The 113,374-nt window shown below is 59.2% G+C and carries 110 protein-coding genes and 1 riboswitch (1 of these 111 cut by a window edge); of the genes, 44 read left to right on the top strand and 66 right to left on the bottom strand.

Annotated elements, in window-relative coordinates; all coding sequences use genetic code 11:
* The 4 genes in view from O4G74_RS00550 to O4G74_RS00535 are tightly spaced (at most 11 nt apart) and all read right to left on the bottom strand, a layout consistent with a single transcriptional unit that may run on beyond the window.
* Positions 1-498: the 5' portion of a pyridoxamine 5'-phosphate oxidase family protein gene (locus O4G74_RS00550; protein WP_269400727.1), read on the bottom strand. The gene continues 69 nt to the left of window position 1, outside the view; only the first 498 of its 567 coding nucleotides appear in the window; its start codon is at positions 496-498; its stop codon lies beyond the left edge, outside the window.
* Positions 499-509: 11 nt separating this feature from the next.
* Positions 510-1,556: a homocysteine S-methyltransferase family protein gene (locus O4G74_RS00545; RefSeq protein WP_269400726.1), complete on the bottom strand. Its 1,047-nt coding sequence runs from the start codon at positions 1,554-1,556 to the stop codon at positions 510-512.
* On the bottom strand, positions 1,556-2,470 hold the full coding sequence (metF, locus tag O4G74_RS00540; protein WP_269400725.1) for a methylenetetrahydrofolate reductase [NAD(P)H]: 915 nt from the start codon (positions 2,468-2,470) through the stop codon (positions 1,556-1,558). The genes O4G74_RS00545 and metF overlap by 1 nt, the downstream gene beginning before the upstream one ends.
* A complete protein-coding gene (locus O4G74_RS00535; RefSeq protein WP_269400724.1) occupies positions 2,467-3,444 on the bottom strand; it encodes an ArsR/SmtB family transcription factor in 978 nt (325 codons plus the stop codon). Before O4G74_RS00535 ends, metF begins: the two co-directional genes overlap by 4 nt.
* Before the next feature lie 158 nt (positions 3,445-3,602).
* On the opposite strand from O4G74_RS00535, the gene O4G74_RS00530 reads away from it, so the two are divergent.
* Together O4G74_RS00530 and O4G74_RS00525 are read left to right on the top strand one after the other, a co-directional pair.
* Positions 3,603-4,397, top strand: coding sequence for a VacJ family lipoprotein (locus O4G74_RS00530; protein ID WP_269400723.1), 795 nt, complete (start codon positions 3,603-3,605; stop codon positions 4,395-4,397).
* A 4-nt stretch (positions 4,398-4,401) separates the two neighbouring features.
* Positions 4,402-5,022: an MlaC/ttg2D family ABC transporter substrate-binding protein gene (locus O4G74_RS00525; protein ID WP_269400722.1), complete on the top strand. Its 621-nt coding sequence runs from the start codon at positions 4,402-4,404 to the stop codon at positions 5,020-5,022.
* 76 nt (positions 5,023-5,098) lie between these two features.
* Here O4G74_RS00525 and O4G74_RS00520 read toward each other — a convergent pair whose 3' ends face one another.
* Complete coding sequence (locus O4G74_RS00520; RefSeq protein ID WP_269400721.1) at positions 5,099-5,929, bottom strand: PRC-barrel domain-containing protein; 831 nt, start codon at positions 5,927-5,929, stop codon at positions 5,099-5,101.
* A 170-nt stretch (positions 5,930-6,099) separates the two neighbouring features.
* Here O4G74_RS00520 and O4G74_RS00515 point away from each other — a divergent pair, with 170 nt between their 5' ends.
* From O4G74_RS00515 to O4G74_RS00505, 3 genes are all read left to right on the top strand, one after another.
* Entirely contained in the window at positions 6,100-7,206 is a 1,107-nt protein-coding gene (locus O4G74_RS00515) for an S-(hydroxymethyl)glutathione dehydrogenase/class III alcohol dehydrogenase (protein WP_269400720.1), read from the top strand.
* Positions 7,207-7,258: 52 nt separating this feature from the next.
* Positions 7,259-7,633, top strand: coding sequence for a VOC family protein (locus tag O4G74_RS00510; protein WP_269400719.1), 375 nt, complete (start codon positions 7,259-7,261; stop codon positions 7,631-7,633).
* 142 nt (positions 7,634-7,775) lie between these two features.
* Positions 7,776-8,399, top strand: a complete 624-nt coding sequence (locus tag O4G74_RS00505; RefSeq protein ID WP_269400718.1) for an SOUL family heme-binding protein — start codon at positions 7,776-7,778, stop codon at positions 8,397-8,399.
* A 3-nt stretch (positions 8,400-8,402) separates the two neighbouring features.
* Here O4G74_RS00505 and O4G74_RS00500 read toward each other — a convergent pair whose 3' ends face one another.
* On the bottom strand, positions 8,403-9,497 hold the full coding sequence (locus O4G74_RS00500; RefSeq protein ID WP_269400717.1) for a glutathione S-transferase family protein: 1,095 nt from the start codon (positions 9,495-9,497) through the stop codon (positions 8,403-8,405).
* A 59-nt stretch (positions 9,498-9,556) separates the two neighbouring features.
* On the opposite strand from O4G74_RS00500, the gene O4G74_RS00495 reads away from it, so the two are divergent.
* From O4G74_RS00495 to fghA, 3 genes are all read left to right on the top strand, one after another.
* Positions 9,557-9,877 carry a hypothetical protein gene (locus O4G74_RS00495; RefSeq protein WP_269400716.1) on the top strand — a complete coding sequence of 107 codons (321 nt, stop codon included), beginning with the start codon at positions 9,557-9,559 and terminating at the stop codon, positions 9,875-9,877.
* A 102-nt stretch (positions 9,878-9,979) separates the two neighbouring features.
* A complete protein-coding gene (locus O4G74_RS00490) occupies positions 9,980-10,327 on the top strand; it encodes a hypothetical protein (RefSeq protein ID WP_269400715.1) in 348 nt (115 codons plus the stop codon).
* A 133-nt stretch (positions 10,328-10,460) separates the two neighbouring features.
* Positions 10,461-11,294 carry an S-formylglutathione hydrolase gene (fghA, locus tag O4G74_RS00485; protein ID WP_269400714.1) on the top strand — a complete coding sequence of 278 codons (834 nt, stop codon included), beginning with the start codon at positions 10,461-10,463 and terminating at the stop codon, positions 11,292-11,294.
* A 76-nt stretch (positions 11,295-11,370) separates the two neighbouring features.
* Here the strand turns inward: fghA and O4G74_RS00480 are convergent, their stop codons facing one another.
* The 6 genes from O4G74_RS00480 to ectA all read right to left on the bottom strand — a co-directional run bounded on the left by O4G74_RS00480 (position 11,371) and on the right by ectA (position 17,975).
* On the bottom strand, positions 11,371-12,825 hold the full coding sequence (locus O4G74_RS00480; RefSeq protein ID WP_269400713.1) for a sodium/proline symporter: 1,455 nt from the start codon (positions 12,823-12,825) through the stop codon (positions 11,371-11,373).
* Positions 12,822-14,162: an MFS transporter gene (locus O4G74_RS00475; RefSeq protein ID WP_269400712.1), complete on the bottom strand. Its 1,341-nt coding sequence runs from the start codon at positions 14,160-14,162 to the stop codon at positions 12,822-12,824. Before O4G74_RS00475 ends, O4G74_RS00480 begins: the two co-directional genes overlap by 4 nt.
* Positions 14,162-15,613: an aspartate kinase gene (locus O4G74_RS00470; RefSeq protein WP_269400711.1), complete on the bottom strand. Its 1,452-nt coding sequence runs from the start codon at positions 15,611-15,613 to the stop codon at positions 14,162-14,164. Before O4G74_RS00470 ends, O4G74_RS00475 begins: the two co-directional genes overlap by 1 nt.
* Positions 15,614-15,706: 93 nt before the next feature.
* Positions 15,707-16,108 (bottom strand): ectoine synthase, encoded by a 402-nt coding sequence (locus tag O4G74_RS00465; RefSeq protein ID WP_269400710.1) that lies wholly within the window; start codon positions 16,106-16,108, stop codon positions 15,707-15,709.
* A gap of 6 nt (positions 16,109-16,114) precedes the next feature.
* Entirely contained in the window at positions 16,115-17,413 is a 1,299-nt protein-coding gene (ectB, locus tag O4G74_RS00460; protein ID WP_269400709.1) for a diaminobutyrate--2-oxoglutarate transaminase, read from the bottom strand.
* Between the two features lie 55 nt (positions 17,414-17,468).
* Positions 17,469-17,975, bottom strand: coding sequence for a diaminobutyrate acetyltransferase (ectA, locus tag O4G74_RS00455; RefSeq protein ID WP_269400708.1), 507 nt, complete (start codon positions 17,973-17,975; stop codon positions 17,469-17,471).
* Between the two features lie 240 nt (positions 17,976-18,215).
* Between ectA and O4G74_RS00450 the strand changes: the two genes are divergently transcribed.
* Together O4G74_RS00450 and O4G74_RS00445 are read left to right on the top strand one after the other, a co-directional pair.
* Entirely contained in the window at positions 18,216-18,782 is a 567-nt protein-coding gene (locus O4G74_RS00450; protein WP_269400707.1) for a MarR family winged helix-turn-helix transcriptional regulator, read from the top strand.
* Between the two features lie 120 nt (positions 18,783-18,902).
* Complete coding sequence (locus tag O4G74_RS00445) at positions 18,903-19,448, top strand: c-type cytochrome (RefSeq protein WP_269400706.1); 546 nt, start codon at positions 18,903-18,905, stop codon at positions 19,446-19,448.
* Positions 19,449-19,458: 10 nt separating this feature from the next.
* On the opposite strand, the gene glp is transcribed toward O4G74_RS00445, so the two are convergent.
* The 19 genes from glp to O4G74_RS00350 all read right to left on the bottom strand — a co-directional run bounded on the left by glp (position 19,459) and on the right by O4G74_RS00350 (position 37,498).
* Positions 19,459-20,670 (bottom strand): gephyrin-like molybdotransferase Glp, encoded by a 1,212-nt coding sequence (gene glp, locus O4G74_RS00440; RefSeq protein WP_269400705.1) that lies wholly within the window; start codon positions 20,668-20,670, stop codon positions 19,459-19,461.
* Positions 20,667-21,149, bottom strand: coding sequence for a cyclic pyranopterin monophosphate synthase MoaC (moaC, locus tag O4G74_RS00435; protein ID WP_269400704.1), 483 nt, complete (start codon positions 21,147-21,149; stop codon positions 20,667-20,669). The genes glp and moaC overlap by 4 nt, the downstream gene beginning before the upstream one ends.
* Complete coding sequence (gene moaB, locus O4G74_RS00430) at positions 21,146-21,691, bottom strand: molybdenum cofactor biosynthesis protein B (RefSeq protein WP_269400703.1); 546 nt, start codon at positions 21,689-21,691, stop codon at positions 21,146-21,148. The genes moaC and moaB overlap by 4 nt, the downstream gene beginning before the upstream one ends.
* Complete coding sequence (locus O4G74_RS00425; RefSeq protein ID WP_269400702.1) at positions 21,675-22,160, bottom strand: molybdenum cofactor biosynthesis protein MoaE; 486 nt, start codon at positions 22,158-22,160, stop codon at positions 21,675-21,677. Before O4G74_RS00425 ends, moaB begins: the two co-directional genes overlap by 17 nt.
* 10 nt (positions 22,161-22,170) lie before the next feature.
* Positions 22,171-22,419: a molybdopterin converting factor subunit 1 gene (gene moaD / locus O4G74_RS00420; protein WP_269400701.1), complete on the bottom strand. Its 249-nt coding sequence runs from the start codon at positions 22,417-22,419 to the stop codon at positions 22,171-22,173.
* Positions 22,420-22,423: 4 nt separating this feature from the next.
* Positions 22,424-23,455, bottom strand: a complete 1,032-nt coding sequence (moaA, locus tag O4G74_RS00415) for a GTP 3',8-cyclase MoaA (protein WP_269400700.1) — start codon at positions 23,453-23,455, stop codon at positions 22,424-22,426.
* Positions 23,448-24,941: an NTP transferase domain-containing protein gene (locus O4G74_RS00410; protein ID WP_269401813.1), complete on the bottom strand. Its 1,494-nt coding sequence runs from the start codon at positions 24,939-24,941 to the stop codon at positions 23,448-23,450. Before O4G74_RS00410 ends, moaA begins: the two co-directional genes overlap by 8 nt.
* A gap of 53 nt (positions 24,942-24,994) precedes the next feature.
* Positions 24,995-25,339, bottom strand: coding sequence for a winged helix-turn-helix domain-containing protein (locus O4G74_RS00405; RefSeq protein ID WP_269400699.1), 345 nt, complete (start codon positions 25,337-25,339; stop codon positions 24,995-24,997).
* Entirely contained in the window at positions 25,336-25,986 is a 651-nt protein-coding gene (gene soxA, locus O4G74_RS00400; RefSeq protein ID WP_269400698.1) for a sulfur oxidation c-type cytochrome SoxA, read from the bottom strand. Before soxA ends, O4G74_RS00405 begins: the two co-directional genes overlap by 4 nt.
* Before the next feature lie 134 nt (positions 25,987-26,120).
* Positions 26,121-26,441: a thiosulfate oxidation carrier complex protein SoxZ gene (gene soxZ, locus O4G74_RS00395; RefSeq protein ID WP_269400697.1), complete on the bottom strand. Its 321-nt coding sequence runs from the start codon at positions 26,439-26,441 to the stop codon at positions 26,121-26,123.
* A gap of 12 nt (positions 26,442-26,453) precedes the next feature.
* On the bottom strand, positions 26,454-26,924 hold the full coding sequence (locus O4G74_RS00390) for a thiosulfate oxidation carrier protein SoxY (protein WP_269400696.1): 471 nt from the start codon (positions 26,922-26,924) through the stop codon (positions 26,454-26,456).
* Complete coding sequence (gene soxX / locus O4G74_RS00385) at positions 26,921-27,379, bottom strand: sulfur oxidation c-type cytochrome SoxX (protein ID WP_269400695.1); 459 nt, start codon at positions 27,377-27,379, stop codon at positions 26,921-26,923. The genes O4G74_RS00390 and soxX overlap by 4 nt, the downstream gene beginning before the upstream one ends.
* Positions 27,376-28,650: an NAD(P)/FAD-dependent oxidoreductase gene (locus O4G74_RS00380; RefSeq protein ID WP_269400694.1), complete on the bottom strand. Its 1,275-nt coding sequence runs from the start codon at positions 28,648-28,650 to the stop codon at positions 27,376-27,378. The genes soxX and O4G74_RS00380 overlap by 4 nt, the downstream gene beginning before the upstream one ends.
* Complete coding sequence (locus O4G74_RS00375) at positions 28,650-29,018, bottom strand: c-type cytochrome (protein WP_269400693.1); 369 nt, start codon at positions 29,016-29,018, stop codon at positions 28,650-28,652. The genes O4G74_RS00380 and O4G74_RS00375 overlap by 1 nt, the downstream gene beginning before the upstream one ends.
* Positions 29,015-31,219 (bottom strand): xanthine dehydrogenase family protein molybdopterin-binding subunit, encoded by a 2,205-nt coding sequence (locus O4G74_RS00370; RefSeq protein ID WP_269400692.1) that lies wholly within the window; start codon positions 31,217-31,219, stop codon positions 29,015-29,017. Before O4G74_RS00370 ends, O4G74_RS00375 begins: the two co-directional genes overlap by 4 nt.
* 14 nt (positions 31,220-31,233) lie before the next feature.
* Positions 31,234-31,689 carry a (2Fe-2S)-binding protein gene (locus O4G74_RS00365; protein ID WP_233348499.1) on the bottom strand — a complete coding sequence of 152 codons (456 nt, stop codon included), beginning with the start codon at positions 31,687-31,689 and terminating at the stop codon, positions 31,234-31,236.
* A gap of 188 nt (positions 31,690-31,877) precedes the next feature.
* The gene (locus O4G74_RS00360) at positions 31,878-35,462 is read right to left on the bottom strand and encodes a hydantoinase B/oxoprolinase family protein (RefSeq protein ID WP_269400691.1); all 3,585 of its coding nucleotides are present in this window, start codon (positions 35,460-35,462) and stop codon (positions 31,878-31,880) included.
* On the bottom strand, positions 35,459-36,667 hold the full coding sequence (locus tag O4G74_RS00355) for an NRAMP family divalent metal transporter (protein WP_269400690.1): 1,209 nt from the start codon (positions 36,665-36,667) through the stop codon (positions 35,459-35,461). Before O4G74_RS00355 ends, O4G74_RS00360 begins: the two co-directional genes overlap by 4 nt.
* 81 nt (positions 36,668-36,748) lie before the next feature.
* On the bottom strand, positions 36,749-37,498 hold the full coding sequence (locus tag O4G74_RS00350; protein ID WP_269400689.1) for an SDR family NAD(P)-dependent oxidoreductase: 750 nt from the start codon (positions 37,496-37,498) through the stop codon (positions 36,749-36,751).
* Positions 37,499-37,603: 105 nt separating this feature from the next.
* Here O4G74_RS00350 and O4G74_RS00345 point away from each other — a divergent pair, with 105 nt between their 5' ends.
* A complete protein-coding gene (locus tag O4G74_RS00345) occupies positions 37,604-40,039 on the top strand; it encodes a zinc-dependent metalloprotease (RefSeq protein WP_269400688.1) in 2,436 nt (811 codons plus the stop codon).
* 3 nt (positions 40,040-40,042) lie between these two features.
* Here the strand turns inward: O4G74_RS00345 and O4G74_RS00340 are convergent, their stop codons facing one another.
* A complete protein-coding gene (locus O4G74_RS00340) occupies positions 40,043-40,855 on the bottom strand; it encodes a hypothetical protein (RefSeq protein ID WP_269400687.1) in 813 nt (270 codons plus the stop codon).
* 60 nt (positions 40,856-40,915) lie between these two features.
* On the opposite strand from O4G74_RS00340, the gene O4G74_RS00335 reads away from it, so the two are divergent.
* Positions 40,916-41,833: a fatty acid desaturase family protein gene (locus tag O4G74_RS00335; protein ID WP_269400686.1), complete on the top strand. Its 918-nt coding sequence runs from the start codon at positions 40,916-40,918 to the stop codon at positions 41,831-41,833.
* A gap of 6 nt (positions 41,834-41,839) precedes the next feature.
* Here the strand turns inward: O4G74_RS00335 and O4G74_RS00330 are convergent, their stop codons facing one another.
* Genes O4G74_RS00330 through O4G74_RS00315 form a run of 4 tightly spaced genes read right to left on the bottom strand, consistent with a single transcriptional unit; the run spans position 41,840 to position 46,311 of the window.
* The gene (locus O4G74_RS00330; protein WP_269400685.1) at positions 41,840-42,601 is read right to left on the bottom strand and encodes an ABC transporter ATP-binding protein; all 762 of its coding nucleotides are present in this window, start codon (positions 42,599-42,601) and stop codon (positions 41,840-41,842) included.
* A complete protein-coding gene (locus O4G74_RS00325; protein WP_269400684.1) occupies positions 42,594-43,586 on the bottom strand; it encodes a FecCD family ABC transporter permease in 993 nt (330 codons plus the stop codon). The genes O4G74_RS00330 and O4G74_RS00325 overlap by 8 nt, the downstream gene beginning before the upstream one ends.
* Complete coding sequence (locus tag O4G74_RS00320) at positions 43,583-44,431, bottom strand: ABC transporter substrate-binding protein (RefSeq protein WP_269400683.1); 849 nt, start codon at positions 44,429-44,431, stop codon at positions 43,583-43,585. The genes O4G74_RS00325 and O4G74_RS00320 overlap by 4 nt, the downstream gene beginning before the upstream one ends.
* 2 nt (positions 44,432-44,433) lie before the next feature.
* On the bottom strand, positions 44,434-46,311 hold the full coding sequence (locus O4G74_RS00315; protein WP_269400682.1) for a TonB-dependent receptor domain-containing protein: 1,878 nt from the start codon (positions 46,309-46,311) through the stop codon (positions 44,434-44,436).
* Between the two features lie 122 nt (positions 46,312-46,433).
* A riboswitch (cobalamin riboswitch) is annotated at positions 46,434-46,624 on the bottom strand.
* Positions 46,625-46,747: 123 nt separating this feature from the next.
* Here O4G74_RS00315 and O4G74_RS00310 point away from each other — a divergent pair.
* Complete coding sequence (locus O4G74_RS00310; RefSeq protein ID WP_269400681.1) at positions 46,748-51,301, top strand: Ig-like domain-containing protein; 4,554 nt, start codon at positions 46,748-46,750, stop codon at positions 51,299-51,301.
* A 28-nt stretch (positions 51,302-51,329) separates the two neighbouring features.
* Here O4G74_RS00310 and O4G74_RS00305 read toward each other — a convergent pair whose 3' ends face one another.
* The 3 genes from O4G74_RS00305 to O4G74_RS00295 all read right to left on the bottom strand — a co-directional run bounded on the left by O4G74_RS00305 (position 51,330) and on the right by O4G74_RS00295 (position 53,455).
* Positions 51,330-51,956: a response regulator transcription factor gene (locus O4G74_RS00305; protein ID WP_269400680.1), complete on the bottom strand. Its 627-nt coding sequence runs from the start codon at positions 51,954-51,956 to the stop codon at positions 51,330-51,332.
* The gene (locus O4G74_RS00300) at positions 51,953-53,068 is read right to left on the bottom strand and encodes a sensor histidine kinase (protein WP_269400679.1); all 1,116 of its coding nucleotides are present in this window, start codon (positions 53,066-53,068) and stop codon (positions 51,953-51,955) included. The genes O4G74_RS00305 and O4G74_RS00300 overlap by 4 nt, the downstream gene beginning before the upstream one ends.
* 123 nt (positions 53,069-53,191) lie before the next feature.
* The gene (locus O4G74_RS00295; protein ID WP_269400678.1) at positions 53,192-53,455 is read right to left on the bottom strand and encodes a hypothetical protein; all 264 of its coding nucleotides are present in this window, start codon (positions 53,453-53,455) and stop codon (positions 53,192-53,194) included.
* Positions 53,456-53,733: 278 nt separating this feature from the next.
* Here O4G74_RS00295 and ccoN point away from each other — a divergent pair, with 278 nt between their 5' ends.
* The 9 genes from ccoN to hemN all read left to right on the top strand — a co-directional run bounded on the left by ccoN (position 53,734) and on the right by hemN (position 62,895).
* On the top strand, positions 53,734-55,293 hold the full coding sequence (gene ccoN, locus O4G74_RS00290) for a cytochrome-c oxidase, cbb3-type subunit I (protein WP_419715357.1): 1,560 nt from the start codon (positions 53,734-53,736) through the stop codon (positions 55,291-55,293).
* A gap of 14 nt (positions 55,294-55,307) precedes the next feature.
* Positions 55,308-56,075 (top strand): cytochrome-c oxidase, cbb3-type subunit II, encoded by a 768-nt coding sequence (ccoO, locus tag O4G74_RS00285; RefSeq protein ID WP_269400676.1) that lies wholly within the window; start codon positions 55,308-55,310, stop codon positions 56,073-56,075.
* 11 nt (positions 56,076-56,086) lie between these two features.
* A complete protein-coding gene (locus O4G74_RS00280; RefSeq protein WP_269400675.1) occupies positions 56,087-56,248 on the top strand; it encodes a cbb3-type cytochrome c oxidase subunit 3 in 162 nt (53 codons plus the stop codon).
* A complete protein-coding gene (ccoP, locus tag O4G74_RS00275) occupies positions 56,241-57,125 on the top strand; it encodes a cytochrome-c oxidase, cbb3-type subunit III (RefSeq protein WP_269400674.1) in 885 nt (294 codons plus the stop codon). The genes O4G74_RS00280 and ccoP overlap by 8 nt, the downstream gene beginning before the upstream one ends.
* 11 nt (positions 57,126-57,136) lie before the next feature.
* Positions 57,137-58,594: a cytochrome c oxidase accessory protein CcoG gene (gene ccoG / locus O4G74_RS00270; protein WP_269400673.1), complete on the top strand. Its 1,458-nt coding sequence runs from the start codon at positions 57,137-57,139 to the stop codon at positions 58,592-58,594.
* Between the two features lie 3 nt (positions 58,595-58,597).
* On the top strand, positions 58,598-59,104 hold the full coding sequence (locus O4G74_RS00265; RefSeq protein ID WP_269400672.1) for a FixH family protein: 507 nt from the start codon (positions 58,598-58,600) through the stop codon (positions 59,102-59,104).
* Positions 59,101-61,311, top strand: a complete 2,211-nt coding sequence (locus tag O4G74_RS00260) for a heavy metal translocating P-type ATPase (RefSeq protein WP_269400671.1) — start codon at positions 59,101-59,103, stop codon at positions 61,309-61,311. Before O4G74_RS00265 ends, O4G74_RS00260 begins: the two co-directional genes overlap by 4 nt.
* A 1-nt stretch (position 61,312) precedes the next feature.
* Positions 61,313-61,477 (top strand): cbb3-type cytochrome oxidase assembly protein CcoS, encoded by a 165-nt coding sequence (gene ccoS / locus O4G74_RS00255; protein ID WP_269400670.1) that lies wholly within the window; start codon positions 61,313-61,315, stop codon positions 61,475-61,477.
* Between the two features lie 71 nt (positions 61,478-61,548).
* Entirely contained in the window at positions 61,549-62,895 is a 1,347-nt protein-coding gene (gene hemN / locus O4G74_RS00250; protein WP_269400669.1) for an oxygen-independent coproporphyrinogen III oxidase, read from the top strand.
* Positions 62,896-62,924: 29 nt separating this feature from the next.
* On the opposite strand, the gene O4G74_RS00245 is transcribed toward hemN, so the two are convergent.
* The 3 genes from O4G74_RS00245 to O4G74_RS00235 form a co-directional block, all read right to left on the bottom strand.
* Positions 62,925-64,070, bottom strand: coding sequence for an acyl-CoA dehydrogenase family protein (locus O4G74_RS00245; RefSeq protein ID WP_269400668.1), 1,146 nt, complete (start codon positions 64,068-64,070; stop codon positions 62,925-62,927).
* Between the two features lie 244 nt (positions 64,071-64,314).
* Positions 64,315-64,827 carry a curlin-associated protein gene (locus O4G74_RS00240; RefSeq protein ID WP_119379788.1) on the bottom strand — a complete coding sequence of 171 codons (513 nt, stop codon included), beginning with the start codon at positions 64,825-64,827 and terminating at the stop codon, positions 64,315-64,317.
* 230 nt (positions 64,828-65,057) lie between these two features.
* Entirely contained in the window at positions 65,058-65,570 is a 513-nt protein-coding gene (locus O4G74_RS00235; protein WP_269400667.1) for a curlin-associated protein, read from the bottom strand.
* Positions 65,571-65,787: 217 nt separating this feature from the next.
* Here O4G74_RS00235 and O4G74_RS00230 point away from each other — a divergent pair, with 217 nt between their 5' ends.
* Genes O4G74_RS00230 through O4G74_RS00205 form a run of 6 tightly spaced genes read left to right on the top strand, consistent with a single transcriptional unit; the run spans position 65,788 to position 71,195 of the window.
* On the top strand, positions 65,788-66,030 hold the full coding sequence (locus O4G74_RS00230) for a hypothetical protein (protein WP_269400666.1): 243 nt from the start codon (positions 65,788-65,790) through the stop codon (positions 66,028-66,030).
* Entirely contained in the window at positions 66,027-66,299 is a 273-nt protein-coding gene (locus O4G74_RS00225; RefSeq protein ID WP_269400665.1) for a hypothetical protein, read from the top strand. The genes O4G74_RS00230 and O4G74_RS00225 overlap by 4 nt, the downstream gene beginning before the upstream one ends.
* Positions 66,292-67,989 carry an N-acyl-D-amino-acid deacylase family protein gene (locus O4G74_RS00220; RefSeq protein ID WP_269400664.1) on the top strand — a complete coding sequence of 566 codons (1,698 nt, stop codon included), beginning with the start codon at positions 66,292-66,294 and terminating at the stop codon, positions 67,987-67,989. Before O4G74_RS00225 ends, O4G74_RS00220 begins: the two co-directional genes overlap by 8 nt.
* Positions 67,986-68,948, top strand: coding sequence for an alpha/beta fold hydrolase (locus tag O4G74_RS00215; RefSeq protein ID WP_269400663.1), 963 nt, complete (start codon positions 67,986-67,988; stop codon positions 68,946-68,948). Before O4G74_RS00220 ends, O4G74_RS00215 begins: the two co-directional genes overlap by 4 nt.
* Positions 68,945-70,465 (top strand): FAD-dependent oxidoreductase, encoded by a 1,521-nt coding sequence (locus O4G74_RS00210; RefSeq protein WP_269400662.1) that lies wholly within the window; start codon positions 68,945-68,947, stop codon positions 70,463-70,465. The genes O4G74_RS00215 and O4G74_RS00210 overlap by 4 nt, the downstream gene beginning before the upstream one ends.
* Positions 70,455-71,195: a TetR/AcrR family transcriptional regulator gene (locus tag O4G74_RS00205; protein ID WP_269400661.1), complete on the top strand. Its 741-nt coding sequence runs from the start codon at positions 70,455-70,457 to the stop codon at positions 71,193-71,195. Before O4G74_RS00210 ends, O4G74_RS00205 begins: the two co-directional genes overlap by 11 nt.
* Before the next feature lie 35 nt (positions 71,196-71,230).
* Here the strand turns inward: O4G74_RS00205 and O4G74_RS00200 are convergent, their stop codons facing one another.
* Positions 71,231-71,497 (bottom strand): hypothetical protein, encoded by a 267-nt coding sequence (locus O4G74_RS00200; protein ID WP_269400660.1) that lies wholly within the window; start codon positions 71,495-71,497, stop codon positions 71,231-71,233.
* Between the two features lie 147 nt (positions 71,498-71,644).
* On the opposite strand from O4G74_RS00200, the gene cls reads away from it, so the two are divergent.
* Together cls and O4G74_RS00190 are read left to right on the top strand one after the other, a co-directional pair.
* Positions 71,645-73,003 (top strand): cardiolipin synthase, encoded by a 1,359-nt coding sequence (gene cls, locus O4G74_RS00195; protein ID WP_269400659.1) that lies wholly within the window; start codon positions 71,645-71,647, stop codon positions 73,001-73,003.
* A complete protein-coding gene (locus O4G74_RS00190; RefSeq protein ID WP_269400658.1) occupies positions 73,003-73,695 on the top strand; it encodes an endonuclease/exonuclease/phosphatase family protein in 693 nt (230 codons plus the stop codon). The genes cls and O4G74_RS00190 overlap by 1 nt, the downstream gene beginning before the upstream one ends.
* A gap of 373 nt (positions 73,696-74,068) precedes the next feature.
* Here O4G74_RS00190 and O4G74_RS00185 read toward each other — a convergent pair whose 3' ends face one another.
* From O4G74_RS00185 to O4G74_RS00155, 7 genes are read right to left on the bottom strand one after another with little or no spacing between them, the layout of a single operon-like run.
* Complete coding sequence (locus tag O4G74_RS00185; RefSeq protein ID WP_269400657.1) at positions 74,069-75,124, bottom strand: Coq4 family protein; 1,056 nt, start codon at positions 75,122-75,124, stop codon at positions 74,069-74,071.
* A gap of 31 nt (positions 75,125-75,155) precedes the next feature.
* On the bottom strand, positions 75,156-75,998 hold the full coding sequence (locus tag O4G74_RS00180) for a fumarylacetoacetate hydrolase family protein (RefSeq protein ID WP_269400656.1): 843 nt from the start codon (positions 75,996-75,998) through the stop codon (positions 75,156-75,158).
* Positions 75,999-76,009: 11 nt separating this feature from the next.
* Positions 76,010-76,747, bottom strand: coding sequence for an SDR family oxidoreductase (locus O4G74_RS00175; protein WP_269400655.1), 738 nt, complete (start codon positions 76,745-76,747; stop codon positions 76,010-76,012).
* Complete coding sequence (locus O4G74_RS00170) at positions 76,734-77,591, bottom strand: amidohydrolase family protein (RefSeq protein WP_269400654.1); 858 nt, start codon at positions 77,589-77,591, stop codon at positions 76,734-76,736. The genes O4G74_RS00175 and O4G74_RS00170 overlap by 14 nt, the downstream gene beginning before the upstream one ends.
* Positions 77,588-78,592, bottom strand: a complete 1,005-nt coding sequence (locus O4G74_RS00165; protein WP_269400653.1) for an aldo/keto reductase — start codon at positions 78,590-78,592, stop codon at positions 77,588-77,590. The genes O4G74_RS00170 and O4G74_RS00165 overlap by 4 nt, the downstream gene beginning before the upstream one ends.
* Positions 78,589-79,890 carry an enolase C-terminal domain-like protein gene (locus O4G74_RS00160; RefSeq protein ID WP_269400652.1) on the bottom strand — a complete coding sequence of 434 codons (1,302 nt, stop codon included), beginning with the start codon at positions 79,888-79,890 and terminating at the stop codon, positions 78,589-78,591. Before O4G74_RS00160 ends, O4G74_RS00165 begins: the two co-directional genes overlap by 4 nt.
* Positions 79,887-81,314: an alpha-L-fucosidase gene (locus tag O4G74_RS00155; protein ID WP_269400651.1), complete on the bottom strand. Its 1,428-nt coding sequence runs from the start codon at positions 81,312-81,314 to the stop codon at positions 79,887-79,889. Before O4G74_RS00155 ends, O4G74_RS00160 begins: the two co-directional genes overlap by 4 nt.
* Positions 81,315-81,527: 213 nt before the next feature.
* Between O4G74_RS00155 and O4G74_RS00150 the strand changes: the two genes are divergently transcribed.
* Positions 81,528-81,857 carry an L-rhamnose mutarotase gene (locus tag O4G74_RS00150; RefSeq protein ID WP_269400650.1) on the top strand — a complete coding sequence of 110 codons (330 nt, stop codon included), beginning with the start codon at positions 81,528-81,530 and terminating at the stop codon, positions 81,855-81,857.
* Here O4G74_RS00150 and O4G74_RS00145 read toward each other — a convergent pair.
* The 4 genes from O4G74_RS00145 to O4G74_RS00130 form a co-directional block, all read right to left on the bottom strand.
* Positions 81,854-82,627: an IclR family transcriptional regulator gene (locus O4G74_RS00145; protein ID WP_269400649.1), complete on the bottom strand. Its 774-nt coding sequence runs from the start codon at positions 82,625-82,627 to the stop codon at positions 81,854-81,856. The two genes, O4G74_RS00150 and O4G74_RS00145, sit on opposite strands and share 4 nt — an antisense overlap.
* Positions 82,628-82,726: 99 nt before the next feature.
* Positions 82,727-83,401 (bottom strand): TetR/AcrR family transcriptional regulator, encoded by a 675-nt coding sequence (locus O4G74_RS00140; protein WP_269400648.1) that lies wholly within the window; start codon positions 83,399-83,401, stop codon positions 82,727-82,729.
* Positions 83,402-83,540: 139 nt separating this feature from the next.
* Positions 83,541-85,010 (bottom strand): MFS transporter, encoded by a 1,470-nt coding sequence (locus O4G74_RS00135; protein ID WP_269400647.1) that lies wholly within the window; start codon positions 85,008-85,010, stop codon positions 83,541-83,543.
* A gap of 7 nt (positions 85,011-85,017) precedes the next feature.
* Entirely contained in the window at positions 85,018-87,615 is a 2,598-nt protein-coding gene (locus O4G74_RS00130; protein WP_269400646.1) for a TonB-dependent receptor, read from the bottom strand.
* 313 nt (positions 87,616-87,928) lie between these two features.
* Here O4G74_RS00130 and O4G74_RS00125 point away from each other — a divergent pair, with 313 nt between their 5' ends.
* Positions 87,929-88,072 carry a hypothetical protein gene (locus tag O4G74_RS00125; protein ID WP_269400645.1) on the top strand — a complete coding sequence of 48 codons (144 nt, stop codon included), beginning with the start codon at positions 87,929-87,931 and terminating at the stop codon, positions 88,070-88,072.
* 160 nt (positions 88,073-88,232) lie between these two features.
* Here O4G74_RS00125 and O4G74_RS00120 read toward each other — a convergent pair whose 3' ends face one another.
* Together O4G74_RS00120 and O4G74_RS00115 are read right to left on the bottom strand one after the other, a co-directional pair.
* Positions 88,233-88,538, bottom strand: coding sequence for a hypothetical protein (locus O4G74_RS00120; protein ID WP_269400644.1), 306 nt, complete (start codon positions 88,536-88,538; stop codon positions 88,233-88,235).
* Between the two features lie 159 nt (positions 88,539-88,697).
* Positions 88,698-89,045, bottom strand: coding sequence for a hypothetical protein (locus O4G74_RS00115; protein ID WP_269400643.1), 348 nt, complete (start codon positions 89,043-89,045; stop codon positions 88,698-88,700).
* A gap of 119 nt (positions 89,046-89,164) precedes the next feature.
* On the opposite strand from O4G74_RS00115, the gene O4G74_RS00110 reads away from it, so the two are divergent.
* From O4G74_RS00110 to O4G74_RS00095, 4 genes are all read left to right on the top strand, one after another.
* Positions 89,165-90,250 (top strand): Rieske 2Fe-2S domain-containing protein, encoded by a 1,086-nt coding sequence (locus tag O4G74_RS00110; RefSeq protein ID WP_269400642.1) that lies wholly within the window; start codon positions 89,165-89,167, stop codon positions 90,248-90,250.
* A 61-nt stretch (positions 90,251-90,311) separates the two neighbouring features.
* Complete coding sequence (locus O4G74_RS00105; RefSeq protein ID WP_269400641.1) at positions 90,312-91,502, top strand: cytochrome P450; 1,191 nt, start codon at positions 90,312-90,314, stop codon at positions 91,500-91,502.
* A gap of 162 nt (positions 91,503-91,664) precedes the next feature.
* Entirely contained in the window at positions 91,665-93,167 is a 1,503-nt protein-coding gene (locus O4G74_RS00100) for a flavin-containing monooxygenase (RefSeq protein WP_269400640.1), read from the top strand.
* Positions 93,168-93,369: 202 nt separating this feature from the next.
* A complete protein-coding gene (locus O4G74_RS00095; RefSeq protein WP_269400639.1) occupies positions 93,370-93,510 on the top strand; it encodes a hypothetical protein in 141 nt (46 codons plus the stop codon).
* Positions 93,511-93,814: 304 nt separating this feature from the next.
* Here O4G74_RS00095 and O4G74_RS00090 read toward each other — a convergent pair whose 3' ends face one another.
* Genes O4G74_RS00090 through O4G74_RS00075 form a run of 4 tightly spaced genes read right to left on the bottom strand, consistent with a single transcriptional unit; the run spans position 93,815 to position 97,671 of the window.
* Complete coding sequence (locus tag O4G74_RS00090) at positions 93,815-94,504, bottom strand: VOC family protein (protein WP_269400638.1); 690 nt, start codon at positions 94,502-94,504, stop codon at positions 93,815-93,817.
* 11 nt (positions 94,505-94,515) lie between these two features.
* Positions 94,516-95,337, bottom strand: coding sequence for an alpha/beta hydrolase (locus O4G74_RS00085; RefSeq protein WP_269400637.1), 822 nt, complete (start codon positions 95,335-95,337; stop codon positions 94,516-94,518).
* Positions 95,338-95,347: 10 nt separating this feature from the next.
* Entirely contained in the window at positions 95,348-96,514 is a 1,167-nt protein-coding gene (locus O4G74_RS00080; protein ID WP_269400636.1) for an iron-containing alcohol dehydrogenase, read from the bottom strand.
* Complete coding sequence (locus O4G74_RS00075) at positions 96,511-97,671, bottom strand: acyl-CoA dehydrogenase family protein (RefSeq protein ID WP_419715356.1); 1,161 nt, start codon at positions 97,669-97,671, stop codon at positions 96,511-96,513. Before O4G74_RS00075 ends, O4G74_RS00080 begins: the two co-directional genes overlap by 4 nt.
* Before the next feature lie 116 nt (positions 97,672-97,787).
* Here O4G74_RS00075 and O4G74_RS00070 point away from each other — a divergent pair, with 116 nt between their 5' ends.
* From O4G74_RS00070 to O4G74_RS00050, 5 genes are all read left to right on the top strand, one after another.
* On the top strand, positions 97,788-99,380 hold the full coding sequence (locus tag O4G74_RS00070) for an acyl-CoA synthetase (protein ID WP_269400634.1): 1,593 nt from the start codon (positions 97,788-97,790) through the stop codon (positions 99,378-99,380).
* Entirely contained in the window at positions 99,377-100,153 is a 777-nt protein-coding gene (locus O4G74_RS00065) for a FadR/GntR family transcriptional regulator (RefSeq protein ID WP_269400633.1), read from the top strand. Before O4G74_RS00070 ends, O4G74_RS00065 begins: the two co-directional genes overlap by 4 nt.
* Positions 100,154-100,168: 15 nt before the next feature.
* On the top strand, positions 100,169-100,906 hold the full coding sequence (locus O4G74_RS00060; RefSeq protein WP_269400632.1) for an SDR family oxidoreductase: 738 nt from the start codon (positions 100,169-100,171) through the stop codon (positions 100,904-100,906).
* Positions 100,907-100,911: 5 nt separating this feature from the next.
* Positions 100,912-101,967 carry a phosphotransferase family protein gene (locus O4G74_RS00055; protein ID WP_269400631.1) on the top strand — a complete coding sequence of 352 codons (1,056 nt, stop codon included), beginning with the start codon at positions 100,912-100,914 and terminating at the stop codon, positions 101,965-101,967.
* A gap of 146 nt (positions 101,968-102,113) precedes the next feature.
* A complete protein-coding gene (locus O4G74_RS00050) occupies positions 102,114-103,115 on the top strand; it encodes an NADP-dependent oxidoreductase (protein ID WP_269400630.1) in 1,002 nt (333 codons plus the stop codon).
* A 281-nt stretch (positions 103,116-103,396) separates the two neighbouring features.
* On the opposite strand, the gene O4G74_RS00045 is transcribed toward O4G74_RS00050, so the two are convergent.
* Positions 103,397-104,695, bottom strand: a complete 1,299-nt coding sequence (locus O4G74_RS00045; protein ID WP_269400629.1) for a serine hydrolase domain-containing protein — start codon at positions 104,693-104,695, stop codon at positions 103,397-103,399.
* A gap of 78 nt (positions 104,696-104,773) precedes the next feature.
* Positions 104,774-107,164: a TonB-dependent receptor gene (locus tag O4G74_RS00040; RefSeq protein WP_269400628.1), complete on the bottom strand. Its 2,391-nt coding sequence runs from the start codon at positions 107,162-107,164 to the stop codon at positions 104,774-104,776.
* A 322-nt stretch (positions 107,165-107,486) separates the two neighbouring features.
* On the opposite strand from O4G74_RS00040, the gene O4G74_RS00035 reads away from it, so the two are divergent.
* A complete protein-coding gene (locus O4G74_RS00035; RefSeq protein ID WP_269400627.1) occupies positions 107,487-108,701 on the top strand; it encodes a TetR/AcrR family transcriptional regulator in 1,215 nt (404 codons plus the stop codon).
* A 462-nt stretch (positions 108,702-109,163) separates the two neighbouring features.
* A complete protein-coding gene (locus O4G74_RS00030; RefSeq protein WP_269400626.1) occupies positions 109,164-109,643 on the top strand; it encodes a ParB/Srx family N-terminal domain-containing protein in 480 nt (159 codons plus the stop codon).
* Here O4G74_RS00030 and O4G74_RS00025 read toward each other — a convergent pair.
* Positions 109,575-110,279, bottom strand: coding sequence for an IS6 family transposase (locus O4G74_RS00025; protein ID WP_269400625.1), 705 nt, complete (start codon positions 110,277-110,279; stop codon positions 109,575-109,577). The two genes, O4G74_RS00030 and O4G74_RS00025, sit on opposite strands and share 69 nt — an antisense overlap.
* Positions 110,280-110,434: 155 nt before the next feature.
* Between O4G74_RS00025 and O4G74_RS00020 the strand changes: the two genes are divergently transcribed.
* A complete protein-coding gene (locus tag O4G74_RS00020; protein ID WP_169332281.1) occupies positions 110,435-111,565 on the top strand; it encodes an acyltransferase family protein in 1,131 nt (376 codons plus the stop codon).
* Between the two features lie 224 nt (positions 111,566-111,789).
* Here the strand turns inward: O4G74_RS00020 and O4G74_RS00015 are convergent, their stop codons facing one another.
* From O4G74_RS00015 to O4G74_RS00005, 3 genes are all read right to left on the bottom strand, one after another.
* A complete protein-coding gene (locus tag O4G74_RS00015) occupies positions 111,790-112,251 on the bottom strand; it encodes a copper-binding protein (RefSeq protein WP_269400624.1) in 462 nt (153 codons plus the stop codon).
* A gap of 215 nt (positions 112,252-112,466) precedes the next feature.
* Positions 112,467-112,952 (bottom strand): copper-binding protein, encoded by a 486-nt coding sequence (locus tag O4G74_RS00010; RefSeq protein ID WP_269400623.1) that lies wholly within the window; start codon positions 112,950-112,952, stop codon positions 112,467-112,469.
* A 97-nt stretch (positions 112,953-113,049) separates the two neighbouring features.
* Complete coding sequence (locus tag O4G74_RS00005) at positions 113,050-113,265, bottom strand: hypothetical protein (protein ID WP_119379866.1); 216 nt, start codon at positions 113,263-113,265, stop codon at positions 113,050-113,052.
* Positions 113,266-113,374 lie beyond the last annotated feature (109 nt).

Raw genomic sequence — 113,374 nt, 5'->3', positions numbered from 1 at the left:
GCGGCTCTCACGCCATTCCTCGACCGGCTTGTTGTCGACATAGCGCTGAAGCTGGTCGCGCTGTCCCTTGAACTCATAGAAGGGGACGCCCCAGCCACAGCTGTCCGAAACGCTGGTAATATCGACATAGATGATGTTGCGCGCACGTTCATGGCCCGGTGGGAAGCGGCCAATCTCTTTCTCGAAATCCGGATGGTTGAACTGTAACGTCCGGCCCTTGCCATAGATGCGGACGATATTGGCCGGGCCTTCGAATGCGCAGAACATGATCGTGATCCGGGCATTCTCATTCACGTGGGCGAGAGTCTCGATGCCTGACCCGCCAAGATCAGCATAGGCGACGGTCTTTTCATCGATAACGATGAAGCTGTCATAGCCTTTAGGTGAGACGTTTACGTGCCCATCCTGCGACAGCGGGGCCGTCGCGACGAAGAACATCTTCTGCGCCTTGATGAAGGCGATCAGGTTGTCATCGAGTTTTTCGTACGTCTTGCCCATGGCTCTCCCCGTCAGCTTGCGAGCTGGAAGGGTTCTAGCCCGGAGAGACGCATGGCGCGAGGTGGCTCCGGGACAATTCGGGGCGCTTTACCCTCAACTGCCCGGGAAATAGCCGCGATATGCGGGGGAGTTGTGCCGCAACAGCCGCCGAGCACGTTTACGAGGCCGGATTTCGCCCATTCCTCAAGCTGTGAGGCGGTCTGTTCTGGTAATTCGTCATACTCGCCGAACTCATTCGGCAGGCCGGCATTCGGATAGGCGATGACTTTTGTGTCCGCGACCTTGGAAATGGCCGCGATGTGCGGGCGCATCATCTTGGCGCCCAGCGCACAATTGAGGCCGATGGCCCAGGGTTGCGCGTGGCGGACCGAGTGCCAGAAAGCTTCAGCAGTCTGGCCAGATAGGGTGCGGCCGGACGCATCGGTGATCGTGCCTGAAATTATAACAGGCGTGTTGTCGCCGCTCTCTGCGCGGTAATCCATCACAGCCTTGATCGCCGCCTTGGCGTTCAGCGTGTCGAACACCGTCTCGATCAGGAAGAAGTCGATATAGGGCGCCATGGCGCGGGCCTGCTCAAGATAGGCCTCGCGGACATCGTCGAATGTGACTTCACGGTAGCCCGGATTGTTCACGTCTGGTGAGAGAGAAAGCGTCTTGTTCGTCGGCCCGATGGCGCCGAGCACACCCACCGGCTTGCCAGCCGCATCGGCAGCTTCACGGGCAAGGCGTGCACCGGCGGCGGCGATTTCGGCCGCGATGTCCTGCATGTGATAGTCGCCCTGCGCAATTGTGGTTGCGCTGAACGTATTAGTTTCAATGAGGTCGGCGCCCGCTTCAATAAACTTCGTATGGATGGTGCGCACGGCCTCTGGCTGGGTGAGGTTCAAGAGGTCATTATTCCCCTGAACCGGGCTTTTCCAGTCGGCGAAACGCTCACCGCGGAACTGCTCCTCAGAAAAAGTGTATTTCTGGAGCATCGTGCCCATCGCCCCATCAAGGATGAGGATGGCGCTCTGCGCCTTCTTTTCGAGATCTGCGATCAGTGCTTCGCTTCTCATCAGGCTGCCTCCGCCGTTGCAGGTTTCAGGCCGAGCAGGTGGCAGGTGGAAAGTGCAAGGTTTGCCCTGTTCAGCGTGTAGAAGTGGAATTGCGTCACGCCGCCATCGGCGAGCTTGTGGCAAAGCTCCGCAGCAATGTTCGCGGTGATGAGGTCGCGCGTATCGGCGTCATCATCGAGACCTTCGTAGAGCTTGTGCAGCCAGTCGGGCACGCTCGCCCCGCAAAGACCTGCAATACGCTTCAGGCCGTTGAAGTTTGGCTGAAGCATGATGCCCGGCACGATGGGCATGGTGATGCCAGCATTGCGGGCGCGGTCCAGGAACTCGAAATAGACGTCCGGCTCGAAGAAGAATTGCGTGATCGCCCGGTCGGCGCCGGCATCCTGCTTGGCCTTCAGGTGGGCGAGGTCAAACTCCCAGCCGCGCGTGTCCGGATGGGGCTCAGGATAGCAGGCAACCGAAACTTCGAACACTTTGCCGAGGTCCGGGCGATGCGCGCGAAGGCTCTCGATCAGCTCGATCACATTCTTGAAGCCGCCGGGCGCCTGTTTCCATTCAGCGCCCATGCCGTCCGGGGAGTCACCGCGCAGGGCGACAATATGACGAACGCCCGCTTCCCAATAGTCTTCAGCCGTCTGCAGCACGTCTTCCTTGGTCGCGCTGACGCAGGTGAGGTGAGCGGCGGGGATGAGGGAGGTTTGGCTGGCGATCCGCGCAACCGTATCGTGCGTGCGCTCACGCGTAGAGCCGCCTGCGCCATAGGTCACAGAAACGAAGTCGGGCTGCATCGGCTCCAGCCGGCGCACGCACTCCCAGAGGCGCTCATCCATGGTTTCATTCTTCGGCGGGAAGAATTCGAAGGAGACGCGCGGCCTCTCCTCGGCCTGGCGGGTGGCAACAGACAGATGGCTCATGCTGCGACGTCCTTTTTCTCTTCAGATTTACGTGCCGACCAGATGAGGACTGCAATCCCCTGGTCGAGATCTTTTGGCGGCTCGAACCGCGTCACATCGTCGAGTTTGAGGCCCGACTGGCTAGTCCAGAAACTCATCGCGTCCTCGCGAATACCGAGACGGCGATGGCCGAATGCCTCGCGCATGAATTCGTGATTGTGCGAGGCGAAGTCCACGATGATCAGCTTGCCGCCCGGTTTCAGGATGCGGCCAGCTTCGCGCACAACCTTTTCAGGCTCTTCAAGATAATGAAGTACCTGATGGACGATGACGATGTCGGCGCTGGCCGTATCGAACGGGGTGGCGGTGACATCTCCCTGGCGGACGCGGGCCTGCGTGATGCCGGCTTCGGATAGCTGCGAGCGGGCGAGGGTCAACATCTGGTGCGAAAGGTCCAGCCCTTCAGCCTCGCGGGCGCGGCCGCTGAGAAGTGCGAGCATGCGCCCTGTGCCTGTGCCAAGGTCGATAATGCGCTGGAATGGGCCCGGGCCGACCGTTTTCAGGATCGCAGCTTCAATCAGTTCCTCGGGATAGTGCATGGCACGGATGCGGTCCCAGTCGGTTGCGATGGAGCTGAAATAGGTCTCGGCCGAAGCCTGACGGGTGCGGCGGACGGCCTCCAGCCGGGCGCGATCATTCGGAAAGTCGCCGCTGGCTTCATCGATAAGTTCGAACAGGCGGTCGAGCAGCGCGCGGGCCCAGTCTGTGCCCGGCAGGCGGTAGAAGACCCATGCGCCTTCTGGCAGGCGCTCTGTCAGCCCTGCAGATGTCAGCGCTTTCAGGTGGTGGGACAGGCGCGGCTGGCTCTGACCGAGGACGGTGACGAGTTCACCAACCGAAAGCTCGCCGTGCTGGAGAAGCGCCAGGATGCGCAGGCGCGTCGGCTCGCCTGCCGCGCGCAAGGCGTCTACAATGGAGGGCGCTGTCTGTTTCATATCAGCATATAAACATGTCTTTATATGCCTGACAATACGCGGTGCGTCGTGCTCTTGTTGCAACGCTTCCAAGGCTCCTTGCCCAACTTCCTCTGGGCCGACATTGAAAGAGACGCGTATTCAACTCATATGCTGCGACCAGAAGACGGAAAATATCAATGAAGACTGCAGCCCTCGCCTCCCTCGCGCTTTTGACTGTGACCGCTTGCGCGTCGACCCAATCAGGGGGCGATGCCTCCTCTGGTGTGAACGATCCTTTCGAGGGCGTGAACCGCAATATCTACGCCTTTAACGAAGCGGTCGACAAAGCCGCCATCGAGCCGGTCGCGCGCGGGTATCGCGCGGCTGTGCCAGAGCCAGCCCGCGACAGCGTGCACAATGTGCTGACAAACATGCGCCAGCCCATCGTGTTCACCAATTCGGTGCTGCAGGGGAACGCAAACGCATCCGGCGAGACGCTGAGCCGCTTCCTGATCAACTCGACCATCGGTGTTGCCGGTATCTTCGATGTCGCCAGCACGCTGGGCATTGAGGAGCATGATGAAGACTTCGGTCAGACGCTCGGTGTCTGGGGGGCAGAGCCCGGCCCGTTCATAGTCCTGCCACTGCTTGGTCCAAGTAGCGTTCGCGACACGGTTGGCATCGCGACAGACCGGGTCTTCGACCCGCTGACCTGGACCGAATTCGAAGATGCCGATCTCGACGATGACATCGCGGTGACCCGTACGGTTGTCGGAGTGATTGATACCCGATCGAGACTGATCGAGGTCATCGAGACGCTGCGCTCGCAACCTGAGCCTTACGTGGCACTGCGCCGGAATTACATGGCCCAACGCCAGGCTGCGGTCAGAAATGGGCAGACTGAGGCAGATCCGTACAAAGATTTGCCTGATTTCGATGTATACGATGATGCTGGCGCCCAGGGGACGGGTGTCGAGGACGAACAGGACTAAACAGATGAAGTTTGCCAGACATGCAGTGGCTGCGCTGGTTATGGCGGCAGCCACCAGCCCCGTATTTGCCGATGCAAAAACGGAATCCTTCGTTGAGGAGAATGCCAATGAGGTGCTCGAAGCGCTCAATGATCCATCATTGAGTCGCGAGGAACGTACCGAACTCTTCAGCGGATATATGGAAGAATTTGCTGACTTTAACGCCGTCAGCCGTTTTGTGATCGGGCGCTATGCAAACCGTTTCACGCCGCAGGAGCTTTCGCGCTTCCAGAGCGCGTTCCGGAACTATGCGCTCGCCGTTTATGAGAACGAGCTCGATGCCTATCGCGGTGAGCAGGTCTTCGTTGACCGTTCTATCGACCGCACGCCCAGCGACTCGATCGTCGATACACGTATTCCGCGCGCCGATGGCCAGGAAATGAATGTGCGCTGGCGCGTTCTCAAGCGTAATGGTGAGTATCAGGTCGTGGATGTTGCGCTGAATGTTAACGGCAACCTCATCTGGTTAGCCATTGAGCAGCAGGCACAATTCCTGTCGCTACTGGACCGGACCAATGGGTCTGCTGACGCGCTGATCCGCAAGATTGAGCAGATGACGCGCGAAGTCAGAGCAGGCCGTCGTTAAGGCTCAGGACTTTCGTATCGATACAAAAAAGCCCTGCCACCGCTGGCAGGGCTTTTCTATTTCGGACCAGTAGCGACTAGCCATTATCGTTCATCGCACCATACGTATCGTCATCCGAAGAGTTGTCCCATTCGGTCGAGCTCTCACGCTCGGTGTCCATGCTCATCTCGTCCTGCTCATAGCGGAAGACCGGCATCATCTCGAGATCTTCTGACGACGCATTGATCATGATGGTGTCGTTATTGTCTGCATTCTGCTCGACCATGATCATGTCAAAGCCGATCTGGCGATCTTCGCCGAGGATCGGGTCGCCGATGATGGCGTAAAGCGCTTCACCGTCTTCAGACATGATCACATCATTGATGCGGGCCGAGTCATCTGAATTGGTGAAATCAGCGGTCGTGCCGATCATCTCGGAGACCAGACGGTAGTCGTTCAGGCCTTCCTGGTCGAACTCGGCGACGTTCTGGATGTTTTCCTCGGTCATGGAGATCGTGAAGGCGGGTTCGCCGTCTTCAACCATCGTCACGTCCAGATCAGAGTAGGGCAAGGAGCCCTTCATACCGGCCAGGTCAACGAAGTCGCCGCTGCGGAAAACAACGGTTTCGATCTGACCGTTGTCACCGATCAAGAGGTCATCGACGGTCGCGATGTCTTCGCCGTTCGCGCCGATGACCTTAGCCCCGACGATCTCTCCAGCGCTGAGATTGCCAGCGACCAGATAAACCGTCTCATAATCCGGCGTTTCAGCGTCGACCTCGGCATACTCGCCCTCGGTTTCGTCGGTTTGCGCCATTTCGGCGGTGTCTGTGTCATATGCCGCCTCATTCATTTCAGTTTCATTCGAACATGCGGCTGCCCCGAACATAAGGGCGGACGCTGCTGCAGTAATCATGAGCTTCTTCATGATAAAAGTCTCCTTCTGAACTAGTGGATGTAAAACGACAGGTGCGCTCACCTTGTTCCAAGCCGCCTATATTTCGGCCTGCAGAGTCGAGGGGAAAATCTGACTTGGGCGACTTGTGCCTGCTGAACTGTCTCGCCATTGTGCGCCCCAGTTCAAAGGAGTGCTCCACCATGAAAACTCGCGCCGCTGTCGCTTTCGAAGCCAAGAAACCCCTCGAAATCGTAGAAGTCGATCTGGATGGGCCGAAAGACGGTGAAGTCCTCGTCGAGATCATGGCCACGGGGATCTGTCACACGGACTCCTACACGCTGGATGGGCTTGATAGTGAAGGCCTTTTTCCGAGCATTCTCGGCCATGAGGGCGCGGGTGTCGTGCGCGAGGTCGGCAAGGGCGTCACCAGCGTGAAGCCTGGCGACCATGTGATCCCGCTCTACACGCCGGAATGCCGCCAGTGTAAAAGCTGCCTGTCGGGCAAGACCAATCTTTGCACCGCAATCCGGGCGACGCAGGGCAAAGGGGTGATGCCGGATGGCACCAGTCGCTTCTCCTACAAAGGCCAGAAGCTGCACCACTATATGGGCTGCTCGACCTTCTCGAACTTCACGGTCCTGCCTGAGATTGCGGTCGCGAAAATCGACCCGGAAGCCCCGTTCGACAAGACTTGCTATATCGGTTGCGGTGTAACGACGGGCGTCGGCGCAGTGACCAATACGGCCAAGGTGACGCCGGGCTCAAACGTCGTTGTTTTCGGTCTCGGCGGTATCGGTCTCAACGTCATCCAAGGCGCGAAGATGGTCGGCGCTGACATGATTGTCGGTGTCGATATCAACCCCGCCAAAGAGGAATGGGGCCGCCGCTTCGGCATGACCCACTTCGTCAATCCGAAGGACGTAAAGGACGTGGTTGCTCATCTGGTCGAGTTGACCGATGGCGGCGCCGACTTTTCCTTCGACTGCACCGGTAATACAGACGTCATGCGCCAGGCGCTCGAATGCGGCCATCGGGGCTGGGGCGAAAGCATCATTATCGGCGTTGCGGAAGCCGGTAAGGAAATCGCGACGCGTCCATTCCAGCTGGTCACCGGCCGGGTCTGGAAAGGCTCTGCCTTTGGCGGCGCGAGAGGCCGCACCGATGTGCCGAAGATCGTCGAGTGGTACATGAAGGGCAAGATCGAGATCGACCCGATGATCACCCACGTGCTGAAACTTGAAGACATCAATAAGGGCTTCGACCTGATGCATTCGGGCGAGAGCATCCGGAGTGTGGTGGTCTACTAAAGGGCTGGCAGCAAAGCCGAATGGGTTTTCCAAAGGGAGGAAAAGGGAAAGTATGTATAGTCACATGATGGTCGGATCGAATGATCTCGACAAAGCCAAGACGTTCTATGACGCGACCTTTCAGGCGATTGGCGGCAAGCCCGGAGTGATGGATCCAAAGGGGCGTCTTGTTTACCTGCACAATGGCGCCGTCTTCTTGGTCACCAAGCCAATCGATGGTGAGCCAGCGACCCAAGGTAACGGGATGACGATTGGCTTTGCCATGAAGTCGACCGATGAGGCCGATGCCTGGCACAAGGCGGGTGCCGCGGCTGGCGGCAAGGAAATCGAGGACCCGCCAGGATGGCGCGAAGGCGGCGGCCAGAAGCTTTACCTCGCTTACCTGCGTGACCCGGATGGCAACAAGCTATGCGCGCTATGCCGCTGACGGATTGCGATCTGTCCAAGTAATGACTGGCGCCGTCTCGACTTGGTTGAGGCGGCGCTTTTTCTTTGAGATGATGGCTGGCGATGCGATCCGCCGGCGGCTCCGCAGCGTATGTGGGAGATATGAAACAGGAGTTTCTCCCATGCGCATCTTGTTTGCTGCTTTCATCCTTGCCGGGTTCGCCATGACAGCCAGTGCCACCGAGGAACCAGACTTCGAAACGGTAGCAAGTGAGGGCCCTATCGAAGTTCGTCAGTATGAGCCGATCATCGTCGCTGAAACCGAGGTGACCGGGACCATGCGTGAAGCAAGTGGTTCGGGCTTTCGTGTGCTGGCTGACTATATCTTTGGAAACAACACAGCCCGTAGCGAGATCGCAATGACTGCGCCGGTCACGCGAACACGCTCATCAAAAATCGACATGACGGCGCCGGTGACACGCTCGATGTCCTATAACGGAAACTGGACAGTGTCTTTCACCATGCCGTCCAAGTGGACAATGGAAACGCTACCTGTTCCAAATAATCCGGCTGTAACCATTCGCGAGGTTCCGGGTGAACTGCTGGCGACGATCAGGTTTTCAGGAGCTGGTCAGATGGAAGTTCACCGCCAGAAACAGGCCGAGCTTGAGGACTGGATCGCGGAACACGGCTACGAGATAACCGGCCCGGCGCGGTATGCCGGCTATGATGCGCCATGGAAGCCTTCGCCCCTGCGGAGGAACGAAGTTCTGATACCTGTCGAACAAACCGGCCCTGCGAGATAATTGTCAGGCTAGCACGACCTGACACTTTTCCCGTTTGAGGCGGGCAGGCAGCCGGAATGTTTTGAGGTCTTCGCCGCCGATGCGCGCAAGCAGGGTGTCGGCGCGGGCGCGGTCTTCTGGTTTCATCGCGTCGTAGACATCGAGCGCAGCCTGAAGACGCCAGAGAGGAAAGCTGCGTGCCTTGGCAGGTCCGCTGGATCCTTCGATGTATATCGTGATGTCACCAAGCGCACGTGGGACACGGTCACCCGATGCAGCGTTCATGGCCCAGTCCTTGTACAGCGCGGATGTCGCTATAATGGCGGGAAGCTGTTCGTGCATCTGGCGGCGCAGGATTGGCTCCAGCGTTTCAGGAACTGCGTCGTCGCTGAGCAATTCACCACTGCCATGGCCGCCCCCGGCTTTCATGCGCTCCACCCAGTCCGCGACCTTGGGGGCGAGTTTCTGCATGATCTCACCTGATGCCGGGTCACGGTAAAGATGTGCGTAGAGCGGGCCATAGAAGGAGAAATCAGCCAGCGACGGGCGGCTGCCCAGAAGGTATGGGTGCTTCTCCAGATGGGCTGAGAACGCCGAGAGGAACGCCTCGTAGCTTTTCTCTATTCCGGGCACTGTCTGCGCGTTGACGCCGAGGATCGGAAGCGCACCCTTGAACCTTGCGCCATTCTTGCGGCCAATGTCGTATTGCTGCTCTGGTGTCCGATCAGGTGCTGAAAGCGCGCCGAATTCTGAATAGGCCCAGTCCTCATTGTAGTTCCAGCGGTAATGCATGGCTGGCAACATCAGCCATTCGTCACCGTAAAGTTGCAGAAGTTCAGCCACGAATCGTTGAAGGGGCGAGTCAGGCCAGGCGGTCGGCTGAGCGTTTTCGCGCGCCTCAACGGCCCTGATAATGTCAGTCGTGTCTTGAATGACAGTTCCGTCCGGCATGGTCGCGACTGGAATCACTGGCCAGCCGACATTGGGCAGGATGACGTCGCGATAGACGGCCTGGGTCGCCTGTTTTTCCGTATAATCGACCCCGCGCCAGTCCAGATAAGCGCGTGCCTTGCCGGTGAAGTAGCTGACTTCGGCGCCGTATAATGTGTAGCTCGTCATATGATTTATGAATTCCCGTGCCTATCGTGAGCCTGAGGGACAGACAAAAAGGCTATCTGATGTCGGAGTTCAAGCATTTCTGCCTCGTGGCAGGGGGCGAGACCATGGAGGACCATGCTGTCCCCGATGGCCGCGTCGGCCCATCCGTGATGTCACTGAAGGTCTGGGCGGCCTCGGTTGAAGAGGCGGTCGAGGTCATCATTTCCATCGGTAATGAGATCGGTTTCAAGATCGAGCAGAACGTTGAAGTCATCCGGTCCAAGGCCACGCAGATGGCCCGCGATGAGGCGTTTGCCTATGCGGTCCGTGTCACGCCGTGCACGGACGGTGAACTGGACCTGTGCGTGGCTGAAGAGGCAGAGCGCATTCAGAACGAATAGGTTGGCGGGTGGGAACCGCTATTATCCACATTCCGTTTCCTTCGTATTCGCGCCTTCCGCCATTTCGGTCGGCGCGCCTACCAGAAAGGAAGGAAACGTACGATGAAAACCTTGACGATGATTGCCGGCGCGCTGGGCGCCCTCAGCATGGCAGCCTGCGCGGCAAACCCTCCGCCAGCGCCTGGTTCTGGCGGGCCGGGCTATAATGGAAATGCGGGTTATGATGACGGTTATCGCGGGCCGCCGCGCGCCGACCGAGGCTATCGCGACCCTCGATACGAGGACCGCTACGGCAATGACCGCTATAATGACCGGCACGACCGCTACGACCCTTACGACGCCCGCTATCATGGCCAGCGCTATTACGATGACCGGGCACGGCGCTATTACTATATCGACGCGCGCACCGGCGCGACGATCTGGGTAAATGGCGATCTGAGAGGTCGTTAGAACGCCGATCAACCCCTAACTGAAAAGGGCGCATCCGCCGCGATGCGCCCTCTTCGCATCGGTGCCGCCGGTGGGAAGTCAGCCGAGTTGTGTTACATAAAGAAGAGAAGCAACCACAGGAGACCTTCAGGTTTTGGAAACAGTATCAGACTGGACGAGTTTTGGCGGTGATCTCAGCGTTTACGATCATGAAAGCGAGACGCTCGGCTGTACAATGCGGTTCGCCGTATTCGAGCCGCCGCAGACCGATGAGGAGCCGGTCCCCGTTCTCTGGTATCTTTCGGGCCTGACCTGCAACTGGTCGAACGTGATGGAGAAGGGCGGCCTGCAGCGCAAAGCGGCCGAGCTTGGCGTGATGATTATTGCGCCGGATACCAGCCCGCGCGGTGAAGGTGTCGCTGACGACGACGCCTATGATCTGGGGCAGGGCGCTGGCTTCTACCTGACGGCCACGCAGGACCCTTGGGCGAAGCACTACAAGATGGACCAGTACATTATGGAGGAGCTTCCTTCCGTGATCCGGTCAAACTTTGCCGCCGATATGCGCCGCCAATCCATTTTCGGTCATTCAATGGGCGGACATGGCGCGCTGGTCCTGGCGCTCCGCAATCCGGGTCACTTCCGCAGCGTGTCGGCTTTCTCGCCGATTGTCGCACCGTCGCAGGTGCCTTGGGGTGAGAAAGCCTTCTCAGCCTATCTCGGCGACGACAGGGAAGCCTGGAAGGAATGGGACGCGTGCGAGCTTGTTCGCAAGACGCAGCTTGATACGACGATCCTGATCGACCAGGGCGAGGACGACCAGTTCCTGGAAGAGCAGTTGAAGCCGGGCCTGTTTGAGCAGGCGTGCCGCGAAGCGGGCCAGCCGCTCGCGATCAGACTGCGGCCGGGCTATGGCCATTCCTACTATTTCATCTCAACCTTTATGGATGACCACATCATGCACCATGCCAAGGCGCTGTACGGCTAGAGCGCTGGCATTTGTGATATTGAAAAGCCCGCCCGGAGAGATCCAGGCGGGCTTTTGTTTGGCCGATGCGAAGGCGCTAAGGAGCAGCTTCCTCCACGGGGCTGTGCTGCAACTCGGCGCGCGTGGCAGGACGTGACATGATCCAGCCGATAATGACGGGAATGAGAATACCCGGGAAGCCTTCGTAGACGCCGCCCTGCCAACCGAGGCCGAAGCGCCAGACGAGCGTGATCCCGATACCCAGAACCATCAGGAAGATAGCCGTCGTCTCACTCACACGGCGGTTCAGTGCATAGAGAGTAAGAAGCGGTGCGAAGGCCGCTGCTAGCGCTGACCATGCGATGATCACGAGGCTGAACACGCTCTGGCTGTCCATCAGGGCGAGCGCGAGCGCCAGAATTGTCACGGTGCCCGTCGCGGCCTTGAGCATCCATGGGTGTTCCAGGCGTTCCGGGACGAGGTCGTGGGTGATCGCGGCCGAACAGGAAAGCACGACTGAGTCCGCGGTCGACATTGTCGCTGCAAAGATGCCCGCCAGTATCAGGCCAACGAGAACATCCGGCAGCAGGCCTTCGGCCATGCGCGGCAGGGCAAGTTCGACATCAATGTCTGCGGTATCCGGCATGTAGACGCGAGCGAGCAGGGAAAGACCGGCGGCGAGGATGTAGAAGACGACGAAAAAGCCGTAATACCAGACGCGTGTCCGCTGCATGTTGCGGTCATCGTCCAGAGCCATGAAGCGAACCATGATGTGCGGCTGCCCAACGACGGAGAAACCGGCAAAGAGCCAGCCGAGAACGAACAGGCCGACGCCAAGCGCGCCTGTGAGGAGAAGCTCATCCGACTCTGGCATCAGGTTGAGATAGTTGCCACCGTCCATCGTGCGCAGCTGCTCAATCATGCTGCCAAAACCGCCTGCCCAGCTGACACCAACGAAGAAAAGCGTGAAAAGCGCGCCGAGCATACAGATTGACTGGATGGCATCCGTCCAGATCGACGCGCGGATACCGCCTGCAATGGAATAGGCAAGGATGATGACGGCGGAGCCAATTGCCCCGATGCGCCAGTCGAAGCCGTCAAAGACGCCCTCGAGTGCTTTGGCACCCGCTGTGATCTGCGCGGCGCCGTAGACGATAAGCAGCACCACCATGATGACGGCGGCCATCCTGCGCCAGATCGCGAAATCGTCGCCATGCCACCGAGAGAGAACAGAAGCGAAGGAGGCTTCGTTCGTGACGCCAGTGGCGGTTCGAAGCTTTCGGTGGATGAAAGTAGACCCGATAAAGTCGCCCACAATCCAGCCGAACATCAGCCAGATAGCGGAAAGCCCCGTGGCGTATCCATAGCCGATGACACCGATGAAGAGATAACCGGAATTATTCGTTGCGACGGCCGAGAGGCCAGCCAGCCAGGGTGAGACCGTCTGGCCGGCAATGTAATAGTCTTTTCGTTCTCCGGTCGCCTGCCGGGCAGAGGCAAGCCCCACGCCAAGGAAGATGATCAGGATAACGATGAAGCTCGCTAGTATCATTCTGTGTCTGTCTCTTGTGATGCCATCCAGGCGAGAAACAGGTCGAACTGCTCATTCGTCGCTTCGCCACGTGGGTCTATTTCAGAAATCGCAAGGCTGGTTGCCTGCGTCGCGTTGAAGGGTTCCTTCTCTTCGGAGGTAACTTCTGGTGTGTTCACCATCCGTGTGAACATAAGCGCGGCCATGATTGCAAGGGCGAGGGCGGCGAAAGCAAAAAGGCCGCCCGGGCCAATCGCGCTCATTGAAACGCCTGCAATCAGCGGTCCGATGACAGAGCCGATGCCCCAGATGATCAGAATGCCCGCCATCATGGAAGTTGCCTGTTCGGGCCGTGCGCGGTCCGCTGCATGAGCCACAGCCACAGCGTAATAGGACAGCGCGCCCATGCCGAAGAGAAAGGCGAGCAGAAGGATGACAGCTTCTGTTGCAAGGGGGCTGAACAGGGTGAGTGCCACCGCTGACACCGCACCGATAATGCCCGCCGCAGCGATTACCAGGCGGCGGTCAATACGGTCAGAAATAAAACCAGCAGGCCAGAGCCCCAGCATGGCGCCTGCAAGCAAAGCCCCGTTGAAGCGGGCAGAAAAGGCCGCTGCGCTGTCGGGTGAAATTGCCTGGGCAAAGATTGGATAGAGTTGGGCGACCGAATTGTTCACCGCGCCTGCGCAGAAGGCGGCGAACGCAGCAGCCGGAGCATACTTCAGGATCTTGCGCGGACCGAAAGGCGATGCGGCGTGGATTTCGGGTTGGATCTGACGGGTTGCGGTGATCGGCATGATGGTGACCGCGAAGAGGGCGGCCACCATGAGAAAGCCCATGATGCCATTGGCGCCAGCCATGACAGCAAACGGGCCGCCAATGGCGCCCAGCTTTGCAACAACATGATAGAAACCAAGAATAGCGCCGCGTTTCTCAGGCGGTGATGCGTCTGCGATCCAGCTTTCGCCTGCGGTGAAGAGCGCCGAGGTGCAGGCCCCGATAACCGCTTGCACCAGAGCCCAGAAGATCACGCTGGGACCTAGGGTCAGGCTGAGGGAGGCGATAATGGCGATCGCCGCAAAGAATGCAAAAGAGCGGATGTGCCCTATCCGCGAGATCTGAATGGGCGACAGGATCGCGCCTGTCAGAAAGCCACCAGCATAGAACGCTGCAACCAGACCAAGGGCAGCATTCGATGTGCCGGAGGCCTGCAAGCCCAGAGCAATCATCACGGATAGGGCAGCCGCTGCACCCTGTAGCAGGGTGAGGGAGAGCACGATGGCGAGAACGTTTCGGTATTGACCGAACGCGTTTCGCCATCCTGCGTATGTCGTTTCAGACGTCGCCGGATCCGTCATCAGGCGGCGGTGCGGATTTCCGCTGGATCGCCATCCCGGTGCGCAGTCTCGTCCTCGACGAGCGCCTTGTGAAGCACGCGCACCGCCTCGTCATAGTCCTCTTTAGCTACGAAGAGCTGGAGGTCCGTGCTGCGGGTCAGTTTCTGTAGGCCGAGCATATTGATGTTGGCGTCGTAAAGCGCGGACGTGGCCTTTGCGGTCATGCCTGGCACGTCAAGGTTTGCGCCGATCACCGATACGATCGCGAGCTCGCGCGTCGTGACCTCGGCATTCTCATACAGGGCCTCAAGATCAGCCGCTGCGCGATTGAGAGATTCACGTGTGCAGTCGACATAGTGGGTGATCGTGTTGGCGTTGGAGCTTTTGGACACGATCCAGACCTTGTGCCGGGTCAGGGCTTTCAGCGCCTCCGCATCGTAACCTTTCACGCCAACCATGTCCTGCTCGAACAGTTCAAAGGCGTAGAGGTTCTTGATCCCAGTCACGATCTCGGCGCGGGCCTCTTCAGGGTGAAAATCATCGGTGATGATCGTACCTGCATCGGTCGGGTCAAACGTGTTCTTGACGCGTAGCGGCACGCCAGCCTGACGAAGACCTTTTGCAGCTTTCGGGTGAACAGCTTCCATACCCATATTGGAGAGCTGGTCGGCAACATCGTAATTCGTTTTGCCAATCTTCATCACCTTGTCATTGCCGACCAGTTTCGGGTCAGCGCTGGAAAGGTGAAATTCCTTATGGATGATCGCTTCGGCGGCGTTAGTGAGGGCGCCGATGCGAGAGAAGGTCACCTCGGTGTAGCCACGGTCGTAGAGCTTCACCATGCCCTCAACGCAACTGGCATAGCCCGTGCAGATCGGCAATTCCTTTGAAAAGTCGATGCCTTGAAGGGACGTGCGGATCCGATCGTCAAGCGACATTTTCTCGTCGTCGCGCCAGCCGGTGAAGTCGACAAAGACCGAATTGATGTCACGCTGGCGCAGCAGCAGACTCGTATTGTGAGCCGAGTGCGCTTCGCCGAGCGCAGCCAGCATTTCGCGCACCGTCATCAGGTGTTCGTCGAGCCGGAACTGGCCATAAGAACAGAGGCGGTGGAGGTCGATCAGGCAGTTGCGTACGCCTTCGACGCGCTCGAGCACGAAGTTGTCTGCAACCTTGCGATCTGGGTGATCGCCAAAGACTTCGTGGTTCTTCTCGCGCATGGCTTCTGACAGTTCGGTGAGCGCTTCGCTCCACTGCCACTTGTTCTCAGCTTTCGCGAAGAGCGCATAGACGCCTGGCTTGCCGCTTTTCTTGTGTTCGAGAAGGAGATTGGTCATGCCAGCATAGGCCGACACGACGAAAATACGATTATACAGGTCGTCGCCTTCGCGCCCGTTTATCAGGACATTGTCGAGAATGACGGGTGTGTTCGCGATGGACGTACCACCAATTTTTTCAACAGTATGGGTCATGGGATTTTGCCGCGGAATTTCTGGTCTGGTCTGGTTGAGTAACGAGCAGCCCGAAAATGCATCGGGCTGCTCGATGGTCATCAGGTCAGGCGTCTAGCCTGCGTCTTCGAGGTCTTCTGCGGCTGCGTAAGAACCGTCCGGCAGGTGCACTTCCTTACCGGTGACCGGCGGGTTGAAGCAGCATGCCATGTGAAGTTCTTCTTCTGCGCGCAAGGTGTGTTTGTCGTGAAGGTTCAGACCGTACATCACGCCCGGCTTGATCTCATGGGTTTCGCCCGTGGCAAGGTCCGTGATCGAGCCTTTGCCCTTCATGCAATACACGCTCTCGAAGTGGTTCTTGTAGTGAAAGGTGTGTTCCGAGCCTGCTTCCAGCACCGTAATGTGGAAGCTGAAGCCCATCTTGTCGTCGGCCAGAAGCATCCGGTAGGACGTCCACTGGGCGTCGGACACGGCACGGTCAGTGCCTTTCATCTCATTCATATCGCGTATGATCATTGTATTTTACTCCGATGCGATCTTGTGGCTGGCGACGGTTTCTTCCGCTGCCTCGAACAGGATATCGAGACCTTTCTGGAGCATCTCCTCAGAGATGGTCAGGGCTGCAAGAACCTTCACGACCTCGTCGTCAGCACCGGACGTTTCGATGATGAGCCCCTTTTTGAATGCGCGGCTACACATGTCGGAAGCAATATCACCAGAAGTGACGTCGACGCCTTTCATCATGCCGCGACCTTTCAGTCGTGCACCTGGAATGAGATCAGCGATTTTCTGGAGACCCGCTTCAAGAATTTCGGCTTTCTTGCGGACGTCCTTCATGAAGGCATCGTCTTTCCAGAACTTGTCCAGCGTGACCTTCGCCGTGATGAAGGCGTGGTTATTGCCACGGAAAGTGCCGTTGTGTTCGGCTGGCTTCCAGATGTCGTGCTCCTTTTTGAGGAGGACGCAGGCAAACGGAAGACCCATACCCGAAAGCGATTTCGCCTGGGTGATGATGTCGGGTTTGATGCCAGCGGCCTCAAAACCGAAATAGTCGCCAGAGCGGCCGCAGCCAGACTGGATGTCGTCGACAATAAGAAGCGCGCCGGTTTTCTTGGCGAGATCGGCGATACCTTTCATCCACTTGGCGGACGCAGCGTTGAGGCCGCCTTCTCCCTGAATGGGCTCGAAGATGAACGCGGCGGGTGCATCGACGCCAGATGAGCTGTTGTCGATCATCATTTCAATCTGATCGAGCGTGTCGACATCTTCGCCGAAAGCATTCGCGTAAGGCAGGTGCGTGGTACCGCAGATGCCATTGCAGCCTGCGCCAGCACCGGCCCGCTTGCCGGCATTACCGGTCAGCGCAAGGGCGCCAAGCGTCATGCCGTGGAAGCCGTTGGTGAAAGCGATCACGTTGCTACGCCCGGTAACCTTGCGCGCGAGTTTGACGGCGGCTTCGACGGCGTTTGTGCCAGTCGGGCCAGTCATCATGATCTTATAGTCGCCCATGCCGCGCGGCTCGAGGATATTGTCCTCAAACGCCTTCAGCCATTCGGCCTTTGCGTCGGTGTACATGTCGAGGCCATGGGCAATGCCATCACGCTCGATGTGCTCGATGAGTGCCTTTTTCATGTCCGGGTCGTTGTGCCCGTAATTGAGGGTCGAGCACCCGGCGAGAAAGTCGATATAGGTCTTGCCATTGGCGTCGGTCATCTCCGAGCCCTTGGCGCTTACGAAAAGCGTATCGAAATTGCGGCAATAGCTGCGCACGATCGATTCGCGTCTTTCGAAAATGTCTTCCTGAATGTCTGTGAACGGCATGCGTCCTGCTCCTGTCTTGGTCTGGTTTTGAGCGTCTAAGCGCGAGAATGTCGGCTCAGCCTGTGGCCGGCCGACTGAAAGGCCCGATTGTCACGAGGATCTCGCTGTCGTGACGGCCCTTGAAATGTTTGTCTTCGTCGAAGAAGGGGCTTTCCTGCAGCGGGGCGTCCAGCCAGCGCGCGATACTTTTGAAGAGTCCCCAGGATGCTTCGTTGTCGGGCGTAATTGTGGTCTTCAAAAAGCGCACATCCTTACACGACGGGCGCGAGAAGATGTCGGCAACAAGCCGTTTGGGAATGCGCTTCCCACGTGCCTTTTCACCAATCGCAACCTGCCAGAGGAAAAATACGTCTGGCTCCTCAGGCGGAATATGGCCGCTGACCCAGCCGATGACCTCACCTTCCTCACGCGCGAGCGCGCACGTATTGGCAAAGTGCGTTGTCTGGATCAGGTTCATATAGAGCGAATTGGTATCCAGAGGCGGACACGCAGCGATGAGGTCGTGAACGGCTGCGCCATCCTCGCTCCTTGGTGCTTCGATCGTCACTACGTCTTTGTCCATCGTCCGGGCCCGCTTCATCTTCTTTAATGGCTCAAGCGCAAATGGGTTCCACCCAGCCGCGCTTGCCAAAGTTATTTTGTTTGATTATCTATATAGTTTCGATGCGCTCGGGGTCAACCCGTGCATTCGATAGTTCGGAATTAGGGCAATAAGCAGGTTTTCATGCCGTTTCTTAGGTAAATCATCCCACTGGAACGTTTGATACGATAATAATTTTGCTAACAAAGGATCTTTGCTAGGATGGCGCAACTTTCTGAAGGATTTGAGTCGGTGCGTCTGTCTGCGGCGCATGCCGGAACTTGGAGCGAAGACATGCAGGATCAGGCCGAGACAGCTCTTGTTGCATTGAGGCGTGTCCTCAAGGCGACTGCAAGCAATGTGAAAGCTGTCGCTACAAAGACCGGGCTGACAGCGTCGCAGCTCCTTGTGCTGCAGGTCCTTCGTACGCAAGGCGAAACGCTGACGGGTGATTTAGCTCGCGCGGTCGACCTCAAGCAGGCGACGATTTCCATCCTGATCGACAAACTCCAGGAGCAGGAACTTGTCGTGCGCCGGCGTGGGGAGACTGACCGCCGCCGCGTATGGGTTCGGTTGACCGAGAAAGGCCTCGCGGCGCTCGACGGCGCGCCTGACCTGCTGCAGGACACTTTCCGCAACCGTTTCGGCCAACTCGCGGAGTGGGAGCAAGCCAGCATCACAGCGGCATTATTGCGGGTGGTTTCGCTTCTCGACGCCGAGAAAATCGAAGCCTCTCCCATTCTGGATGTGGCCGGAGTGAATGATCCGCCGATCGGGAAAACGCGCTAACTGTCGGTCGCAAGGCCTTCCGCGATTTCTTTTGGGGCTGACCTGATTTTCTTTTGCAAGCGGCCAGCGCTGGCCTAGTGTTAGGTCGTAGATCCAGACCAGGTTGATGGGAGACACGCCATGACACTACGCACAAGCATGATTGCCATCCTTCTCGCAGCGGGCCTCAGCGCCTGTGGCGGTAGTGATGAGCCAGCCACCCCGGAAGCATCCACGCCGCCAGCTGAAATGGATGCGAATACGGCCGGAACGCCCGTCGAGACTGCGCCAGAGGAGGCCGAGACTGCTTCGGGGCCAGCCGATGAGGGCACGCAGTTTGCCGGCTTTCCCGAGCCTTATGCGTCTGCAGATTATGCAACCGGCAAGCGACTTTTCATGCAGTGTTCGTCTTGCCATTCGCTGACCGAAGGTGGCCCGACGCTGCTCGGTCCGAACCTTTACGGCATGTTTGACCGCAAGGTCGGTGAGCATGAAGGTTTCGACTATTCAAAGGCCTTGCAGGACGCTGATTTCGAATGGACGCCTGAACAGCTGGACCAGTGGCTGGCCAGCCCGCGCAACTTCCTGCCGGGCAACCGCATGAGCTTTGCAGGTGTGCCGCGGGAAGACCAGCGCGCCGCGATTATCGCCTATGTGATGAGCGAGACGGGCTACACGCCGAGTTAGGTGCACATCCTCATTTAGTGCTTTGAAAGCGCGGCAGGCTGGTCAGGATGATGTCCTCCAGCTCGCCGCGCTTTTTTTCTGGCGCGTTTGGGAGGCGCCGCAGGAGTGCTGCGCTTGTGACGAAAGGTTTGATCAGCGAACTGTCCTGGTCGGGCGCCGGATCGACCGTCAGTCTGCCGTCATCGGTGAAAGCCGCAAAGGCGCGCATAAAGTGCTCGCGTGGTCCGTTCTCTTCGAGATCGCATGCAAGGCTTGCCTTGATAAAGCTGTGGCGTTGACCGGTGATCAGCGGTTTCAGGAAGAGCTGTGCGCAGACCAGCGCCGAAGCCGGATTTCCGGGCAGGCCGAGAACGCGGGTTTCGCCGCGCGTTGAAAACCAGGTCGGCTTGCCAGGGCGCACGGCGATCTTCTCGAATACCGGCTCGAAACCAGCCGCGGCGAAGGCAGGGCGCATAAGGTCATGATCCCCCACCGAAGCGCCGCCAACTGGCAGGAAAATATCGATGTCTTCGGCGCTTTCGATCCGCCTGGAGATTGCATCCAGCGTATCTTCTGCGATGCCGAGGTCTACGGGCTCAGCGCCCCATGAGCGGACAAGCTCTGCAAGGGCGACCGGGTTCGAATTCACGATCTCTCCGCGCTTCAGTTCGCTGCCGGGCGGCATCAGCTCATTCCCGTTTGCAAGGATGCCAACGCGAGGACGGCGGCGCACGTTCACTTCGGCAATGTTGCCAGCCGCAAGCAGGCCGAGCTCTCCTGCGCCAAGGATAGAGCCAGCTTCCAGAAGTGTGTCGCCCTCATGAAAGTCGCGGCCAGCCTTTCGGATGAATTGGGGCGCATCGTAGCTTTCGGTGCAGGTGATCTCATCGCCCGATCGGGAAGTGTTCTCCTGGATGACGATATGGTCCGCGCCCCCAGGAATTTCGCCGCCGGTGAAGATGCGGACGGCCTCGCCCTTCCCGACCGTCTGCTCAAACGGGGCGCCCGCAGGCGCTTCGCCGATAACACTCAGCCGCGCCCCGGCTTCACGGACGTCCTCAAGGCGAACGGCATAGCCATCCATGGCGGACATGTCGGCGGGCGGGCGGCTGACCCGCGCCGTGATGGCTTCGGCCAGCTGACGGCCATGCGCCTTCTCAATGGCGACGGTCTCAGCGCGCGTTGGCAGTGCGTTTTGCGCGAGTGCGTCCAGCGCGTCAGCAACACTGATAAGGCCGCTCATGTCCCTGCTTTCCGGTAGTCGCCTGACTTGCCGCCTGTCTTTTCCAGCAGCTCGACCCCGTCGATCCGCATCGCCTTGTCGACGGCTTTCAGCATGTCATAGAGGGTGAGGCAGGCAGCTGAGACGGCTGTCAACGCCTCCATTTCTACGCCCGTGCGCCCGCTGGTCTTCACTCTCGCCGTGACGATGAGCGCGTTCGCTCTGCTGTCGGGCTGAATCTCCACCTTCACCGATGAAAGGGGGAGGGGGTGGCAGAGCGGGATAAGGTCTGAGGTGCGTTTGGCCGCCATGATGCCCGCAAGTTCGGCGATGGCGATCGGGTCGCCTTTCTTGGTGTCGCGGCCGATTGCGAGTTGTATCGTTTCAGGCTGCATGTGCACGCGGCCATGGGCGAGGGCGACGCGTTCGGTAACGTCTTTATCGCCGACATCGACCATCCGGGCGCGCCCGTCAGGCCCGATATGCGTGAGCCCACTCAATGCGAATGCCCCATATGTTCCATCAGGCGGGGCATCAGCTCGACGAGGTTGCAGGGCTTGTGACGGCTGTCGAGCTGGTGCGCGATAACCTTGTCCCAGCCATCCTTCACCGCACCGTTCGAACCCGGAAGGCAGAACACGAATGTGCCGCTCGCCAGACCTGCAATCGCGCGCGACTGCAGCGTCGAGAGCCCAACACTCTGATAGCTCACCTGATGGAAGATGACTGAGAAGCCGTCGATGACCTTGTCGAAGAGGGGCGTGACGGCTTCAGGCGTGACGTCACGGCCTGTGAGGCCTGTGCCGCCAGACGTGATCACGACATCGACTTCAGAGTCTGCAATCCAGGCCGACACTTGCGCGCGGATAGCAGCCTTGTCGTCCGCTACGATCTTGCGGTCAGCGAGGATGTGACCTGCGTCCTCGATGCGCCTGGCGAGGGTTAAGCCGGACGTGTCGGTCTCAAGGGTTCGTGTGTCGCTCATCACCAGTACGGCGATGCGCACCGGGTGGAAGTCGAGGCTTTCATTTATGCCGTGCATTGCGGTCAGTCTCCATATTGGTCTGCGTCCAGCGGGCGCTGTCGCTATAGTCTTCTGCGCGCGGTTCGATCCAGCGGTTGCCAGTTTTGGTGAACTCTCTTTTCCAGAAGACGGCTTCGGTCTTGAGGTAATCCATAAGAAAGTCCGCCGCCTCGAATGCGGCGCGCCTGTGCGCAGAGGCGGTGGCGACAAAGACGATAGGCTCGAACGGCCCCATATCGCCCGTGCGGTGAATGATGCGCAGCGCTGTCAGTGGCCAGCGCTGGCGGGCATCAGCAGCCGCTTTCTCGATCCCGTTCTCAGTCATTGGCGAGTAGGCCTGAAGATGCAGTCCATCAACGTCAGCATCGCCCGCCCGGTCACGGACGAGGCCGGTAAAGCTCACGATCGCGCCAGCGCCGCGCGCCTCTTTCTCAAAATCGGCGAGAGCCTCCGATGGGCTGAAAGGGGAGGGTGTGAGCGTGATCATCCAGACTGGCTCAGCCGCCACCGACGGGCGGCATGAAGGCGATCTCATCAGAGGGAGATATGGGATGAGGATCGACGACGATTTCGCTATTCACGGCAAGCCGGACGCTCGCTTCCAGAAACGCGCCGCCCGCTGATTTTTCAACATCGAGCCAGCGGCGGAGCGCGGCGGTATCTGTAATTGTGGCGGGTATATCGAGCTTTTCAGCCCCGGTGCCTGCGACGTCTCCGAGTCGCCCGAAATAGAGGATGTCGGCCATCGTCTCAGCCACCCGTGACAGACATGTGGCGGTCGAGCGCCGGGCCCTGACCACGCTGGTTGATCGCGAAATCATGACGCTCTGGTTTCGCGATCAGGGCGCGGTCGAGCGCCTCGTCGAGGGCGGCCTGCGGATCTGGGCTCTCACGAAGCGCCGCGCGCAGGTCGACATGATCCTCCTGGCCAAGGCACATATAGATGCGGCCGGTACAGGTCACGCGGACGCGGTTGCAGCCTGCGCAGAAATTATTGGTCAGCGGCGTGATGAAGCCGAGCCGCCCGCCGGTTTCAGCGATGCGCACATAGCGGGACGGGCCGCCATTCTTGTCGCGGGCATCTTCCGGCGTGAGCGTCCAGCGCCGCTCCAGCTCGTCGCGCATATCGAAAAGGGGAATATACTGGTCATACCGGTCTTCCCCCGTAATGCCGAGCGGCATGACCTCGATCAGCGTCATGTCATAGCCGTGCGAATGCGCCCATTCGACCATGTGCGGTATCTCGTCGGCGTTCTGGTGACGGAGGGCGACGGTGTTGATCTTGATCTTGAGGCCTGCTACCGCGCCGGCCTCAATGCCGCGCATGACCTTTTCATAGTCGCCGCGGCGCGTGATTTCACGAAACATGTCGGGGTCGAGCGTATCGAGCGAGACATTTACGCGCTTTACACCAGCCTTCACCAGCGCGTCGGCGTGGGTTTCGAGCTGCGTGGCGTTTGTCGTCAGCGTCAGCTCATCAAGGCCGTTTCCCAGCCTGTCGCCGAGCCCTTCGAACAGGCCCATGATGTCCTTGCGCATGAGGGGTTCGCCGCCCGTGATGCGGATCTTGCGGACACCGCGCCGGATGAACGCATCTGCAACGGTCTGAAGTTCTTCCAGGCTGAGCAAATCCTTCTTCGGCAGGAAGCTCATGTGCTCTGCCATGCAATAGGTGCAGCGAAGGTCGCAGCGGTCTGTGACCGACAGGCGCAGATAGCTGATCTCACGACCATAGCGGTCGGTCAGCGGTGCAGGCTTCAGGGCGGTATGTCCGTCAGGCATGCGTCAGTCCTTTCGCGCGTTCGAGATCGGCTAGCGTGTCGATATCGAGCGCATTGTCGGGTGAGAGATCGACGAGGGCGGTATTGGGCAATTTGGCGAAAAGGGACTTTGCACCCGCATCACCAGAAAGCGCCATCAGGTCGTCGAAGGCCGTTTTGTGAAACATTGCGGGCGGGCAGAGGATGTCGCCCGATTGGCTCATAACAGCCCTGCGGCCTTCGCGGACTTCTTTTTGAAGCGCGCGAAGGTGGTCTTCACCGATATATGGCATGTCGCCCAGCAGGATGAGGGCAGCTTTTGCGCCCGAAACCTTGGCGGCGCGGATACCGGCGCTGAGCGAAGTCGCCTGACCTTCAGCGGCATCGGAGTTTTCGATCACGTCCCAGCCTCGCTGGTTGAGCGCTGCAGTGCGTGCCTTATCGCCCGTGCCGGTCACGGCGACACGGGCAGCGACGTTTTGATCTTTGAGAAGTCCCGCGACGTGTTCAACGACGGGTTTGCCCTCAAGCTCGGCAAGGAGCTTGTCGCCGCGTTCAAAACGTTTCGACTGACCTGCTGCGAGCAGGATGATCGCTATCTCGGCGAAGGGCTGGCGGAGTGTATCGTGATAGCTCGCAACAACTTCAGCGAGAACCGAAATCGCGAGCATGGATGCGTCCCGCATGGACGGGATGAGGCCGATGGGCCCGCGGATACGGGCAACCGCCACCTCGTCAATACCGTCCACTTTGAGCGCCTCGGTGCGCCGCGCATGCGTTTTCCGGCTTCCGACGGCGCCGATATAGAAGGCCGGGCCCTCTAGCGCTTGCTTGAGAAGTGGGCCTTCCCAATGGGTGTCGTGAAACATGAGGATGAAGGCGGTCCATTCGTCGTCATTGGCGGTGGGAATGTCCGAAGGGGTCTCAAGGGCTGTCACGTCCGCAAAGCCTTGCGCCGCCGCTGCGGCGACGTCCTCACCGTCGCGGAGCTGTAGCCGGACATCCAGTCCAGCGGCGACCGCAACGCGGGCGAGGGCAAGGCAGTCCGCGCCGCGCCCTGCAATACGAAGGCGGGGCTTGGGCACGTAGAGAGGCCTGAAGTCGCCAAGCGCCTCGAGATTTAGCTGCGCGGCCTCTCGCGCGCTTAGCTGGTCGCGAACAGCCTTGATCTGGATGAGGTCTGCATCGGGAATGATCGTGACTTCGATTGCGCCGCCGCAGGGCAGGGGAAGGTCTGTGAAGGGCGAGCCCGCACCATAACGGAGCTGTTTGGCCTTCCCGGCGCGCAAGGCATTCTGCGCCTGCAAGGCGACATCGGAGTCGATACAGCCGCCAGAGATATAGCCGGCCATGGCGCCATCTTTCCGGACGGCCATGAGCGCGCCCGGTGCGCGCACCGCGCCGCCTTCGATACCGGTGACAACGACCAGCGCCACGCGACTCGCCTCATGCCAGTCCAGCCATTGGCTGAGCACGTCTTCAGGATGTTCTGGATAGGTTTGCTGCATCGTCACGATACCTGCCGTTCTAAACCATCATTTAGATCGATGCCAGCAGACTTCTATTCCTGCAGGCTGCAAAGCTTGCCCATGGCTGCAGATGAGGCGGTGCTGGCCGCTTCCGTTATCTCTGCGTAGAGACCCAGAACGCTCTCGCCCGTCGGAGTGAGCTCGGAGCCACCACCGCTGGCGCCGCCATGCGTGGATGCGATGAGCGGCGCGGCGAAGTCTCCATTCATTTCATCGATGAGCTTGAGCGCGCGTGGGTAGGACATGGATAAGGCGGCAGCGGCTTTGCGAATGGAACCATGCTCTGCGATGGCGCGCATGAGGGTGGCTTTCCCCGGGCCAAAACGCCCGCCATTGGGTAGGTCGATACGCACGCTAAGCTTTGCTTTCCCGCTCATCGGCGGACTCCGGGCGTCTCGATCTCAAGGCCTTCAGCGCGCTTTGCGAGATAGAGTTCGACAGCGAGATAGTCGTCTGACCCGAACATGCGCGGCTCTGCCCGCACACCGGCATCGCAATCGCGCAGGCGCCTGTGGAGTGAGCCGAGCGACTGCCATTCAAGCCTATAGGCCGGAAAGCCTGTCCCGTGGCCCTGACTGATCGTATCGCCGCGCAGTTTCTTTCCCCAATTGTCATCATGGCACTGGGTACAGGAAAGATTGAACTGGCCACGGCGTGTTTCGAAATAATCGCGTCCACGCGCATACCAGTCTGCAGCGGCGCCTTCGATATCGACAGAGACAGGCGTGCCGCGCGACAGATAGGCGACATAGGCGGTCAGCGAGAGAAGTTCGTCGCTCTCATATTCGAGCGGCGCCTCGTCCTGATAACGCGTCCGGCAGAGGTTTATCCGCGCCTCCAGATTGACGAGGTCGCCGCTCTCGGCATCGATTTGGGGGTAGTGGGCGGCAGCGCCCGCTAGCGGCAGCGACGTATCCGTGTGGCAATCGCTGCAAGCCTCCCCAGAAGCGGCAGCTGTGGAGAACAGGGCTTCGCCCCGGTCGATCCAGAGAAAGCCAGGATTGGCAAAGTTATCATCCTGCAAGGCCCGCGTCTGCGGCTGCAGGAATTCATATCCAGATAGCAAGGGCTGAGGCTGAGCCGGAGGTGATTGCGTGCTGGCTGCGTCATCACCGCAGGCGCTAAGACAAAGCGCCGAAAGGAATGCGAGCCCAGCCTTCACTCCACGGTGAGGTCGTGTGTCTCCGACCAGCTCTCGCCGTCCTGACCTGTCCATTTGAAGACAATCGGTCCCGAGGTGGTGGCACGGGTGTAGAAGGTGAAGATCGGATTGGCGGCGATGCCGGGCTGGAGGTCTGCCTCGAACACTGTTTCGCCGTCATAAGTAACTTCGAATGTCTCGATGATGTCGCGTTCGATCCGTTTGCCGTCGGGGCCACTTCGGTAGCCCGTCTCCATTGGATGCTGGATAAGCACTTTCAGTTCGATGACTTCGCCAGCGCTGGCCGTGTCCGGGGCCGCGATACGTATGGTCGCCATGAATTTGCCCTCCTATCCGATCAGGCAGGCGGCCAGCGTGACCACCGTGCTTGCCGAGCCATGCCAGAGTGTACCGTCGCTCAATTCAGCAACAGCGCGAATGCGCTGCGTCCCGGCCATGCGGATGCGGGTGGAAATCTCTGCCTTGCCAGCGCGTGGACCGAGCTTGAACACGGCAACCTCCGCGATCGGGTTACGAGGCGAGATGATTGCGATGCGGCGGACATAATCGTCCGGCGACATGAGGCTTTCGGCAGCCACAGTAATCGCGACGGAGTTTCCGTTCTCTGCGATGGGCGGAAGTTTCACGCTGACGCGCCCTTCATTGAGTGGTTTGTCCCCAAAAATTTCGCGGATAGCAGCATCGGCGTCTGCTGCGTCGGCGGCAGCCCGAAGCGGTAGCGCGGTTGCTACCAGACCTGCGGCACCAAGCTGGAGAAAGCTGCGCCTTGCGAAGGATTTTTGTCTGCTAAGGGTCTTCATGTGCGTTCACCGTCGAGCTGTCCGAGGTAGGCAACAAGGTCCTCGATCTGTTGGGCCGTAAGCGCGGGCTCACCCGCATAGGCAGGGGCGACCTGGTTCAGCCCGCCTGCTCTATAATATGATGGCATGAGTGTGTCTGGCCAGAGGGACTGCGCGTCGGCGATGCGAAGCCTTATCTGACCATCGCTTAATCTGGCGCCAACGCCAGTGAGGGCGGGGCCGACATTGCCCTGGAATTCAGCGTCCAGACCTTCGACGGCGTGGCAAAGCACGCAGTGGCCTTGCTCGCGCTCTGCGAACACCGCTTTTCCGCGTACCGCGTCGCCTTGCAGGTCGAAGAGCGGAGCGGTGATTTCGTCGCCCGCAATCTCAACAGGTGTTGCAATCCGCGAAGCTGTTTCACCGCTGCATCCAGCTAGAAGCGCCACCGCAAAGATAGGAAGGGCCGGTCTCATCCAAAGGTCTGCTGCGTGATCTGCTGGAACCAGGCTTCTGCTTCGGCAGCTTCTGCAGCACGAACCCCGGGCGCCGGGTTTGCAGGGCTTAGCCCGCCAGAGCCTTCTATGCTGGAAAGCTGTCCGCCCTCATTGCTGTAGACGCCCGTGATCGAGACGGCTCCGTCAGGCGTCACATAGGAATAGCAGGTATTGGCGAGGATGGTTGGCGCTGGCGTTTCGCCGTTCAGTTCCCGTGCAATCTGCAGGGCGCAGAGCTTGGCTTGCAGGTTGGCCGAGAACGCTGATTTCGGCATTGGCGCGGCGATTGTCGCATCGCCGATCACGTAGATGTTAGGCTGCAGTGTGGACGAGAAGTCGACCGGGTCGATCGGGCACCAGCCCGTCTGGTCCGCAACGCCCACACGCGCGGCGATCTCGCCCGCCTTCTGAGGTGGTATGACATTGGCCACATCGGCCTCATAGGTGTCGAAATCCGTCGAGAGGGCCATGGCACCCGGATCGACCGAGATCACGCGCCCGAAATCGCTGGCGCCAATCCACTCAAGGTGATCCGGATAGTGTTCAGCCCACGCTTCCAAGAATAGCGGCCCTTTCGAGAACTCGTCCTTGGCGTCGAGGATGATCAGCCTTGAGGCGGGTTTCTGGGTCTTGAGATAGTGCGCGATCAGGCTCGCGCGCTCATAAGGGCCGGGCGGGCAGCGATACGGCGCTGTGGGGACTGACATGATGACCGTGCCGCCATCGGACATAGCCTCAAGTTGCTGGCGCAGAAGCGAGGTTTGCGGGCCTGCCTTCCAGGCATGCGGCATGACGCTCGCGGCAGACTCGTCATAGCCCTCAAGGGCGCCCCAGCGAATGTCGATGCCGGGGGAAAGGATAAGCTTGTCGTAGGAGACCGTGTCACCTGAGCCGAGCGTGACGGTACGGGCGGCCGGGTCTACGTCATCCGCCCTGTCGCCAATGACGTTGATGCCGATGGCCTTGAGACCTTCATAGCCAAACTGCTGAGCCTCCAGACTGCGAAGCCCTGCGATGACGAGGTTGCTGAACGGGCAGGCGGTGTAGCACGCCTGCGGCTCGATCAGCGTGACTGAGGCTCCGGGCAGATAGGTCTTCACAAAGCGCGCGGTGGCCGCCCCGCCAAAGCCGCCGCCCACTATAACGACCTTTGGTTGGGCCTTAGCGATTGCTGGCGACGCGAGCAGCGGCAGGGCCGCTGTTCCCGCGAGGCCGGCAAGGACGTCTCTTCTTTTCGGAGACCAGGTCATTACCCCTCCCCCGGCGCGGTCAGATAGGCGGCGACCGCGGCAATGTCGGCCTCGCCATAGCCGCGCATCAGCCGGTGCATGACGGTCGTGCCGTCTTCCTCAGTCTTGTAAGTAAGGAGGCGTACCTCAAGCGTCGCGCGGTCGAGGGCATAATAGTCGGGGATGGCATCGCCCGCCCCGGCATGGCAGCCGGAACAGGTGAGGGCGAGCGTCTGGCCTCTTAACATGTCGCCATCGGCTACAGAGGTCTCAGCCGCCTGTGCTGGCGTTTCAGCGGTGGTGTCTCCGGCGCTGCATCCAGAGAGGGTAAAGGCCATCGCCGCACTGATGGCGGCGATGGAGATTGATTTCAGAGCTTTCGGGCTCACGCGTCCCTCAGGCTCTGATCCTTGATCGGCAGGTTGCGGATCCGCTTGCCAGTGGCTGAATAGATCGCGTTCAGCACAGCAGGCGCTGCCACGGCAATGGTCGGCTCACCGACACCGCCCCAGAAGCCCCCCGACGGCATGACGATCGTTTCGACTTCCGGCATGTCCCGCAGGCGCATCGAATTGTAGGTGTCGAAATTCTTCTCCTGCACCTCACCATTTTCGAAGGTGATCTCCTCGAAAAGGGCGGCCGAAAGACCATAAACGAAGGAGCCTGCGACCTGCGCATCGACCTGCTGCGGATTGACCGCATAGCCAGGGTCGGTCGCGGCGACGATACGGTGGATCTTCAGCTGACCGGCATCGTCGACCGTCACTTCAGCGCACGCAGCGGTGTACGCGCCGAAAGAGTAGAAGGCGCAAAGACCACGGGACTTGCCATCGTCATTGCCCCAGCCAGATTTCTCCGCTGCGGCTCGCAGGACGGCGGCCAGCTCCTGTGCATCACCCATATAGGCGAGGCGGAACTCTAGCGGGTCCTTGCCGGCTGCGCGGGCAAGCTCGTCCATGAAGCACTCGAGATAGATCGCATTCTGGTTCGCGTTCACGCCGCGCCAGAAGCCCGGACGCACAGGCGGGTTTCGCATGGCGTGATCGAACTTGAGGGCCGGGAAAGTGTATTTCAGCGTCTGGTCCTCGACGCGCTCATCGAGGCCGCTTGGCAACAGGCCCTGAAAGGCAAACGGGTCCATGCCGTTCTGGAGTGCCTGTGGCATCAGACCCGCAAGAATGGACTGACCCGCAATGCGGATCTTGATGGCTGTCAGATTGCCATCGGCGTCCAGCGCGCCTTCACAACGAGCCCGTGTGGTCGGGTGATAGAAGCCATGCTGCATGTCTTCTTCGCGTGACCAGAGAAGCTTGATCGGCGTACCCGGCATCTCCTTGGCGATCTTCACGACCTGGGTGACATAGTCGCTCATGCCGCGGCGGCCGAAACCACCGCCGAGCAGGAGCTTGTAGACGTCGCACTGTTCAATCGGCAGGCCTGCCGCTTCGGAGGCGGCACCAAGCGCGGCTTCGCCATTCTGTGTCGGGCACCAGACTTCGCATTTGTCCTCAGTCCAGACGGCCGTCGCGTTCATCGGCTCCATACAGGCATGGTTCTGATGCGGCACGCGATAGGTCGCTTCGACGGTCCGGGCCGCATTGGCGAACGCTGCGTCGACTTCACCGCTCATATTGGCGACGGAGGCGTCATCGGCGGTCAGTGCGTTTTCAAGCTCGGTTTCAAAGGCGGCGCTTGAATAGTCGGCGCCTTCGCCGTCCGTCCATTCAACGGGGAGTGCGTCGAGCGCGGTCTTCGCCTGCCACCATCTTTCAGCGACAACGGCGACGGCGGTATCATCGACCTGCACGACTTTGCGCACACCCGGCATCGACATGACAGCAGCCGCATCGAAAGAAGCGAGCGTGCCACCGCGTTTTGGTGCTTGCCTGATGGCCGCGTTGAGCATGCCGTCCATCTGCAGGTCCGCGCCGTATTTCTGGGCGCCGGTGACCTTATCGGCTGTATCGAGCCGTTTGACCGGCTGACCGATAATCTTCCACTCGGACGGGTCTTTCACCTGCACGCCCGTTGGGGGCGTGAGGGCGCTGGCAGCCTCTGCGACTTCGCCATAGCGTAGCGTATTGCCGCTCGGTCCGTGCGTGATGACACCTTTCTCGACCGAACATTCACCGACAGGGACTTCCCACTGGTTTGCAGCGGCCTGGATAAGCATGGCCCGAGCGACGGCTCCGCCTTCGCGGACATAATCCACGCTGCCACGGATGCCGCGAGAGCCGCCCGTAGAGAAGTCGCGCCAGACGCGGTCACGAGCAAGGTTTTCGCCAGGTGTCGGATATTCGGTAGTGACCTTGTCCCAGTCGCAGTCGAGTTCGTCGGCGACGAGCTGGGCGAGACCGGTCAGCGTGCCTTGGCCCATTTCAGAACGCGCAATACGGATCGTGACCGTATCATCGGGAGCAATATGCACCCAGGCATTCACTTCGGGGTTTGGTTCGGCATTCGCGGCCTGGTCCGCTTCGCTGCTGTCTTCGCTATTGTTCGAACAGGACGCCAGAATACCGATTGTCAGACCGGCGGCACCGGTACCAATGATGAAATTGCGGCGCGAGAGCTTGATCGTATCAGCCATGTGTCAGCCCTCCCTCAGGCTTTTTTTGTTTTGGCGAGGTGGATGCCCTTGCGCACCCGAGCGAGCGTCCCGCAGCGGCAGATATTCGTGACCTGCGCGTCGATGTCCTCATCGGTCGGGTCCGGCGTGTTGTTCAGAAGGCCTGCGACCGCCATGATCATGCCGGGCTGGCAGTAGCCGCATTGTGGGATGTCGAGCTCGACCCAAGCCTGTTGCACCGGATGGCTGCCATCTTCAGAGAGGCCCTCAATCGTAGTGATCTCTTCTTCGCCCGAGAGGGCCCCGACCGGGTAGGTACAGGATCGAACCGGCTGGCCATCAATGTGGATCGTACACGTTCCGCACTGGGCGATGCCGCAACCATACTTGGCACCGGTGAGGCCTAGATGTTCGCGCAGCACCCAGAGGAGCGGTGTGTTCTCTTCTGCGTCGACGCTTACCGTCTGCCCGTTGACCTTGAGTTCTGCCATGCGCTGATCCTCCTCTCGCACTGCGAAAGGCACCGGTTAGAAGCGATGGTCGCTTGCTGAGCGCGCGAGCCGACAAGTCAGGCTTGGCCTTTGTCGCGATGGCTGCGGCCCCCCTCATCCGGGCCTTAACATGGGTGAGACTAGTCCGCTTGGCGGTAGCCTGCCAGAGAGTTGACCAAAAAAATCGATCAATTCTGCTTGAGGCGGCCAAAGCCGCCGCCGCCCGGCGTCTCGATCGTGATCGTATCGCCCGCTTCCATGTCGTCTGTAACGATGCCTTCAATCGTGTCGTGGCGGCCATCAGCCCGCACAATCCATTGACGCCCGCACGTCGCGTCTCCGCCCCCTTCAAGTCCGAAGGGCGCAGTCTGCCGGGAAGAAGAAACGAGTGTGCAGACTGTGTCCGACAGCGCGCGGATGGTGCGCACGACGCCGTCACCGCCGGTGTGTTCGCCATCTCCGCCTGAGCCGCGCCGCAGTGAAAAGCGTTCGAGGCGCAGCGGGTAGGTCATCTCCATAATTTCCGGGTCGGTGATGCGTGTATTCGTCATATGCGTATGGACGCCGGACGTACCATCAAAGCCCGGGCCTGCGCCGCTACCGCCGCAGATTGTCTCGTAATATTGGTAGTCATCATTGCCGAAGAGCAGATTGTTCATCGTGCCTTGTGCCGCCGCGCTGACGCCCATGGCGCCGAACAGCACATTGCAGACCGCCTGACTGACTTCGGTATTGCCCGCCACAACAGCTGCGCCATGCGACGGAGACAGGAAAGACCCCTCCGGTATCACCAGTTCCAGAGGCCGCATGCAGCCCTCATTCAGTGGCAACTCATCTGCCACGAGACAGCGGAAGGCGTAGAGCACGGCGGAACGGCAAACTACTGGCGGCGCGTTGAAGTTGCCGGGTCGCTGTGGGCCTGTGCCAGTGAAATCGATTGTCGCTGACCGGGCCTGACTTTCGACCTTGATCGAGACGCAGAGCGGCAGACCATCATCCATCGTGATCTGCATTTCGCCATCGCTCAGCCGGTCGATAACCCGGCGGACGCTCTCTTCGGCATTGTCGAGAACATGGCCTGCATAGGAAGTGACGCCTTCTCGGCCATACCGCTCAATCATGGCGAGCAGGTCCTTCGCGCCCGCGATATTGGCGGCCATTTGGGCGCGCAGATCAGCGACATTCTGATCTGGCTTGCGGGCAGGCCATGGCGCATCGGCAAGCAGCTGGCGCAAGGCGTCTTCGCGAAACTCGCCTTCGCTGAGCAGCAGGAAGTCGTCAATGACGACGCCTTCCTCTTCAAGCTTCGTCGCGCGCGCCGGGGTCGAGCCGGGGGTCAGCCCACCAATGTCAGCGTGATGCCCGCGATTGGCGACAAAGAAGCGAATGTCCTTTCCGTCCTTGTCAAATACCGGCGCGATAACGGTGATGTCGGGCAGGTGCGTGCCGCCATTGAACGGATTGTTGAGGCAGATCATGTCGCCCGGCTTCAGACTCGCGCCGCGGCTTTTCAGGACGGTGCGGACACTTTCGCCCATTGCGCCGAGGTGCACAGGCATATGAGGGGCGTTGGCGAGCAGGCGTCCTTGCTCATCAAAGACGGCGCATGAGAAATCCAGCCGTTCCTTGATGTTCACGCTGGTCGCCGTGTCACGAAGCACCGCGCCCATTCGCTCCGCGATTGCCATGAACATATTGTTGAAGAGCGACAGCAGTACAGGGTCTGGCGTGTCTGTGGCCGCAACCAGCTCTCGCCGCGCGGCACCGCTTCGCTTCATTATGATTTCGCCGCCCGGCGCGACACTTGCTGACCATCCGGCGTCGATGACTGTCGTGCCAGTCTCTTCCGTGATGATCGCAGGGCCTTCGATATCCTGGCCGGGTGACAGGGCGGCACGCGCAATCATTGGTGCATCGATCTTCTCGCCGCGGCTCCAGAGCTTTACGCTGTTCTGTTTGCGAGGCTCGCTGGTCGCTTCTGTCGGCGCGCTCTCAAAAGCGGGGGCGGGGCGACGCGCTTCGCAAGTGAGAGATTCGAGGACCATTTCACGCCCAGAGGTCCTGAAGCCGAATCGTGCTTCGTGCGCCCGCTCGAAGGTTTCTCTCATCGCGCCCAACTCGCCAAATTCGACAGGCAGGCTCGTATCGGTCCCGGCATAGCGGATCGCCGCGCTGACGGTCCATGAAAGCTCGCCAGCGCCAAGCCTTTCGCGCTGCTGGTCTTTCAAGCTCTCGATCCGCGCCTCAGCGCGGTCGAGCAACTGGTCATTGAGCGCTTCTTCGACGGAGGCCCGCGCAATATCGATTTCGTCTGACAGGCCGATGCCGAGCGCTGACAGTACGCCTGCTAGAGGGTGAATAATGACGGTCTGAATGTCGAGCTCATCAGCGACGAGACAGGCATGCTGGCCGCCAGCGCCACCGAAAGCCTGAAGCACAAAGTCGGCAGGGTCGCGCCCTTTCTCGAGCGTCACCTTCCGGATCGCGCGGGCCATGTTGGCGACCGCGATCTGCAGGAAACCGGCTGCTAGATCTTCCGCGGATCGGGCGAGCGCCGTCTCCGCCTCGACCTCACGCGCCATCTGATCGAAACCGGTGCGCACGGCATCAATGTCCAGCGGTTGATCCTGCTCTGGCCCGAAGACGGGCGGAAAGGCGCTTGGCTGAATGCGGCCCAGCAGGATGTTTGCGTCCGTGACTGTCAGCGGGCCGCCGCGTCTGTAGGCGGCGGGGCCCGGATTTGCGCCTGCGCTTTGCGGGCCTGCCTGCAGCTGTCCCTGATCGAAGCGAAGGACCGATCCACCGCCTGCTGCGACAGTGTGAATGTCCATCATAGGAACGCGTAGTGGCGCACCGGCGACTTCGGTTTCAGTGACGCGCTCAAACTGACCATCATAGACAGAGATGTCGGTCGATGTGCCGCCCATATCGAAGCCGATGATCCGGTCATGGCCAAGCTGGGCTGCGGTCTTTGCTGCACCAACGACGCCGCCTGCAGGGCCTGACAGGACCGCATCACGCCCCCGGAAGCGGCTTGCTTCCATCAGGCCGCCATTTGACTGCATGAAGTGGAGGGATGTGTCGCCGAGACGGCTGGCGACCTGATCGACATAGCGCTGCAGGACCGGGGTCAGGTAAGCGTCGGCCACGGCCGTGGCCGAGCGGGCGACATAGCCAGCCAGCGGGTCAGCTTCATGGCTAAGGGTGACGGTCTCAAAGCCGGCTTGCCGGGCGAGCGCACCGACCTGCTTCTCAAGCTCCGGATGCTTCCAGGCATGGAGCAATGAAATCGCGCAGGTCTCGAGGCCGCGCTGGCGCGCCTCTGACAGGGCATCCGCGACGGTCTGCTCATCCAGCGGCTGCAGGAAGTCGCCATTAAGATCGATACGCGCGGAAACTTCTAGGACATCGTCATTAAGTGGGGCAGGGCGCTGGATATCGAGGTCGAAGAGACGCGGTCTTGACTGGCGCCCGATGATCAGCAGGTCGTCGAACCCCTCATTCACGACAAAGAGGGTCGGCGCACCTTTCCGCTCCAGCAGCGCATTGGTGGCTACCGTGGTGCCCATGCGAACCTGATCGATTTCATGGAAGGGCAGCGGCTGTCCTTCCGGCGCATTGAGGGACCGCCGGATGCCCTCGATGGCTGCGTCCTCATAAGCGCCGGGGTTTTCGCTGAGGAGTTTCAGAAGCTCATAGCGTCCGTCAGGCGTGCGAGCGACGATGTCGGTGAACGTGCCGCCCCGATCAATCCAGAACTGCCATCCGCTCATGCGCCAAGCACCGTGCTGAGCGCTCTCCAGATGCCGCGAAGACCGATCATGAGGGTGATCAGGATAACCAGCCCGCCCGCAATGTTGGCAGGGATCCCGTTCACGCTGTCGCCGAGCAGTGCCTCGCGGTTCATCACATAGAGTAGAAACACCGCGATGATCGGCAGGAGCAGCCCATTCGCCGCCTGCGCAGTCACAATCAGGGAGACCGCATCGATCCCAAGCAATGAGATGGCTGCGCCGATGGCGACGATGGTCAGGGCGATGGCGCGGAAGCGCCCGGTCTGTCCGCTTTTCGATTTGGCAGGAAACATCTCGGTGATCGCATAGGCCGTCGCCATCGGGGCGGTGATGGCTGAGGTGAGGCCTGCCGCGAAGAGGCCAATGCCAACGAGATAGCGCGCCGCCGGCCCAAACGCCGGTTCAATGGCAATCGCCATGTCGCGGGCGTTGTTGACCTCCATGCCTGCAACGAACAGGCTACCGGCCGCCGTCGACAGGATCAGGATGGAGACCAGCCCGCCAAGCCCGATCGAAATGGCAGAATCGCGCCGCGCCTCGCTGAGTTTGCTCGCGTCGGTCCAGTGGTTGCGCGCCGCTGCGGCGTGCAGGAACAGATTGTAGGGCACAATAGTCGTACCAATCAGCGCGACAGCGGTGAGCTGCGCACCGTCCGGTATTGATGGTACGAGGCCTGCGAACGTTGACAGGTCCGGGCGCACGAGAATGGCCGAGATAATGAACGCAAGGCTCATCACGAGGACAAGCCCGATCAGGATGCGCTCAATTGGCTTGTAGGCGCCGATCAGCAGAATCCCCGCCGCGATGATGGCGAGACCAGCGACAAGCAGGCGCCGCGTGCCCTCACCCAGAAGCGCTTCTAGCCCCATGACGCCGCCAGCAAGGTTGCCGCCTTCATAGGCCGCATTACCGACGCCGATGGCGAGCAGGACAAGGATGACTGCCCCCGCCTTCCCAACGGGGCCGCCGACGCTGGCCATCAGCGCTTCGCCGAGACCACGTCGTGCGCCTGCGCCAAGTCGCGCCGCCATGTCCTGCAGAACGATCGTGGCAAGAGTCGCAAAGACCAGCGCCCAGACAAGCGCGTGGCCGAAACTCGCCCCGGCCACGGTGCAGGCCGTGACGGTGCCCGGCCCGATAAAGGCGGCGGCGACAAGTGCGCCCGGCCCGAAGGATAGTTTCATGTCGTGCCCCGCAGCGTCATGGCTGAGAGCCTGCACGGAGCAGCCTGATTTGTCGATATAGCGCTGGCGTGCCCGCCTGTCCTAGCTGCCGCCGTCGACGCGCAGGATCGTCCCCGTTGTGAAGCTCGATGCATCGCTAGCAAGGCAGAGCGCAGCGGTGACGATTTCTTCGGGTTTGCCGGGACGGCCAAGCGCATTGTCCGCTGACTTGCGCATTTCTTCGGGCCATGCCTTTGAAATGTCGGTCAGGAATGGGCCTGCAGAAATCGTATTCACGCGAACTTTCGGCCCGTACTCGCGGGCAAAGGAAACCGTCATCGCATTCAGCGCCGCCTTCGCGCCGCTATAAGGAACAACCTGCGGCAGGGGCATAAGCGCACCGGTCGATGAGATGTTGATGATTGACCCGCCATCTCCGTCGGCCATGCGCTTTCCGATCTTCGCGCCGATCCGGAATGGGCCCTTGAAGTTGAGGTTCAGCACGCTGTCGAACAGGCTTTCCTCGACCTCGTGGCTTGGGACGCGCGGGCTCATGCCTGCATTGTTGATGAGGATGTCGATCTTGCCGAACGCCTCATAGGCCTTCTCAATCATGGGATCGATCTCTTCCCATTTGCCGCAATGGGCGCTCAGGGCCAGAGCCTTGCGTCCGAGACTGCGGACTTCTTCGGCGACCTCTTCGCAGGCATCGAGCTTGCGGCTGACGATGATCGTATCCGCGCCCTGTTCGGCAAACGCTTTTACCATCTGATAGCCAAGCCCGCGGCTGCCGCCGGTCACCAGAACCGTCTTGCCGGTGAAATCGAAAAGCCTGCTCGCGAGGTCTGCCATCTTCAATGTCTCCCTGTGTTTCGCTGCAAGTTTGCAGGAAGGCCCGCGCATGACAATCTGCCGGGGCGCTTTCCCGCGCGGCAGGCGCTCGACATGTCCTCGTCAATGACCTTAGGGTCTGGCGACCAGCCAGAAGGAGACCGCCCGTTGCGCCAGATTTTGACCGGATTACTCGCAGTTCTCATGCTTGCCCTGTCGCCGCCTGCGGGCGCGCAGACGGGGGACGGCAGCGGCTTCTTCGACCTGGCGATCAATGATGAGAACAAGTTGATCGCCACGCTGCCGGCGCCGGATGATGACGGTGTCATGCTGCGGGTGATCCACGCCGTGCGTCTGAAGGCAGGTCTTGGCTCAAACCCAGTCGGTCTCGACCGTGGCTGGGGCTCCAGCGGCGAGATCCTTGTCTTCCGCAAGATCGGTAACCGGGTCGTTCTGGAAGTCGAGAACCAGACCTACAGGGCCAACCCCGACAATCCGCTGGAAGCCCGGGCTGTGGCGGAGAGCTTTGCCAACTCCTTCGTCGCGGCAACAGACATCACGTCTCAGGATGCGGGCTCGGTTTCTTTCGATATGACCGGCTTTTTGACAGGTGACCGGCTGAACCTGGTTCAGCACCTGAAAGACGCTGGTCAAGGCACATTCAGCTTGAAAGAAGATCGCTCCATGGTTGATCCGGACGGCATCTTGTCTTTCCCGGACAATGTCGAAATCGACGTTTTCCTGACGCTGTCGAGCAGCGATCCGGGGCGTGAGGTCGCAACAACGGCAGCGAACGGGACCGACATGACGCTGGTCCAGCACCACTCTTTCGTGCGCCTTCCTGAAGAGGGCTACATGCCGATCAAATCAGACCCGCGCGCTGGCATCATTGATCAGGTCCACTTTGATTATAGCGCAGGTTTGGCCGAGCCGGTCGTGACGCGTCTTGCCCGGCGCTATCGCCTGCAAAAGAACAACGCAGGCGAGACGACCAATCCGATCGTCTTCTATATCGATAGCGGCGCGCCACCACAGATACAGGATGCGCTTCTGGACGGCGCCCGCTGGTGGGCTGATGCGTTCGCAGCGGCAGGCTATCCAGATGGCTACCGCGTCGAGGTCCTGCCTGAAGACGCCCACCCCCTCGATATCCGCTACAATGTCGTTCAGTGGGTCCACCGTCAGACGCGCGGCTGGTCCTATGGCGGCGGCATTTCTGATCCGCGTACAGGTGAAATGCTGAAAGGCCATGTCATTCTTGGTTCGCTTCGGGTGCGGCAGGACCGGATGATCTTTGAAGGCCTCACGGGGACTGGGGAAACGGGCACGGGATCGGAAACTGACCCTGTCGAGCTTGCCCTTGCACGCATCCGCCAGCTCTCGGCCCATGAGATCGGCCATGCCCTTGGTTTCCAGCACAATTTTGCGGCTAGCACTTATGGCAAAGGCTCTGTCATGGACTATCCAGCGCCCGACGTTCGGGTCCGACAAGGCGCGCTCGACTTCAGCAATGTCTATGGCGTCGGCATTGGCGCCTGGGACAAGTTCACGGCGACATGGCTTTATGGCGACCTGACCGAGCAGGAACGCGATGAACTCGTTCTGGAGGCGCGGTCTAACGGCCTCATCTATGTCGCCGATCAGGATGCGCGCAGCGCGTCTACGGGCCATCCCCTTGGCAATATCTGGGACAATGGACCAGACCCGGTCGCCGCGCTCCGTGAGACGCTGGAAATCAGGCGCATCGCACTCGAAAATTTTGGCGAGGACCGTGTGCAGCAGGGCCAGCCCCTGTCAGACCTCAACGATGTGATTGTGCCCATCTACCTTTATCATCGCTATCAGACGGCCGCCGCGGCCAAGCTCGTCGGCGGTATGAGCTTCAACTATGGAGAGCGCGGCGATGGCCAGCCTGCGGCAGAGATCGTCTCGCCTGAACGCCAGCTGGAGGCGCTGGACGTGCTTCTGGAAACAGTGGCGCCCTCGCGCCTTGATCTCAGCGACGAGGTTCTCGCCCTGCTGACGCCCGGCATGGCGAATTATGCGCTGGCTGATTGGGACAGGGAACGGTTTGCCGGATCGGCGAGCCCCGCCTTCGACCTTATCGCCGCAGCCGATACCGCCGCCGCGACGACATTCGGCATCCTTCTGGAGCGCCAACGCGTCGCGCGCCTGATTGAGTTCAATCGCCGCGATCCTGCAAATCCGGGGGCAAGCGACATGTTCGCGCGCATCGAGCAGGCCGTGATGGCAACACCCAACTCGACGCGGACCCGGCCCATCGCTGAAGCCGTGCGGGCGCGCTACGCCTTCGCCCTGATGGACCTTGCAGGTGCCGAAACGACAGCGGCCGTAAAGGCGTCTGCTTCTGCTGGTCTGAAGGGTCTGTTAGGGGCGATTGAAAGCAAGCGTGATAGTCATGCGGTCTGGCTCAGTGCCCGCATTGAGGATTTCCTCGACGCCCCAGCCGATATCGATCCGCCAGCCGTGAACGCGAAGGCGCTGCCCCCGGGCGGGCCAATCGGCTACACGCCATATGAGACCTGCTGGCACTGCGACTAGGGTTTAGCCCGCCGCAAAGAAGGCCTGCCAGCTTTTCTGGCCCGCTTCATTATACCTGCGCATGGTCTCGACCATGTTCAGAAATCCCTTTTGATCCGCCAGTTCTGGCGGCAGAAGCGGATCATAGTTGATGAGGCGGATGACGGCCTGCCCGATGAGCAGGGACTCTCGGGCAGCGTCCGGCACTGGAAGAGTGCCAAGCCGCTCGAGGCTGTCCTCCATGGCGCGTGTCGCCTCGACATAGGTTGCGGCAAGCTCGTCAGCTGACCAGAGACCCGGCCAGACGGATGCATCTGGCATTTCGATCGCATTGGCGTGGAGCAACAGAATGTCTTCATCCGCGCCGATAGCGATCAATTCAAGCCGGTGCTCATCCAGAGGCTGTGACAGGTTGGCCGGGCGCGCCCAGACCCCTTCGGGCGTGCGCCTGTAGCCTGAAAGGCCCAATGCACGCTCGCGGGCGGTGAGCTGCTTGCGGTCAGTCCGTCCAAGATGCTGGGTCAGCGCGATCAGCCAGCCGCCATTCCAGCGTACAATCTTGCTGTCCACATTCTGCCAGTCCTGCAACCGGCGCACGAGTGAACGCGATTTCGGCCCGGGCTGATAGAGGCCGCGCGACGGGCTTTCGAGCAGGCCGTCCTTAATGAGCCGGGTCACCGCGACGCGCAGGGTGGAGGCTTCGATATCGAAAAGGCTCGCGGCCTGGATGAGGCGCGAAATTGTCTCCGGTTCGCTTCGGCGGCTGGAAAGCAGGGACAGCACCATGGCGCGGGCCGTCATGCTGCTTCTGTCGAGAGGTTTAAAATAATACGACATTTGACAGAAGATGCCTATATATGTAACAAATGAGAAAGGCTAGGTATCAGGAGTCCGCTCATGCAACAGGGAATGAAGCTTTCGCAAGCGCTGTCAAAGAGTGAGCTGCGCGCCTTTCAGAAGAAATCGAATTTGCGGGCGCTTGGCGGCCTTGCCTTCAATTGGGGCATGATCGTCTTTGCGTTCGCGATTGCGATTATCTGGCCGAACCCGCTGACAATCCTTGCTGGCATTATCCTCCTTGGTGGACGCCAGCTTGGCCTCGGCGTTCTAAACCACGACTGCGCCCACCACGCTTTTTTCAAAAGCCCCAAAGTCGATGAGTTCGTTGGTCATTGGCTGGCTGGTGCACCGATGAACACGTCGCTCAAGGCCTACCGCGCCTACCATTTGAAGCACCACAAGTTTGCGGGTACGCCGAACGACCCGGACATCGGCTTCGTGAAGAATTACCCGGTCTCCAAGTCGAGCCTGAAGCGCAAATTCATCCGCGATTTCACCGGCCAGACTGGCTTTCGCGATACGATGAATGACCTCAAGAAGTTCAAGCTGTCGCGCAATTACCCCTGGCTGACGTTCCACATTGCGCTGCTCGGCACGCTGACACTGGTCGGCGCACCCTGGGCGTATCTCATGTGGTGGGCAGCGCGCCTCTTTGTGTTCCCGGCCATTGTGCGCCTTCGCCAGATCGGAGAGCATGGCACCGCTTTGGACCGCACCAGTCTCGATGCGCGGTTGAATACTGGCACGACGGTCGCGCCGCTCTGGCAGCGCGTGATCGTGGCGCCGAACGATGTGAATTATCACCTAGAGCATCACCTGCTTGCTAGCGTGCCGCCCTACAGGCTCGGCCGCCTGCACAGGCTGCTCAGCGAGCGCGGCTATTATGATGGCTATGACTGCATCTCGAAGGATTATTTCGACGTGATCCGCCGGGCTGTGCGGCCAGATGAACCGCGCATGGTCGCTGCCGAATAGGCAGGGTCAGATCGCACCTTCGATCTCGATGGCGCGGCCCTCGACCTTCGCCCTGACGCTGAACACCTCTGCCATGCGGTTTGCGGTCAGCGTGTCCTCAACCGGCCCGTCGGCGACGATGCGGGTGTCCTTCATCCAGATCATGCGGCTGGCATAGCGCGCAGCCAGCGATAGGTCGTGCAGAACGACAAGCGCGCCGCCGCCTGCAGCGATGTATTGCTGGATGATATCCATGATGCGGAACTGATGACGTGGGTCAAGCGCGGCGACAGGCTCATCGGCAACAAGAAGTCCGGCCTCTGACGCTAGCGCGCGGGCAAAGTGCACGCGTGCAAGCTCACCCCCCGAAAGGGTGTCCGTCTGACGGTAAGCCAACTTTTCAAGTCCAGTCTTCGTCAGTGCGCGCTCAACTGCGTCCGCATCTTGAGCGCCGAGCCGTCCGGGGGCTGCGCCATAGGCATATCGGCCCAGCGCAACGACATCGCGAACGGTGTTTGGCCATGCGAGGGGGCGCTGCTGCGGAAGGTAGGCGACGCGCCGGGCCCGCTCCATCGGGGCAAGCTCTGCGCTGTTTTCGTCGTCTATGCTCGCGAGTCCACCGCTGGCTTTTTCCAGGCCGAGCGATGCGCGCAGCAGGCTCGTTTTGCCTGCGCCATTTGGGCCAATCAGCGCGACGAATTCGCCTGCGCCAACGCGGAAATCGGCCTCCGTGACGAGGGCGGTCTGGCCAGCATGAACACTCAGTTTTTCAGCGATGAGTTCAGTCATGGATCGCGCGCCTTCCCATCGCAATCCAGATAAAGGCGGGCGCCCCGATCAGGGCAGCGACAACGCCAAGCTTCAGCTCATTCACGGTCGGCAGGATGCGTACGCCAATGTCGGCGAGCACCAGGATCAGTCCGGCCAGCAGGGCGGAAGGGATAAGGGACCGGGCCGGATCATGGCCGACGAAAGGTCGGACGATATGCGGCGCGACGATGCCGACAAACCCGATTGCGCCTGCAAGCGCGACTGACCCGCCTGTGGCAATGCCCGCGCCTAGCACGGTCAGTATGCGCTGATTGCGCAAGTTCAAGCCGATGCCACTTGCCGCTTCCTCGCCAAGGGTGAGGGCGGAGAGACCTCGGCGCGACGCCAGCAGCATGGCGCCGCCGGCAAGTATGAAGGGCGCCGCAAAGCCAAGCTCACGGAAGCTGCGATTGGCAACGGAGCCGAGCATCCAGTTGATCATGTCCGACAGGGTAAAAGGCGTCGGGGCGAGGTTCATGAGAAGGCTCATCGCCGCCCCAGCAAAGGCAGAAATGCCAACGCCAACAAGGATCAAGGTCACCACGGACCGGGTCTTGATCGCAGCCAGCGCAATAAGCGTCGTCGCTGCGAGCGCACCGAGCATGGCCGCAATTGGCAGGACCCAAGGCGATAGCGCAACCAGCCCATAATAGAGCGAGAACGTCGCAAACAGCGACGCCGATGCTGACACGCCGAGCACGCCCGGCTCAGCCAGCGGATTGCGCAACAACCCCTGCAGCGCCGCCCCGCTGATGCCGAGCGCTGCGCCGGTTGCAAAGGCAGCAAGCGCTCGGGGAAGGCGGATTTGCCAGACGACGATGCGGTCTCCCATTTCACCGCCGCCAAAAAGTGCGATCAGCACGCGGTCTATTGGCATCTGCGTCGACCCCAGGAGGCAGGCCGCGAAAACCGCTAGCAAAGAGGCAAAGACAAGTGCTGGGGTCAGGGCGCGGTTCGGGGTCATGAGGCGTCATTTTCCGCCAAAGCTTCGATGGCGTCCATGAGGAACCAGCCCCCGCAAGCGGTCCAGGAACCCGGTACAGTGACGGTGTGTCCACGGTGTAGCAGACGGTGTGCGATTGGGTGGCTGGAAGCGCTCCAGTAGTCAGGCGTGAAACCGCCTTGTTCAGAGAATTGCGCGGGCACGGTGACATCCGGTTGCTCACGCGTCAGCCGCTCGAGCGGGATCGGATTCCAGCCGGGGGCCTCCTGAAAATTGCGGAGACCCGCTGCTTCGATCATCTCGTGCACGAGAGAGCCCGGGCCGGAGGTCACACCGCCTGACGCCATGTAGAGCGCCGTCTTGTCGCCGCTGCGGGCCTGAACGTTTTCGAGCCGCTGGCGGAACTCCGCGATGAGCGCTTCTCCGCGGTCGCTATGGCCGAGACCGTCTGCCATGTGCTGGATGGCGCCCGGGATGGAAGTGGAGCCCTCTCCGTCGATGGTGGAGGTCCAGCCGACATTGAGAACGGGTACGCCAGCCTGTTCGAAGAAGGCTTCTGCATTGGGGCCACCGCCATAGGAGCGGACGATGAGATCAGGCTTCAGGACGAGGACGCTTTCTGCATCCGCGCGGACGGTCGGGAAGTCTTTGGCGGCTGCGCGCATATAAGAAAAACTGCCCGTTCCGCCGGGGGAGATGGCGAGGATCTGCTCCGGGTCGGCGAGTTTCAGGACATATTGGTCAGCGCAATAGTCGAGGCTGACGATCCGCATCGGCCGCTCACCAGACTGCGTGCGGGGCGCCTCAACGGGCGCGCTGCAAGCAGCGGCGAGACATGCCAGAAAGGGGATCGCCAGCCTTATCATTGCTATCTCAGCTTCAGTCCGATGAAGGCACCTGCGCCTGGGCCGCGATAGCCGTAGACGTCGGTGCTTTCTTCATCGAAAAGGTTGCTGCCGCGCAATGTGATAGCGAGACGCTCGGTGACAGGGATCTCTGCTGTGAGGGACGCCAGAGTATAAGCGTCCAGTGTCACGCGCCGCGATGGGAAGGCACCGAAGTCGAAATCATCCTGCTCCCCGACATAATCGAGCGCACCGCCGATGCGCAGGCCATTGTTATTGACCCGCCAGTTGGCGGCGATGCTGGCCGTATCTGCAGGGACGCGGATTTCGTCGCTGCCATCATCGGCGTCGCTGTCGATGGAGGTGAACTGGCCTGTAAAGTCGAGACGATCAGTCGGTGACCATTTGGCCCCGATTTCGACGCCGGAGCGCTTGCTGTCGCCAGCACGGTTTGCTGCGGTCGACATGAATGTCGGGGTGAAGGCGGTATAGATCTCGTCCTCGAGTTCGGCTTCGAAATAGGTGAACGAGGCGCTGAACTGATCCCATGTCTGGTCCCAGCCAATTTCCCAGCTCGTCGATTTTTCAGGTTCGAGGTCCGGATTGCCGATGAAGCTGCCGGGGTAGAAGCCGAAGAGCTCGGTGAAGGTCGGATTCTTCACGCCGCTGCCAGCCGAGGCGCGCAGGCGCCCGCCAAAGTCAAAGCTATAGGCTGCGCCGGCGCGCCATGTGACGGCATCTTCGAACTGGCCGTCATTGTCATCGAAGCGGGCCGATGCGTTCACCTGCAGGGCGTTGAGTGTGAGGCGATATTCGCCCGCAATGCCGAACGTTTCGAAGCTTTGGCTCTGGTTCGGGTCACCGAAGGCAAGGTCGGTCGAGCGGCGCCCATAGTCTTCGCTTTCACGGTCGACGAGGGCGCTGAAGGTCTGGACCAGGCCACCTTCGCCGATGGTGATCGAGGGGCTCCAGGACAGTTTGGTGCGTTCGCCGGACGTGGAGTCCGTATAAGTCCCGTCTGCGCGATTGGTGCGGTCGACTTCATTGAGATTGGCGCGGAAGACGTGATCGATCTGTCCGGTCTTGCCTGTCAGAGCTGCGCCAACGATGGTCTGTTCGCTATCGGTTGTCCGGTCGACATTGTTGAGGAGCCCGTCGAAATCACTGTCGCTGTCGAACTGGGATTCGGCTTCGCGATAGGTGGCGAGGAGCGACAGGTTCCAACCCGTGCCAAGCTCCATCCCGCCGCGCGCAAGGAAAGCGAGGCTGTCAGAGCCGTCCTTTTCACCGCCCTGGCCAGAACTATCGACGCCTTCTGTCGTGAAGCCGGAAACTGAGCCGCCAAAATTGAAGCGCTCAGAGGCTGTGTTGAAGCCAGCCGAGCCGTTCACGGTATCGCGCGACCCAGCCTCAATCTCGGCGTTGAAGCCGGGCTGGTTGGACGTCTCTATGGAGAGAACCCCGCCAATCGCATCAGAGCCATAGAGTGAGGACTGCTCACCGCGCAAAACTTCGATACGGGCGATATCGAGACCGGATAGAAGGCCGAAATCGGTTTCGCCGGTGACCGGGTCCGAGAACTCGATACCGTCGAGGAAGACGAGTGTGTGATTGGCCTCAGCGCCGCGAATGCGGACTTGGGTCAGCCCACCGAGCGAGCCTGAGCGGGAGATAGCGACACCCGGAACGGCGCGCAGCTGGTCCGCAACGAAAGGCGTGTCGCGCACGGCAAGGTCGTCTTCCGTCAGGATGGCGACGTCTTCGGTCAGCGTGGCTGGATCAACGGGCTGAAGGCCGGACACGGTGACGGTGTCGAGGCGGCGCTCATCGACGGTCTGGGCAAAGGAAAGGGGGGCGATAGCAAAAGTGGCGACAGTCGCCAGAAGGATTGGTCGACGCATAGATACGACTCCGATGGCGCGCCGCAGCGCGTATACAATACGAAACCACGTGCATTGCGCGCGCGGCAGACGGATTGTCGAAAAACGGAGATACTCCGCGCCCGCTGGCTTTTCCCGGCCATGGGCAAACGACAGGCGATGGCAGGTTTCCTGGCTTGCCGATCAAAGCGTCTGGCCGCCTTCCCAAAGCATTGCGCTTCAGTGGCTTGGTGGCCATCAGCTCCTGGCTGACAGTTGCGGGTACAGCACCGGATTTACACCGGCTTCCCTCTTAGCCCCCTGTTAGAAGGGCACCATCTGGCCGCGGTGATGTTCCAAGTGGCCGAGCCTGTCAATAGATCGAAATAAACCTTCCCGACCACCCGTTCGGGTGATGCGGCCCATTTCTGGCCCGCCTAGCATGGCCCCCGGGACCATATTGGGTGGGGGGACGCACGTGAAAACGATTCAGCAGAAACTTGGCGGTTGGGCACATGCGATCGTGCGTGCTTGCGGTCTCGCACTTGGAACGAGCGTATTGTCACTGGGGGCGCACGCGTTCGAGCCTACTGTGCCATTAGACTTCTCGCTTCAGTTTCTGGACGCATCCGACCAAGAGATAACAACCGCCAACGTAAATGAAGCGGTGACGGTGTTGTACACCCTAGAAAACCCGAACCGCACTTCTGCTACGTTCGAATTTGACCATTATCTAGCCGCTGGGCGAAGCATTGCTACACCATCGAATGTATCATCGACCTGTCCGAATTCGACGCTGGTTCCGGGGCCCAACTATCTGCAGGTCGACGCGTCAATTAACGGAGCGTCATCATGCACGATCAGGATAGATATCGTTTCCACGATACCGGGTAGTTTCACCACCAGCACGAACTCGATTGATGGCAGCCTTGGATCTGGCGCCTCGGCCCAGGGCACTATCAACTTTGTGGCACCACCTCAGTTCAGCATGGTGTTCAATCCGTCTTCGACGACCAATAATGACAGCGCTCAAGTCACCTATACGATCAATAACGTCAAGAATCCCAACCCGGCGACAGGTCTGAATTTCTCACATAATTTCAATGCAGGGTTGGAAGTGTACCAGACGCCGAACGCTTCCACGACTTGTGTCGGGGGCACCCTGTTCGCCAATGCGGGCGCAGGGTCCATTTCTTATGTGGGTGGTTCGGTCCCAGCGAGCTCGAGCTGTACAATCAACTTGTTGGTCGGTTCCGAGGAGGCGGGTACGTTCATTGAAACCACTGGCGACCTTTCGTCTGGGTTCGGAAATAGCGGCACGGCTTCTGGCACGCTCACAGTCACTGACGTGATCGCGCCGCGTATCCGAACTATCGAGCGTGCTAATCCATCGAGCGGAAGCACCGATGCTGATATCCTTACATGGAGGATCAGATTTACGGAGGCGATGGATATCGCAACGTTCACGGCCGATCAGTTCGTACTCACCGCTTTGGGGGGTGGGCTCACGGCAGACCTGACAATCGTCAATGCTGATGCCACGCAGGTCGAAGTGCGCGCAAGTGGCGGGAATCTGCCGGACTTTAACGGGCTTGTTACGCTCGGCTTGAACTCGCCGTCATCCATCGCGGATCTGGCTGGAAATGTTCTGGTCAGCTTCAATCCCACGGAGATGAGGCAGGATACCTTTGAGCTGATCAACGATTCCACTCCGCCGATGGTGACGGCCTTTGAGCGCTACACGCCGCTGGAAGAAAACACGAATGCGGATGAGCTGGTCTTCAAGATCACGTTTAGTGAACCCGTTCAGAATGTTGGGCCCGACAGCTTCCAGGTAACAGGAACGAGCGCTACCGGCACGGATCTCCGTACGTTCGGGGGAGGGGAAGACATTAACCGCGACAAGATCGGCCAGGCCATGCAGGTTCAGGAAATGGGCGGTAAGATGGGTTTTGAGGGCCGTGGCCTGTCCGGCCAGACTTTCCTCCTGACGGTCTCAGGCGGCGACCTTGCGACCTATAATGGCGTCGTCGGTCTGGATCTGGCGCTTGGCGGTGGGCAAATTAATGGGAGGGCCGATCCCCCGGCCCCCATTGTCGTAATCCGTCGCATTTCGGATTATGCGGGCAATGGACTGTTGTCCGGAGAGCCAGCCACGGATGAAACCTACACGGTAGACAATCGCGGCCCTGAGCTCGCGTCGATCACGCGGTTGACCCCCAACAGCGAAGTGACCGATGCCGATACGCTGACATGGGACTTTCAGTTCAGCCGAATTTCCCCGCTATTTGCCATTGAACCGAGCGCATTCACGCTAACCGGTACGACGGCGACCCTTTCCGTCGAGCGATACAGTATCGGCTTCTATGTGACGGCCTCGGGCGGCGATCTGGCCGATCTAAATGGACCTGTAACAATCGCACTCAGCGCTGGCTCCGTCGATGAGTTCGGCAATGCGCTGACGAGCGGCGAGCCAACCGGCGCGAACGAGAACAGCTATACGCTAAAGCAGGCGCCGACCGATACGGAAGGTCCGGACGTGTCAATTGCAAGCACGTCGACCGGTCCTGTTTCGGGGGCGTTCCCGGTCACTTTTACATTCACTGAGGATGTAACCGGATTTGTTGCTGAAGACGTCACACTCGGCAATGCGACGCTTGCCAATTTCGCGCCGACGGATGCGAAAGTGTATACGGCTGACGTCACGCCTTCAGCGGATGGTGCGGTAACCATCGATATCGCCGCGAATGTTGCGACCGACGCGGCTGAAAACGGCAATGATGCAGCGCCCCAGTTTACCATTGTGGCAGATGCAAGCCCGCCCGGGCTGTCAATCGAGCTTCCGGGGGCCGAAACAACGGGTGCGTTCACTGCGACCTTCACCTTCACTGAAGATGTGACGGGTTTCGAACTCGCAGATATTTTGCTCGGGAACGCAGCAGCCAGTGATTTCGCGGCGACGAGCGGTTCGGTCTACACCGCGCGCATCACGCCTTCGGCGCCCGGCACAGTCAGCGTCAGTGTCGCCGCAGCGGCAGGCAAGGATGCGGCGGGCAATGACAGCCTTGAGGCAAGTGTGTCGCTAGAGGCTGTTTCCGAAATTCCCGAAGTCGTGATCGATCTGAGTTCCGACATTGCTGACCCTGAACAGGCCGCATCTGTCGCCACGATCTCCAACCCTGGCAGTGCACCACTCCCGTTCACCGTGCAGGTTGATGTGCCGTGGATCACGGTCACGCCGCTTTCGGGCACGATTTCGCCGCTCGGAACGTTCGATCTGTCCGTCAGTCTCAACGATGCCGTGAATAGCCTGGATCCGGGCGATTATCTCGGGACCGTTACCGTTACTGTGGGCGATGCGCCGGTCGCGCTTGCGTCTATGGGCGGTGCGAACGGTCAGCCGGTTCAGTCTGGCGGAAATGGCGGCGCGGTTGGCGTTGGCCTGAGCGCCGGCACGATCCTGGTGGAACTGCCCGTCAATGTCGCGGTGCAGGAGCGCTTCGGTAACGTCCAGCTTGTTGCAACGACGCAGGAGGGGCCATCTGGCGAGGCGAGCTTCACCTATGCTTCCGACGTGCCGGCCTTCGACAATCTGACGCTTTCGACGAGCAATAACCGGGCGAGTGCCAGCAGCGGGGACATCCTGTTCGGCAGCTATGACATTACCCAGATGGCGCCTCCGGGCTGGCGGGTGAAAGCGTTCAACTGTTCGGGCGACCTTGATGGGGCCACGCTCTATGACGCGGCGACTGACACGGCGACGGTTGATGTCGATCCGGGTGAGAGCATTGTCTGCGTGTTTGAGAATGTGCGTGATGAGGATGCGGTCCGCCTCGCGACGCAGCGGGCCATCCGCAACTTCATGCTCCGCCGCGCCGACCGGATCATCGACGCTGCGCCAGAACTGTCGCGCCGTTTTTCTGATCGCGATTCAGCCCAGCGCGGTGGCATGTCCGCCAACGCATCGGGCGCAGGCTACTACCAGATGGACTTCAGTGTCTCTCTGTCGGGTGCCCGCAATGCGGTTGTTGCCGATGAGGCAAATACAGGCGCGCGGTTCAATAACTCAGAAGCGTCGTTCCTCGATGGCTGGGATGTGTGGCTTGCCGCTGAAGCGTCCGGTATCCGCGATGATCGCGCGGATGAACGGTCCAGAACCGACTTTGCCACCGTGCAGCTTGGCGTCGACTATCTCCTGCGGGATGACGTCATCATCGGTGCGATGGCCCAGTATGACTGGATGGAGGATGAGGCACGCGAAGTCTTCAGCGATGCCGGTGCGGTCCGCGGGGCGCAGGTGCAGGGTGAGGGCTGGATGGCCGGTCCGTATGCGGTCTGGCGCGTGAAGGACAGCCTAGTCGTGGACGGCCTCGCCATGTTCGGGGAATCAGACAACCGGGTGAACCCGCTCGGCCTCTATAGCGATGACTTCGAAACCGAGCGCTACATGGTCCGGGCGAATGTGACCGGTGAAATCCGCTCTGGCCCATGGACGGTACGTCCGCAGGCCGGGATCACCCAGTACAAGGAAACCCAATCGGCCTATACCGACACACTCGGCATCAAGATCCCAGCGCAGGATATCAGTCTTGGCCGCTTCCGGGCGGGCCCGGAGGTCGCCTGGCGCAATGAGTTCCGCGATGGCAGCTGGCTGCAGCTGAGCGGCAGGCTCAATGCGGTGTGGGACTATGACAGCGCAGATCTGCTGACAGAGCGTGGCTTCCTGAGCACGGATGATACCGACCTTCGGGCAGACGCGCGGATCGGTGTGGCGACGCAGACCAAGTGGGGACCGCAGGTGCGCCTCGAGGTTGGTATTGCAGGTGTCGGCGCCGGGGACTTCCGGGCGGAGACGGCACGGATAGAGATCCGCGTGCCATTCGGTTCAGGCGGGCTTGGACAGGGTGTGCAAGCGCTGGCGTCTGCTGCGGGGGGAATGGGTCTTGGTGGCCGCTGTGATGTGCCGGGCGGCGGCGTACACAGCTCGTTTGCGAGCCAGTCTGGCTGCAGTGCGAGTATGCAGCGGTACTAGGCGCGGCCCTCGAGGCCTGACAGGCCGCCTAGCTGCTGGCGCCAAGGCCGGCGGCAAAGGCGATCCGAAGGGCCGCAGACAGACTGTCGACGCCGAGCTTGTCCATCATATTCGCGCGGTGGATCTCAACTGTGCGGGGGGAGATATCGAGCGAGTTCGCGATGCCTTTATTGGTCAATCCATCCACGAGACCGTTGAGGATATCGCGTTCGCGCGGGCTGAGATGGGCGAGCCGCTTTTCCGCTTCGGCCTTCTGGATCGCGCCCTGATGTAGGCTGTCGAGGTGTTCGACGCCCTCAGTGATCGCCTGGAGCAGGACCTGCTTTTCATATGGCTTTTCAACGAAATTGACCGCGCCAGCCTTCATGGCCTGAACGGCCACCGACACATCACCATGTCCTGTGAGGACAATGATCGGCATCTCGCAGCCGCGCTCATTCAATGCTTTCTGCACGGCGAGCCCGTTCATCTGCGGCATCTGGACATCCAGCAGAATGCAGCCCGATTCCAGCTCGTCGAGCTTTGCGAGGAAGCTTACCCCATCTGGATGGGTCTGCACGCGGTAGCCTGCAAGGCGCAGCATGAAGCTGGCTGAGTGACGGATAGCCTCATCATCATCGACGAGATGGACCAGCGGCTTTTCTGAATCAGTCATACCTCGGTTTCTACAGGTTCAAGCGTGAATGCGAAACGCGTGCCCGTGTCGCCTGCGGGCATCGCTTCGATAGTGCCGCCATGCGCTTCGACAATGGTGCGGCAGATGGAAAGCCCAAGGCCCATGCCGGTGGATTTGGAGCTGGCCAGCGGACGGAAGAGGTGTTCGGAAACTTCACGGTCTATTCCGGGACCGTTATCCTCAATTGAGACCAGCACCATGCCATTGCCGCCTATCGTGGCGCGAATATCGATCTTGGGTTCTACCTGAGGCGCGACGGCTTCAATGGCATTACGAACAATATTGATGACGACTTGCTGGATCTGGATCGGATCGATCATCACATGCGGTGTGCTTTCCGCCACGCTGACAGAAATAGCGCCCGACGCCGCGCTCATTTCCGTCTGGACGAGGGCGACCGCATCACCGAGCAGCGGAACAAGGTCTGTGGGCCTTTTCTCGACTTCACCGCGAGAGACATAGTCGCGCAGCTTACGGACGATCTGGCCTGCGCGGACAGATTGTTTGGCCGCTTCGCCGAGCGCTTCCTGCACCATTTTCATAGTCTCTTCGTCCGGCGCATCGAGCAGGTCACGGGCGGCTTCGAGGTAATTCGTCACGACGGTGAGCGGCTGGTTCAGCTCATGCGCGAGGGCGGAGGCCATTGTGCCGACGGAGCTCAGCCTCGAAAAATGCACGAGCTCGGCCTGTAAGGCCTTCATGCGCGTTTCATTGCGCCGCTGCTCGGTCAGGTCCCGCATGAATGCCGTGAAGAGATAATGGTCGCCAATCTTTGCCTCGCCGATCTTGAGATCAATTGGAAACAGAGAGCCGTCGGCGCGCCGTGCCGTAACTGTGCGGCCAATGCCGATAATCTGGCGCTCGCCGGTGCGAAGATAGCGCGAGATGTAACCGTCATGCTGCGACTTGTCGGTTGGCGACATGAGGATGCTGACATTGCGCCCAAGCAGTTGGTCAGCTTCGTAGCCAAACAGGGTCTCTGCTGCCTTGCTAACAGCAGTGACGATCCCGGCGTCGTTGATGACAACCATGGCATCCGGAACCGATTGAAGGATGGACCGGAAATGGTGATGGAGCGCGTCAACGTCCATCTCCGCCATATCGTAGATCTGGTCCCGACTTTTCAGTGTTCACACCCCTGACATCTGCATAACCGCAATGCGACAGGCAGGGCAGGGTGGTCAACAAGTAGCGTGAGGAGAGGTGCTGAATTGTCATGGGATGATGCGCGCGAGGCGCTGCACCAAAGTGCGAGCGTGCTGCAGGAACGGGCTGACGACCATGACGGCGATGCCGGACAGGAAAACCGGGCACCAGACGCAATGCATACCGAAAAAGCTGGATGTGCCGGGCGCCTGTCCTGACGACGAGCACCAGGCAAGTTGCAGCAGCTCAGTCCGCAGGTGATGCGACTGGACTTGCGGCCACGCGATCATCGCGATGGCCAGCCCGACGGTAAGTATAATGACACGGTTCATGCGGAGGCCTCCTGATGCCCGCAACCTACTGCGTCTGCGACAGGCTGGCCCATACGTATGAGCCCGTATACCGAACACTTCCGAGCTTCCGTAATCCCTCTGCCATGATGAGACAGCCGCCGCTTCCGGCGGGGTTTGAATGTTGAGGGGTAGGCAAATTGAGCACCAGCATCCTTAAAAGAGGGGCGAGGGACAGCAGCACCGGAATGGTGTCGGCTTTCCTTTGCGTTTTTGCTGTTCTGGCGATCCTGATCGCCGGCAATGCAGCAGATCACCTGATGGGCGTGCACGCGCTCCTGTTCTTTTCTGCGATCATCGCCTGGCTGGTGGGCATCGCACTCTGGGCAGGCAAGCTGGGCGACCGCGACCCCTTTGACGAGACGCAATATGAGGACACGCTGGTCAAGTTCGGCGTGGCTGCATCCATGTTCTGGAGCCTTGCTGGCTTGCTCGTTGGCGTGATCATCGCCTGCCAGCTGACCTGGCCAAATCTCTTCTATTTCGAGGAGCTTGGGTGGACGAATTTTGGTAGGCTCCGTCCGCTTCACACGTCCGCCGTGATCTTTGCCTTCGGCGGCAATGTCCTGCTCGCGACCAGTTTCCATGTGGTTCAGCGCACGACCCGCGCGCGCCTCTTTGGCGGCATGTGGCCGTGGTTCGTGTTCTGGGGCTACCAGCTCTTCATCGTGCTGGCCGCGACCGGCTACCTCATGGGGATCACCCAATCCAAGGAATATGCTGAACCTGAATGGTATGCTGACCTCTGGCTGACCATCGTCTGGGTCGCCTATCTGATCATCTTCCTCGGCACGCTGTGGAAGCGCAAAGAGCCCCACATTTACGTGGCGAACTGGTTCTACCTGTCTTTCATTGTGACCATCGCGATGCTGCACATCGTGAATAATCTCTCGCTGCCGGTCTCGCTCGGCTCGGCCAAAAGCTATCAGCTCTTCGCGGGGGTCCAGGATGCGCTGACCCAGTGGTGGTATGGCCACAACGCTGTCGGCTTCTTCCTGACGACCGGCTTCCTTGCGATCATGTATTATTACATCCCGAAGCGCGTTGACCGGCCGGTCTATTCCTACCGCCTGTCGATCGTGCACTTCTGGTCGCTGATCTTCATCTATATCTGGGCAGGTCCGCACCACCTGCACTACACCGCTCTTCCGCAGTGGGCGCAGACCCTCGGCATGACCTTCTCGATCATGCTGTGGATGCCAAGCTGGGGCGGCATGATCAACGGCGTGATGACCCTGTCGGGCGCCTGGGACAAGCTGCGCACCGACCCTGTGGTCCGCATGATGGTCGTCTCGCTCGCCTTCTATGGCATGTCGACCTTTGAAGGCCCGCTCATGTCAGTCCGGGCAGTGAACTCGCTCAGCCACTACACTGAATGGGGCATTGGCCATGTGCATTCCGGTGCACTCGGCTGGGTTGGCTTCATTTCCTTCGGGGCGCTCTACTGCCTCACCCAGTGGCTGTACAAGCGTAAGAGCCTCTACTCGGTCGCGCTTGTCGAATGGCACTTTTGGCTCGCGACGATCGGCATCGTCTTCTACATCGTGTCGATGTGGTTCGCGGGCATCATGGAAGGCCTGATGTGGCGTGCCTATAACGACTTCGGCTTCCTCGAATACAGCTTCGTGGAAACGGTCGAGGCCAAGCATATCAGCTACATCATCCGCATGGTGGGCGGCCTGCTCTATCTCAGCGGCGCGATGATCATGTCCTACAACCTGATCCGCACCGCGATGGGCCATGAACGCATCAACCAGCCCGCTGATGCAAATCCCGTAAGCCAACCGCCGGCAGCCGCTGAGCTGCAGCCGGCCGAATAGGAGCGTCGAGGACAATGGGACTGCTCAATAATCACGGCGTATTCGAACGCCACTCGCTTATCCTGACCATCGGCATCCTGATCACGGTCTCTATCGGCGGGCTCATACAGATGGCGCCACTCTTCTACATGGAGAACACCATCGAAAAGGTAGAGGGCATGCGCCCCTACACCCCGCTCGAAGTGGCCGGCCGCAACATCTATCTGCGCGAAGGCTGCTATGTCTGTCACAGCCAGATGGTGCGCCCGCTGCGCGACGAGGTGGAGCGCTATGGTCATTATTCGCTGGCAGCGGAATCGATGTACGATCACCCGTTCCAGTGGGGCTCGAAGCGGACGGGGCCAGACCTCGCTCGCGTCGGTGGCAAATACTCCGACGAATGGCATGTCGACCACCTGATCGACCCGCGTGCCTTGGTGCCGGAATCCATCATGCCGCCCTATGCCTTCCTGGCAGAAAAGTCGCTCGACTTCCGCCATATCCAGGATGACCTGAAGGCGCTTCGTGCGGTCGGCGTTCCCTATACCGACGAGATGATCGAGAATGCCAGCATGGACCTTCGGGCACAGGTGGATCCCGACATCTATTTCGATGAGCAGGACGCGCTGGTGGCTCGTTACACCGAAGCATCGGGCCGCGAAGGCACCGTCCAGATCCGTGACTTCGATCAGGACCCTGACCGTATCACCGAGATGGATGCACTGGTCGCCTACCTTCAGATGACCGGCACGCTGGTGGATTTCTCCACCTACGAAGCCGAAGACCTGATGAACGCGCGCTAGGGGGAAGCGAGATGTACGAGAAACTATCCAGCTTCGCCCAGACCGGCGGCCTGATCTACTTCGTGGCGATTTTTGGCGCCGTCCTGGCCTACGCGCTCTGGCCCAAGAACCAGAAGAAATTCGACAAGGCGGCAAGCCTTCCACTTTCAGACCGGGAGCCGGGCGATGAGTGAACACAATAAGGATATCGACCAGCCAACCGGCGTAGAGACGACGGGCCATGAATGGGATGGCATCAAGGAGCTCAACAATCCGCTCCCGCGCTGGTGGCTCTACATCTGGTACGCAACTATCGCCTTCTCGATTGGCTATATGGTTGTCATGCCAGCCATTCCTGCCCTGCCGGGCATGGGTACCAATACGCGCGGCCTTGCAGGCCAATCCGACCGGATCGCGGTGGCCGAACAGGTCGAAAGCCTCCGGACGCAGCGTAGCGCATCTGGTGCGGCTCTCCTCACAGCGAGCCTCGAAGAAATCGAAACCGATCGCGAATTACAGCAATTCGCGATGGCGTCCGGCGAAAGCGCTTTTGGCGACAATTGTGCGACCTGTCATGGTGCAGGCGGACGCGGCGCCAAGGGTTATCCAACGCTCGCCGACGATGCGTGGCTCTGGTCGGGTACGCTGGAAGGCATTCAGTACACCCTGCAGCACGGCATCCGGCATGAAGAAGATCCGGAAACGCGGTTCTCGCTCATGCCTGCCTTTGGCCGCGACCGGCTTCTTGAGCGCCAGGAGATCGACGATGTGGTCAACCATGTCCTGTCGCTGTCTGGCCGGGAGGTCGATGAGGCCGCCAGCAGCCGCGGCGCCGAGATCTTCGCCGCGCAGTGTGCGTCCTGCCATGGCGCGGATGGCGCGGGCGACCGGACGTTCGGTGCGCCGAACCTGACGGATGATATCTGGGTGTTCGGCAGCGAGTACCGCGATGTCTACAACAGTGTCTATAACGCCCGGAATGCGCACATGCCCGCCTGGGGCGAGCGACTGGACGAGGCGACCATCAAGTCGCTGGCGGTCTATGTCCACTCGCTCGGCGGGGGGGAGTAGGTCTTCAAGCCATGAGCCGCGTCACCCTCATAACGCCAAAGTCCCCACCACCGGCGCCCCCGCCGCAGGACCTCTATGCCAAGCGCAAGCAGATCTATCCGAAACTTGCCCACGGCAAGTTCCGGACGGTGAAATGGGTGGCCATGGCGGGGATGCTGGGCATCTATTACCTGGTGCCATGGCTGCGCTGGGACCGGGGGACTGGCGTGCCTGACCAGGCGGTGCTGGCTGACTTCGGGGGGGAGCGGTTCTTCTTCTTCGGGATCGAGATCTGGCCGCAGGAAGCCTATTATCTCGCAGGCCTGATGATCCTTGCTGCGCTTGGCCTCTTCCTCGTGACATCGCTGTTCGGGCGGGTCTGGTGCGGCTATGCCTGCCCGCAGACGGTGTGGACTGACCTCTATATCTGGGTCGAGCGGGCGTTTGAGGGTGACCGGGCGGCACGCATGCGGCTTGATGCGAAGCCCATGAGTTTCAACAAGGCTTGGCGGAAGGTCGGCAAGCATGCGGTCTGGCTGTTCATCGCCTTTGTGACGGGCGGTGCGTTCATCTTGTACTTCCATGATGCGCAGATGATTGCGCAGACCTTTTTCATCGGCGAAGCGCCGCTCTCGGCCTACTGGTTTGCGGCCATCCTGACCTTCACGACCTATGCGCTTGCCGGGACAATGCGTGAGCAAGTCTGTACCTATCTCTGCCCTTGGCCGCGGATCCAGGCCGCGCTCACCGATGAGCACGCCCTCAATGTCACCTATCGCTATGACCGGGGGGAACCGCGCGGGCCTCACCGCAAGGGTGAAAGCTGGGACGGGCGCGGCGACTGTATCGACTGCAAGCAGTGCGTACAGGTCTGCCCGATGGGGATCGATATCCGCGACGGGGCGCAGCTTGAATGCATACACTGCGCACTCTGCATCGATGCCTGCGACGAGATGATGAAGAAGGTCGACCGCCCGACCGGTCTGATTGCCTACGACACCGATGTCGCCGTCGCGCGGCGTGCGGCAGGTATGCCAACGCAATACCGCCTGATCCGTGCGCGGACCGTGCTCTACGCGGCGCTGATGGTCGCCATAGCCGCGCTCATGGCATGGGGACTGCTCAATCGCGGCACGTTTGAGGTTAACGTGCTGAAGGACCGTTCGCCGCCTTATGTGCGCCTGTCTGAGGGCGACATCCGCAATGGTTACACGCTGAAGCTGGTGAACAAGTCCGGCGAGGCCCGCGAAATGAGCCTTGAGGCCAATGGCATCGATGGGCTTGAACTAGAAGTGATCGGTCTTGAGGCGACAGAGGCGGGGCGCATGTTGTTGCCGGTCGCGGCGCACGGGGTGGACCGCTACCGCATTTTCGTGACCGTGCCGAAGGAAACCGCCGACGGGCGCGACCACTTCACCCTTCTTCTTCAGGACACAGCGACAGGCGAGCTCCATGGAAACCGCACGAGTTTCATGGCGCCGGGAGACTAGGACATGACAACAGCAACTCTTAACGACACTCCGCACGGGCGTCAGCTAAAGGGCTGGCACGTTCTCCTCATTATGCTCGCCTTTTTCGGCGTCATGTTCACCGTGAACGGCTTCTTTCTCTATTCGGCGATCACCAGCTTCCCCGGTGAGGATGTCGAAAAGTCCTATCTGCAAGGCCTAAGCTATAATGAGACGCTGGAAGCGCGCCGGGCGCAGGCCGAGCTTGGCTGGACAGTGCGGGCAGGCCTGTCTGGTGCCGACACGATTGCCGTCGAAGTCGCCGGCGCGGATGGTGCGCCTGTCGGCGGGCTCAACGTTGAGGCGAAGCTTCGCCGGCTGGCAACCGGTGCGCAGGACGTCACGGTGGCGCTGACCCCCGCGGGCAAGCCGGGTTTCTACAGCGCCAAGCTGGCCGGGCTCGATTCCGGTCAGTGGGAAATGATTGTCACTGCCACGAATGTTTCCGGTGAGGTCAAACTCGAAGCCCGCAAGGATGTGAGGGTGCCGTGACCGCTACGGGTAATCCCTCTGCAGGCTGCCCCAGCGGACTCGCACCCGCTGAACAGGCGCGTGCGAGCGACATCAGCGCGTTCGTCCGTCGCTCGCCTGAAGGCAATAGCCTGCAGCTGACTGTACGCGGCGCAAAATGTGCTGGCTGCCTCTCCAGGATCGAGAAGAGCGTGCAGGCCCTTCCCGGTGTGACGCAGGCGCGCCTCAACCTCTCCAATGGCCGGTTTGATGTGCGCTGGCGCGGCGACCTTTCGGCAAATGACGTCGCAGGGACGGTGTCCGCGCTCGGGTATGGTGTCGCCCCCTTCGCGCCCGACGCTGCAGACAGCGCGGACAAGATCGAGGAACGCAAGCTCCTTATCGCGATGGCGGTTGCAGCTTTTGCAGCCGCGAATGTGATGCTGCTCTCGGTGTCGATCTGGTCGGGTCATGGCGAGATGGGCGAGACGACCCGGCGGGTCCTGCATGCGATCTCTGGCGCCATTGCGCTTCCGGCCGCGCTCTTTTCGGGCCGCATTTTCTTCCAGTCGGCTTGGTCAGCGCTTCGCCGCGGCCATGCGAATATGGATGTGCCGATCTCGCTCGCCGTTCTGCTTGCCCTTGGCGTGAGTGTCGCAGAGACAATCCGAGGCGGCGAACATGCCTATTTCGATGCCGCCGTCATGCTGCTCTTCTTCCTGCTGATAGGCCGCTTCCTTGATACCCGCCTTCGCAGGCGAACCCATGCCGCCGCGCATGATCTCGCGGCGCTTCAGGCGCGAACAGTGACACGTCTGGACGGCACTGAAGCACGCTCTGTGCGTGCCGATGAGATCATTGCGGGAGACATCGTGCTGGTTGCGCCGGGTGAGCGCCTCACCGTCGATATCGACGTGCTGGAAGGTGTCAGCCAGGCTGATGAGAGCCTCGTCAGCGGTGAGAGCCTGCCGCGTGCCATCGCGCCTGGAGCGCGTCTCTTTGCGGGCTCAATCAATCTGACACAGCCGTTGCGTGGGCGCGCGATCTCGGCTGCGAGCGACTCTCTGCTCGCCGATATCGCGCGTATGCTGGAGGCAGGTGAGCAACGTCGTTCCAAGTATCGCCGCATCGCAGACAAGGCGGTCTCTCTCTATATTCCGCTGGTCCACACAACCGCTGCGCTGACCCTGATTGGCTGGCTTCTGACCGGGGCCGGCGTGCGTGAAGCGATCATGATCGCCGTCTCTACGCTCATTATCACCTGTCCCTGTGCGCTGGCGCTTGCCGCGCCTGTCGTGCAGGTGGTGGCCGCCGGTCGCCTGTTCCGCAAGGGTGTCTTCCTTCGCTCCGGCGATGCGCTTGAACGGATCGCAGAGTGCGATCACGTCGTCTTCGACAAGACCGGCACGCTGACCCTTGGGGAACCTGAGCTTGTTCGCAGTCCCCATGACCAGGACATGCTTCGGCGTGCTGCCCGCCTTGCGCGCGCCTCCCGCCATCCGCTGTCACGCGCGCTCGTCGCTGCGGCTGGCGCAGGAAGTGTCGCTGCCCATGTGAAGGAGCATCCGGGCCTTGGTCTTGAGGCTGAGATTGATGGTGTTCGTTGCCGTCTTGGGTCTGCCGAATGGGTCGGCGAGGGGACGTCGGCTGCCACGACCAGCCTGCAGCTCTGGTATGTTGAGGGTGATGGGGCCCCTCATCGCTTCCTGTTTGAGGATGCGATGCGCCCCGGCGCGGAAAACGTCGTAGAAACGCTTCGTCGCCGCGGCATTAGTGTCGAAATCCTGTCGGGCGACCGCCAGGAGGCGGTGGCCACGATTGCATCGGCGCTGTCGGTGGCGGATTGGCGCGCGGGCGCAAGCCCGGCCGACAAGGTTGAGCGACTGGAAAAGCTGCGCGCGGAAGGCCGCAAGGTTCTGATGATCGGCGACGGCCTCAATGACGCTGCTTCGCTTTCGCTGGCGCATGCCTCACTCGCGCCAGGCGGCGCCATGGATGTCAGCCAGTCTGCGAGTGACGGTGTCTACACAGGCACAGGCCTTGGCGCGATCTTGACTATAATCGACGCGTCGCGCCTTGCCCGCCGACGGATGGTGCAGAACTTCTCACTTGCTGCGGTCTATAACTTCATCGCGGTGCCGATTGCTGTGGCCGGTTTTGCCACGCCTCTCGTTGCTGCGATTGCAATGTCCGGCTCATCCATCATTGTGACGCTGAATGCGCTTCGCCCCGGCTGGAAGGGGGCCTGATATGGAAATGCTCGTCTTCCTTATTCCCGTTGCCTTGATGCTGGGACTGGTTGGACTTGTCAGCTTTATCTGGGCGGTGCGGGAAGGGCAGTTCGATGACCCGGACGGTGCTGCGGCCCGCATCCTGATCGATGAGGACCGCCCCGCTGAAGATCCCTGTAAGTAGGTCTACCTAAAGACGCTTGGCGCCTCTCTAGCTAATTTTCTGCCAATTCATCGAACAAGGGGTTGGCAGACATGAGTGACGACTGGATCGAGTTCGCTGGCGCGCAGGTACCTCGTTATACGAGCTATCCCACTGCAGTTGATTTCGATGAGTCGGTGAACGCTGAAACCGTAAAAACCTGGGTCTCCGGCATCGGTGCAGACGAAGGCCTGTCAGTCTATGTCCATATCCCGTTCTGCCGAAAGCTTTGCTGGTATTGCGGCTGCGCGACATCTGTCCCGAACGGCTATGACCGCATTGCTTCCTATTTCGATGTCCTTCTGAACGAGGTCGACCTCTGGTCGGCCCAGATTGGCGAGGGGGAGGTCCGTCATCTGCATTTTGGCGGGGGCACGCCCAACGCACTGTCGCCCGATGATTTTCGCCGCCTAATAAGCCATATCCGATCCAGATTTCGGGTCGCAGAAGAAGCGGAGTTTTCAGTTGAGCTCGACCCCCGTGTCCTGAGTGATGGCATGATTGAGGCAATGGCCGATAGCGGTGTAACGCGCGCCAGCCTCGGCATTCAGACGCTGAGCCTGCCGGTCCAGAAAGCGATCAACCGGATCCAGCCACGCTCAATGATCACCCGGCATATCGCATCGCTTCGCCGGGTCGGCATTCGGGCGCTGAATGCTGACCTCATGTATGGCCTGCCGCTTCAGACCGAAGCGGATGTCGCCGAGGCGGCCGACTACTGCGCTCAGACCGGTGTCAACCGCATTTCGGTCTTCGGCTACGCGCATGTACCGTGGTTTGCCAAACATCAGCGCGCCATCGCCGAGGCGGATCTGCCAGGACTTGCCGAACGTATGCGCCAGGCTGAAATCGCTGAACGCATTTTCGAAAAGGCAGGCTATGTGAGCATCGGCTTCGACCACTATGCCCTGCCAACCGACAGTCTTGCCATCGCAGCGGTCGAAGGGCGGCTGCGGCGTAATTTCCAAGGCTATACGGACGATCAGAGCCGCTACCTCATCGGCATCGGGCAGACGGCAATCTCAGGCTTCCCGCAAGGCTACGCTCAGGGCCAGAAGGGCCTGCTGGAATGGCGCAATAGCGTGCTGGACGGCGAACTGCCCATCGCTCGCGGCATTGCAAAGACGGGTAAGGACGAGATGCGCGCCTATGCGATCGAGAGGCTGCTTTGCGATCTCGAAATCGATCTAGGGGATGTGCTGCATCGTTTCGGTTACGATCGCCATGAGTTTGACGCCGCGCTGTCGCGTTTGCGCCAGCTTGAGGCGCACGAGCTCTGTATCATCGACGGTCTGAAAGTCCGCGTGCCTGAAAGCGCTCGTCTCCTCATCCGCAATGTGGCGGCCGCGCTGGATCCACGTCTCGTTCGGGCGGCCAAGCGTCACGCCATTGCGGGCTAGGCGCTTAGCGGCTTTTTAGTTTTCAGGGTTCAAGGGCAGCCAATTGCGCGGGCAAGGCTGTTGCGGTGGATTTCGCTCGTACCTGAATAGATCGTCGCGGCGCGTGTAAAGAAGTACTTCGCAAGCGCTTTTTCATCGTGCGGCGCAGCTTCGAGCGCGACCTCGGTGATTTCCTGATGTAGCTCGCTGGCGCGCAGTTTCATCATCGCTGAGCGGGAAGCGTCATTGAGCTGGTCGTGTTCTTTCGAAAGCCTCGCCTCCAGCGCCTCGAATCCGGTGATGTCGGCCTCAACCAGGTCCAGGCGGCGCTTGAGGTAGGGCTCATTCGCTGCAGCAGCCACAAACCGTGCTGCAGCGCGCCAGGCCTGTCTCAGCGTTCCTGTGGTCGTGTTGTTTGAGCGGGCGATCTTCATCAGGACCCGCGCGATGCGCCAGCCATCGCCTGCCTTGCCGAGTGCCGCGCTCGAAGGCGCCTTCACATTGTCGAAATGGACTTCGCAAATCTCGTCCGAGCCGTCGATACATTGGATCGGACGGACTTTGATGCCGGGCAGCGACATGTCGAGCAGGAGGAAGACAAGCCCGTCGCGGCCGATTGAGCCCGGCTCGCTGCGGGCCAGCATGTACATATGCGTCGCCATCTCGGCGAAGCTCGTCCAGAGCTTAGTGCCATTCAGCAGGAAATGGTCGCCGATGAGCTCTGCCTTCATCGAGAGTGCAGGGAGGTCTGATCCGGCGCCAGCCTCGGAAAAACCCTGACACCATTCATGCTCGCCGGTCAGAATGCGGGGAAGGTAATATGTCTGCTGTTCAGCTGTGCCTTCCTGCATCAAGAGAGGGCCGATGGTGCGGATGCCGGACGACATGATGAGGGGCGCGTCATTCGCGGCGCAAGCCTGTTCAAAATAGAGCCGCTGCGCCGTGGACCACCCCGCGCCGCCATGAGCTCTTGGCCAGCTAGGCGCGAGCCACCTCTTGTCTAACAGTTTCTGTCGCCACGCCTTACAGGCCCAGGAGGGTGATTTGAGACCGGTCGTCGCGCGCCCGGCCTCCTTGAGGTCGGGTGTCAGTTCACGTGCAAGAAAGCGATCAACTTCGCGCTTGAATGCTTCTGACGGGAACTGGGCGTCGATGGCATCCGGCGCCCCGAAGTCGTGAGAGAATGATCCATCCATGGCCTCGCGCCCTCTTGCTGCCTGGCACAGCAGCAAACGCGTCAAACAGTCGGCAGCCAATGAGGAACACTACCTAGCGCGGCGCGAAGCTGGATGCCGGGCGAAGAAAACCCCTCCGCCGACCTGGCGAAGGGGTTGATTGTACTGTTGGACTTGTCGGCTCTATTCGCCGCATGTCATCGGTCAGTCCTTGAAAAGAAGGCCGAGAGCGAAGTGCGCTCCCGGCCGATTGCTGACTTGGTGGTTAGTGGTCGCCCTGGATGACGAGGGTCACATTGCCCCGGCCGGACTGGCGAACATTTGCGTGCTGGCCTTCGCCAACCTGGATGACGCCGAGGCCGTTATATGCGCCGGTCTGCGTGGTGACAGCGGTGTGGCCGTTACCGATCTGGGCAACGCCAGTCGTGCTGGCATAGGCGTTCTGATAGGTGTCGGCGTAATTGTAGGCACCGTTCTGGCCGACGACGGTAGAGTTGCGGCGGCCATGCTGGGCGAGGACCGCATCATTGCTTCTGCCATACTGGCCAACGGTCGCGCCATTGCGAGCGCCGTTCTGATAGGTGCTGATGAACTGGCCATAGCCATTCTGGCGGACCGAAAGCGACTGCTGGTAGCCGGTCTGACGGCCTGCAATCTCATTTGAATAGCCCGACTGTTTGATGCGGACGTTGTTACGCGACTGTGCGTCAGCGGTCGAAACAGTGGCGGCGATGGAGACAACGCTGAGCGATGCGGCGAGAAGAATACGGAGGTTCATGTTCAGGTCCTTTCAGGGTCTAGTGTACGCGATGACCGCGTCACAGGATCCTGTTTAGGAAGCCCCCACTTAACCAAAACGGAGTGTGTCGTTCACCTTCCGCTCACCGATTTGAATGCCGGTGAGACGCGTCGATCTGGGTGAGGCTTCGGGCGGATACAAAAGCAAAAAGCAGGAGAGGCGTCCGGGCCTTTCCTGCTTTGTCTGGTGGTTTGATACCCGGTGCCTGTTCAGAATCCACCCTGGATGACGAGCTTTACTTCTCCGCTTCGTGTCTGGGTGACATTCGTCGTCTGACCATTGCCAACCTGAATGACGCCCAGCGCGCTGTAGGAGCCAGTCTGGGTCGTCAGCGCCGTATTGTTTGATCCCATCTGGGCGATCCCGGTGATATTGTTACTGCCGGACTGGTAGGTGTTCGACCGGTTATAGGCGCCGAGTTGTCCAAGGAACGACCGGTTGCGCCATCCATCCTGCGTCAGGCCGGCTTCGTTTCGCTTTCCATACTGACGTATTGCGGCGACTGCATGCGCCCCACTTTGGGCTGCCTGAATGTACTGCTCATAGCCATCCTGCTTCACCGATAGGGACACCTGATAGCCACTCTGGCGGCCTGCAAACTGATTATTCATGCCGGATTGTTCGATGCGGATCTGGCTGCGCGGTTGCGCATCGGCGACCGGTGCGGCGGCGGCAACAGAGACAAGGCTGGCGGACGCGGCGAGGAGAAGACGGAGTTTCATTTTCAGTTTTCCTTTCAGGGTCGAAGGCGCGAGAGCGACGCCCACTGAGCCTTGTCTAGGACCGCTGCACTTAACCAAGCCGGACCTCGCCGTTCAGGCTGCGGTCACGTCGCCAGTCCGGGATCCCTCCTGTCCTGGCGGGTCAGTCGCGGTGAAAACGCTTGTGAGAAATATCAGAACATGTTCTAATTTTGTGGAAACAGGACGGGAGCGAAACATGACTGATGCCAACCTATCGGTTGTCCGCAAATTTATTCGGCCGCAGACTGGCGATAGCTGGGCGACGATTGCCGAGCGGGAATTGCCGAAGCTGAAGACTGACGAGGGCGTCTCCAGCCTGCAGAGCTGGAACCTTCACGTCTACATGCGCGCACCGGCCCCGGAAGGCAGCCCGCGCGCCGGCAATCCGATCCTGCCGAGCGACGTGATCTTCATCGAGCCACCCATGGCAGCCGCATGAACAGCGCAATCATCAAGCACGTCCAGATCGCCGCCGCCCATGATGGTATCGCGGAGCTGATTGTGACGCTCGCCTTCGAGAATGGCGGGCAGTCTCTCGTGACGCTTGATGAGTACGCGACAAGCCAACTGATGAAGTCGACCGGCGCAGACCAGCCGGAAGACCTGACCGGCACCGGGTGGGAGCATGTGCGCGACGCACTCGCCGCCTCTTCGGCCCGATATCTCAACGAACAAAGACAAGACCAGAGGGAAACGCCCCATGTATGATCTCATTATCCGCAACGGCACGGTCGTCGATGGCTCCGGCCTGCCAGGCTATCAGGCCGACGTTGCCGTCAAAGGCAATCGTATCGCCAAGATTGGCAAGATTGCTGAAACCGCTGACAAGGAAGTCGACGCATCCGGCAAGGTCGTCGCACCTGGCTTCATTGATCCGCACACCCACTTCGATGCCCAGCTTCTCTGGGATGGCGCCGCGAAGCCGGCCCTGTCACATGGTGTCACGACGATCGTTCCGGGCAATTGCTCCCTCTCGCTGGCGCCTTTGAAAGCTGACCACCGCATGCGCCTGGTCGGCATGTTCAACCAGATTGAGGAAATGCCCTACAAGGCTTTCCGCGAAGGTGTCGTCTGGGACTGGGAGACCTTCTCTGAATATATCACGCGCATCCGCAAGGGCCTCGCGATCAACGTTGCGCCACTTGTGGGTCACAGCGTCATTCGCCTATGGGTAATGAATGATGCCGCCACAGAGCGCACGGCGACAGATGGGGAAATCGCGCAGATGCAGGACGTCCTGCGCGAATGTCTCAACGCTGGCGCAGCGGGCCTTTCCACCAGCTATGTCGACATGGATGAGACGCTACAGCCCGTGCCAAGCCGTTATGCCGACGCGCGCGAAGTCGATGCGCTTGCCGCCGTTCTAGGTGAGTATGGCCGCATGCTGCAGATCGTTCCGGAATTTTACGACCCGGACCTCACGATTGCGCGGCTTGATCAACTCGCAGAGTTGTCGATCAAGTATCAGATCCCAACGACCTTCTCGCCGCTCTTCGTGAATGCGGATAATGTGGACGCGGTCGACAGGGTGATGAAGCGCGTTGATGAGCAGTTTGCCCGTGGCGCTCGTGTCTGGCCGCAGGTGCAGACCCGCCCGATCGACATCTCTTTCTCTTTTGCCGTACCGAGCCTCCTCTTCATCCGCTACTCGAACTGGTACCGGATCATGCGCTTCGGCACCCCGGTGGAAATCAAGGCACACTTCGCCGATCCTGAGAACAGAAAGGCGCGGGCCGCTGAGGTCGCCGACGCAAAAGGTCTCTGGGAAAAGCTTGTCCTTCGCCAGGTTAAAACCGAGGCAAACCAGAAATATGTGGGCCAGACCCTCGCGGGCATCGCCGCTGACCGGGGTGTCACGCCGGTAGAGGCCATGATCGACATTTCAGTCGAAGAGGATCTGGAGGCGCACTTCCTTGCTGCCGACATGGGCCATAATGACGATGAGAAAGTCGTCAGCCTGCTCAAGCATCCGCGAGTGCATATCGGGGCCAGCGATGGCGGGGCGCACATCCTGTCCTTCTCGACATATGGCGACACGGGCTACCTGTTCGCGCATTTCGTCCGCGACCTGAAGACCATGCGGCTCGAGGATGCGGTGAAGAAGATCACCTCTGACACGGCGTCGATCTGGGGCATTCCTGAACGCGGCCTTTTACAGTCTGGCTACATCGCCGATATAGCCGTTTTTGACCCGCAGACAGTCAATCGCGGCGTGGAAAAGTTTGTTCAGGACGTGCCGGGCGATGGTAGCCGCTATGTGCGCGAATCCCACGGCGTCGACACGGTGATCGTAAGCGGTGGCATCGCATGGTCGGCCAAGGGTGGCTATCAGGAAGCGCGCGGCGCTGTCCTGCCGGGCGAGACGTCCCGGCAGCCTGAACTGGTCGCAGCCGAATGAGCTGGCCGGGAGTGAGTGAGCGCCGGATCGCAACGAATGGCATAGAGCTAAACATTGCAGAAGCAGGGGAGGGGCCTCTCGTCCTGCTCCTGCATGGCTTTCCGGAGTCGTGGTATTCCTGGCGCCACCAGTTCAAGGCGATTGCGGAAGCTGGCTACCATGTCGTGGCACCGGACATGCGCGGTTATGGCAAGTCCGACAAGCCGCATGAGATCGAGGCCTATAACCAAGTCGAGGTCCGCAAGGACATTATCGGCCTGATCCCCGCGCTGGGGTATGACCAAGCGATCGTCATCGGCCACGACTGGGGCGCGCCGACAGCCTGGGCGACGGCGCTACATCATCCCGACAAGGTGCGGGCGGTTGGGGCGCTATCGGTGCCCTTCATGCCGCGCTCTCCGGTCCAGCCGATGCCGGCCATGCGGGAAATGTTCAAGGGCCAGTTCTTCTACCAGCTCTACTTCTTTGAGCCGGGCGTGGCCGAGGCTGAGTTTGAAGCCGACATTCGCACCGCCCTGAAAAAATTCATGGTGCTTGCAGGCGGTGAGACTGATTTGACCCAGCTACCGGTTAAGGGCCCAGAGGACGACATGTTCTCCGGCTTGCCCAACCCGGACAAACTTCCGGGCTGGTTGAGCGAGGAAGACCTCGATTTCTATGCGGCCGAGTTCACCCGCTCGGGCATGCGTGGGCCGCTTAACTATTACCGTAATCATGACCTGGCGTGGAAGCTCACCGAAGGCGCGCCGGAACACATTGACCAGCCCGCCTTCTTTCTGGGCGGCGCAAATGATGGCGTCATCATGATGGCCGCCGAAGCCTATCAGGCGATGCCGACCTATGTGCGCGACCTGCGCATCAATGAGCTCATTCCTGGAATTGGCCACTGGACGCAGCAGGAAGCACCGGAAAAGACCAATGAGGTCATTCTTCGCTTCCTGAAGGAGGTAGATGGATGACAGAGACAGTCCTCGTCATTGGTGCTGGTATTGGCGGGCTCTGTACCGCGCTGTCGCTCGCGCCAACCGGCCGCCAGATCACCATACTGGAGCGGGACCAGCCACCGCCTGCTGATGATCCGGACGTCGTATTCCTCGACTGGCACCGGCGCGGGGCGGGCCATGTCCGTCAGAGCCATGCCTTTCTTGCCCGTCTTCGCAACATCATCAAGCAGCACCATCCAGAGCTACTTCAGGAGCTGAAAGCCCTCGGTACGCGCGATCTCACCTTCGACATGATGCTGACCGAGCAGCAGCGTGAGCTCTATGAGCCGCTGCCTGAGGATGCAGACCTCACCATTATCACCAGTCGCCGAACGACGCTTGAGCTGGCCATTCGCCGCTATGTCGACGGGCTGGAGAATGTCACGATCCGGTCCGGCTTTTTCGTGCGCAAACTGACCACGCAGTCGGGCGAAGGCAGCGTCATTGAGGTCAACGGTGTAAGCGGAGCAGAGAATAATGAGCCAGTGGTTCTGTCTGCAGACATTATCGTCGATGCAAGCGGCAAATCGGGCTTTCTGATCCAGCAGCTGATGGATGAAGGCGCGGCAATTGGGGAGGAGAGCGAAACGGCGGGTATCCTCTACTTCACTCGCCACTATCGGCTACGCCCCGGGCAGGAAGAGCCCTCGCGGGCCGAAAACCCGCCAGCTAGCGGTGACCTTGGTTATATCAAGTTTGGCGTCTTCCCCGGTGACAATGGCTACTTTTCGGTGACGGTTTCGGTGCCCGAAGTCGAACTTGAGCTTCGCAAGGCCATCATGAATCCGGACGTATTCCACGCGATCACGCTTCAGCTTCCGGGCGTTGAGCCATGGACCGATGCGGCCCGGTCCGAGCCGCGCGGCAAGGTTCACGGTATGGGTGACCTGCACAGCCGTTGGCGCGACATGGTCGTTGATGAGAAACCGGCAACGCGTAATTACTATCCGCTTGGAGACACGCTGGTGCGCACGAACCCGCTCTATGGGCGTGGCTGCTCCTTTGCCGCGGTCAGCGCAGAAATGCTACGTGAAACGCTTGAAGAAACGTCTGACGCGAGCGAGCGGCAACGCGTTTATCATGGCAAGCTGCGCACAGAACTTCGACCTTACTATATGAACCAGCGCGCCCAGGACCGCTCCGCCATCAAACGGGCTGAAGCTGCTTTAACACGAGGCTATAAGAAGAGCTGGCGCGGCAAACTGGTGGAGAGCTTCTTTGACGATGGCGTGCGGATCGCGTTGCGCTCTGACGTGGACCTTCTTCGTCAGGCCATGCGCGGCTTTCATATGCTGGAACATCCAAACAAATGGCTCGGCAAACCAGCCAATCTGGGGCGGGTTCTCTGGTGTTGGGCGCGCGGCAGGAAGCGGAATGCGGCCGCCTATCCGCCAAAGCTGGGGCCGGAGCGAGATCAGATGATGCTGGCGCTCAACCTCGACCCGAAAGCCGATATGCGGCAGACCTCCGTTGAGGCTGAACTTGCGGCCTGAGAGAGCGGCAGGGAAGGGCCTTGAAACCGTGGAAGACTTGGGCAAGCGCGAGCAGGCCAAGGCTCGTCGGCGCAGCGATATCGTGCGCGCTGCACGCGACCTGATCCGTGAAACAGGCGAGACGGATCTATCCATGCGTACGCTGGCGCAGCGCGCGGGCGTCAGCCTGTCCACACCCTACAATCTGTTCGGATCAAAACGCGCTGTGGTGCTCGCCGTGCTCGAGGATGAGCGTGACTTCGCTGAACGTTTCCGCAAGCTCGATAGTGGTAACAGCATCGACCGTATCTTCGGCGCGCACGACTTGGCTTTCAGCTATTACACGAGTGACCCGGAGTTCTATCGCACGCTGTGGCGTGCGCTTCTGACCACGTCGGGCCAGGACGATACCGGGCTCGCGACGCCAGAGCGGCTTGCCCAGACGCGTGCAATCTGGCTGGGGCTCGTGCGCAATGCGGTGAATGATGGCTACCTCGCAAGCAACATACCGGCCGATCTGATCATGCAGTCCATGGCGCATGTAACGGGCGGCGCGCTTCTCTCCTGGGCTGTCGGCAGCCTGTCGACCTTCGCCCTGACAGCGACGGTTGGTGTCGGCTATGCGCTTTGTCTGAAAGGATCCGCAACGCCGCAGGGACGTGAGCTATTGCAAGCTCGGATCGAGGCCTATCAGTCGCAGCTTTCGAAAGCAGGCCCGAAGGTAAACGAACGCGCGCCTGAGACGATGTAACTCTTGATGCCGCCATCAGTTCGTGCGCGCCCAGCCTAGATGTTCGTGTCTGCGGCGAGCCGTTCCGCAAGTTTCTCGCAGTTTTGGGTTATTGCTTTCCGGTCCTGGTGGCTCTGGAGACCAGTTGGTGCCAGCCATGAGACGCCGACGGCAATGACGTTCGGAAGGGCAAGATACTCACTGACATTGTCCAGCGTGATGCCACCACTCGGCATCAGTTTGAGCTCAGCGAGCGGTGCCTGAAGGGCCGCAATATACTTAGGCCCGCCCAGCAGGAACGCTACAAGAGCCTGGGCCGCCACGCGTCTCCGTGGATCATGCCGCGGACATAGGAGTGGTCGGTACGTGCGGCTCAAGCGAAGTTCTTCTGGCAATACCCTTCCTTGCCTTCGATCGTGGAAATTCGTATCCCCGGTGCTGGGCGCTGATCACACGGACAGGACGTGACGATGATTGGTCTAGGCATTGGTTTGCAGGCCGTGCTCGTGCTTGTTGGCATCTTGGTAGCTCGCGCCGCGATCACCACTGCGAGAACGCCGCAAGGTGCAGCAGCCTGGGTCGTGTTCCTCGTTTCTTTTCCGCTTCTGGCATTACCGGCCTTCGCGGTATTTGGCAGCGTCTCCCGTCTGTCGTTCGGGAGGGCGGGACACGATGTACAGGCGCTCGCAAAACCCGAACAGGGGCGGCTCGACAGTTTCGCCAACCTTGCCGCGAACCCGCCGACCGATGGCAATACAGTCAAGCTTCTTGTGGACGGTCAGGCGACATTTGATGCAATTTTCGCCGCCATAGACGCGGCAGAGCGCGAGATACTTGTCCAGTTTTACATTATTCGCTCCGACGCCATCGGCCACAATCTTAGGGAGCGCTTGATTCAGGCGGCAAAGCGCGGAGTTGAAGTCCGCATACTTTGCGACATGGTCGGCTCATTGTTCCTTGGGTTCAGCTATGTCCGCGCCCTTCAGGCCGCAGGCATTGAAATACACGGCATTCCGGGCCCACATCGCGCGCTGGGCCGCATCGGCGTGAATTTCCGCAATCATCGCAAGGCAGTGGTAATCGACGGTTCGCTCGGGTTTACCGGGGGGATCAATGTCGGAAATGAATATATCGATGGGGGAAAGAAGTTCGAATCCTGGCGTGACACGCACCTCAGCATCAAAGGCCCGATGGTGGCGCAGCTGCGCGATATCTTCGCGTTCGATTGGGAGGCGGTGACAGGCAGGAAGCTACCATTTCTCCAATCTGCCGCCCCGCCAGACGTTGATGGCCCTCAGCGCGGCCTCATGATGGGCTTCGGGCCAACCGACAGGCTCGAACGTGGCAGCCTGCTACTCTGCGGGCTTGTCAATCTCGCACGTCACAGGCTCTGGATCGCGACGCCCTATCTCGTGCCGCATACTGATCTGTTGACGGCGCTTCAGCTGGCTTCATTGCGCGGCGTCGAGGTGCGCATCCTTATCCCGGAGCCCTCTGACAACATCATAGCCTGGTATGCATCGCGCAATGCCGCGCGCGGCCTGAAGGAAGCGGGCGTTCAGATTTGTGCCTACCAGCCGGGATTCATGCATTCCAAGGTCATGCTGATTGACGACGATATCGCGTCGGTCGGCACGGTTAATCTTGATATCCGCTCGGCCCTGCTGAACTTCGAACAGACTGCGCTGATTGAGGACCGGTCCTTTGCGCTCGATGTTGAGACCATGCTGGAAGACGACTTTTCAAAGTCGCGCCCGGTCGCGGTTCCAGGGCCCTGGCATGTCCGATTACTGGCCCCGGTTGCCCGGCTGTTTGGTCCACTCCTCTGATGCAGCGCCTCCGGATCGTCAGCTGGAATATTCGCAAGGCCGTCGGGCTTGATTGGCGCCGCGAGCCTGAGCGCGTCCTGCGCGTGCTCAAAGGGCTCGAACCCGATATCGTGCTAATGCAGGAAAGCGACAAACGTCTGCCACCCCGCCCGCCGGCCCTGCCCCTTGATCTCGTGCGGCGGGCAGGATGGACCGCCATCGACGCCGATCCCGATACCCCCTCGATTGGCCACCACGGCAATGCGATCCTGTTAAGGCCAGATCTGACACTGCAGACGATGACCGCGCTTGATCTGCCAGGACTGGAGCCGCGCGGCGCGATACTGGCGACAGTGACCAGACCTGGGCTGAGCCTGACCTTGGGCGCTCTTCATCTTGGATTGCGACGACGAGACCGCCTGGCCCAGATGGCGCATGTTCTCGACGCCGCGCATCAGTTTGACGGGCCGATCATGCTTGGCGGCGATCTGAACGAATGGCGTAATACTAAAAGTCTTCTGCCGTCGGGATCAAACTGGACCGAAATCGCGCCCGGTCCTTCCTTTCACGCATCAGCGCCGCGCTTCAACCTGGACCGGTTCGTCATCAATGAACCGGTGACCATCGGGGGCCATGGCGTGGTGTCGAGACAAGCAGCAGAGCGCGCTTCTGACCATCTGCCGATCTGGATGGATATTGAACTAAACGACTAACCAATGCCAGGGAACGGGTTCGAGGGTACTTGAAAAGACTGGTCGGACCGCGCCATCCGCTCAAGCAACCATAAACCAGCGCCTTGCGAGAACTGCCGCGTCGCGCCTCTGCTTGATCGTCGATTGACACGGCGGTGAGAACAGGGCGGCCGGGATATAACACATCAAGTGAAGTTCCCCTGGCAATCCCTTCGGCAGAAATAGCGCGGCTGATCGGGGATTTCCTGGAAAACAGAGGCGATAGGACAAGAAAAAGCCCGCCAGCGGCGGGCGTTTCGGGAATTTGCCAGATCTGGTCTTCAAATTCGGGAAAATGTGGCGGTGTCGTCAGACCAATGCGAAAGCGTCTCTGTTTTTGAAGAAGCAAAACCGGTTAGACGGTGCCGCCGTTGAAGGTACGCGACAAACCACGGCGAAAGCGTTGGACAAAGTCTTTTACGCGTTCGAGCTTTTGCGATATTGCCTGGCCGCGTTCAATCAGACCGGGCGGGTGCGGGCTGTCATAAGTCGTCAGGCTGTATTGGCCGCGAATTGTTTCGACAGGCTGATGCCAGACATCTTCCCAAGGAATGAGAATAAGCGCGGGGGATTGCCGACCGTGTCTCCATGCACTTGTTATCGTGTCCATGAGAATGGCGTATCCGGGTCCGGGTGCATCGGCTCCCAGCACCGCAGTTATTGAGAGAAACTGCGCCGAATAATTGTGACCGAACTGGGCCATCTGGAAGGCTGAGATGGCGATCTCATGCAGCGCCGTCGTCTCATAGCCGCCGGTGATGTGCCAGAGATCATGCGCTTGAAGCATCCGCGTATTGAGATAGGCCAGCGGCTGGGGAAGATCAGACAGCCCGATAGCGTCCCGGTCCAGCACTTCCAGATCGAACTTGTTGTCAACGATAAGGTCATGGAATTGCCGGCCCAGAGATCCCTTCGGACAGGCCGCGAGCGTCTCAAGCGTGATCAGCTCCGGCATGGGGCCTGCGGCTGCCTCATCCACGCCTTCGAACCTGCTCGCGTATTCGGCAATCCGGTCCAGGGTCTGCGGTGTCATGAACTTGCCAAGCTCGGCCGTGCGCGCTGTGATCGACAGGGCGTCAAGCTTGCCAGCCTTGCCGTCCTCGACGACGCCCCAGTACGCGTCCCACAGGCCTTCAGGTGAGGGCTCTGCGGGCCGGGCGAATGAATAGATCGGCGCGGCATCGACGGGCGTGCCGGACCATCCGGCTGCCAGGGCGTCATACGTTTCGGCAATCCGGTCCTGTTCGAGAAAGGCGACATGGGCCAGCGTCGCTGCGATGGCCAGCCGGTCGGCCTTGTCAGATGGATTGCTCGTTGACGCACAGCGCGTCGCTGCAGCCCTGAGCGCGTCCGGCGGCAAGGGCGCTTCAAGCGCTTCGAGAAACTGAGATTTCATCTCTTCCATATCCATTCCCTCGTCCTCTTTTTTTTTAACGGTGGTTCTAGGCGTTGATGCACACCTGTCTTTGTGTTCCGAGCCCTTCAATACCGAGGGTCACCACGTCGCCGGCTCGAAGAAAGCGCGGAGGAGTCATCGACAGGCCCACACCCGGGGGCGTGCCTGTCGAGATAATGTCGCCTGGCTGCAGGCTCATATACTGCGAAAGATAGCTTACAAGGTGCGATACCCCGAACACCATAGTCGCGGTTGAGCCCCGCTGCATGGCTTCGTCGTTCACGTCGAGCCACATGGAGAGTTTCTGCGGGTCCTCGACTTCATCACGGGTGACAAGCCATGGACCAATCGGGCCGAACGTATCGGCGCTTTTGCCCTTTACCCATTGCCCGGTACCTTCCAGCTGAAAGGCGCGTTCAGACACGTCATGCACGACGCAGTAGCCGGCAATATGGTCAAGGGCGTCGGCCTCACTGACGTATTTGGCCTCTTTGCCGATCACGACGCCGAGTTCGACTTCCCAGTCGGTCTTTTCCGACCGGCGGGGAATTTCAAGCTTGTCGTCGGGCCCGCAAATCGCGCTTGTCGCCTTGAAGAAAATCACCGGCTCGGCCGGCACGTCGGCCCCCGTTTCTGCTGCATGATCAGCGTAGTTCAGACCGATGCAGACGAATTTTCCAACGCCCGTGACACATGGCCCGATACGTTCGGCAGGATCTAGACTTGGCAGGGTTGTCAGATCAATCTTGCGAAGTTGATTGAGCACAACGTCGTCGAGCGTCAGGCCGTCCCAGTCATCGATGAGATCGCTGACATCGCGCGGCTCGCCATTCGGGTCGATTATGGCCGGTCGCTCACGCCCTGGCGGACCAACTCTAAGAAGCTTCATGAGGCATCTCCCTAATTGGTCCAGCCGCCATCGACGACATGAACGGCCCCGGTCGTGAATGCGGATTCTTCGGAAACGAGATAGACCGCCAGTTCTGCGATCTCTTCCGGCCTGCCCAGACGGCCCATGGGCTGGCGGGAGACAAACTTTTGCCTTGCCTGCTCATAATCGCCCTGAGCGCGCATCCGGCCCTGCAGGGACGGACTGTCGACGGTTCCCGGGCAGATCACGTTGCAGCGGATATTGTAGCCGACATAATCGGCTGCGATCGCCTTGGTGAGGCCGATGACACCGGCCTTGGTCGCGCCATAGGCAAATCTGTTGGGCGCGCCTGTGACGCTTGAGGCGACAGAGCTCATGTTGAGGATCACGCCACGGCCCTGTTTCACCATCCTGGGAAGGACGGCGCGCGACATCTCATACATTGAGGTGAGATTGATCAGGACGGATCTGTCCCAATCCTGACGGCCGCAGTCCTCAATGGTGCCGTTATGAACCCAGCCTGCGACGTTGAAGAGGATGTCCAGGCCCGGCTGGCTTTCGATCAGATCCGCAATTGCGGCGCTATCGGTCACGTCCAGAAGGTGTGTTTCGATATTGGTTGTATCAGCGAGCGTTTGCAGAGCGGCCGGATCGATATCAGTTGCGATGACCCGCGCATTCTCTCGCGCGAATGCAATCGCCGAGGCGCGGCCAATACCGGCGCCGGCGGCGGTTATCAAAGCGGTCTTTCCGTCAAGCCTGCCCAAGCTGGCCTCCTGAATTCTTGAGGTAAATTCGCTCGGCGTTCGTTCGCCAAACCGACGCTTCGTGCCCGGCAAAGTGCCGTTTGATGAGGCGTTCGCTCTGAGCGGCCCAGTCGGCATAACTTGCGGCCATGGTCAGGACCGGCCAATCGCTGCCCCAGAGGACGCGCTCATGTCCGAAACAGTCGGCGATATGCTCGACGACAGACCCGATCGAGACGTCGTCGGTGCGGTCGCCCGCTTCGGTGGGCAGGCCTGACAATTTGGTGGAGACGTTCGGACAGGTCGAAAGCGCCTTAATGTCAGCGCGCCAGTCATTGAGATCGCCGCTCGCGATCGGTGGTTTGCCGGCGTGATTGACCACGATGCTGAGGTCTGGGTAGCGCTGGGCCAGCGTGGTCATGACGCTGATAAGGTCAGGCCGGGCATGGCCGTCGAAAACAAGTCCGCTCTCGCTCATGGCCTTGAGCGCAGGGGTAATGTCGTCCTGCAGGATCCAGCGCGGGTCAGGGCGGTCGGCTATCATCGGCCTCACGCCAACAAGCCCTTCCTGCGCCGCGCCGCGCCTTACTTCGTCGGCCGCAGTCTCGGATTGAAAATCGACCCAGCCGACAACGCCGGCTACCCGCTTGTCGGCTGCCGCAAGGGACAGGAGAAAGTCAGTTTCGGCGGCGCTCGCTGCGGCTTGCACGAGGATGAAGCGCTGGACGCCTGCCTGTTCAGCCTCGGGCCAGGCATCATTGATGCTGAAGTCTTTGTAGATTTCGGAGAGGTCCGGCGTCAGCCAGGTGTAGTCGCCGCGCGCCAACGTCCATACGTGGAGATGAGCGTCGAGCTTGGCGATCATGAGGGCACCGGCGCGTTGTCGGCGATCAGGTCATTCTTGCGGAGCGCGACCCACATATCCGGGTCGATTCCCATTTGTGCCCATTCGGCGATCTGGCGAACCTCTTTGCCGGTTCTGGCGCCTGCAAGCACGGTCGTGACGGCTGGATGCGCAGCGCAGAATTGGAGCGCTGCGGCGGGTAATGGGATGCCGAAACTGTCGCAGATATGACGCAGCCTGGCGGTCCGTTCGACGGCCCAGTCCGGGGCGGTGTCATAATTATAGTGGAGCGGTTGATCTGGCTCTGCTGCGAGCAGGCCAGAATTGAACGCTCCGCCAATCATCACCTCGATTCCGCGCTGGTGGCAGGTGTCCAGGAAAGGGAGCGATTCCTCATGTTCCAGCAGAGTGTAGCGGCCTGCGATGAGAAGGCAGTCGAGTTCAAACTGATCGATCACTTCCGCACAGACCTCGACCTCATTCACGCCAAGTCCTATACGGCGTGTGAGCCCCTCAGCCTTCATAGCAGCCATTTCCGGTAGAGCTTCGTCTAGCGCTTGCCGCAGGGTGTCCTCATGGGCGTCGCCATGGGTCTGGCGCCCGATATCGTGCAAGAGAAGCGTATCAACACGATCGACGCCGAGCCGGGCCTTGCTCCCTGCAAAGGCGTCGCGGATTCCGGCGGCGGAGTAATCAAATCGAGGGATGAACGGCGCCGGGGATGCAAATCCGTTGTCAGGGACCGGGGTTTCACCTGTAGGCTCAAGAACTCGGCCAACCTTGGTCGAAAGCGAGGGGTGCCAATCGGTCTGCGCGAGGCAGTCGCCGATGCGCTGCTCGCTCAGCCCATGTCCGTAGAAAGGCGACGTGTCGATGAGGTCGAGCCCGATCTCGCGGGCGGCCAGAAGCGCATCCAACGCCTCGGCTTCAGAGACTTCGCTATAGAGATTGCCAAGCCCGGCAGCGCCGAGACCAAAACGCGGCAGATCAACAGGTGCGAAAGGCTCTGCAGGACGCGTCACTGATGCACGTCCTCCGCCCAGACGGGACCGCCGGGAAACTCGTGATCGGCGAGGCTCTGGGGCCACATGTCTATCGAGTAACCCGGCTTGGTCGGAGCGATATAACGACCATTCCGGATTTCGATTGGATTGAGGAAATGTTCGTGGAGATGAGCCGCGTGCTCAATGACGCGGTCGTCCATCGTGCCTGAAATACAGACATAATCGATCATGGAGAGGTGCTGTACATACTCGCAGAGCCCGACACCGCCGGCATGCGGGCAGACCGGAATACCTGCCTTGTCCGCCATCATCATGACGGCCAGCACCTCATTCACGCCGGCCAGACGGCAGGCATCAATCTGGCAGAAACCGATCGCTTCAGCCTGCAGGAACTGTTTGAACATAACTCTATTGTGAGCATGCTCGCCGGTCGCAAGTTTCAGAGGCGCAACCTGCTCGGCGATTGCCTTGTGTCCAAGGATGTCATCCGGGCTGGTCGGTTCTTCGATCCAGTAGATGTCGTATGGGGCCATCGCCCTGGAGGCCGTTACAGCGTCGGCCACGTCCCAGACCTGATTGGCGTCAACGCTCAGGCGGACATCATTGCCGAGCGTGTTACGAAATAGTGCACACCGCTCAACATCCTGCTGAAGGTTGCCGCCGACCTTGATCTTGAAATGCCGCCAGCCTTCGGCATGCGCGACTTTCAGCTTTCGCACGATCTCTACGTCGCTGTATCCGATCCAACCCGCCGAAGTCGTGTAGGCCGGATAGCCATCTTTCATGAGGCGCTCTATTCGGTCAGCGCGGCCAGCGTACTGAGACTCCAGACGCTCCAGCGCAGCCTCTTCAGGCAGGTAGTCGCGGATATGGCGGAAATCGATCGCCGAGAGGAATTTCGCTGGCGAGAGATCGCTGACATAGCGCCATAGCGGCTTGCCTGCGCGTTTTGCGAGGGCATCCCAGACGGCATTGATCAGGGCGGCCGCCGCGAGATGGACAACGCCCTTTTCGGGACCAAGCCAACGATACTGGCTGTCATTCAGCAAAAGCCGCGAGGCGAGCCCGAGGTCTTCCTCGAATTCGTCGAGCTTGCGCCCTACCAGGTGAACCCCCAGACCCTTGATCGCAGCAACACAAAGGTCGTTGCCGCGTCCAATCGTGAAGGTCAGGCCATGACCGGTCGGGTCGCCGCCGCTCATTTCGATCGACGCGTAAGCGCACGAATAGTCCGGATCGGGATTCATCGCATCCGATCCATGGCTGTCCCGCGATGTCGGGAAGCGGATATCGCGGGCGCTAATGCCGATGATCATGCAGACACGTCCAGAGCCAGGATTTGAACAGCCGTGTCCGCCCACTCTGGTACGCTGACCTGCAGCATACCGTCGGCGGCCGACCAATTGCTGACGCCTCCGCCGAGCTGGCTGACGGAATTCACTGCGCTGATCTGGTCGGGCAGCTTTACACTTACCTCCGTTTCGCCGGGGATGCCGAGGAAGTGAATGTAGACCTTCCCTGCCGCGGTGTTGTGCGTCGCACCGATAGCAACATCAGCAACGGTGGTTTCAGGCAATGCGAGCGGCCGCGTGTGGTGGACCGCAGGGCCTGCTGTTTCTAGCCATTTTCCAACCGCTTCCAACCGTGACGCCTGGCCGGGCGGAATGATCGTGTCACCGCGCGGGCCGACATTCAGAAGGACGTTTCCATTGAAACAGGCTGAGCTTGCGAGCATGTGTGCAATGGCATCGCGGCTGATATAATCCTCGTCGCTCTCGTTGCGGTTATAGGCAAAGGAATGGCCCATTCCGCGCGTTGTTTCCCACTGGAACGGCAGGATCCGGTCGAACATGCCGTATTCCGGCGTGCGGGCGTCCCAGACAGGTGGCTTGGGCGGAATAATGCCGGTAAGCCCCTCAGGACGCTCGAAGGCGTCCGTCGCCAGCGAGCCGTCAGGTGTGATCCAGCGATCATTGGTCAGACCGTCCGGCACGTCATTGTAGTATTTGGCGAGAATTTCGAAGGAATCTTTCTCGGCCGGGTAGGCGATGTCATTCCAGAGATAGTCGGGCTTGTAACGGTCGATCAGCTCTCGGTAATGCGCATTCGCGTATTCGATATAGTTCTCATCCTTGCCAGGCATGGATGTCAGGAAGTCTGCAAAGCTCTCGATCCGCTTGTGCTTGAACGTCCAGTCCACGCCGCCGGAATAGTAGACGCCGAATTTTAGACCTTCAGCGCGCACGGCTTCTGCGAGTTCGCCGACGACATCGCGGGTTGTGTGCCAGTTGTCCTTGTTCGGATTCTTTACATCACTCGGCCAGAGGGCGAATCCGTCATGGTGCTTGGTCACCAGAACCACATAGCGCGCGCCAGACTGTTTGAAGAGCCGCGCCCAAGAGGCCGGGTCCCAGGCGTCCAGCGCCTCATTGAAGGCTGCGCCGAAATTGTCGTACGAATAGTCTTCGCCATAGGTTTCGCGGTGGTATTTTGCCGTCGCGCTGTCCTCGAACATCATCGTGTTCTGGTACCAGTCGGCATAGGGCGTGTTTGCGAAGCCCGCTTTCTCGTCCGTGGTATCCAGTTGATCGATCTGGACCTTGTGCGGCGCAAAGGCCGGTATCGCCGCAGGCCCCCAGTGGATGAAAATGCCGAATTTTGCGTCCTTGAACCACTCAGGCACGTCGTGCTGGCTGAGGCTCTCGGCGGTTGGCTTGAATTTGCCCTGCACGCCACTCATTGGACAGCACACGCACAGATGTTGACGCTCAAAGTCATCATTATTTCCTCCCATGGTGCCATCCTTATCTGGACGGTCTATAGGAGGATCGTACGCTCAAGGTGTTTCATATGCAAGCAAGATGTTTGTATATGAATGGGGCACTGGTGTATTGCCTTAGAATGAGAATTTTCTCGTAAACAATCCAAAACCAGTGAGAAGGGGAGAGCGACGATGGAACGCAAAGCCTGGATGATAAAGCTGAAGCCGGAAAAGATAGCAGAATACAAGAAGCTACATGCCAATGCATGGCCCGCGATTCTGAAACAGATTAGCGACTGCAATATTCGCAATTACAGCATCTACCTACGCGAGCCAGAGAACATCCTGTTTGGAATCTATGAGTATCACGGGACCAATTTTGAGGCGGATATGGCCCGAATGGGCAATGATGCCGAGACACGTCGATGGTGGGCCGTCACCGACCCTTGTCAGGAACCCCTTCAATCAGCGGGGCCGGGAGAGTGGTGGGTGCCGATGGAAGAAGTCTTTCATCTCGACTAGCTGATCTTGGGTACGTGTCCCAAAGCCACTGAAATGCGATCGGCAGCCGATGCGATCAGTGCAGGCGCATCATCCACCAGAATCTTGGTTCGCCGCGTGACGACAAACGGTACGGTCAGACTAGCGACTGCGGATTCGCTGGTGGAATCAAATACCGGCGCACCGATGTCTGTCACGCCGTCCACCATGCGCGAGGGCATACAGACATGCCCGTCCGCCCGTATCTGGATGGCTTTGTCCTGCAGCGTGGTGAGGTCGGCCTGCGACGCCCCGCCCGCCTTCAGGTGTTCCAGGATGCGGATGGCCTGCGCTTGCGCGGCAAAGGCAAAGAGAACAAGGCCAGAGGCGGAATGGAGTATGGAGCGCCGGTGGCCGAGCCGCACGCTGAAGCCAACATCGTCAGGGCTTTCGGTTCTCGCAATGACGACGATCTGGTCCGAGCTGACCACGGCTAACTGGATTGATTGCATCATTTGCGAGGCGAGCGCGGCCATTTCCGGGAGGGCCGCTTCATGCAGGTCGCGTTTGGGCGGAGAGCGCATTCCAACCTCGAAGAGACGGTTGGACAGCTGCAGCTTCTCCGGATCCTCCGTTCGCTCGACATAGCCGCGCATCTCCAGCACCACAATCATCCGGTAGATTTCGTTCCGCGAGCGGCCGATCGTGCGGGCGATCTCGGCAATGGAAAGAGGCGTTCGGACGCTTGCTAAGCATTCGAGAATATCAAGGCCCTTTTCAAGGGCCGGCGCTTTATAGGGGGCGTCAGTCATTGAGCGGGTCGCCTGCTATCCGGGGGCTCTGTTTTGTATATGAACGAGCGGTGTCTATCCATACGGTCTCTGCGCAGCTGCTAAACCGGCACCTCAGTATCAGCCTTGGAGGCCGAGCATCTGCCTTGCCGCAACTTCTGCGGTATCGAGGGAGCCTGATATTTCCTTGACTGGATCAGACTGCCGGTCTGACGTCATCCATTTTTGATAGGCAAGGTCCGCCGCGGCCAGCAGGAGGCGCGCAACCAGATCGGGCCGGTAGTCCGTATCCCGGTCCCGTCCGAACTCCGCGGCGACGAAGCGTCCGAAAATCTCGGCCTGGTCGGTGTTGAAGGTGGCTGAGGCAAAGGCGAGATCGGCGTCCGACTGCAGGGCGCTCCAGAAGGTCGCTTCGGGCCTGTTTGCTTCAGCCAGCGTTTTTGCCCGGTCGAAAGCCTCTGCCCTGAAGAAAGCGAAGAAACCGGTTGAGCCGCGCGCGTCGAAAGCACGCTTGCGAAGGGCGTCTGTCCGGTCCTGGACCAGCGCCAGCGCAAGATCCGCCTTCGTCTTGAAGTGCATGAAGAGCGTGGTGACATGCACGTCCGCGCTGTCGGCAATCGTCTGCATGGTGGTGGCCGCATATCCTTCCTTGCGAAAATGATCGCCCGCGGCCTTGAGGATCGCGGCGCGGGTGCGGCGGCGGCGTTCTGTTCGGCGCGGATATTTGACCTTCGGTTGCTTCATGGATGCGTCTTCGCTTCCTCGCGATGTGCCGGATTTCGGTGTCTTTGCCATATGTCGTCTCGTCAGATTGTAGCGAAGCGGCTGTGGCCTCTATGCCGGTAGGAATTATGGGGCACATCGACCATCACGGCCAATGACATCGGATGCACTCCGTTCACCTCTCCAGTGGCTAAGCCTCCTTCAGGCCCCATCACGGCGCTCCCTTTGGCGGCGACAGTCCTTCAGCGCGGCGGCGTGCCAGCTCATCCACCGCATGCTGATGGTCAGCGCGGCTGACCGGATAGAAGCTCATGATGAAGAGCGCGATGGTCACAAAGCCCGCTATCGAGAGCGCGAACACAATGGCGAGCTCATTGGTTGTCGTAAGGTCGACGACGCCAGGTTCGGCATCCTCGGGAAATCCGACCAGCGTCAACAGCAGGCCTGAGACCAGGATGCCCATGCCGGAAACCGTTTTATTGACGAATGTCGTTGCCGAAAAGATGAGGCCCTCGGACTGGCGACCTGTCTTGAGCTGTATCTGGTCGGTCACATCGGCCACCATGGAGGCTGTAAGGATCGCCGCTGCGATGACGGCCATCACGGTCACGGTCGTGAATACAAATAGCAGGGGCACAAGGGCGTCGCTCTCGTTGGATGGAAAGAGGCCGATCAGCCGCAGTCCGACAGGCACGACGATGGATAGCATCGTGATGAAATAGAGCGTCAACGTCGTCCATTTCTTGCCAAAGAGTTTTGACAGTGGAAGCACGACCAGGAAGGCTAACACAACACCGAGAAGGCCGCTCGATGTAAGCAGGGCAATCTCTTTTGACGACAGCTCCCAGAAATAGGTCTGCATGTATATGCTAAGTGCCGCGCTCAGTCCGCCCGACATGGACCCGAAAATGCTTCCCAGCAGAAGCGGCGCATTTGTGCGATGAAACAGGGTCGCGAGCATGTTGCGCAGGGTCTGGAGAAGCGGCTCTTTCGGAGGGGGTGGCGGGGTCACAAGTGTTGAGATGCGGCCATGCGTGCCGAACGTTGAGACCAGGATGGAGATGGCCATGAGCGGCGCGGCTATGGCGGCGTATTTCAGATAGCCTGACGGGTCCAGAAGCCCGCCCGGCGCGGTCGGATCATCAGCAAATATGGCGCTGAACACAAAGACGCCCATCAGGATGCCGCCAACGACACCAAAGAAAAAGCGATACGCCACAAGCTCTGTTCGCTCGTGATAGTCTTGGGTGAACTCGGCCAGCAGCGCCGTCGACGGAATTTCATATACGCCAAGGGCAATGCGCGTCCCGCTGGTCAGGACCAGTAGATATACAAAGAGCATTGTGTCCGAGGCCGCCATCGGTGGTGACCAGAGCAGAAAGTAGAGAAGACCGACGGGAATGACCGACGCATACATGAAAGGGTGCCGCCGGCCCCACTTGCTGCGAACGCTGTCCGACCACTGGCCAACGACCGGGTCAAGAATGGCGTCGGCCACCATTGCGATCATGATGGCAAGACCCACCCAGGCCGCCGGCAAGCCGACGACCTGGTTGTAGTAGATCATCAGGAGGACATTGAACCCATTGTCCTTGATGCCGAATGCGACGGTGCCGAGCCCGTATACAAACTTGGTCGTGAAGGGCAGTTTGCCCGCTTTTCGAATGGCGTTTGTCTTCATGCGTCAGCTAGAATTTTAGCTGGAGCTGGACGCCATATGTGCGCGGCGGTGTCAGGTAGAGGGTTTGCGACACGCCGAATGGCTGGATGCGCAGCGTGCCGGTCGCCCCGTCAAACCCCTGCTCGTCGAAGACGTTCTTCACATATGTCATGACCTGCAGGGTGTCGCTCGGATTACGCCACAGGCCGATAAGGTCGACTTGGTCGTAGGCCGGGGTCTGTGTGTAGGAGCGGTTGAAGACACCGTGATAGGTCTCGTCGCGCCAGGAATAGTTCCCCGAAAGCGTCACATCGCCATTGACGCCCAGCGGGATGTCATAGCTGACATTGAGACCGAACTTGTGCGGAATCGTCCGCGGCAACATCTGGCCTTTCAGATCCTGCGGCTGGTTTCCGCCCGACGCCGGACCGGAAGGTTGGGCGCCGGGTTGCTGGGCCAGCGGGTCCGCCACATCGACAAAGCAGCACGCTTCACGCACTTCGGAGTCGTTATAGGCATAGCTCGCAAGCACGCGCAGGGCGTCCGTAGGCGTCCAGCGGGCTTCAAGCTCTAGGCCCTGGGCCCGCGAATCCTCGAGGTTGAAGAAACGGGTGAGCTGGATGCCGTTTTCAATAACATCGAGCGGCACCTGCAACCCATCATAGGAATAGGAATAGGCTGTCGCGTTCAGCTGGAAATTCGTGCCGAACGATTTCTTGGCGCCGATCTCAATCGCATCAAGAAGCTCCTCATCGGTTTGCGGGAACTGGCTGATCCCCCCCGCATTAAAGCCGCCGGATTTATACCCGCGGCTATAGCGAAGGAAGTAGTTGCTGGACGCATCGGGTTGCCACTGAATACCGGCCGTGCCGGATACCGCATCCCACTCTCCAGAGAGGTCACGTTGGGCCAGACCTGTAACCGGGTCGATCGTGACAAGGCTCGCCACACCCGGCGCGTTTGAGTTCGACACAGTCGAGGGCGTCAGATCAAGCGCTGGCGCGAGATTACCTGAGCCGCCAACGGTGAAGCCTGGAATAACGCCATAGGCGATAACCCGAAGAAATTCGGAGCCTTCCTTTTCGTCCATCGAATAGCGAAGGCCGCCCGTCAGGGTGAGCGTGTCGGTGATCGAGTAGTCGGTTTGCGCAAACAGCGCATAGGACTTGTTGTTGATGTCCGAGATCGCCGTTACGAAGTCGCCGCTTGGGTTGGCTGGCCCGCCAACGGGGGCAAGGATCTGCGGCTGCGCGGCGTTGCCGAAGTGCGACTCCTGCAGAAAGTCCTCTTCATAAAGATAAGCACCGACGATCCACCAGAAATCACCATCACCTGACGACTGGGCCGTCAGCTCATGGCTCCAGAACTCCTTGTCCTCGGTGTAGTCGAAAGTGCGCTGCGGGAAGATGGTTGCCGGGGTACAGACCGGACCGAAGGCAACACGCAGGAACTGACAGTTTGGTCCGCCTGTGAAGACCTCGCCTGCGGCTGGATTGGGTGCGTCCAGAGGAAAGGAATAGGAAAGAACGTTTGTGCTGTCGTCGTCGCGGAATGAATTATAGAAATAGGTCCGATACCCGCCGAGATACTTGATATCGATATTATCCAGGTTCCACGTCGCGATCGCCGAGATTCCATAATCGTCGTCAAGACTGGAGCGTGTCGTGGTGTCGACGTTGAACTTGCGAATATCCCTCTGGCCGGGGTTCGTGGTGACGTCGCCCGCCAGGAAAAGATTGGCCTGCGAATACCCAAAAGCTGCGCCGGGAGTGAGGTATCCGGTCGGAACAGGGGAAACATCATAAGGACCAGCGAGATTGGTGGTGCGGTTGAGAAGATCGCTCTCTGCCGTGTCTGCTCTCAGCCAGACTGAGAAATTATCTGCAAGATCGGCTTCCAGCTGGAGCTCGAGATACGAGCTTTGCTGGGCGCCCGCTTCATCCGGCCCGCCTGCCACGTTCTCGAAATAACCTTCATCCTGATTGGAGTAGGAGAGGCCGATCTTCGCCCGCAACCGGTCGGTGATTGGGCCGGAAACAGCGGCTTCGGCAGTGATGGTGTCATAATTGGCCGCTTCCAGTCGTGCCTCGGTTGTGAAAGTGTCGGTTGGGCGTTTGGAGATGACGTTGATCGCGCCGCCAATCGAATTGCGGCCATAGAGCGTGCCTTGTGGCCCGCGCAGGACTTCGACGCGCTCGACGAAGAAATCGCTTTTGGAAACAGATCGTGTCGACGCGTCATAGATGCCGTCGGAATAGGTCGCTACGCCTGGGTCGGAGCCGTTCGTATTGGTCTGGCGGCCGACACCGCGAATAAAGACGCGGTCGTCGCCGGCGGAAAAGGCGAGGCTGGGTGTGAAGCGGGCGAAATCGCTCAGATTTTCCAGCGCGAGGTCGCGGCGAATGTCGGCTGTGAACGCCGTTACGGCGACAGGAACATCCTGAAGATTCTGCTCACGCTTCACTGCGGTCACCGTGACCTGATCCAGTTTGCGGGTGCTGTCTCCTGCGTCCTCTTTGGCGGTGGCCATATCTCTATCGGCCTCCTCCTGCGCCAATGCGGCGCCGCTGAATGCAGCAAGAACAGTCAGGCTTGCAGCCGCCAGCAACAATGATCTCTGTCTCATTTATTCCTCCCTTACGCTCCCGGTTCTCCGACCAGGATTTCGATGAGCGTACGATAGATTAATCTAGTAGAATAGAGTTACCTAAGGGCAGGCGCCTGAAACCTGTACGTCGGCTTGGAAGGCCGTTGATGAAGCAATCGACAACCGCCTGACATAAGCGCCCTGAAAAGTTGCTGACTAATCCAGCCGCAGAACCTTCAGCGAGGTGTCTATCGCGCTAGCTCAAATTGAGCCGCAAGGCGCTTCGAGCTGGAAACACTGCATTGATTTGCCTGATAGGATTAAGATCAGGGCAGGGGAGCTGGAGCTCAAGATGGATGCGAAACCTCTGTCGGAGACTATAGGCATTGATGCAAGCGAGCAGTCGAACGAGGCGCTGGTTCACGCTGAAGCGTTCGTAATGAAGAGGCGGGGCGTTGAGACCGTGCTCATGCTGGATGCTGCACCGGCGCGGTAAGATTCGACGCTCATAAATGCCATCGCCAAAGCGCATGTCTGGATTAGGGCCTGGCGCGACGGTTCTTCTCTTTCAGGCGTCTTAAAAAGTATAGGAGGGGCACCGTCGCCGCTTCATCAGCGTTTGAAGCTCGCCTTCCTATCGCCGGCGATCACTAAAGCTAATCATCTCGCGGGAAGCAGAGGCCTGAGGACCTGAAAAAGCCCGCCGGTGGCGGGCGTTTCGGGAATTTATCGGACCCAGGATTAAAATTCGGGGCAAGTGGCGGAGAAAGAGGGAAACGGCGAACGGCTAATAAAATAACAATATAAACAATGGCATATAGATCCGACGGCCTTCTGAAATGAAGCGCATAATGTAGCAATTTGAAGGTTTGGTATTTCTCTCCTGCAACGGGTTGCAACCCAAAATGAAGGTCGCCGCTTGCCCTTCCGGCGATCGCATCAACCTCGCCGGCGATCGCCACTCGTGCTGCGACGATAGCGTCGATTAGTTCCGGCACTCTTCTACGCACATCGGGCGGCCGGTAACCTTGGCTGAAAAAAAGTTGAAATAGCGGAAGAGATTTCAGAACGTCCAGTAACGGTAACCAACGCAACCTATGCGCTCAATTGTTAAGTTGCGCTTACAATGCCCTAGGTGACGCTCTGGAATTTTGCTTTGCTAGCCCCAATGACGCCTGATCACCCCGGCGCGCTTCCCCTTGAGAGCGCGCTTTTTCTGAAGCGGTGGCGGTATTGTCAGCTAGTTCAAACTCGTCTCGGGTTTCCGGGGAGCAAGTGTTTTCGCGCAACCAAAAAACAGCGCCATTCGAAAATTGCGGCGTGGCGGTTCCGGCTGAAAAGAGATCGTTGGTCGAAACGGCGGTGAGATCAGGGCGGTCGAGATCTCCCCTATCAAGCCAAGTTGTTCTGACGATATTGAGCAGGACAAGGGACAGCCTTTTCAATCTAAAAATTGCATTGTATGACAATAGGACATAAGGCGGCATGGTCGGTGAGTTGGCCAATTTCGCCGACGGAGGGAATGCGCGATGAAACCGCGGACGTAGAGTCATCCAGGTTCCGCGCCGGAAAAGAAGAGGTTCAATCCATGACTTACGCCGACCAGATCAAAACCGTGAAAGACTATGTCAGGCTGCCGTTTCTGTATGATCACTGGTATGTCGCGGGTTTCAAGGATGAGTTCGACCGCACGCCAAAGGCTAGAACGCTGCTTGAGCGGTCTCTCGTGTTCTACCGCTCTGAAGCAGGCGAGCTTCTGGTTTTCCAGAACAGGTGCCTGCACCGCTCATTCCCGCTTTCCGAGAGCAAGCTGGAGGGCGACGAACTGGTCTGCCGCTATCATGGAATTCGCTATGATACAGAGGGCGCGGTTACCCGCGTCCCATGCCAGGCGCACGTTCCCAATCGCAAGTTACGCAAGTATCCGGTCAAGGAAGTCGGACCATTTGTGTTTATCTGGATGGGCGAAGCCGACGATCCTCGCAAAGAGGAAAAGTTCGTCAAACTCCCGTTCCTGGAGGACCCTTCATTCAGGACCGTAAGTGATGTCGTCGAACTGAAGAGCAATTACCTGCTCATGCAGGAGAATTTGAATGACCTGACGCACTTCTCCTACCTGCATCGCGACAGCTTTGGAATTGATGACAGCTTTCTCGACAATGAGCGCGTTATTGAGAAAACGCCCGAAGGCATACACTGCAAGCATATTGCCTATTTCGATGGCCCGGCCGCGGCACAATTGCCGCCTGACGTTCACCCCATGCTTGAAGGCCAGAAGCTTGAAAAATGGGACGGTGGGACGGCTGTTTCGCCGGGCATATTCAAGGGATACGCGCCGGTCTTCTATACGGACAAGGACGGGAAACGTGCAGCGCTTGAATCGTTCGTGATGCACTACCTGACACCCGAAACCCGGTCGACCAGCCATTACTGGTGGTCGATTTCCAACAATTACGCGATCGAGAACGACGAATATTATGCTGCCGTCAAACAGTTCGCGAATGTGGGTTTCGAAGAAGACCTGTGGGCCTGCGAGAACATGCAGAACCTTCTCGACAATGACAGGATCGAATTCGAGGAAATGGTCATCGCGGGCGACCAGGCCGGTATGTTGTTCCGAAAGGTGATGCTCGACTGGGTGCAGACCGAGCACGGTGCCGGGCCCGCGGACTGACAAGTGCCTTGGCAGCCTATCCAGACGCCTGTTTCCTTCTCCTGTAGTGAAAGCGCAATTGATGTCCGAAACTCTGAGCAAAGTTCCCGTCTATGAGCCCGACCTGTTTTCGAGGGAAGCGCTGAAAGATCCATTCCCGCACTATCGGCAGATCAGGGATCTCGGCCCGCTGGTCTATCTGTCATCTGCAAGAATGTATGCGCTCTCGCGCTTCGATGACGTCAAGGTTGCGCTTCGATCAGCTGACAGACTTGTTTCATCTAAAGGCAATTCACTCAATGACGTTGCCAATGGCATGGCCAAGGACAGCACCCGCCCTGGTGTCATCATATCAGATGGCGAGATGCACCAGCATTTGAGAGCGCCATTGGTGCGCCAGATGGCTCCCGGAGCGATCAAGGAAAACCGGGCACGGTTTAAAGAGATGATCTCCGAACAGGTGGCATCCCTCAAAGGCGGCCAGACTTTTGACGGTGTGGACGCGCTTGCGAAACATCTCCCCCTGGCTGCAGTCTCGCATCTTCTCGGTTTGCCGGAAGAAGGGCGCCAGAACATGCTTCGATGGGCCGCTGCGACTTTCAATATCATGGGCCAGAACGTGGAGCATTTCCAGGAGGACATGATGACGGCGCTGGAAGGCTTTCAGTACCTGGAGGATATTGATCGGAAGAGCCTTGTGCCCGGGAGCTGGGCAGCAACTCTCTTTGAGTTGATGGATGAAGGAAAGCTCACAGAGCCGGAGGCCCGCGGATTGATGGGCGACTTCATGATCCCGTCGCTTGATACGACCATCTTCGCCAAGGGAAACCTGCTTTATAATCTCGGAAAGAACCCGGACCAGTGGCAGATGATCAAGTCAGATCCGTCACTCATCCCGAGCGCTGTGCTGGAAAGTGTGCGGCATAGTGCGGTGGTACGCTGGTTCTCACGTTACGCTGAAACGGACTACACTGAAGGGGACGTGCACCTTCCCAAGGGAGAGCGCGTCGCCATCATGTATGGTTCAGCCAATCGTGATGAGCGCCATTATCCCGACCCCGACAGCTTCAAGGCCGACCGCAATCCACGCGATCAGCTCGGTTGGGGGCACGGTCCGCATGTCTGCGCAGGGATGCACCTGGCGAGGCTTGAAATGGAAGTGTTGCTGGAAGCCCTGGTCGAACAGGTGGAGACGATCGAGGTCTTCGATGCGACGACTGGGGCCAACCAGGGCCTGTTCGGCTTCGAAAGCGTAAGTATGGCACTGAACTGATAGCCAAAGAAACCGTGTAGTTTCAAATGTTCGCCGCAACTCACTCACGGACCCGGACGGTGACCGTTGATGCTTCTGCGTACTCACTGACTGTTCGCCGGGTTTTCGTGAGATGAGCGCCAGGTTCGTAAGATAATTGCTCCAAGAAACTAGGATTGATCGATGAATGAAGTTGCTACCAAGCCTTCTGGCGAAATTCACCAAATGGGTCATGTTGATGTGCTAATTGTGGGCGCAGGCATATCAGGGATCGATGCCGCTTACCATTTGCAGAAGTATCTGCCCGGGAGGTCGTTTAAATTACTAGATGCACTTGATGGATTTGGCGGCACTTGGCGTTCGCATACATACCCGGGAGTTCGCTCGGACAGCGATCTCTTCACCTTTGGTTTTGGCTGGAAACCTTGGTCCGGACCTCCGATCGCCACAGCTGCCGAGATCCTTGCATATCTGGATGAAGTACTTGATGAACAGGATCTAAGGCAGCACATCCAATACGAGACTAAAGTTACGAAGGCGTCCTGGTCGAGTGCCGACCAGAAATGGACCATCATCGCGGAGCGCCTGAGCAGCGGAGAATTGGAAGCCTACACAACCGACTTCATGTGGATGTGTCAGGGCTACTATAATCACGAGAAGGGCTATACGCCGGAATGGTCGGGCATGGAGGATTTCAAGGGAGAGATCATTCATCCACAAGCATGGCGTGAAGACTTGGACTATAAGGACAAAAATGTTGTGGTGATCGGTTCAGGTGCAACCACGGCAACCATCGTGCCCGCCATGGCAGGTGAGGCCAAACATGTTACGGTTCTGCAGCGCTCACCTACTTACTTCATTGCCGCTCCTAATCGCGATGATCTGGTAAATCAATTGCGCGGATTGGATATTCCACCTGACTGGATTCATGACATCGCCAGAAAGAATGTATTGCATACTTCAGCGGTATTGATTGAAAGTTGCGAGAAAGAACCAGATCGCATGAAAGCGGAACTGATAGCGGGCGTTCAAGAATATCTGCCTGAAGGTTACGACACTCACATTCATTTCAATCCAAAATACAAGCCTTGGCAGCAGCGCATCGCCTTTGTGCCTGACGGTGACCTGTTCAAGTGCATCGCCAGCGGCGAAGCGTCTGTGGTGACCGACCACATAGATCACTTCACGGAGAAAGGTGTTCTTACGGAATCCGGTCAAGAGCTGGAAGCCGACATCATCGTCAGTGCCACCGGGTTGAACCTTCTGGTGCTCGGCGGAATTGAGTTTGACCTTGATGGCGAGGTTGTGGATTTTTCCAAGACTGTTGCCTACAGGGGGCTGATGTTCACTGGAGTGCCAAATCTGTGCTGGGTATTTGGATATTTCAGGTCAGCATCGTGGACCATGCGTTCAGATATTGTCTCAGAGCTGATGATACGGATATTCCGGCACATGAGTGAGAAGGGTGCGAAAGTCGTTACGCCCGAGCTGCGAGAGACAGATGGCGATATCAAAATCTTGCCATGGATGGATCCGGCAGTCTTTAATCCTGGTTACTTGCAACGAAGCCTACATTTGATGCCCAAGCAGGGTGACAGGCATCCGTGGATATTTGAACATGATTATCCGCTGGAAAGTAAGAGCTTTCCCGAGGCTGATCTCGACGATGGTTTGACCTATCGCTGAGGCAATCAATTATCGAGCGGAGCCACGAGGCAGAGCCAATCAAACGTAGCGGTCCTGTCCGACGGAGAGATAAACGCGTCGCCATCATGTACGGCTCACCCAATCGGAATGAGCGCCATTATCGTGACCCTGACCATCTTAAGGCCGATCCCAATCCGCGCGATCAGTTCGGTTGGGGCACGGTCCGCATGTCTGCGCTGGAATGCATCTGGCGAAGCTCGAAATGGAAGTGTTGCTGGAAGCCCTGGTCGAACAGGTGGAGACGATCAAGGTCTTCGATGCGACGACTGGGGCCAACCAGGGCCTGTTCGGCTTTGAAAGCGTCAGTATGGCACTCAACTGACCTGGCTGCTTTGCCGCAGATGCCTGAAGGCTAATATGCCGACGATGGTTAAAGACGGTCGCGGCAATTGAAGGTAAATGAATAAAGCCGACGGCCTCTGCAACCAGGTGGTCGATCGGGTGTCACAGCAACGAAACTGTTGGAACATACCAAGCCGCGCCTGGAATGCTCCGATGCTGCATTGAATGTGGTTTACAGCACATCTCAGCGTGTGCCCCACTATTTGATCGATTGTTTACAGCCGCATGTGGCCACAATGCCCTCGAGGGCTGCGTGTGTTATCTGAAGAGGCCGAAGCATAGGCTTACGGATTTGGAGGCGTCGTTTCGCTCGCGTGAGCCGTTATGACTTCATCGGGAGTGGCCAGCGTGGCCTTGTATATCTCCAGAGGCATGACCGGGTGAGGTTTGCTTTCGTCGTAAGGGGGCTGAGGAACCGTGCCGTTCTCCCCTGCATAGGAGGCCGGGTTCGTGAAGCGCTGCAACTCTTCTTCGGAAATGCCGGCAAGCTTCACGACTTCAGGGTCGATCCAGGTTTTCCGGGAATCCAGCGGATGCTCGGCCCCATCAGATGTTGCGATCTCGAGAGCCAGGTTCTCGGGTCCTGCAAAATAGATCGACTGGCAAAAGCCGTGGCGGATCGGGCCAATGACGTTGACACCGCGCGAGCGGATGCGGTCACGCATGTTCAGAAGTTCGTCCATGGTCGGCACATCCAGCGCAAGATGCTGCATCGTGCCGGGCGCTGAGGTGCCGGCGCCAGAGCCCGGATGCGTGACTCCAAACTCCGTCCCGACCTTCTCATTGCCCGGGATGAAGACAAAAGCGACGGAACAGTCATTGAGGGTCAGAAATCCGTGCCAGGCTCCTTCTACACCGTGCATCCAGTATAGCGCCGTGAGCTCCATGCCGAGGACGTCAGTGAAAAATTCGATCTGCTCTTTCATGTTACCTGTTGAGAGCGCGAGGTGATGAATGCCTGTTGGGTGTGTCATGTCAGGGCCTCCTAGATATTTGCCAGACAGAATTCGTGGACGGTTTTCGAGAACTTCTCGGTCTCGAAGAGCATGAGCTGATGGCCGGCGTCAGGGAAAATCTCGACTCGGACTGGCCCGCCGATCATGGTAGCCATGGCTTGCACAGCTGCCTCGGGCGCAAGCTCATCCTTTCCTCCAGCGGTGTAGAGTATGGGTTTTGTGTTCTGGTCCAGCGGCTCCGGTGGGTCGTATTGGAAGAGCGACGCCCACGAGGCCAGATCGTAGCTCCACGTATTATATGGATCGAGCTTCTTCTGCTCTTGCGCCCCCGTGTAGCCGTAATCCTTGTCGAAATTGAAGAAGCTGCCGATATTCAACGCGGCTCCCCGACCAAGTTGAGCAATGACAGCCTTAACATCGTCGCTGCGCCAGGGCGCACTCGGTTCTTTCAATAGCGGGCTTCCCGGGACGGCCAGCGAGCCCATGCAGATAACACCTGTCACAGCTGCGGCGTCCCGCGCCGAGATGGCCGCCGCAACACCGAGACTCGATCCGAGTGTGAAGACCGGCAGGCCTGTTTCGTTTCTGACATGTGTCGCCCAATCCCGGCTGGCCTGGGCCCACTCGTCCATCGTCCACTGGCCGCGCGGGCGGTTGGTCGTCGAGCGGCCGTGACCCGGCGCATCATAGCTCCAGATGTCTGCGCCCTTCGCGGAATGATGTTCGCAGAAGATGTCGTAGATCCCGCCATGTCCACCGAGGCCGTGGGAGATGACAAGGGCGTACTTCGGATCTTTTACGGTGTAGCGAAAAGCGTGCAGCTCATTGAGCAGATGCGTCTCGATTTTCATGGTTCCCTCCTCAATAAGCCCGTTCCAGTAGGCTGATTATGTCTTTTCGCTCGAGTGGTCTGACATTGGCGCGGACGAAGGCGTTCAGCATTGCGCCATCGGCAATTGCGTCGAAATGCTCTTCCTTGACGCCAACATCTCGAAGCGTCGTCGGCATGCCCAGCGAGGCAATCAGTTCGGCAACAATCTCGCTGGCTGGCTTGTCTGGTGCCCCCATCGCGTCTGCGATCCAGGCCTGACGCTCCTCAGTTGCGCGCGCATTGTATCGCATCACGTGCGGAAGCATCACGCAGCTGGTCAGTCCGTGCGGTACGTTGGCCACCGCGCCAAGCTGATGGCCTATGCCATGGCTGGCCCCGTATGGGGTGCGGTTCAGTCCAGTACAGGCGAGCCAGACAGCTGTCTGGCAGTCGAGCCGCGCCTCCAGATTGTGCGGTTCTTCCTTGGTTCTCTGCAATGATTGTCCAAACAGTCGCAACGCATGCAGCGCGCCAGCATCGGCCAGTGGCTCGGGCGAACTGGAGCAGATCGATTCAACAGCATGATCAATGGCGCGAACGCCGGTCGAGAACCACAACTGGTCGGGCGTGTGCACACAAAGTGCAGGGTCGAGGATGACGCTGGCCGAGCCAATCTTGGGCGATGTGAAGAGCTGTTTGACCTGTGTTTCCGTATCAACGCAGCCGGCGAGATCGCTGAACTCGGCGCCGGAGAGGGTGGTCGGGATGACAATTTGACGGAATGGCGGATCGGCCACATCAGGCACGACCCGGTTACCATTCGCGTCCACTGACACAGCCGCGCGTCCGATCTCGTTTGCCGCTGCAATGTTTTCAGCCAGGCAAATCAGCGCGACCTTGACGGTGTCCATCGGGGTGCCGCCGCCGATCGTGACGACAAGATCGGCCTTTGTCTCACGCAGGTAGTCGGCGAGGGCGATCACGGCCGAGCGCGGCACATGATCGACGAGATCTGTGAAAAGACCCGCACATTTGTCGCCGAGCGCCTCGATGATCGGCGTTACAATTGGGGTCTGGTCGACAATGACTTTCGGCGCAACCACCACAATTCGAGATGCCTGCCGCGTGTCGGCTTCCAACAGGGCTGCCTCATGCGCGGGAATGCCAATATGGACCCGCGCAAGATCGAGATTGTGAAAGGTGCGAGGCCGGATCATCCGCGTGCAAGCCTTCTTGCAAGGGACCAGCGGTGCACTTCAGAGGGGCCGTCATAGATGCGGAAACCGCGCATTTCCGTCGCGATCTGCGCCACCACGGTGTCGTGTGATACGCCCATTCCTCCGAGGATTTGTTGCGAACGATCAGCCACACGGTCGAGCGCTTCAGAACAGGCAACCTTGGCCAGGCTGGACTCGCGTCCCGCACGTTTGCCCTGATCCAGCGTCCACGCGGTATGCCAGATCGAAAGCTGGCTGAGGTGGAGGTCGATCTCGTTATCGGCGGTCAGAAAACCGACACCTTCGTGTTCCATAAGGGACTTGCCGAAGGCCATGCGGGTCCTGGCGTAATCGGTCGCGATATCGTGGCAGCGTTTGGCTGCGCCCCACCAACGCATGCAATGGGTCAGGCGGGCAGGGGCGAGGCGGACCTGCGCATAGCGGAAACCCTGGCCTTCTTCGCCAAGAATAGCGCTCTCCGGAACGCGCACATCCTTGAATTCGACTTCGGCGTGGCCGCCGGTAAAGGTGCGGTCGACGGTAGCGACATCCCGCACGATCTCGATGCCGGCTGTGTCCATGTCGGCGAAAAACATGGTCGCCGCGCCTTCCTCGCCGGATTCAGGCCGCGCCATGATGATGGCGAAGCCTGCACCGTGCGCGCCGGTGATGAGCCACTTGCGTCCGGAAATGACGAACTCATTCCCGTCCTTGCGGTAGGTTGTCTGCATCAGGCTAGGGTCTGACCCAGCGCCAGGCGCAGGTTCAGTCATCGCGAAACAAGACCGTGCGTCGCCTGCAGCGAGCGGGCGAAGCCATCGTTCTTTCTGCTCATCGGTCGCGACCTTGTAGAGCAAATTCATGTTGCCCTCATCGGGGGCGGCGCAATTCATCGCTACAGGTCCGAGGAGAGAGTATCCCGCCGCCATGAAGGCGATCGACATATCGACATGGTTTAGCCCCATGCCGCCGAAAGCCTTCGGAACGTGGGGAGACAGCAGTCCGGCGTCTTTCGCGAGCGCGATCAGTTCTTGCCGGAACGCGTCATCGATCTGTCTCGGCAAGCCAGGCTCCTCGAGAGGAATGATCTTCTCCTGAATAAAGCCTCTCACACGATCATGGAGGTGTTTTTGGTCGTCGGTGAGATCAAAACTGATCATGATGCATCTTCGCTTCGGTTTGTGGTCCTTGCTGTTCTGGAGTATTGTATTACAATAGTACATAAGGCAATAGCGTCTTAGGAACGTAAGTTATTTCGGAGTTGAAAAACTCGATGCAATCGATTGCGGATACATCCGATGAGGCCCATGGACGTTTTTTTCCAGCGACGTTCAATTTCGCCAGCGATATCGTAGATCGGTGGGCGGAAGACCCTGAACGTCTGGCGCTGATTTGCGTTGACGCTAAAGGGAGGGAGGAACGCTTCAGCTATGCCGATATCTCGCGGCGATCGAAGCAACTCGCCTATCTTCTGATCAATCAAGGCATCTCGCAGGGCGACCGGGTTATCGTGATGCTTCCACGAATCGCCGAATGGCAGATTGCCATGACAGCTGTGATCCGCATGGGCGCTGTTCCAATTCCCTGCATCACCATGCTGACCGCAAAAGACCTCACGCACCGTGCGCAGCATTCTGGTGCCACAGGGGTCATTGCGCGGAGCGAAGATGCGCCCAAATTCCGCGCGTTGAATTCACTCACAACCCGGATATCGATTGGAGAGCCCGTCGATGGTTGGACTCCAATGTCGGCTGCCGACGAACAGCCAGTCAAGTTTCAATCGGTCCGCACTCCGCTGGATGAGCCGGCCATCCTCTATTATACATCCGGATCGACTGGCGATCCCAAAGGCGTCACCCATAGCGCCGCTGCGCTTCGGGCGTGGGCTATTTCCGCCATCCATTGGTTGGGTCTCAATGAGCATGAACGGATCTGGTGCACGGCGGATACCGGATGGTCGAAGGCCGGGACGAGCATATTGTTTGGCCCCTGGAGTCAGGGCGCATCGGTGTTGTTCTACGATGGACCATTTGACCCGGCCAAACGCTTGGAGCTTCTTGAAAAGTACGAAGTGACATGCTTCTGCGCCGCAGCAACTGAATTGCGGCAGCTTGTCTTGCAGGATTTTTCGAACGTCTCCCTTCCCCGGCTACGTTCTACTGTGTCTGCAGGAGAATCCGTTAATCCGGAAATTATCCATCGGTGGAAGGCGTTGACAGGAACCACTGTGCTTGACGGCTATGGCCAGACCGAAACGCTGATGACGATCACCAATCGTCCGGACGTGCCGGTGAAGGCCGGGTCGATGGGGCGCCCTCTGCCGGGTATTGAAGCGGCGGTGCTTGCGGCGGACGGAACAGCTCAATCAAACAATGCCGACGGAGAGCTGATTATCGGCCTGCCCAGTCCGCAAGTTATGATTGGCTATTGGGAAGACCCTGGGCGAACGGAGGCGGCGATCAATGTCATCGATGGCCGGCGCTGGTTCAAGACTGGCGACAGCGTACGGATCGATGAAGACGGATACGTCTTCTATACGGGCCGCGCTGACGACATCATAAACTCGTCCGGCTACAGGATAGGGCCCCAGGAAGTCGAGAATGTCCTCAGCGAACATGCCGCTGTTCAGGAGTGTGCAGTAGCGGGCGTTCCGGATGAAGAGCGCGGCGAACTGGTCAAAGCCTGGATCGTGTTGTGTGAAGGTTTCACCGAGTCAGCTGAGCTTGTCGCTGAATTGCAACGCCACACCAAACAGGCCACCGCACCTTACAAGTACCCAAGGGCGATCGAATTCGTTTCCGAACTTCCCAAAACGGTAACTGGGAAGATCCGAAGAAGGCAATTGAGAGAGAGCGCGAGATCATGAGCAACAAGGCTGACATCAAGTCATTGAAACGCTCACCAGCTTATCAGCTTGCGGAAGAAGCGCTACGAAAGATGATCATGGAGGGGAAGTTAAAACCCGGCGAGATGCTTCCTGTGGAGCACGATCTGGCCGACCAGTTGGGCGTGACAAGGCCAACGGTGCGAGAGGCCCTTCGGAAACTTGAAAGCTCCGGCCTCGTCGTTCGCGGCGCGCGGCGGCGCATGGTGGTGTCAGCGCCGTCTCCGCGCATCGCGTCCGATGCAATGCTGCAAGCCATCGTGCTTCACGGGATCTCGTATCGTGAGATCTGGCAGATGCATATGGCGCTTGAGCCTATGGCAGCGGGTCTTGCGGCCGAGACAATCGATATGGATCTGTTGTCAAATATCGAAGCAAATCTCCGGCACACTGAAGATGTGCTCGAAGACCCGGAGGCGCTCGTCGAAGCGGACATCGAGTTTCATGATCTGATCGCCCGCGCCTCTGGCAATCACGCGCTATTGCTGGCTCGCGCGCCAATCGGAGAATTCCTGTTTCCAGCTTATGGCGCCGTCATCAACAAGCTCGGTCCGGGCCAACGTCTTCTGGATGCGCACAGACACGTATTTAACGCGCTCAAGGTGAATGATGCGGAGACTGCCCGCGACTGGATGACAAAGCACATTCGCGACTTCCTGCGTGGATGCGAAATGGCCGGTCTGCCCATCGACGAGCCGGTTCATAAGGTAAACCAGGATTGGAACCTGCAGCGCTTCCAGCGCGAGAGCGCATAAGCGGGGTTCGATTGATTGGCCTACATCCTTGATCTTTCCGGGCGTACCGCGCTTGTCGCCGGTGGTTCTAGCGGTATCGGACTCGGTATTGCACGAGCTCTGAAGTCGGCGGGGGCCGATGTCCATATTACCGGAACCAGGCAGAGCCTGTCTGACTATGGGGAAGGGGAGATCCGCGCCGGTCTTACCTATCACAGCCTCGATGTGACGCACGACGCGGCCGTGAGTGCGCTTGCCGACAAGTTTGAGGTGCTGGACATTCTCGTCTCGAGCGTCGGCTCTGTCGCCTACTCGAAAGCCGAATACGAGATCGACATTTTCCGAGACATCATGAACGTCAATCTGAATGGCGTAATGCACCTCTGTACATGTTTTAAGGATACTTTAGCGCGCGCAGAGGACGGCAGCGTGCTTCTGCTCGGCTCAACATCCAGCTTTGTAGCGACCCCCGGCCAGCCGGCCTATTCTGCGAGTAAGGGCGCTCTGCGAACGCTCACAAAGTCGCTCGCGCATGCTTGGGCGCGCAATGGCATCCGTGTGAACGGCTTGGCACCGGGATTCGTTGAGACCAAATTGACGAAACGAAGCCGTGACAATGACGATGTCTACCAGCAATCGCTGAAACGCATCCCGTTGCGCCGGTGGGGCGTTCCGGAAGAAATGGGGCAGGTCGCGCTTTTCCTTGTGTCGCCGATGTCATCCTACGTCACTGGCCAGATGCTGCTGGCCGATGGCGGCATTACCTTGATGTGAGACCAATGGACAATTTGCTCTCACCCGATGTTGCGCCGGTTCGTGCCGATGAGTCGATGGACTGGCCAGCGCTCGAGAGCTGGCTGAAATCCAACGTGCCGGGCCTGCAGGGGGATATGGTGGTCGCGCAGTTTCATGGTGGGCATGCCAATCTGACTTACTGTGTCAGGTTCGGGCCGCGGGAACTGGTCGTGCGCCGGCCACCGCTTGGAAAGATTGCCCCCGGCGCACACGATATGGCTCGCGAGTACCGTGTGTTGAGCGGTCTTGCTCCGTATTTTGATCAGGCGCCGAAAGCCTACGCTTACTGTGAAGACGCGACTGTCATCGGCGCGCCGTTCATCGTTATGGAGCGCTGCACTGGCGTCATCATTCGACACAGCCTGCCGCCAGAATTTGAACTGTCGCCTTCGCTTCCCCGTGATGTCAGTTTCGCGCTCGTCGATGCACTGGTCGCGCTGCAATCTGTTGATGTGGACCTGGTCGGCTTCGGGAACCGCAAACGCGCAGCATCCTTTGTTGAGAGGCAGCTGGAAGGCTGGAATGAGCGCTGGAGGCTTGCCTCTGGCGATGTGCCCGACCCGGCATTTGACAGTGTCTACAAACAACTTGCCGACTCCCGGCCGGAAACGGCCCGCATCTGCGTTGTTCATAATGACCTGAAACTCGACAATTGCCTGTTTGACCCGAACGAGCCGGGACGGGTGAAGGTCATGCTCGATTGGGACATGACGACGATCGGCGACCCGCTGATCGAATTCGGCACGCTTCTCGGTTACTGGAAGGAAGCAGGCGACAGTTTCGACCGGGCGCCGACGATTGGTCTCGACATGGCGGCCTTCCCCACGCGCCAGGAAATGGTCGAACGCTATCGGGCCAAGGGCGGACGTACCGCAAACCTGTCCTGGTACGAAGCTTTTGCGCTCTGGAAACACGCGGTTGTCCTGAAGCAGCTTCACCAGAGATTTGCGCGAGGCGAAAGCCAGGACGCGCGCTACGCGGCTTTTCCCGAGTACATCCCGAGCCTGATCGAAGGGGCGCGCGATCTCCTTCAGGGTTGAAACCTCTCTGGCGAGATCTCGGCAATGATGAACAGGCCGTCCGCCATCGTTCGAGGAAGGCCCTTTTTGAGGATGAGTGACGAGCCGCTCGCAAGAGCGTCAGGCCTGGATTGAAGTGAAGTGGATTGGAGATGGACATGACGGACATGCAGAACAGACAGATCGTATTAGAAAGCCTGCCAGAGGGAACGCTGGAGCTATCCCACTTCGCCGTGCGCAAGGCCCCTATGCCTGAGCCGGGCGAAGGGGAGCTGCTGGTGAAGACACTGTACATGTCGCTCGATGCCGCGAACCGCGCATGGATGCAGGGCGCGACCTATCGCGATGCGGTAGAAGGCGGCGATGTGATGCCAACCTATATGATCGGGCGGGTCGTCACCTCGCGCGACCCTGCTGTGGCCGAAAACAGCCTCGTCGAGGTCGAGGGCGGATGGGCAGACTACGTAGTGGCGAAAGCTGATCAAGCTAAGATGATACCGGAAACCAGTCCGCTCAGTCATAGACTGTCGGTCTTGGGTATCGCCGGAAAGACGGCATATTTTGGACTGCTGCATGTCGGCCAGCCAAAAGCGGGAGAGACAATCGTTGTGTCCGCAGCCGCCGGCTCTGTCGGCACGCTGGTCGGCCAGATTGGCAAGATCATGGGATGCCGGGTAGTCGGGATCGCCGGCGGGGCAGAGAAATGCGCCTGGCTTGTCGAGGAACTCGGTTTCGATGCGGCGGTCGATTACAAGGCGGGCAACCTGTTCAAGGACCTCAAGGCAAACTGCCCCGATGGGATCGACGTCTATTTTGATAATGTCGGCGGGTCCATCCTCGAAACAGTCCTGTTCCAGATGAACCTGAAAGGGCGTGTAGTCTGCTGCGGCGCGGTTTCACAGTACGATAAGGCCAAACCCTCAGGCCCCCGTAACGTGCCGGGTCTTCTCGTCGTCAAACGGCTGAGAATGGAAGGCTTCATTGCAATGGACTTTCCTGAGCACGAAGCTCAGGCCGACACGGATCTTTCAGAATGGGCATCAAGCGGCCAGCTTACTGTGATCGAAGATATCATCGAGGGGCTGGAGAATGCTCCTTCGGCGCTGATTGGCCTGCTGAACGGCGAGAACCGCGGAAAGCGCATGGTTAGGGTGGCGCCTGATCGATAGGATCGGGTTGGGCTTACAAATTTAATCAACTTGCCAATTCCCCAAATGCGAACAGCCCGGAAGGTGAGAGGCAGATATAAAGCTGTTGATCCGTTTCCCGGAAACCCCATTCTGCAATCGCGCGCGTTCGGAGACCTCTCGAAAAGCCGATAACCGGTCGCCTATTCCAAGTGCTAGCCGATCATCCGAGCTTCATTCCGTCGAACTTCATGTCAAACTGGCGCTTATCAAGAACAAGCGGGCTCACCGAGGCCACAAAAGCCTATTCACTAAGGTCGGCCCTATGGGTCACCGTATATTGCTTCGCGAACACTGGCAGTAAGCTCAACCGAGCCGATGTCGTCGGGGATCACCTGCGTAAAGATGAGGCCTGCAATATCATTGCGCGGATCGATCCAGAAATTGGTGCTGGCCCAGCCGCTCCAGCCATATTCGCCGACGGCGCCGGCAGGCGGCTGCGTTGGCGGCGCAACCGTTACGAGGCCGCAGAAGCCGAACCCGATTCCCGAGCCGCGCCCTGAGGAGGCGAGCGGGGTGTCGCCGAAGCTCTCATCGAGCTGGTTCGACGTCATCAATTCTACGGCCTCGGCGCTCAGCACGCGCTGGCCGCCAGCCTCACCCTGATTAAGCAGCATCTGCGCGAAACTCATATAATTGCCTGCTGTGCCGAGCAGCCCTGCGCCTCCATATTCGAGCAGCGGCTTTTCCAGATAGTCGCCGCCATATTGCGGATTGTTCTCGGCATTGCTGAGCGTGCGGGCCGTGTCGAGGTGGTAGAGTTCGGCAAGCCGATCGGCCTTCTCCGGCGGCACATAGAAGCCTGTGTCGTCCATGCCGAGCGGGCTGAAGATACGCTGGTCAAGATATGTGCCGAAGGACTTGCCCGAGACGACTTCGACCAGCCGGCCCAGGACACCCATCGATTCCCCGTAATTCCACTCTGTCCCCGGCTGGGCGAGCAGCGGCATCTCGGCAAGGCGTTTCACATGCGCTTCAAGCGTTTCCGCAGTCCGGTTTCGGATCGCAAAGACATTTGCCGCCTCATAATCCTCGCTCACAATCGTCGGCAGCACCGGGTAGCTCAGCCCCGATGTGTGGGTCATCAGGTGGCGGATCGTGATGTCGCGCTCGGCCGGCACAAGGCCGTCGGGCGTGCGCACCTGCATGTCCGCAAATTCCGGAATGTATGTGGTGATCGGCTCGTCGAGATTGATCAGCCCGTCATCCCAGAGCGTCATCACAGCCGCGCAGGTGATCGGCTTGGTCATCGAATAGAAGCGGAAGATCGTGTCTTCGGCGATCGGCGTTTGCGTCTCGAGATTGGCGTAGCCCGCCGACGAGAAATAGGCGACCTCGCCATTCTGGGCGAGCATGACAGAGGCGCCGGGTATCTCGCCGCTGGCGATCTCAGCGCGCATGGCTTCATCGACCCTCTCGAACCTGTTTTCCGTCAGTTTCAGCGTGTCTGGCGAGGAGGACTGGGCCGGAGGTGCCTCGACGGCGGCGCAGGATGACAGGAGAAGCGTGCCGGCCGCGGTGGCGGCGCGGCGGACATAGTGGACGAGGGAAGGAGAAGCCATCACAGGTGCCTTTCTTGGAAGAAAAAGACGCCGGCGCACTCTGGAAGGAAAGTATACGCGCCGGCGCTGGAGTTGAGCCTAGAGGCCGTTGACGGGCCGGTAGGTGAGCTTGAGGAACACTTCGCGGCCACGTGAGACAACGGCGCTGCGATCCCCCTCGACGGCGGTCGCAATCCCGCTGCCGCCCCCGGTCAGCGTGATCGGGGCAGACGCATTGAAAGTGTATTCGTCGGTCAGGTTGCGGCCGACCAGCGAAAGCGCCCATTTCTCGTCGGCCTCATAGAGCCGCAGCGACGCGTTGATCTTCGTATAGGCGTCCTGCAGGTCCAGCGGGGATTGGCGAAGGTTCGCGTAATACTCGCTCGAATAGGTCGCATCGAAGGTGAGATCGAGACCCATGCCGTTATCGAAGCTGTGCTCGTACAGCATGCCCGCCGTCGCGGCGACTTCCGGGGCATTGTTCATCTGCTTGCCGGACATGTCCTGCAGAAGGTAGGCACCGGTCACGGGGTTGAGGTTCGTGTCACAGCCCAGTTCGACCGTCTGGCCGAGATAGCAGGCTGAGAAGAACTCCTCGAACTTGGCATCGTTGAGCGCCAGCGAGCCGCGTAGCCACAGCCCCTCTGCCGGCGTGCGCCAGTTGAAGTCCGCCTCCACGCCGCGCACTTTCGCGGCGGCGGCATTCAGCACCTTGAAGGAGATCGAGTCCGGGTCGAAGGCACCGACCTGGAGGTCTTCATAATCATAGTCATAGACAGTGAGATTGAAGACGAGCTGGTCGAACAGGGTCGATTTCAGGCCCGCTTCGAAGCCGGTCACGGTTTCTTCGTCAAACGTGTTGGCGAAGTTGCCGGCCGCGATCGCCCCATTGGTGAAGCCGCCATCGAAGCCGCCGGACTTGAAGCCTTCCTTGTAGGAGGCAAAGACCATCAAATCGTCGGTCGCGTCATAGGACACCGTCACTTCCGGCGAGACATTGTCGAAGGACAGGGAGTCCGTGACGAGGTTGGAGGTAACATCCACACCCCGGTGGAAGAAGCGAAGGGATTTTTCCTCTTCGGAATAGCGAAGCCCGCCAGACACTTCGAGCCGGTCGGTGACATCCCAGAGAAGCTGGCCGAAAGCGGAGAAGGCTTCCTGATCCTGGAAGGTCTCCTCTTGGCCGATCGCGAAAGGCGCGGGCGGGAAGGCAGTAATGACCGCGTCCTGAGAGCCATAGGTATCGCGCGCTTCGTAAAACACGCCGGCGGTGAAGTTCACCGGGGTCGCCCAGTCAGACGCCAGCCGGAATTCCTGTGTGACCTGTTCCATCTGGAAGGGCAGGTAAGGCACGAGGAGCACGGCGCGAGGCCCGATGGAGGCGTCGTGTGCGTTCACCTCGTCGAAGGAATAATAGCCCGTGACGGAGGTCGCTGTCAGGTCGGGCGTCAGCTTGTAATCGGCCTGGAATGTGCCGAGCACCTGCTCATTGTTACGGAATCCGATGCCGTTTGTGCCCGGGGCGCCGTTGGCGAGTGCGACATCCTGCGGGCGGCCATTGCCGGCATAGATGTCCTGGTCGGCCTCGCAGGGAAAGTCCGGCTGAAGCTGCGGCGCCCCGAGTGGGCATGCAATGCGCTGCTGGGCAAGGATCGAGCCGCCTTCAATCTGCGATTCATTATAGGTCAGCTTGCCCTTGAGGCGCAGCCGGTCCGTCGGCTCGGCAACGAGCGTGCCGCGGATGAAGAACTCCTCGCCTGCAGGCCAGCGATCGATATGGGCCTTCGTCACCAGCGGGTCGCCATTGGCTGGCACCGTGCGGACATTGAAATAGCCGTTCAGGTCGGAATAGCGCGCAACGACGCGCAGGCCGACATTCTCCGCGATCGGTCCGGAGAACAGCGCCTGATAGTAGGTGTCCTGCGACTCCGCCTCATAGCTCGCTTCAAGCTCGACCAGATGCTCGTCGGTCGGGTCGGCGGTCTTCAGCGAGATCACGCCGCCGGGGCTATTCTTGCCGAAGAAGAGCGCTTGTGGGCCTCTCAGGATCTCGATCTGCCCGAGGTCGATCTGTGCTGACTTGCGGATGTTGAGCGTGCCGATCTGCATGCCGTCGACATTGATCGAGACGGCCTGGTCGCCGAGATAGTTGGACGAGCCCGAACCGACGCCGCGCAGCGCGATCGATCCGCCAGAAGAGACAGAGCTCTCGGCCGTCTGAAGTCCGGGTGTGAAGCTCGATATGTCGTCGATGCTGTTGATGTTGAGCCGCTCGATATCCTCTGTCCCGAAGGCGGAGATTGCGGTCGGGACATCCTCGAGAAGTTCGTCACGCTTTCGCGCAGTCACGACGACCTTGCCGAGCGTGGCGACTTCATCTTCCTGCGCATCCTGCTGGACCGGCGCGGCATCTTCCTGAGCCCAGCCGAATGGCGCCGCAAGCGCGGCGATGGCAACGCCGGACAGAATCCGGTTGGTGATTGCTGACATGTTTTCCTCCCCAAATTCCCGCGCCACTTAGGCTTGGGTGGTCGTTTTCGACACTTGTGTATGTAACGGTATGAATATGTCGGAGTGGGTTTGTCAACATTTTCGACACCACTGTATGGAAAAATATGATATTGACTGATCGTCGCGTCGTGCCTGGCGGGTTGCCGAGCCACAAAAGGGATGCGATTCATCCTCGCCCTGAGGCCGTTGTAGGCGTGGACTTGAAACAGGCAGGGCTGAAGGAAGGCAGGCGATGGGCGAGAAGATGAGACTCAGTATCGTAAAGCCTGAAACAGGCGCCTCATCGCCCGGCAAGCCATCTATGAGCCGGAAGAAGACCTCCAAGCAGGAGGCGATCCTCCGCGAGGCGGCGGCCATGTTCAATGAATTGGGTGTAGGCTCTGTCGGCTTCGCCGATCTCGCCAAGCGGATGGGCGTCGGCCGCGCAACCTTCTATCACTATGTCGCCGACCGCGAGGACCTGATCTTCCGCTGCTACCAGAAGAGCTGCGAAGCCGACACAGAGCATCTCGACCAGGCCAGCGAGTCACCGGCCGGGCTAGAACAAGTGCTAGAATATCTTCGGCTCAGCCTGTCGCCCGAAGCGGACCAGACGGCTCTCATCACTGATACCGGCGTGCTGTCTGAAGGCCCGCGCGCGATCATCAACAAGGCGCGCTACCGGAATTATGAGAGACTTGCGGCGATGATCGGCGAAGGCATCGACCAAGCGAATATCAGGCCCTGCGATGAGCGGGTCATCGCGCGCATCTTGCCTTCAATAGTGGCGTTCGCACGTATGTCGCACCGCTGGGCGCCGCGCAATCGCCGGGCCCGCGATGTCGACGCGCTAGTCGACTTTATCAAATTCGGATCGGCCGCCCGCCGCGGCAACGACTTCCGCTTCTACAAGAATGCCGACGAGTTTTCCCGTATCAGCGTGTCTGGATTCGGGGATCAGTCGACGGCCGATCTGCGCATCGAACAGATTCTCATGAAGGGCTCGCAGCTCATTAACCTGCACGGCGTCGAAAATATTTCCCTCGACGATGTCGCCCATGCGCTCAGCGCCACACGCGGGACGGTCTACCACTATTTCCGGGACCGCGAGGATCTCGTACAGCGCTGTCTCGAGCGCAGCTACAGTCTCTATAGCGCCTTTATCGACTACGCGGTCGAGCATGGCCACAACGGCTTGGAGAAGGCCGCCATCGTCTCCCACCTCAATACGCAGGCCATGGTCGGGCCCTTGCAACCGGTCGCAGGCTGGATGGGTCTGGACGTGCTTTCGCCGGCCGTACAGAGAAAGGTCAGGAAACAGCTGCGCGAACTGCTGGGCCGGACTTATGAGTTCGCCACCGAAGGGATGAAGGATGGCAGCCGAAGGGATCATGACTTCGAAGCGGTCACCCTCGCGCGCGCCGGCGCTTATCTGTGGATTCCCAAATGGATCAGCGACCTCGACGATCCCTCGCCCTACCGGATCGCTGATGAAGTCGTCGCGTTGTTTAACGATGGTCTTTCGCCGTTTCAATGAATGTAGATATGGAGCTCTCTACTTCATCGTCTGGAGTGCGCGGTTCACGCGACCAGATTCTCATATTCCGCATTATGTGATCCAGGCCGCCTGCGATCGCTTTCAATAAGAAACTAATCAGACGGTTTTTTCCCTCATTCAAAGCCGACCGGGGCACAGATGCTCAATGGAGCGAGAGAAGACGGCTGCCGGCTTGCGGAGAAAAAAGTCAGACAAACTCGTTTTATTGCAGAAATTTAATGACAAATTGCTCCTTTCGCCAGCAGTGGTGAGAACAGGAGCGGCGCATAAAGCGATCATACGAAGAACAGATTGTGTTGACTCTTCAAGCGCTTATGCAGTTGGCAATCGCGAAATTATACGAAATCGCAGAATTATACGATTTCTTTCAAAGGCTTGACAGAATTCACCATCTTCGCAGACACGAGATAGTCATGAGAATTCAGGAAAAGGAGAAATCTCATGACAGAACGCCATATCGAATATCTCGATCCGCGAAGTCTCACGCCCTGGAAAAACAATGCCAGGACGCATTCTCGCAAACAGCTCGGACAGCTTGAGGCGAGCATCCTGCGTTTCGGATTTACCAATCCGGTCCTTGTCGACAATAACAATCGGATCCTTGCTGGGCACGGCCGTGTTGAGGCTGCCAAGTCTATCGGCATGGACACTGTACCGTGTATTTGCATCGAGCATCTGAGCGAGGCTGAAAAGCGCGCTTATGTCCTTGCTGACAATAAGCTCGCACAGAACGCCGGCTGGGATGAAGACCTTCTCCGTCTCGAGCTTGGCGCCCTGAGCGAGCTAGACCTAGATTTCGGGTGTTGTCAGACTAAGGCAAAGTGGTCTCTGTTTTTCAATGAATACAACGGCTTAGACGGCCAGAAGCTGGCGCCATTCGAGGAGGGCGGCGTCTCGGTTCAGCTTGAAGCGACTTCTTGAATTAAGGTGACGTTCCAGGTTGAAGTGGTTGTGAAACGAAGCGTGTGTCGACGCGAACTTCTGCAGGTTCGACATGTGCCTGAACCTCGACATCGCTCGCTCTCGTCGTCGGAACGGCAAATGTGAATTTTCAGCTCGATTGTTGAGATGGCGACCGACCTCCTGCCGATCGATATTCCCTATCTCCTTCATCGCTGCGCCGTACGATCTTAGCCGATCGGTGACGACTGTCCGCGGTGCGCCGTAGCGCTTCATCGCTTTCTTCAGGAATCGCAAAGCCGCTGATTTGTCTCTAGTTTTCGTCACATAGCTCTCGAGAATTTCGCCTTCATGGTCGACAGCTCGCCAGAGATAATGCGTCTTTCCGTTGATCTTCACGAAGACCTCATCCAGATGCCATCGCCATTGCGTGATCTGACGAAGCTGCTGTGAACGGCGCTGCCTGATCTCGCTGGCAAACATGGGGCCAAAGCGGTTCCACCAGTACCGGACCGTTTCATGGCTGACTTCGATCCCCCGCTCGTGGAGAAGATCTTCGACGTTCCGAAGAGATAGTGGGAACCGTACATACATCATGACGGCAAGGCGGATGATTTCAGGCGACGTTTTGAAGTAGCGGAATGGAGATTTTGTCATGCCGGAGAGAGTAGGGCGGTCGGGATGGCCGACTCAAGCGAAGTTCTTCTGACAATACCCTTTTGAGCATGGACTGAACTTATCCAGATCCACCTAGGCGCTCAATGCTGGTTTGGTCTGACAGTGCCCCAGTTGGCCCAATCCTTGCGTTGCCCTTGATCAGTGAAGCGAAAGAAGTGTCGATGACAACAACTGCGTTAGGCCATGGCCGTCTTGAAGATCGGCTGAACAATTTCACAGCGCTACGGATCGGATTTGCATTCCTTATCCTATATGGACATTCGCTCATGATACCCCAAGGCCTACCGATGGAAGGGACATGGGCAAGCGTAATCGACACCATTGTACAATACGCGCTCGATGGCTTCTTTATCTTGTCAGGCTATATGCTTGCCGCGTCGCTAGCCAAATCGCAGGATATGACAAGTTATTGGCTAGCGCGGAGCCTCCGCATTTTTCCTGGCTTGGTCATTGTTGTTTTCGCCTGTTGGCTATTACTCGGGCCGATAATGACAAACCTTTCAATAAGCGCGTATTTCGCTTCTTCACAAAGCTGGGCTTATCCATTTTTGACACTGTCACAGCTCAACCCGCAAGGCGAACTTCAAGGCGTATTCGAGCACAATGCAATAAATGAAATTAACCGGCCTCTGTGGACTATTCGCTACGAGTTGGTTTGCTATGTGCTAGCAGGTGTCGCAGCTGGCCTAGGCGTGTGGCGTCAGTCTTGGGGCATACCAGCGATTTTCGCTGCGTCCTTGATAGCATCATTCAGCATTCAAGTGTTTACCTATACCGGTCCACTAGATGAAACTGCTGGAGCTATGGCTCGCTTCGGACCAGCATTTATGACAGGGGCGCTTTTCTACCGCCTCAAACATTTAATCGCCCTTACTGCCTTTGGTTCGGTCCTGGTCCTGTTGTTGGCCTATGCCTCTTTCGGAACTCCTGCTGGCATAGTCGTCGGCCAACTCGCCAATGCGTACGTCTTACTATGGTTGGGGTTTAAGAAGATCCCTGGCTCGATGGGGCGGCAAGTTCGAGACGTTAAAGATATATCCTACGGCGTCTACATCCTGCATTGGCCAATTGGACAGATGGCTGTGGCGCTGAATCCTGGTATTGGGATAGGCACCTTGTTCGCTGTCATGGCCTCTAGTACGCTCATAATGGCTATAGCGCTTCGTCATTTTGTCGAAGAGCCGGCTCTGCGGGCAAAGCCAGCCCTACGCGTTAGTTTGAACAGCGCAATCAATCGAAGCGCCAGCCGCGTTGTTTACAATTGAAAGGCTCAGCGAACGCCCGAAGATCCCGCTTGATCGCGATCGGCGAGTTTTTGCGACATCCAGAAAAAAACTAGCTCGCTTTGGCACCTTCAGTTGAACTTTGCTTGAGCCGGACATCCCGATTGCCTTAATCTCCGCCACACGATCACATCATCCAGAGCAGTATCTGGATGCCGAAGATCACAACGACCCATCTATATAGCCGGCGCTCCATCGGAGAGCGCTTATTCTGCAACCTTCCCGTTTGATTCCTGGTGGTCCATCACGCCGTCAAGGCAATTTGCACCGTCGGTATTTTTCTTGCAGATCGCCATGATCCTGTAGGAGGCGTCGCGGCCTTGTTTGACCATGAATTCAACCTCGTCGCCTTCGGAAAAACGAGAGAGATCAACTCCGCCCATAATACCGAACCCCATGGTCATGGCGCCCATGGCAATGCCCTCGAAGGGGCCGTGCTCGATCGTCAGAAAGTCCTGTTCGTCATCGACCGATCGGATTGTGCCGAAGGCGTGACCGATGCCACCATTGCCGGCCTTATGACCTGCGTGATGCATAGCGTTGTCTTCGGCTATATCCATGGGCGTTGCTGCTGTGTCCCCCGAGGCGGGTAGTGTGTCGCGGGCATTGTCGCAGGCTACGAGGCCAAACGCGAATAGGCTAACTGCGATCAGGTTCAATGGTGTCATAGCGGGTCCTTTTGGAGGCTGAGTTTAAATGGATTTGTGTCTTCTTCGATTGGTTCGGCGCTAGCGAAAAGCTTTGACCCCAGAGGCAATAAAGCGAGTGGCCGGGTGGCGATCCGAGTCGGAAAGCGCGCAGGCCGCGCATTCCAAGGCAAATGGTTGCCGAGCGTCTGAGACCCGGCTTGCGGGAAAGCCGGGCCGAAATGCTAAAAAAACGGTTAGTGATGCCCGCTGACGTGCTCATCAGGCGTCATACCAGACATGGATCCGTGTCCGCCCATGTTGCAGTCCATCATGCCACCGCCTTTCATAATCGACATCATGGATTGCTTGAAAGCATGCGGATCCCCGCCGATCGGCATCATCATGGCGATATCATAATTGTCGCTGGCGTCCTTCTTGAGCACGAAATGGACGTTGTCACCATTCTCGAATTTGTCGAGCGCAACCATTCCGCCGACCTTGAAGTCCATTGTCATTTCTTCCCAGCCGATCTTCTTGATCGGGTCGTGTGAAATATTGACGGTTCGGGCATCCAGATCGACGCTGTTAATGACACCAAAGCCGGGCGCCATGTCGCCGCAGCAGCTCATGCCGGACATGTCCATGTCTTTCATGCCGGCCTCCTGGGCGAGCGCCGGACCGATCAGGGCCAGTCCGAGGATTGCGCCTGTGACGCTGGTCTTTCTGACGAGGGTTTTCATCATTTTCTTCCTTTGTGGGTTGTCTGGCGCGGCTTTCAACAGAGGCCCCCGATGCGCGTCCGGGACGGGGGGGATAAGGTGGATGAATACGGGACTGTTATTTCGACCTCAGATATTTGATGAGGGCAGCGATACCGAGGACGAGCAGGAGCAAAACAAGCAGCATGAAAATCATGCCGAACAGGCCACCACCAATCATGCCGCCGTCCATCATCATTCTGTCTGGTGAGCGATCCTGTGCGGCCGCTGGCAGCATGGCGCCACTGACTAGCATTGGAATCAAAAGCGGTAGTTTCAACAGTTGTCTGGTCATAATTTTTCTCCTTCGGGGGTTAATGAGCCGGTCCGGTTATCCGGTTCGGCCCGGGGTAAATCTGATGGAATCTGCAGCCCGACCCGGATGTAGTAGATGGCCGGGATCA

Source organism: Henriciella marina (assembly GCF_027213945.1).
GTDB lineage: Bacteria > Pseudomonadota > Alphaproteobacteria > Caulobacterales > Hyphomonadaceae > Henriciella > Henriciella marina_A.
Note: the sequence above shows the minus strand (reverse complement) of the source record. Positions and strands in the feature narration are given on the sequence as shown.

Coding starts and splice junctions, on each gene's coding strand:
- O4G74_RS00505 (WP_269400718.1), top strand. CDS start 7,776: ATGCGCATCTTGTTTGCTGCTTTCATCCTTGCCGGGTTCGCCATGACA.
- O4G74_RS00035 (WP_269400627.1), top strand. CDS start 107,487: ATGAGCCGGAAGAAGACCTCCAAGCAGGAGGCGATCCTCCGCGAGGCG.
- O4G74_RS00235 (WP_269400667.1), bottom strand. CDS start 65,570: ATGAAACTCCGTCTTCTCCTCGCCGCGTCCGCCAGCCTTGTCTCTGTT.
- O4G74_RS00045 (WP_269400629.1), bottom strand. CDS start 104,695: ATGGCTTCTCCTTCCCTCGTCCACTATGTCCGCCGCGCCGCCACCGCG.
- moaB (WP_269400703.1), bottom strand. CDS start 21,691: ATGCACGGCATAAATGAAAGCCTCGACTTCCACCCGGTGCGCATCGCC.
- soxZ (WP_269400697.1), bottom strand. CDS start 26,441: ATGGCGACCATACGTATCGCGGCCCCGGACACGGCCAGCGCTGGCGAA.
- O4G74_RS00080 (WP_269400636.1), bottom strand. CDS start 96,514: ATGATCCGGCCTCGCACCTTTCACAATCTCGATCTTGCGCGGGTCCAT.
- O4G74_RS00360 (WP_269400691.1), bottom strand. CDS start 35,462: ATGAGCGGATGGCAGTTCTGGATTGATCGGGGCGGCACGTTCACCGAC.
- O4G74_RS00040 (WP_269400628.1), bottom strand. CDS start 107,164: ATGTCAGCAATCACCAACCGGATTCTGTCCGGCGTTGCCATCGCCGCG.
- O4G74_RS00150 (WP_269400650.1), top strand. CDS start 81,528: ATGGAACGCAAAGCCTGGATGATAAAGCTGAAGCCGGAAAAGATAGCA.
- O4G74_RS00210 (WP_269400662.1), top strand. CDS start 68,945: ATGACAGAGACAGTCCTCGTCATTGGTGCTGGTATTGGCGGGCTCTGT.
- O4G74_RS00330 (WP_269400685.1), bottom strand. CDS start 42,601: ATGACTGAACTCATCGCTGAAAAACTGAGTGTTCATGCTGGCCAGACC.
- O4G74_RS00090 (WP_269400638.1), bottom strand. CDS start 94,504: ATGACACACCCAACAGGCATTCATCACCTCGCGCTCTCAACAGGTAAC.
- ectA (WP_269400708.1), bottom strand. CDS start 17,975: ATGGACAAAGACGTAGTGACGATCGAAGCACCAAGGAGCGAGGATGGC.
- O4G74_RS00160 (WP_269400652.1), bottom strand. CDS start 79,890: ATGATCATCGGCATTAGCGCCCGCGATATCCGCTTCCCGACATCGCGG.
- O4G74_RS00055 (WP_269400631.1), top strand. CDS start 100,912: ATGGACAATTTGCTCTCACCCGATGTTGCGCCGGTTCGTGCCGATGAG.
- O4G74_RS00180 (WP_269400656.1), bottom strand. CDS start 75,998: ATGAAGCTTCTTAGAGTTGGTCCGCCAGGGCGTGAGCGACCGGCCATA.
- O4G74_RS00030 (WP_269400626.1), top strand. CDS start 109,164: ATGACAGAACGCCATATCGAATATCTCGATCCGCGAAGTCTCACGCCC.
- soxX (WP_269400695.1), bottom strand. CDS start 27,379: ATGAGACCGGCCCTTCCTATCTTTGCGGTGGCGCTTCTAGCTGGATGC.
- O4G74_RS00545 (WP_269400726.1), bottom strand. CDS start 1,556: ATGAGAAGCGAAGCACTGATCGCAGATCTCGAAAAGAAGGCGCAGAGC.
- O4G74_RS00240 (WP_119379788.1), bottom strand. CDS start 64,827: ATGAACCTCCGTATTCTTCTCGCCGCATCGCTCAGCGTTGTCTCCATC.
- O4G74_RS00345 (WP_269400688.1), top strand. CDS start 37,604: ATGACCTTAGGGTCTGGCGACCAGCCAGAAGGAGACCGCCCGTTGCGC.
- O4G74_RS00280 (WP_269400675.1), top strand. CDS start 56,087: ATGTACGAGAAACTATCCAGCTTCGCCCAGACCGGCGGCCTGATCTAC.
- O4G74_RS00470 (WP_269400711.1), bottom strand. CDS start 15,613: ATGACCCATACTGTTGAAAAAATTGGTGGTACGTCCATCGCGAACACA.
- O4G74_RS00405 (WP_269400699.1), bottom strand. CDS start 25,339: ATGAGCGGGAAAGCAAAGCTTAGCGTGCGTATCGACCTACCCAATGGC.
- O4G74_RS00070 (WP_269400634.1), top strand. CDS start 97,788: ATGCAATCGATTGCGGATACATCCGATGAGGCCCATGGACGTTTTTTT.
- O4G74_RS00325 (WP_269400684.1), bottom strand. CDS start 43,586: ATGACCCCGAACCGCGCCCTGACCCCAGCACTTGTCTTTGCCTCTTTG.
- O4G74_RS00510 (WP_269400719.1), top strand. CDS start 7,259: ATGTATAGTCACATGATGGTCGGATCGAATGATCTCGACAAAGCCAAG.
- O4G74_RS00050 (WP_269400630.1), top strand. CDS start 102,114: ATGCAGAACAGACAGATCGTATTAGAAAGCCTGCCAGAGGGAACGCTG.
- O4G74_RS00125 (WP_269400645.1), top strand. CDS start 87,929: ATGGATGCGAAACCTCTGTCGGAGACTATAGGCATTGATGCAAGCGAG.
- O4G74_RS00320 (WP_269400683.1), bottom strand. CDS start 44,431: ATGATAAGGCTGGCGATCCCCTTTCTGGCATGTCTCGCCGCTGCTTGC.
- O4G74_RS00340 (WP_269400687.1), bottom strand. CDS start 40,855: ATGTCGTATTATTTTAAACCTCTCGACAGAAGCAGCATGACGGCCCGC.
- moaA (WP_269400700.1), bottom strand. CDS start 23,455: ATGCCTGACGGACATACCGCCCTGAAGCCTGCACCGCTGACCGACCGC.
- O4G74_RS00445 (WP_269400706.1), top strand. CDS start 18,903: ATGACACTACGCACAAGCATGATTGCCATCCTTCTCGCAGCGGGCCTC.
- O4G74_RS00130 (WP_269400646.1), bottom strand. CDS start 87,615: ATGAGACAGAGATCATTGTTGCTGGCGGCTGCAAGCCTGACTGTTCTT.
- ccoS (WP_269400670.1), top strand. CDS start 61,313: ATGGAAATGCTCGTCTTCCTTATTCCCGTTGCCTTGATGCTGGGACTG.
- O4G74_RS00525 (WP_269400722.1), top strand. CDS start 4,402: ATGAAGTTTGCCAGACATGCAGTGGCTGCGCTGGTTATGGCGGCAGCC.
- O4G74_RS00365 (WP_233348499.1), bottom strand. CDS start 31,689: ATGGCAGAACTCAAGGTCAACGGGCAGACGGTAAGCGTCGACGCAGAA.
- O4G74_RS00005 (WP_119379866.1), bottom strand. CDS start 113,265: ATGACCAGACAACTGTTGAAACTACCGCTTTTGATTCCAATGCTAGTC.
- O4G74_RS00520 (WP_269400721.1), bottom strand. CDS start 5,929: ATGAAGAAGCTCATGATTACTGCAGCAGCGTCCGCCCTTATGTTCGGG.
- O4G74_RS00100 (WP_269400640.1), top strand. CDS start 91,665: ATGAATGAAGTTGCTACCAAGCCTTCTGGCGAAATTCACCAAATGGGT.
- O4G74_RS00370 (WP_269400692.1), bottom strand. CDS start 31,219: ATGGCTGATACGATCAAGCTCTCGCGCCGCAATTTCATCATTGGTACC.
- O4G74_RS00085 (WP_269400637.1), bottom strand. CDS start 95,337: ATGAAAATCGAGACGCATCTGCTCAATGAGCTGCACGCTTTTCGCTAC.
- O4G74_RS00110 (WP_269400642.1), top strand. CDS start 89,165: ATGACTTACGCCGACCAGATCAAAACCGTGAAAGACTATGTCAGGCTG.
- O4G74_RS00170 (WP_269400654.1), bottom strand. CDS start 77,591: ATGATCGCCAAGCTCGACGCTCATCTCCACGTATGGACGTTGGCGCGC.
- O4G74_RS00190 (WP_269400658.1), top strand. CDS start 73,003: ATGCAGCGCCTCCGGATCGTCAGCTGGAATATTCGCAAGGCCGTCGGG.
- ectB (WP_269400709.1), bottom strand. CDS start 17,413: ATGCCGTTCACAGACATTCAGGAAGACATTTTCGAAAGACGCGAATCG.
- O4G74_RS00025 (WP_269400625.1), bottom strand. CDS start 110,279: ATGACAAAATCTCCATTCCGCTACTTCAAAACGTCGCCTGAAATCATC.
- glp (WP_269400705.1), bottom strand. CDS start 20,670: ATGAGCGGCCTTATCAGTGTTGCTGACGCGCTGGACGCACTCGCGCAA.
- metF (WP_269400725.1), bottom strand. CDS start 2,470: ATGAGCCATCTGTCTGTTGCCACCCGCCAGGCCGAGGAGAGGCCGCGC.
- moaD (WP_269400701.1), bottom strand. CDS start 22,419: ATGGCCGACATCCTCTATTTCGGGCGACTCGGAGACGTCGCAGGCACC.
- ccoP (WP_269400674.1), top strand. CDS start 56,241: ATGAGTGAACACAATAAGGATATCGACCAGCCAACCGGCGTAGAGACG.
- ccoG (WP_269400673.1), top strand. CDS start 57,137: ATGAGCCGCGTCACCCTCATAACGCCAAAGTCCCCACCACCGGCGCCC.
- O4G74_RS00015 (WP_269400624.1), bottom strand. CDS start 112,251: ATGACACCATTGAACCTGATCGCAGTTAGCCTATTCGCGTTTGGCCTC.
- O4G74_RS00450 (WP_269400707.1), top strand. CDS start 18,216: ATGGCGCAACTTTCTGAAGGATTTGAGTCGGTGCGTCTGTCTGCGGCG.
- O4G74_RS00230 (WP_269400666.1), top strand. CDS start 65,788: ATGACTGATGCCAACCTATCGGTTGTCCGCAAATTTATTCGGCCGCAG.
- O4G74_RS00140 (WP_269400648.1), bottom strand. CDS start 83,401: ATGGCAAAGACACCGAAATCCGGCACATCGCGAGGAAGCGAAGACGCA.
- O4G74_RS00480 (WP_269400713.1), bottom strand. CDS start 12,825: ATGATACTAGCGAGCTTCATCGTTATCCTGATCATCTTCCTTGGCGTG.
- cls (WP_269400659.1), top strand. CDS start 71,645: ATGATTGGTCTAGGCATTGGTTTGCAGGCCGTGCTCGTGCTTGTTGGC.
- O4G74_RS00350 (WP_269400689.1), bottom strand. CDS start 37,498: ATGGCAGACCTCGCGAGCAGGCTTTTCGATTTCACCGGCAAGACGGTT.
- ccoO (WP_269400676.1), top strand. CDS start 55,308: ATGGGACTGCTCAATAATCACGGCGTATTCGAACGCCACTCGCTTATC.
- O4G74_RS00465 (WP_269400710.1), bottom strand. CDS start 16,108: ATGATCATACGCGATATGAATGAGATGAAAGGCACTGACCGTGCCGTG.
- ccoN (WP_419715357.1), top strand. CDS start 53,734: ATGGGCGTGCACGCGCTCCTGTTCTTTTCTGCGATCATCGCCTGGCTG.
- O4G74_RS00305 (WP_269400680.1), bottom strand. CDS start 51,956: ATGACTGATTCAGAAAAGCCGCTGGTCCATCTCGTCGATGATGATGAG.
- O4G74_RS00530 (WP_269400723.1), top strand. CDS start 3,603: ATGAAGACTGCAGCCCTCGCCTCCCTCGCGCTTTTGACTGTGACCGCT.
- O4G74_RS00225 (WP_269400665.1), top strand. CDS start 66,027: ATGAACAGCGCAATCATCAAGCACGTCCAGATCGCCGCCGCCCATGAT.
- O4G74_RS00010 (WP_269400623.1), bottom strand. CDS start 112,952: ATGAAAACCCTCGTCAGAAAGACCAGCGTCACAGGCGCAATCCTCGGA.
- O4G74_RS00265 (WP_269400672.1), top strand. CDS start 58,598: ATGACAACAGCAACTCTTAACGACACTCCGCACGGGCGTCAGCTAAAG.
- O4G74_RS00380 (WP_269400694.1), bottom strand. CDS start 28,650: ATGACCTGGTCTCCGAAAAGAAGAGACGTCCTTGCCGGCCTCGCGGGA.
- O4G74_RS00425 (WP_269400702.1), bottom strand. CDS start 22,160: ATGATCACGCTCACACCCTCCCCTTTCAGCCCATCGGAGGCTCTCGCC.
- O4G74_RS00390 (WP_269400696.1), bottom strand. CDS start 26,924: ATGAAGACCCTTAGCAGACAAAAATCCTTCGCAAGGCGCAGCTTTCTC.
- O4G74_RS00220 (WP_269400664.1), top strand. CDS start 66,292: ATGTATGATCTCATTATCCGCAACGGCACGGTCGTCGATGGCTCCGGC.
- O4G74_RS00105 (WP_269400641.1), top strand. CDS start 90,312: ATGTCCGAAACTCTGAGCAAAGTTCCCGTCTATGAGCCCGACCTGTTT.
- O4G74_RS00490 (WP_269400715.1), top strand. CDS start 9,980: ATGAAAACCTTGACGATGATTGCCGGCGCGCTGGGCGCCCTCAGCATG.
- O4G74_RS00095 (WP_269400639.1), top strand. CDS start 93,370: ATGCATCTGGCGAAGCTCGAAATGGAAGTGTTGCTGGAAGCCCTGGTC.
- O4G74_RS00295 (WP_269400678.1), bottom strand. CDS start 53,455: ATGAACCGTGTCATTATACTTACCGTCGGGCTGGCCATCGCGATGATC.
- O4G74_RS00535 (WP_269400724.1), bottom strand. CDS start 3,444: ATGAAACAGACAGCGCCCTCCATTGTAGACGCCTTGCGCGCGGCAGGC.
- O4G74_RS00300 (WP_269400679.1), bottom strand. CDS start 53,068: ATGGACGTTGACGCGCTCCATCACCATTTCCGGTCCATCCTTCAATCG.
- O4G74_RS00500 (WP_269400717.1), bottom strand. CDS start 9,497: ATGACGAGCTACACATTATACGGCGCCGAAGTCAGCTACTTCACCGGC.
- O4G74_RS00155 (WP_269400651.1), bottom strand. CDS start 81,314: ATGAGTGGCGTGCAGGGCAAATTCAAGCCAACCGCCGAGAGCCTCAGC.
- O4G74_RS00355 (WP_269400690.1), bottom strand. CDS start 36,667: ATGAAACTATCCTTCGGGCCGGGCGCACTTGTCGCCGCCGCCTTTATC.
- O4G74_RS00185 (WP_269400657.1), bottom strand. CDS start 75,124: ATGGATATGGAAGAGATGAAATCTCAGTTTCTCGAAGCGCTTGAAGCG.
- O4G74_RS00515 (WP_269400720.1), top strand. CDS start 6,100: ATGAAAACTCGCGCCGCTGTCGCTTTCGAAGCCAAGAAACCCCTCGAA.
- O4G74_RS00315 (WP_269400682.1), bottom strand. CDS start 46,311: ATGCGTCGACCAATCCTTCTGGCGACTGTCGCCACTTTTGCTATCGCC.
- O4G74_RS00135 (WP_269400647.1), bottom strand. CDS start 85,010: ATGAAGACAAACGCCATTCGAAAAGCGGGCAAACTGCCCTTCACGACC.
- hemN (WP_269400669.1), top strand. CDS start 61,549: ATGAGTGACGACTGGATCGAGTTCGCTGGCGCGCAGGTACCTCGTTAT.
- O4G74_RS00215 (WP_269400663.1), top strand. CDS start 67,986: ATGAGCTGGCCGGGAGTGAGTGAGCGCCGGATCGCAACGAATGGCATA.
- O4G74_RS00245 (WP_269400668.1), bottom strand. CDS start 64,070: ATGGATGGATCATTCTCTCACGACTTCGGGGCGCCGGATGCCATCGAC.
- O4G74_RS00410 (WP_269401813.1), bottom strand. CDS start 24,941: ATGCAGCAAACCTATCCAGAACATCCTGAAGACGTGCTCAGCCAATGG.
- O4G74_RS00475 (WP_269400712.1), bottom strand. CDS start 14,162: ATGACGGATCCGGCGACGTCTGAAACGACATACGCAGGATGGCGAAAC.
- O4G74_RS00145 (WP_269400649.1), bottom strand. CDS start 82,627: ATGACTGACGCCCCCTATAAAGCGCCGGCCCTTGAAAAGGGCCTTGAT.
- O4G74_RS00495 (WP_269400716.1), top strand. CDS start 9,557: ATGTCGGAGTTCAAGCATTTCTGCCTCGTGGCAGGGGGCGAGACCATG.
- O4G74_RS00335 (WP_269400686.1), top strand. CDS start 40,916: ATGCAACAGGGAATGAAGCTTTCGCAAGCGCTGTCAAAGAGTGAGCTG.
- O4G74_RS00065 (WP_269400633.1), top strand. CDS start 99,377: ATGAGCAACAAGGCTGACATCAAGTCATTGAAACGCTCACCAGCTTAT.